Source organism: Roseomonas populi (assembly GCF_024594815.1).
Taxonomy (GTDB): domain Bacteria; phylum Pseudomonadota; class Alphaproteobacteria; order Acetobacterales; family Acetobacteraceae; genus Roseomonas; species Roseomonas populi.
The window spans coordinates 1-110,846 of sequence record NZ_JANJOU010000018.1 but is presented as its reverse complement, the minus strand read 5'-3'; the positions used below and the strand labels follow the sequence as shown (position 1 = coordinate 110,846).

Below are 110,846 nucleotides of genomic sequence, written 5' to 3'. Positions count from 1 at the left end.
CCACCCGCCTGTGCCAGGAACACGCGCCGGGTCGCGAGTGACGCGATCGCACGGAGCTGCATCGCGTAGCCGACGACCCCATTGGTCAGGCGAATGGCCTGGTGATCCCGCATCCAGGCCAGCACCGGCGCCATGGCCGTGAGAAGGCGCGCGGCGTGATCGCCGAACCATTCGCCACGGTAGGCCACCTGAATGCTTTCGGCTTGCTGCATCAGGAGATGCCGAATGGCGGTAGCGTCTCCATTCCTCAGAGGATCGGCTGGCTCAGGCTGGCCGGGCAAAAGGTGCATCGAGGCGGCTCCAGGTGCGACCCGATGACCTTGCCGGCATCCGGCGCGAACGGCCTCGGCTTCCTCCGCTGCTCCTGAAAAAACGCCCCCATCCCTCACCAAGGTACGCCGTATCTTGGGAGATGGTGCTACCGGGCTGCTACTCGTTCGGTGGGCGACGCGAGGCGTTGCAACCGCATGACGTGCTCTAGGACCTTCCGCAGGTAGCGCGTCTTGTAGGTTTCGGTGCGGGAGTGATAGCGACCGACCCCCTCCCAGAAGTCGCCCCCTGCACCGTCGATCTCCCGACGCAGGATCCACGCGCCCGCCTCGACATTGGCGCAGAAGTTGTTGAGCAATGCCTCTCGCGCCGCCGCGGGCGTGGTGTTCCAGCGGCGGGCAATGGTGGGCAAGTGAATCTGGTTGATCTGCATCGGGCCGATGTCCACCGTGTCGTTGGTGTTGGCGCTTACTCGCCCGATCGAGCCTCCCTCCACCGACAGCAGCACCGCGATGACCCCCGGTGGCACCCGGTGCAGCGCGGCCGCGGCCTGGATGCATGCCGTCACGGCCGACACCGTGCCGTCCGACACGGAGGCCCTGGCCGGCGCAGCGACCAGCGCTCCGGCGGCCAGAGCGGCCAGCAGCAGCGCTCTCATGGTGTCGGCCCCAATGTCCGACCGGGTGCTGTGTTGCTGGAGTTCGGGGCTCCGAACGGTCGAAGCTGATGCCACAGAGCATCGAAATCGTTGACCAGCAGCGCCTTTGCAGTGCCACTACGCCCGATCGCCTCCATCGCCGAAAGCATGACCACGGAGAAGGGCTCGCCCCGCATGGCCGTCACCCGGTAGCCCAGCAATGCTTCCGGGTCGCGCTCCTGCTCGATCCCGAGATGCCGTCCGGTCGCTGCACGCCACACCACGTTGGCCGCCGCCAGGAAGTTGGGCATCAGCCCCTCCGGCGCGGCCACCAGTGAAGCGGGCAGCCGGTGGTCGAGGCCGGTGGCCCCGTCGCGGAGCACGAGCGGGCGACCGTCGCGCTCCACCAGCCGCTGCAAGGTGCGGCCGACCGTCCCGAGGTCCAGGGGTGCGCTCATGCCAGCCTCCGGCGGTTCCAGGCGGGCACGGCGGGACGTAGCCGTCCAACCAGCCACCGGCGCACGACGCGGAACAGCGCTGGCATGGTCAGCCCGAAGAACGAGATCAGCCCGAAGAAAGCGGTGCCGAGCAGGGCGATATAGAGCGTCGTCCAGCTCCAGTAGACCACCAGGCACAGCACCGGCAGGCAGGCACGGGCATCGAGCATCAGGATGCGGACGGGCAGGGCGGTATTACGCCACATCAGCCGACCCTCCTCATCTCGGCCTCGGCGACCGCGGGGCTGATCCGGCCTTCCTCCAGCGCCTTGGCGATGGCGACCCGATAGGACTGGCCCTGCGCTTCCAGAGTGGTGCGGATGAGGTCAGGCCAGTCGCCGGGATTGGTCTGCATCAGCCGGCGCCGCAGCGGTGCATCGAACACCAGGAACTCGCGCAGCGCAGTGCGCTTGCCATCGGTGGAGAACACGAGGCGCTGGTTGATGATGAGCCGCAGCGACTGAGCAATCGAGGTGACGAGGTTGTCGCGCTCGTCGCCAGGGCACAGTGCCACCATGCGCTGAATGGTCAGCGCCAGGTCATCGGCGTGGATGGTGGTGGTCACCGTGGAACCGGCCATGGCGGCGTTGAGCGAGGCCGACATGGTGGCGCCATCGCGGCTCTCGCCCACGATGATGTCGGTAGCTTCCCGCCGCCAGCAGCCGCGGATAAAGGCCTCGAAGGTCGGCAGATCGCGCGGAATCTCGGTCTGCGCGATGGTGGAGGTCGGTCCCTTGAGCCGGTCAAGCAGGAACTCGATAGGCGCCGCGCCCTCGACGATGTTGTAGTGGCCGTCCGGGTCCATCAGCTTGGCGACTGTGAACCCGCCGATCAGCGTCGATTTGCCAGAGCCGGTCGAGCCGCTGACCACCACAAAGCCGCCGCGCGGCCGGTAGTTGGCGAGGATCTCCGGCTCCACCCGCTGCGCGTCCAAGCTGGGCGGCATGTCGGGGATGGGGCGCAGCACGAGATTGGCGCCGCTACGACGGCTGGTGTGGATCGGGGTAGCATTGACGCGAAAGCGCAGCCGCTCCGAGCGGGTGACGGCGATGGCGTAGGAGACGTCGAAGTCCGACCCGCCCTGCAGGCGCGCCGTGCCGTCGGCGCCGTACAGGTGGTTGGTGACGACCGACACCTCGGTCTCGGTCAGGACCATGCGAGTGGCCCTGTAGTTACGGCCATGGACCATGATCCACACCGGATCGCCGGTCTGGAAGGCGATGCGCGACGCACCCACCCGGTGGGCCCAGGTCAGCACAGAGTCCAGGCCGGGGGCGTGCTTGCGCGGGTCCTCGACCCAGCGCAGCCCCTCCTCCGGCCAACCGTCCTCAGGGCGAGGCCCCGGGGCCTCGATCTGTGAGATGGCATTCATCGGCATCCGGCTCCTGGCTGCCAGCGACGAGGGTTGCGTTGCAACCCCGGCTGGTCGGTGATCCTCACGGTGCGGTCGCCGATCGCCAGCCGCGAACGGCCGCCCTCGGCGTTGCTGGTCTCGAAGGCGATCCGCGGCTCTTCGACCAACCCGGCGCGAAGCAGCACCCGGAAACGCGCCATGCCGATCAGGTCGCGCTGCAGGCGGCCGAGATCGGACAGGAAGATGTTGACCGCCTGCTTCTCGCCCTGTGCCCAGCCCTCGGCCACCCACTTGTCCCAGTACTTCACCTCCTGGCGGGTGCGCGGCAGCGCCGCGTCGGCCGGGCGAGCCGGGGTGCCCCAGGAGCGCACGAGGTAGGAGCGCCAGTCCGGTGGGGCAGACGTCAGCTGCGCCTCGCGCGTGATCTCGAAGATGCACGAGGTTTCCCGGGCAACCTGCCCGTTCTCGCCCAGGGCGAAGGCCATCTGCGCTTCGGAGATGATGGGCGGGCGCATCATGGTCTGGCCGCCACCCACCGAAAGCACGAGAGGCCGGAAGTCGTAGGTGCTGGTGAGCTGGGCCTCATAGCGGCGGAGCATCTCGTTAATGGCGAAGGAGCGGCCTGCCAGCCCGCCCTGGGCGCCGTAGGCGGACGCCGCCTGGCGCAGCGTCTCGGCACGGCCGGTCTCGAGCCCGTCACCCACCTGATCGCCGGGGCGCGCGGCCTGCAATGCTTCCAGCGAGGGCGGCGCGTCACCCCCTTCCACCATCGGCAGGGTGCCGGCGCCGGTAATCGGCTGGTTCAGCTGATCGGCCAGGGTGCGTGAGGCAGCTTCGTACTGCGCCTGCCCCGGCATCGGCGGGCTGGCGAGGAAGCTGACGCTTCCTTCGGCGCGGGCGATCGGGGCGAAGGCCAGGGCAGCCAAGGCGGTCGCGGCCAGCAGAATGGAGCGGCGGCCCCTGCGACGCGGCTCAGACATGGTGCATCACCTGCACGGTGCGGCTGGCGGGATCAAGCTGCACGGTCGCGTAGGCGCCGGCCTGCTCGCCCAGGGCGGCGAAGGCATCGACCAGGGTGGTCGAGGGCAGGTTGACGGTCACGGGGACCGGCTGCGGCCGCTCCACCCCGGACACGACCACGGTGTAGCCGATGGTGCCGGCGAGCTTGCGCACCCCGTCCGCCAGGGGGCCGTTCCAGATGAAGGCGACGGGGCGGCGCAGCTCCTCGGGAACCACGGGGCCCTGCCCTGCCACCAGGGCCGAGCGGTTGAGCCCGCCCAGCTGCGCCATGTGCTGGTTCACCTGTTCCATCGACCGGCGTAGGGCGATCTCGGGATTGGGCATCCCGGTGGTGACGATCTCGGTCGTCGGGCCGCTGCCGGCACAGCCCGCCAGGGCCATGAGGCCCAGGAGTGCCGGCGCCAACCTCAGTCGTGTGCTTGCCATGGGGGTCTCCACCTCGTCGGGATGGAGACTGCGGGAATTCGGCGCGAACGGGCCGTCCCTATATTCATCATCGCACGAGAGGAGTTTGCGACCGTGAGCGACAACTACATGAAGGAGCAGGCCGAGGCCCTGACGCAGCACCTGCGGCTGACGGACAGTAAGTCGGGCTATGTCGAGGCCACGGCCGAGGGTTTCGTGGTTTACGTCCGCAAGAAGTGGCCGGGCAAGCAGCTGGCCGAGTGGGATGGTCTTCCGGTGGAGTGGCACGAGAACGTCGGGACCAACAAAGCGGCCAACCGCTGAAGCGGCGGCGGGGTGTGTTCAGCGTGAACACACTCTCCTCTCCTTCCGGCTGCCTTATTCCGCCGCGAGCAGGACCCGCGACGGGTCGTTATCCTGCACAAGATCGCGCAGCACGATGCCCAGCCCCTTGCCGTCAGTCAGCTCGGTCGCGAGCTCGTCCACCACGCCGGCTTCCGCCCGCATGTCCAGTTCGCCGCGCTTGAGACGCTCGTTCTTGCGCCGGTCGATTTCGCTTACCGCCGAGCCGCGGGGGAACACCCGGGCCAGCCGGCGCAGGGCTTCGGAGAAGCCGACCGCGGCGTAGAGGCGGTTACGCAGTGCCGTGTCGCCCGGCGTGGTGCTCAAGGCCCAAAGTTCCACCGGACCGAGGAAGTTCATCAGCATCTGCTCGTACTTGGCACCGGCGGCCTGCAGGACCGCCAGGAACGGTGCGCCCTTCGGTCCCGGACCGTTCAGGGCGTAGCGAACCACGTCGGCGCTGGCCGTGCTCAGGCCGAAGCGCTCGATCATCTGCTCGCGCTCCTTCTCGTCGCCCGAGGCGAGAATAAAGCGTCCCGTCGACTGGCTCACGATTTCATCGCCCATGTCGTTCAGGCGCTGCGACGCGAAGCCGAGCTGCAGGTTGTGCTTGCGTCCCTCGCGAACGTCGAGCGCCGCCTGGGCACGGACCTGCGGGCTACCTTTGGTCCGGTGCCACTCGTCGTAGTCGAGCCGCTTGACCGACTCCTGGATCTCACCGAACCGGGCGCGCTGGAAATCCCGCACCTTCTCCGGCACGTACTCCGCATAGTCTGGGTGCAGGGTGAAGTTCCGCGCCAGGATATGCCGGGCCAGCAGGTACATCATCTCGGTCTGCCGGTCGTTCACCGAAGAGCCGGTCGGCGCCACGGCGGCGAGGTCAAGCACGATGATCCGCGCTGGGCCGAAGTCCAACCTCGTCGGCGCATTGAGCGTCGGGAACTTCTTGATGACGTCGTAGATGTAGCGCTCGAACAGCCCGATCGCGTCCTCGCTGGTTTCCGCGATCCTCAGGTCGAGGAAGATGTCTCGCACCTGGTCGGTCCGCGCCGCCACCACGAGATCTTCCAGCGTCGGCACGGCGTGCCGCTGTGCCACCTCGGCCAGCCGCCATTCCTGCACCTCGATCAGCGCGTCCACCACGTCGCGCCACCAGGGTTCCGCATGCTCCAGCACAACCCGGTAGCGGGCCAGTGCCGCATCGACGGCGGGCTCCACACCGGCCCGGTAGGGCTTGGGCGAGCCACCCGGCACGTCCGTGCAGAGCCGGTAGGCCTCGTCGATGACGTAGCCGATCAGCTGGCTGAGCCCCTCGAAGGGTGTGGTCACGTCCGGGGGCATGGTGGCCAGGGACAGAAAGTTCTGGAGGAAGGCCTTCTCCATCGGCAGCGGGTACTGGCAGCCGACCTGCAGGTCGAAAATGTTGACCTCGTAGCCCGGCCGGAACTGCATGGTCACGAAGATGGCCTCGTGCTCCCGCTCCGGGCCGAGCGCTTCGCGCACTAGCCGCACGAACCCCTGGGCGGAGGGTCCAATATCCGCCTTGCCGATCAGCGGAAGCTTGGCGCCTCGGGACCCCAGCACCGCAGTGCTCAGGCACAGCCCGAGGTTGATGGTGTTGGCCAGCACCGACTTCCCGGAGCCTGGCGGGGCCACGAAGATGTCGCAAACCAGTGGGCGCTTGGAGCTGCCGGCGGGCTCATAGGGCCAGATGGCGCCATCTGGTCGTGTGAACAATACCGAGCCCTGCTCCCAGGGGGAGGCGCAGCGATTCCATGGCAGCATCGCGAAGGCATCGCCCAGGAGTGCGATGCCCGGAGTACCGGTCGAGGCGAGTGACAGCGTCGGAACGCTGCTCAGTGTTCCTTCCAGTGGGTCGCCCGCGATGCTGGTGGCCTTGCAGTTGCCCCAGCCCTCCAGCCGTTGCGTGAGGGTTGAAGCGCGCCGACGCAGCTTCTGGCTTTCTCCCGTCGGTGCCCAGGTGGCAAAGGATGCACGCAGCCTCACCCCGATGTGGCCATTGGTGTCGCGCTCCTGCCGCAAACCGTCGAAGGCGCGGCGAATGTCACCGTTGCCGGGGAACATCGACAGGAAGATCGCCGCGGTCTCCTTGACCTGCATCGCCGACCGACCGCCGCCCTCGATCACGATAGCCCCGCGCCAGGGGACACGATCTTGGCCAAGACGTGCCGAGAGCTCCACGAAAGGGCGCGGATCCTCCGGGCCCACTGCCATATCGACGTGAGCATAGTCGTTGTCGCCGATCCGTACCCGCTGCCCGCCCTGCGTTTCGGCGTCAGAGTGGAAGATCTGCTCGCGGATCGCCGGCCAGAGCATGCCGGGCGCTGCGTCGGGCTTTCGGCCTCCTTCCTCCGTGGCACGCGGCATCACCCGGTCGCCCATCAGCGTGGCTTTCCACTCTGAGCCCGAGGTTTCGCGGTACACCGTCTCACGCGTCAGCTTGAGGGCCTCGTGGGCATCGAGTTCACGCGTAGCGATATCGTTGCCGTTGAGTGCTCCGAGCACCCGCAGAACGAAGGCATCATGCCTGGCCGCCATGACGTCGGAACGCAGGTAGTAGCGCTGACTGCCGCCGGTGCGCGGACCGGCCTTGGCCAGGGCCGCCTGCTCCTCGCCCATCTGCTTACGCTCCTCCTTCGTCAGGACAGAGCGGCGGGTCCAAAGCACGTAGTAAGCCGCTTCCCAGCGCATCACCTTCGGCCAGAGCGCAGCGCGCTCGTTCAGCACGTCGGACACGTTGAGACCCAGCTCGCGAGCGATGGTGCGACACGAGTTGAGGTTGAGGCGGTCGATCTCCACCGCCGACTGGTCGGGGTCGGAAATGAACCAGCCGACGATGGCATGCCCCGGATCTTCCAGCGCACCCGACACATCCACCCGCTGGGCCAGCGCGATACGCTCGACGTCCTTGCGCGTGGCCATGCGCCGCATGCCCTCGATGCGTATGACACTGAGGTAGTCGGAATGCTTGGTGACCAGGGCGTTGCCGTGGGTGGTCTCGACATCGCAGAACGAGCCGAGCGGCTGCTTGAGGGTGAGGGACATACTCGCCAGGAGGCGGGAAATGGCGCCGATCATGCGGCTGTCCTCGATGGCTGTGAGGTGGAGACAGGTGCGGGCTTGGCCGCCGCATCGGGCCGCCCGGCCCAGGCGCGGAGCAGAGCGGGGTAGATATCCTTGCCATCAACCAGCATGCGGCCGGTCGGCAGCATGCGGATGCCCGACAACAGGTTGGACCGTCCACGGAAGGCCCGCGGTGTCAGTGCCAGCAGGGCGGCCCCGAGCACGTTCGGATCGTCGGTCAGCAGCCGCGATCGTGCCTGCCCTTCTCGCGCCCGTAGCGCCGACAGCGCGCGCCATGCCGCATCCACCACGCCGCTCGACTTGGGGGGAGGCTCATCGAGGGTGGGGTCAGCACCGGCATCGAGCAGGTCAAGCTGTGCGGTGCGGGCCAACATGAACAACGCCGCCTGGCTTATCTCCGGCAGCCACACCAGCATGACGGATCGCTGGCGGGCGGCGACGTCGGGGTGCTGGACGAGGTGGCAGAGCGTGCAAGCGGGGACCAGGTTGGCGGAGCGACCGTTGTTGTGGTCGCCGTCGAGATGGAACGCTTCCTGCCGACCCGCGGCGAAGGCGCCACAGAACCGGCAGGGGGCGTCGGCGACCTTGGCTGGCTCCTGCCACTCCGTGCCGGCCGGACCCAGGCCCCAGGCGGTGGGGTGGGCGGTCAGCGAGAGCGGCAGGAAGCGCACCGGGCTCAGTTCCCGAAGGTGACGGGGGCGTTGGTGCCGGTGACCGTCGCCGCGCCGCCCGAGGCGGTCTGCGCGGCCTTGCCGATCCAGACGCCGCCGGTCGCGAACAGGCCGCAGAGCACGATGCCGGCGAGGCCCATGGCGACCTTGCCGCCCTCGCGGTTCTGCGGCTGGCGGGACTGCCACAGCGCCCAGGCGCCGCCGATCAGGCAGAGCAGCGCGGCGAGGTACATGGCCATGGAACCGAGATTGCCGCCGGCAATGGTGGCCTCCTGGGCCATGTTGCCGACCTGACCGCCGATGCCGGAGGTGCTGGGGGTTCCCTGGGCGAAGGCCTCGCCGGAGGCGAGCAGGGCCGCGCCGGCGGCCAGCATGACGATGCCGGCCTTCAGCGACCGGCGGCGGGTGGTGACGATGACGGAGCTGATGGACTTCACGGGGATCGCTTTCCTGTTGTCGAGGAACCGTGTGGCGCCTCTGGAGGTAGGATCGGGAAAATCGGCGCGCACGGCGCCAGACTTTTTCAGGCGTTGGCGCGAAAAATCGCGGCCAGGAAACGTGACAGTGGCAGCACGTTGATGAGCGCGACCCCGAAAGCGAACTGCACGAAGCAGCTTCCCATGCTTCGCCGGCTGGCGCTGCGCATGACGCTCCACCATGCGAACACCGCCAGCAGCGCCATCATGGCGCCAAAGGCCTGGAAGAAGCCCTGGAACACCTGCACCACGTTGATGACGGTCTCGGCCGGCGTGCTGCCGAGCATTCCACCTGCCCCGGCTGCCGGCACGTAGCCGAAGGCGCTTCCAGTCCCGATCGTGACGGAGCCACCGCCCGAGTTGCTGGCGAGGGTCAGGATGCGCGGGAAGGCCGCGAAGACGCCGCTCAGCAGCAACGAGACGACAGGGATCCAGGGCTTGCCTCGGAATGGGCTGGCGGGCTGGGCCTGCTGCCAGAAGCCCCAGCCCGCGAACAGGAAGGTGCCGATCGCCATGAGGTAGGCAAGGGCCGGCACCAGGTAGGCGATCGCAACGCCGATGTCGGCTGCGAAGTTAACGAAGCCCTGCATTGCCGACGTCTCCTACTGGATGTTGCCGCGCTCGGCGCGGACTACCCAGCTGCTTCCCTGCTGAGCGATCGCAGTGATCTTGCCGTAGCCCGGTACGTCGTCGCCGACGGCCACCTGCAGCTGCGATCCGGTCTCGCCGGTGCGGTCCACCTCCGACAGCATCGCCAGACCGGGCGAGGCCGCCTGAACGCGGTAGCGTCGCCGCACACCATCGTTCGTGGCCGGTGCCGCCGATGCCGGCGCACGGACGGCGACGGGCGTAGCTGCCTGCGGCGCGGTTGCCTGCACTGGGGCAGGGGCCGGGGGGGCGGCAGCGCCCATGGCCGCGTTCATCGCGCCACGGGCTTCGGCCAGGCTCAGACGGCGGCCGAAGTCGGCGGTTGCTGCCTCGAGGCGTTCCTTGGTGGCGGCGAGGTCGGCCTGTAGCTGCCGGTCACGCTCCTCCCGGTTTCGCATGATGACCGCCATCTCCGTCACCAGCCCCAGCACCTCCACTTGCTGCTGTGTGGTCATGGGGGCCGGGCGCAGGTTGGCGGCGATTGCCACCGGATCCACAGGTGTCGCAGCCGGGGATGGCGGCGCCGGCACCGGCAGAACCACCAGGGGCACAGGAGCCACGGGAGCTACGGGAGCATGAGCGGCCGCAGCGACGGCCATCGGCGTCGGGGGAAGCGGAGCAACGGGCGCGGCTACTGGCGCAGCGGCGTCGGCCTGAGGCGGCGGAGGAGCGGTGTTCTGTGCGACGACCGGCAGTGCGGCCCGCGGTGTGATTGGGGCCGGTTGCGGAAGGCTTGCCTCCGGTACGGCCGGGTTCGGTGTCGCCGCCGACTGATCGGACGGAACCGTGGCCTCCCCCACCCGCCTTGCCAGGGGCGTCGAGGGCACCGGACGGCGCTCCGATGCAGGAGCAGCCTCGGGGCGGCTCGGGCTCGGAGTGCCCTGGCGCTGCTGATAGGCGAGGATCTCACCGAGCTGGGCTTCCGGTGTCGAGCGGGGCGGCGGCTCGCGGACCGGCGTCGGTACGGCCTCCGGTGTGGGCGCGGTTGCCAGCTGTGCGGCCGGCGCCACGAGGCCCCTCATGGCATCGGCTGCGTGGCGCACGGTGTTCTGCGCACCTTGGCGAGCCGTCGCGACAGCGCCCTGTACGCCGATCGGGAGGATCGTGTTGTAGGGAGAAACGAGGAAGACCCCGGCCGCAGCTAGGACGACAGCAGTGAGGGCTGCGCCGCCAAGCAGTGCGCCGCGACGGCTCTTGCGCGGGGGAGGGGTCTCGGGTTCCGGGAGCTCGGGAAGAGCATCGGCGGGGAGCTCCGTCTCCTCCCCCGGCAGAGCCACTTGGGGACGCCGCGACGACAGCGGCGGAACGATTGTGTTGTCGGGGACGTGGGTGTCCATGGTGCCCTACCTGTCAGAGGTGGACAGGATGGCGTGGCGCGGCGCGAACGGCGCCGCGCCTTTTCAGGCCCTAGTTCGGGACCGTAAGGTTCGACAGGAACATGACCCCAACGGGAGCGTTCGCGGCCAGATGGACCAGCGCCCCACGCGGTGCGGATTGCTCCAGGGCTCGCCCGACCTGCTGAGCCGCAGCCCCGGCACCGACCGCCAGCTGCTGCTCGGGGTTGAGTCGGGTGATGTAGGACTGACCGCCGAAGGGGCTGACCTGGCCGAAGGTATTGGAGGTGGTTGCCACCGCCTGTCCCAGTCCCGCCACGAAAGCCGCCGCGGCGGGTAGGAGGAAACGCTCACCCAGGCGCTGATCGACGCTCGATGCCACAGCAGTTTCCATGGTGTCAGGGGCGATCACGAGCCCCTCGGCCGGGATCTCCTGTCCCTGGAACTGCACGGAGTTGATGCGGACAACCAGGCGGCTGATCGTCCCTGGCTTGCTGAAAGTGCCGATCAGGCGGGCGCCGGCGATCGGTCCGGTGTCGGCCTGCAGCACGATAGGGCCGCCGCTCTCGCTATTCACCGCCAGAACGGTGTGCGCGTAGATGCCGCGTCCGGCCGGAACCAGCACGCGCCCCTGTGGAGCGGCGGTGGAACGCGACGGCAGGGGGGCAGTAGCCGCAGCCGGCGTAACCTCGCCAGAGGAGACCTGACGCGCCAGAGGCGGGGATCCGCCATTGCCGCGCCGTCCGTCCTCGCCCTCGGCGGCCGAGGCCGAACTCGGTGGGGCAAGGGTGACAGTGGTCCTTCCCGGTCGCCCCTGCCAGCTTCCCATCATCCGGCTGATCGCCTCCCGAAAGGCGGGATCGTCCACCGGCTGCTGCTGCGTCGTGGTCTGCGATACCGTGCGGACTGGGTTCTGCTGCGGAGCAGCCGCCACGGCCGGTTGGATCCGCGCCCGCGGGGCCGGCGTCTCAAACAGCACAGGTGGAGCGGCGGTCGTGGCACGGGCCTGCACTGCCTGCGCCGGTGGAGGGGCAGGCGGACCTGCGGCGACAGTGGCAGCGGGAGCCGGAGGCGGTAGCAGCGCCGCCACGTCGGTCACCCGCTGGCTGGCGTTGATGGGGGGCGTGTAGGATCGTCCCTGGGCCTGCGCCTGTTCGGCCTGGCGCTGGTTCTCGGCAACAGCAAGCCGCGTCTGGTAAGGTGTGGAGTTGGTTCCACCGGGCAGTGAGTTGACGCTGGCCTGCCGCGCAACGCGGCTTTCCGGCAGCGGATCGTCGCCTGCCAACGTGGCGGTGACGATAACGCCGACGACGACCAACCCGATCCCGCCAATCACCACGAAGCGCATCGGACCGGCAGAGCCGACCTTGTTGAATGGGCCGCGTAAGCCGCGGCGGATGGCAGTGCCGGACATCAGCGCTCCTCCCTCAGTTCGGCCGAAACCGTGCGATTGTTGACAGATAGAAGCACCACCGGCGTTGGCGGCAGCGCATAGACCGTGGTGCCGCCCTCGCCGTACTGGGAAGCATCCCAGGGCGGGGACATCAGCGTGTGCCGCGTGCGCAGGTAGATCTGGCTGCCCAGGCGCCATGCCCGCACGTCGTCAGGTGACACCCCGCTGACGGCGAGCGGCACCGCGTCCGCCGGGGCGATACCCGACAGCATGGCCGTCAGATACGGCGCCCCCGTCACCGGAGCGTTGGGCCGCGTGTCGATCTGAATGCGGGCGTTCGGCCCGCGGCTGGAAACGTGGATGCTGACGTCGGCATCGTAGCGGGTCTGGCCGGACACCATCAGGAAGGATACCGGCTTGGGCGCGCCCTGCAGGTTCACCAACAGGCCACCACGCGGACTGATCGACATCGGTGTGATCTGGATAGTGTTGGAGCCGCGCACCGGCACGCAGACGTGGAAGCCCGCGATATCCGCCGAGGGGCCACCAGGCCCGGCCGGGCCAGCATTGGGCGAGGTCGAGCATCCGCCCACGCCGGCACCGCCGCCGCCCGACACGTTGGCGTTGTTGGAGTTGGTGTCCCAGGCGATTGGCCAAGGCTGCCCAGTGGCGTCGAAGAAGCTCAGTGCCGTGGGGTAGCCGCGCACCGTCTGCACGATCGAGGTGGGCTGGCCGGGTTGGAAGGTGATGTTGACCGGCCGGCTCACCGGCGAGGCGATCAACGCTGTGCTCTCCTCCTGCGCGCGCTGTACCTCGCCGAAGCGACGCGCGAGCTCGCGGATCATGTCGGGGGTGAGGGGGATCGCGTCCTCCAGCATGCGCTGCCGCACCGCACCTCTATCAGCCGGTGCTACGGGCGAAGCGGACTGCTGAGGTGGGTTAGGCGCCTGCGCCAGCGCCGTGCCCGAAAGGCAAACTCCGCTGGCCAGGGCGAAAACGATCTGACGGGCTCTCATGGCGGGCGCTCCTGCGAGGTTCATCGGGCTGTCGCGACCAACTGTTCAACCACGAGCCCATCCGGACGATCCTCGTCATTGGTGCGAACGACGAGTGCGCTGATCATCAGGTTCGCCTGGCTCGTCTGCTGCGAATTCTCGCAGGTCTGAACGATGGGAAACTGGATCTCGTAAGCGAGGCGGCCGTCGATCATCTTGGGCTCCGTGATCGCCGCCGCGCGCTGGGTTTGTGCGAAGCATGTCAGGCGCGCGCGTTTCATGGCTTCGAAGTTGCCGGACGCGATGTAGCTGCGAGCGAAGGTGTTCCAACCATTTAGTGAGAACCGGCGCCCGGCTGCGTTCAGCTGCGTAGCGTAGTCATGGTAATTGACGTTGTAGGCCGCCAACACGGCACGAACCGTCCATTCGAGGAACTGGGTGTCGTCCAGTACGGGGCTTTCAAGTCCGCGAATGGGGCGAGGCGGGTTGCGCCCGTCCACAAGGAAGTATCGCGTCTCGTTCGGGCGTGTCTGAAGCCAGTAGGAGTGAGCCACCGATGCGGTGGTCACCAGTGACAGAGCGATGACCGCGCCGATGAGCCGATTGACGAGCTTGCCCTGGAAGTCGGGATCACTCAGCCGGCGGGTAACCGCTGCTCTCTCGTTCTGCATGAGGTGCCTCTCAATTCCGGCACCCATTTTCGTTGGCGGTGGCGCGAACGGCGCGGCATCGCTGTTGATTTTCTACGTGTTCAACGAAAACCGAGATCGCGCCTGACAGCGGTAAGGCTCATCGGTGCGAGGGCGCGCTTGTGCAGCTCGGCCGAAAGAGCATCGCTCCAACCAGTGGCAGCTTCTGGAACGTCTCCGTCCGGCTCCTGGTCGGAACACACGTCATCACCCGCCGGAGCGTCCAACGCTCCCCCGTCGTCACTCATATCCGATTCCGCCGTTTTGGGGTTGTGTGCCGCCGTGCGATCAGCCGCGTTCTGCGGCTCTAAAGGATCGCCCGGAAAGCCTCGTGGTATGCCTTCGAACGCTTGGCCACCTTGCTCGTCGTCTCGCCGAAGTGCGCGGACCAGAAGATCTGGTTCTTCAGAAAGCTGCACTGCCGCATCTTGTATCGAGACTTGCGGATGCGCTCCTGCCCGATTGCCGGATCGTAGAAGTCGACCAGCTCCTTACGATCGCGCGGCGGAACACCGAGCGCAGAAAGACGGGTGCATATCGCGCGTGGCGAGATGCCAAGGTCTCGTGCGATGGCCTTGTGGTGCTGACATGACCAGGCACGGTCCGAGATTTCTAGATCCAGCGCCGTGGTCCACCGGACCTCGTCGCGGTTGAGCTTGCGCTCGATCCGCAGGATCTCGCCACTGGCGCGCGTGATGACCTTGACCAGCGACTTGTCGACGGTATCGAACAGGTCGCGGCAGAGAGCTCCCAGAGCACCCCGAGCCCGCTGCAGCTGATCGAATGCTTCGGGCGTCGGCTGATGCAGGTCACGTCGCGAGCGACGCGGAAGGCCAAGTCGCCTTACCTGCCCATAGATACTGCTCAAGCTGCGTCCGAAGATCTTGGAGGCGCTCGACGCCTTCCAGTTGTCGAGCCAGCAGTCGATCAAACGACGAAAGTCGGAGACCGGCCACGCCTTGGCGTGCTTCATGCGCCGGAACGGTTCGTCGTGCGGGGTTGCCAGTCCCAGCTCCACAACTCGTCCCATGATGATTGCCGGTGCCGCTCCAAGGTAGGCGCTGATAGCCTGCAGCCCCAGCCCCTTGCCGATCATTCCCGCCAGTGCGCCATCGTACCGCCACGGCGTCTGCGAGATCGCTCCCCCCGCCAGGGGAGTGATTTGCGGAGCAGATACGGCAACAGGGGCATGGGTCAGGAACACTTAGGCTCTCCACCTTCCGTGAAGAATTCCTAACATCCCACAAGCATGTGATGCAACCAGTCTTATATGGTTAAAGCTAGGAAAAATGCGCTCTGGTAAGGTTCGAGAGCATGCGAACGGAAGCGGTCTGTAAGGATAAGAGCATTGAAGCCCGGCGCCCCCTATCCTTCCTGCTGGGGCAATGTGCGGAGGAAAACGGCGAGCTGGCTCAGGCGCATGGTCTCGCGTGACGACACCTCCAGCCGCTCCAGCACTTCATCAAGCGTCTGCGGAGCCGGTTTTTCTGCCTCGGTCACCTCGACCGGCACAGGCATGAGGTCTCTCACGCTGGTCCCGAGCCCTTTCGCGAGTTTGACCAGCGTCTTGAGCTGCAGGTTCTGGATACCCGCCTCTGTCTGGAACAGTGTGGCCTGGGGGATGTTCGCAGCTTCAGCTGCTTGCGCCTGTGTCAGCCTCTGACGAGTACGGATTTCCCTGACCCGCCGACCAACCTCGACAAGGAATGGGTCTTTCTGCCCGGCTTCCTGGACATCGCCTCTGGTCCTGCGTGTCATTGCCCAGTTCCCACCCAGCACCATCCGTCTCCCCTGGATCCAATCCCTTGGAGAACAAGAATCGAGGAAGTTGGCGCGCTCGGAAACGGTTGTTGGGGAATAAGTCGTTCGCGCCGATCCCTGGCACCCTCCATCGAGACAAGGAGTGTGCTATGACCCTGGTGACTACGCTGCTTCTCACGACACACTTGATGGCTCCCCAACCACTTCAAATCGACTTCCGGCTATCACCTGCCGGTGCCCCAGCAGGGCAAGCCTTGGTAACACGGCCCGCGTTCGTCGACCCTCTGGCCGGCATGGCAGAGAATCGAACCAATACAACCGCCTCGCCACGCCGAGCGAGTTCACCTAGCGTATCGTTCACGCCAGCGCGAGGCTTCGGAACGGACGTTCCGCTGTCGTTTGCGGCCCGTCAAATCGTTCCCGAAGGTTTGCGGGTACAATACGGCCCCGGATTTGAAACGGACGCACTGGTATCGTGGGTGGGCGGCAAGCCCTGGAACCGTGCTTTGCAGGAAGCAATCCGGCCCCTTGGGCTGCGGATGACACTGGCTGGAAGAACCGTAACCATCACGCGTTGAGGGCGCGCCGTTCGCGTCGACCATCGGCACCCTGTTCTTCCCACGAGAGGAAGGACCGGACGAATGCCCGACCTGGAGAGATCAAGCGTACTGGATTGGCTTCGTCAGACGGAGCCACGGATTGCAGCCCGGGTCGCCTCGCCCATTCGAAGCATCGAGGATGCCCAGGAGGTCCGGGCGTTGCTGATGGACCTAGGCTTGGCCCTGGACGCCGGTAGCCCCGACAGGGTCGGTCGTGGCCTCGCCAAGGACGACGCGCGCGTTGCTCGGGAAATCATAGCCCAGCTCGGTGTTGCACGCATGCTGCGCCTCCTCGAATGGATCGACGGTGCTACGGCTCCCGAGGCAGCGGCTATCCTCCGCACCGCCCTCCTGCAGGACGACACATCGGAGGCCGGTCGTGCCCTCCGCTCGACCCTCGATGTCCTGCATCGACAGGATCTCCTTGCCCGCATCTTCGCTCCCGATCGCCTGGAGGCCCTGATCGGGGCGAGCACCGAACCTGCGAAGGAGGCCGCATGATGCGGCGTTTTGCCCTTACCCTTGCGCTCGTGAGCATGCCGGTTCTGGCCTATGCCCAGACTACCGGCAGCGTTGGCTGCGCCGCCATCACCCAGGCCGCAGCCGATGGCATTTCAGCCCGCGTTCAAGCGGACGATGCCTCGATCCGGCCGCCCAACAGCGTGAAGAACCTGTCCTGTCTGGACGGCTTCTTTCGCGGCGTTGGGCTCAACGTCATTTCCAACCTGCTCGACCCGACGTCACTGCTTGACGCCGTGCAGGGGCAAATCTGCGCCGCGGCGAACCAGGCGTGGCAGTCGGCGCTGGGATCGGCGCAGTGCGGCCTCACAGTGTCAGGCTTCAATCTCGGCTTTGGTGGATTTGGTGGCGGAGTCATGTGCCCGCGCCTGAGCTTTGGCGGCGGTGGGCCGCCGATCGGCTCTGTTGGCACCGGCGCGAACACCACCGGCAGCCTCTACGTCAACGGATCTCCGCTAGCGCCAACCGGATACACCCTGCCCAGCGCGGGCCGCTAGAGCGAGGAAGGACACAGCTTATGCGCAATCGTCTTAAATCTTCGGTCGCCGTCATTGTTCTGGCAGGCGGGTTCCTTGTCACGGCACCCCGGCTGGCACATGCCGAGTGGCCGACCTTCGACGCCATCACGCACTTTCTGATCGAGCAGTCGCAGAAGGCGATGACGAGCGCTGTCGATAAAGTCTACGACAACGTCACCAATATCGGCACCCTGATCAGTGATCGCCTGACCGGTGTCGGCAACCAGCTTAACGACCGGCTTGGCGACGGCTTCACCCAGACCGCGAATTACCAGCGCGCACAGATCGGTGCCGTGCAGCAGATCGCGGACGCCTCCAACAGCGCCAATGCCCGCTTCTACCGGGATATGCGCAATTCCGAGATCCGTGACGAGCACACCGCGTCGCCACAAGCTTGCCTTGCCTTAGATAGCGGACAGTCCAGCGGGCAGTCACAGATCCAGGGCGGACGGATCGCTACTGCCATCGCCGATGTCATGGACGCCCGTGGCGAGGGCGGCCCGAACACGCCAGCTTGGTTCGGGCAGGCGCAATCCATGACCTCCTCCAACGCCCTCCACTTGTCGCGCTACTGCGACGCCGATGAAGCGGCAGCCGGGCTTTGCACAGCTTCCGCACGACCCAACGCTGACGTGCGTGCCATCAGTTTCGTGCGCGAGGTTTACCCCGACGGCGATGCGGTAAATGCAGCGAACGACTTCTCTACCAACGTCGTACAGCCTGTGGTGCCGGCTGCGTTGCGAGGGGATCACCTGACCTCTGTCGAGGGCCAGGATGCTTCCGCCCGGCGGCGGGCCTACGACGCCCGCATGTCCCTGTCCCGCTCGGTGTTCAGTCACCAGATCGCCCTGCAGGCGCCCACCGTCACGCTCAACGAGGCACAGCAGGCGCAGCTCCGGGCGCGGGGCGTCGAGCCGCCGGCCGCCGGTTCCTGGCTACAGGTTCTCGGTCTCGAGGTGGACCGGCGTTTCACCGATGTGGCTTGGGCGGCCTCGCTGCACAACATGACCCCAGCGGCAGTTAGCCGCGAGATCGCGCAGGAGCTGGCGCTTTCTAACTACCTCGCCCTCGCCAACCTGCGCCTGCAGATGCAGTCGGCCGCCGTGAGCGCCGCCAACCTTGCTGTCGACGTCGAGCGTGGCTTCACGGGCGTCGTGTCCATGCCTTCTCCCACCATCGCCGCCAACTGAAGGAGCCCGCGAATGTCGGCCACCATGATCGAGGCGCCTGCAGCGGTGCCTCCAGGCAAAGATCCCCTCCGTGAGCTGGTCGAACGTATGGACCAGATGCGGCTCACGATCGTTGGACACGATCCCAAGCTGAGCAGTCAGATCGAAGGGCTCGCGGCCGCCATGCGGAAGCCGGAACACGTCGACAGCGTCGAGTTCCGAACCCGCGTGGCTTACGTCTACCAGGACTTCAAAGGGCTCGCGGGACCTGCGGTGGGCTTTTCGGAGGGACTTCGCTCCGAGATGGAGCGTCTGGCAGCCACAGCACCTGGCCTTGGTAATCTCCGCATCCACGACATGCTCAAGGAGATCCCCAACCTCAACAATTCCAAGCTGACGGCCGATATCCGCAAGCTCGCTTTCGAAGTTGGGCGCGAGGGAGGCGACCAGAACCGGCCGGACGTTCTGGATCGTGTCGAGAGCCTCGAGAGCAGGCTCGCCCTTCTAGGGGCAGGACCCACCGCATCTCGCAATGTGTCAGCCGCTTCGCCATCGCGAGCGACGGACACGAGCCAGCCTCAAGCTGGGCAACCTCCAGTAGCTCCAGCCTCGAAGCCGGACGAGAAGGTACAAGCGTCGATGTCACCAGGGGAAGGGATCCGCCCTCCGCCTGGCTCCCCGGTAGCCCAAGCACCGGTTGCCGCGCCCCCTTCCGGCGGCGGGCCTCGTTCTCCCGACGGCCAGTCACACCCCTCCACCCAGCCGACCCAGGGAGTGGAAGCCGGCCAGGGGGGGCACGGTCCGAGCGTCCTTGGCCGTGTCGTCTTGGCTATGGCAGAACCGCGGGAGGAGAACCCTCCGCCATGGCGGCAGCCCGCAACCCCCATCGGCGACCGCATCAATCGGTTTGTGAGCAAGTTCAGCGACGAATCCGCCGTTGGGCTGGCTGAAGCGTCCGGGCAGAAAGCGGTGGAAGCCCTCCGTAGCTTTGCCCAGGGCGCCGGCGCCGGTGTTATGGCCCGCATCAACGAGGCGGCCCGCTCGGACCCGCAGGGAATGCAGGGTGTGCTGTCCGAGATGCGCGAGGGCGGACGCCACGCGGAGCTGCGGACCCAGTTCAACAACGCTCTCGTTCAGGATAAGGGGGTAGCCGCTTCCTACGACGCCGCAACCTCCGCAGTGAAGCAGTACGGCGCCGACCGGCAAGCCGCCGAAGCGGTGATGCTCAAGCGGCCGGACCCCAGTGTCCTCGCTGGGCGGTTTGAACGACTGGATGCCCAGATCGGGGAAGCGGCCGTCCAGGTGCCGGCGCGTCAGGAGGGCAAGAGCGTCATGGACGATCTTGGCCAGAAGGTAGCCGAACTGGTGAGGCGGGCGACCGAAGCAATCCGCTCTGCCCTTGAAGGAGGGCCTCGCGCTTCCGCGTCGGCATCGTCCAGCCCCTCTCCTGGACCGTAGGGCGCCGTTCGCGCCGCGCCAGCGCATCCTCGCGGGGAACCCCGCCCGCGAGGATGCGATGCGCCACAACCAACAGGTCCTCTTCTTGGGACTACTCCTGCCGGCCCTGCTCCTAGCAGGGCCGGTCCTGGCCCAGACGGGCGTTGACATGAGCTGGTCCGCCCTCGATCCGGGCGATGACTGGGCTGCTACGGTGGTCCGCTCGGTCTTCCCGGTTGGCGGCAGCACCGGCACCGTCAGCACCGGCAACGCCGCCACTGTGGTCGGCACCCTGGTCCGCTACCTGACCGGCTTTGTGTCCTCCATAGCCATGGTCTTCCTGATCTACTCGCTGCTGATGCAGATGTGGCGCGGGGCCGAGACCGGCCGGCTGCTCACCGACGGCATGAGCGGCATTTTCGCCCTGCGTCTTGGGGTCGCAGCCATCTTCATGTTCCCCCTCTCCTCCGGGTTCAGTGCAGGACAGGCAGCCGTGGTGCAGTTCTCCATGTGGGGGATCGGCATGGCCCGCACGGTCTATTCGAGCGCCGTGCAGGCGATCGGCGCCGACGCTCGGGTGATTGCCGATCCCATCATCCCGGGCACCCGGACCATTGTGGCGGGGCTGATCCGCAATGAGTTCTGCCGTGCCCTGGTGAACGCCGCCTCCAACAACCCGAACCTGGTCCCGGTGCCCGCCCCTGTTTCGGCCGCGACGGCCGGCGGCAACACCGTTCAGACCTGGAGCTACCGCCTATCCTCCGGCAACGAGGTCGGTGCTCCGGTGTGTGGTTCCGTCACCCTGCGTATCTCGGCCGGCAGCTACGGGACCATCGCCGGCGTCAGCATCGACATGGGTGCCAAGCAGCGCGAAATTCTGAACGCCGTCTTGGAGAACACCATCCGCCCGCAGGCCGTACTGGCCGCCCAGCAGCTCTACTCGAGTAGACACCTGAGTTCCATGGAGCCGCTCATGGGAGTGCTGGTGGCGGGCACCTCGGACTACACCACCCGCCTGACCAGCGCTGCCAGTCAGGCCATGAGCCAGCTGCGCGCCAAGATGGCCGATGCCCGCGGCAGCGGTGCCGATGCCGACGCCAGCCAGACCCGCCTTGCGGCGTTGGGCTGGAGTTCTGCCGGGGCCTACTACCTCGAGTTCAGCCGACTCAACGGCGCCACCCTGTCTTTGATGAGCGCTGTGCCGGTCCTGGGTAAGCCCTCCGGCCAGGGACTTGGCCGGTCACTCGGCAATGATCTGATCCCCTACATGCAGGCATCCGAGAGTTTTATGAACCGCATGTCGGCATACGTGGCCACCGTCGATCAGGTGAACACGCCGATCGGCGGTGCGGCTCTGTTCGCGGGCGCTTCGCCGGCTGAGGACGGCGCTGGGCTGATTGACCGGGTGTTTCGCTATATGAACCTCGGCGAAACCCTGCTCGGCCTCATCACCAACTACCTCGTGGCCCCAGGGGTCAGCGTCTGGACGGATCCGTTCGGCAGCCTGATGCAAGTCGGGCATGCCATGGTCACCGCCGGCCTCGGTGCCCTAGGTGCCGCCGGGGTAGCAGTCGCCGCTTCCGAGGCTACCACTACAGCCACCGGTGGGATTCCGATTGTTGGAGGAGCACTCGGCGCGACCACCGCCGGCATCGGCAAGGCGCTGGAGTTCTTCTCCCCGGCCATTTTCGCGCTTGCCAGCGGTCTCTTGGTTCCAGGGCTGACCATCGCCTACGTCCTGCCGATGATCCCCTTTCTGATCTGGCTGGCGGGGGTCGCGGGCTGGCTCATACTGGTATGCGAAGCCGTGATAGCCGTGCCGCTCTGGATGCTGGCGCACATGACCATGCGTGGGGAAGGGCTGCACGGGAAGGCTACGGAAGGCTACTCGCTCATCTTCAATGTGCTGTTTCGGCCGGTGCTGATGCTGCTCGGCCTATTCCTGGGGTACTTCATCTTCGCGAGCACGTCGTGGTTGCTGCGTCAGGGCTTCGGTGTGGCAGCCGGTTTCGTGCTGGGCAACGGGTGGGTTGTGACGAATGTCATCGGCGTGATCGTACTGATGTGCATCTTCGTCCTGTGCCACGTCGTGCTGGCCTTGATGTCGTTCCGGATGATCTCGCTCGTACCCCATCATGTCCCGCGCTTGATCGGCTTCCTGCCGGCTAACCGGGTCGACATGGACGGATTTAGCCGTGACGCCGCCCTGGTCGGGGCTGCTGGTGCTCTGAAGACGATACAAGGTGCCGCTCTTGCGACCGCTGATGGAGCAAAGAAGTCGCTTGGATCTCAGAGAGCCCTGGTTGATGGTAGAGGTTCTGGTTCCGCGGACGAGGCGGATGGGATGGACTCCACGATGAGGGCGGCCACAGATCATTCTGGGTCGTCCCGAGATGGGTGATATGGACGAAGATGAAGATGGCGGTCTGACATCCGGTATAAGCGGCGGCGCTGGTTACATTCTCGGTCGCATGGCGGCCGAGAGTGACCAGCGGATGGCTGACTTTACCCACCGTGTCTTCTCGCCAACGCCTCCCCGGCGGCGCCGCTATGATGCTGAAGAGGTTCACGAGGTTATCGACGGCTGGAAAGCCGCCGTTCGATCGCGCGATGCGACAATTGAGCAGCTCCGAACGAACAATGCCGCTTTGACTGCTGAGCGGGATCAGCTGCATATCCGCAACGCTCAAATGGAAAGCGAGGCGGACAGGATGCAGGCCGCCTACGCCGATCTGCAGAAGCGCGAAGAAGCCGCAAACAAGCATTGGGACGAGGCAGCCGAAGCCGGCCACAAGGATGACTTCGACCTTTTCCTGGCCCGGCAGGAGATCGCGCGACTGACGGTGCAAATCGAGCGGTTGACGCGAGGCGAGAACTAGCCGGACCGTTCGCGCCGACTGTCGGCATCATGGGGCATCAACCAGGATAGACCCATGCAACGCTTCTCAGGCCTTCTTATCCTCACTGCCCTGTCTCTCGGAGCTTGCAGCAGCGGGAACCTCCGCTCGGTCAGCAGCTACGGCGCACCGGCTGCGCCAACGGTCCAGCAGCCGAGCTACGACCCCTACGCCGCCGCGGGCTCTGCCAACGCTACCTGGGCACCCCCGGTCCTCAACCGCAACGGTAACATCGTGCGTCCCTACGATCCGGGCGTGATGTCCGGCCGACCGGACTACGAGCATGCGGCTTGGGCTACCGGGGCAGCGGGTGGGTCCGCCGCTGCCCCTCCGGGCACCTTCTAGCCCGCACTCGGCCAGAAGGGCTCGGTCGTGCGCAGGTATGTGCCGGCCGAGCCCAGGTTTCCTGTTCGCAGCTGCCAGTTCTGCCAGGCGCTGCGGAATGCCAGCACGAAGAAGGCCGCGCAGAAGGGCAGGAACTGCACCGCTGCCCATACTCGCTCCTGTGACCACGGCGTTCCCATGGCCTGCCAGGCCCAGAGACCTAGGAATACCCAGGCCGCCCCGAAGCAGCCCCAAGCCAACCGCGACGTCTGCTTCCGCCTCGTCGCACGCAGTTGCTGTAGCTCCTGCTCGGAGATCCCCATCGTGAAGGCCGTCGCTGCGACGTCCAGTCGGCCATCTTCATCAGCGATCGGCCCAGTACCCTCTGGCCTTGAACGCCGGAGCGCTGCCGCCAGCTCACCGATTAAGCGGGCACCTCCCCGGACCTCACGAGCCCCAATTGCTTCGCTTGTACGCCGGCGCACCCAGCGTAGCCCTGCCAGCACCCAGGAGAGGCGCTGCTGGCGCACCTGCACGGGCTTCTGCAGGCCTGGACCAAGGTTGATGGCCATCTTCAGCTTCCCTGTATCGAGGCAACGAGCGCGTCGATGTCGTTCGGCATGCCATCCGAGCGACCCTCACTCCCGTCTGCACGGCGCCAGAGCAACGTCGGCGTGCCGCGAAGGCGGATCGCCTGAGCCGCTTCCATGTTCGTGCGGAGACGAGGCGCGGCTTCCGCATCAGCTGCGCCTTGTAGGTTGCCGCGGCTCCAGGCAGCGACCATCTGGTCGGCCGGTTTGCTCAACATGGCCAAGCTGTCGGTGGTGCTGTGGCCCGCATTCTGATGGTCAAGAATAGCCACTGGGATCACGGAGAGACGGACCTTCCCACTGGCCACCAACGGCCACAGGCGCTGCATCGCCTGAACCGAGTAGCCGCACTGCGGGTCAGCAAACATCCACAGGTGTGGTGCTCCGGCGTTTCCTACGGTGCCGGCAGAGGCGCGGTCGGCGACAGCCAGTGCTCCCGGGGGCTGTGCCGGTACGGGGGCCGAAGCCGCCTGGGTATTCGGACGTGGTGGGGGCACCGCCCCTACTGGGGCCCTCCCGGTGGGAACATCCCCGATCGTGACGGTGGGAATGGCGCCTTCGACTGAGGAAACCTGCTCCCGTGTCAGGTTCTTGCCCGTCGCGTCCCACATGACGCCCGGGATCACCTGCTCACCGGTCGGCGTGGCGTAGAAAACCTGGAAGGCGTCACCGTTCCGCACCATGAGGCCTTGCAGGCCATGGCGTTCGCCCAGGTCGGTGATGCCACTTCCCGCGATAGCGCGAAGACGTGCGACCGACAGGTCGGCCGGGATGCCGGCGACCATGGCATCGCCCGAGGGAGCCACGCTCAGCAGCATGAACTCGCCGTTGGAGCGGGCTACGACGGTCCGGAGACCGTTCCGGACTCCGAGGTCCTCGATGGCTGCACCGGAGGCTGAAACATGCCGCAGAACAGGAACGCCGAGGCCGGGAGGCTCGGCTGGAGGGCCCGACGCGGAGGCTGCAGGAGGGACAGTGACGGAGGCTGAACCGGGAGCTGCAGGACCGGACACCGGCTGCGCCTGGACCCTCGCACCCGGAACCGGTGGCGGGAGTGCGATGTGGGGCGCCACCGGTTCGGAAGGCCTGCTCTCCATGGAGACCGGCAGCCCGCACAGCGGGGCCGCGATGGAAAGGACTGGGTAGGATGCGATACAAGTCGCGAGAAGAATTCGCTTCATCAGCCTCGTCCGGTTCATGACTGGACCGAGGCTGCTCCTGTTCGGCGCGAACGGCCTGCGCTTACGAGGGTAAGTTTCCGCCTTGTGCGATCACTACGTCGCAGAGCTGCCGGCAGAGCGGGAGCATGAAGCCGTAGCCTTCTGCGCCGACGCCGTTCTGCACCAGAAAGCTCACGACCCCTGCCAAGGCCACAACATCTGCCTTGGTACGTGCTTCGCCCTCTGCCAACAGGGTCATCTGCAAGCTCAGGTGCTTGCCGCTGTCGTAGAATCTCGTCGCGATATCCTCTGCCGCCACGGGGTCGGCATCGCCGGCCTCCTCCATGTGCGCCAACATTTCGGTCCGTCGACTTTCAAGCGCCTCGACCACAGTCGTGGCAAGTCTCTGCTCTTCTGGTTTCAGCCCCCCGGCTGCGGGCGATCGGATGCTGGTGATCGGATCGGCCTCGCCGTAGGTCGCCGGAACATCTTCGCTGAACGTGAGGATCAAACCGAGCAGGGCCTCACACGGTTCCTCCTTCGCTTGAACCAGAAGATGACTGAGCACCTGGGCCTTTTTCGAGAGCCCGATATAGCTGAAGCGGCTGATCATCCGCGTATCTTCGATCAACTCGGCATAGACCTGGCTGAGCGACGCCAGCTCCAATTCGATCTTGTCACAGGCCACCAGATCACCGCGTGCGTCCGCAGCTCCCCTACGACGAATGTCCGCGTGGTACTTGGCGTCCAGCATCATGACCTCAGACCATAAAAGCGAGAGGAGGCGGTCACCATCGCTGGCCAAGTCCTCCGTGACACTGCAGCCAGCAAGGCTCTTCACCTTGTGCCGGATCGCATCCAGGTAGGTGCCAGTGCGGTGTGTCATGACCCAATCCTCTCAGCCGAGAGTTGCTCTGGCCGGCTGCTGCACGACTTCTTGCTTCGGTAACGCCGCGGCTCGGGCACTCTGTAAAACGGACCCTGTTGGAGTGCCGACCGCCTCTTAGCCTCTATGCTGTTGCGTGAGCGGCTCGGTACCTGCCTCTTCACATCTCAGGCCCTACCACCGGCCGCGGTGCGGAATCTTTCAATTCTGCACGGAGGCCCGCTGATCCTTTGTACTCGAGATTGCAACACGGACAGAGGTGAGCTTTTTTCGCTTTTCGCACGGCTGATCCATGCTATCATCCCAACTACTCCGGGACCGCTCGATTTTCGGCGGCTGCCGACGGTGCGAATGAGTAGCGTACCCCGGAACCTATTAGCAACTGGGAGATCACCCCTAGAGGGATAATCGCATATCCTGAGCCCTAGTTAAGACTTTTCCGACGGCGTATCAATAATTAGATGCGATGCCAGCTGTCGCGCGAGCTGCCGTTTGAGTTGGGCAAAAAGCCTATCTGTTCCATGTACCCAGAGGGGTAAGCGCGATGGTTGAGGTTATACAAAATGCCGGTATCATCGTGGCTGCCTCCAAAGGCCTTTCAACTGAATCAACCGTAGTGTCTTGCCTCTCGCGCTTTGTAGAAGGCGGCCGTAATGCTCCATGTATGTTGCTTTTGTTCGCAGGAGGTCTTCATGACCCAGCGGTGATACTTGATGTGATTGCCGCCCGTTATCCAAATACACGCATCGTGGGCGCTTCAGCAGCCGGCATCATTGGACCAGAGGGGGCTGCCTACTCTGGGCTCGAAATTGGCATGGTTGCATTTATGCACGACGATCTCACCCCAAAGCTGTATTTTGCAAATACGCTCGCGCAGGGCGATTTAGAGGCCGGTCGTGAGTTGGGGCGTATGATCCACCAGGAGCATGCGCCCGAAGCCACCGTCTTGCTGCTCTACGATAGTGTCCTGTCGGTGGAACCCCGCCGGCTGCACGTCGCCGGGGCAGTTGTTCGAGGCCTTCAGGATGTGTTGGGGATCCACGCTCCGATCACCGGTGCTGGTGTTCTGACCGACCTCGCCATCACCGATGGTTGGATGGTGCTCGACGGGGCTGTGCGACGGCATGTCGCTGCCGCCCTGGTCTTCCCCCCCGAGGTGACCACAGAAGCCGTGGTGCTTCACGCCTGCCGTCCGATCAGCGCCTTCATGACCATCACCGGGATTGACGGTGCCGAGATCCTCACCCTGGACGGGCGACGGGCTCTGGACGTGATCGAGGAGCGTTTGGACATGCCTCTCATCAGCGAGGCCGGGCACCCAAGCCGCATCATGACCCTTGGCCTCAAGCTCGGTGAGCAATGGAATAGCGCTGGACCCGAAGATTACGTGAACAGGTTGATCCTCACGGCAAATCGTCAGACCGGTAGCATCACTCTCTTCGAGCCCGACTTCTTTGAAGGGGCACTCGTCCAACTGATGCAGAATGATCCTGAAATGATGCTGCAAACAGCACGCACTCAGGTTGCAACCGCAACGTCGTCGAGATCAGACGGGGCAACACCGTTCTTGCGGCTCTACATCGACTGCGCCGGGCGTGCGAGCATCATGAGCGGCTCGGAAGTAGAGGAGGCCGATGTCGTACGGGGAGCGCTCCAGGACGACGTACCATTCCTCGGCTTCTACTCCGGAGTAGAGATCGCCCCTATGCAAGGCTTCAGCCGACCACTCGATTGGACAGGCGTGCTTATGACGTTGCTGGTGCGCGCGCGATGAACACCTTCGTGTCCCGCCCGACCTTCGAGAAAGAGTTCAACTACTACCGCCGTCTTTGCAACGAGATGGGCAAGGACATCCAGCGCATCCAGGAGGATCGTGAGCGGTTGATGCGCGAGGTTCGTCGCTATCAGGTCCAGAGCAGGTTGGATCGTGATCTCGCCCACATCACCGGTTCGGTACAGGACATCGCGACGCTTGTGGCGCGGACCCTGGATGCCGTCGTAGAACACTCGCTCTGCAAGCGAGCTCTCATTCTCCGTGAAAGAGAGCCGGGATCAGCGCAGTTCGACGTGCTGGCAGCGGCGGGGTTTCGGGATCTTTCCCCCAAGATCATCACCCACATCGACAATCCTCCCGCCTTCGGACATTGCGCGGACGGGCATTGTTTTCCGTCCAATGCTTCGGCGTTGTTCAAAGCACTGAACAAGCTCGCCGGCCCCGGTGCGATGATCTGGAACTACGATCGTGAAACCGGGTTCGCCATCCTGATCACCGGGACCGTGGGCCCGATAGACATCATGTTCCAACAGCAAGGCGACGATCTGACGAGCATCGCTCTTCATCGCATCGTCGACGGTCTATGGCGTCTCCAGGCCCGGGAGGTTGGCGGCCACTTCGTCGAGCCCGTCGAACAAAAGGCGATCGAAGCCCCGCAGACCGCCAATCCAAACCTGGAACCGCTGAGCGTCGATACTGAGAGACCGACGATCAAGGAAATGGAGATCGTCGGTCAGATCGAACGTGGCGGGCATATCCGTGAAGTCGTCGTCTTGTCCCGCGACGAAAGTGAGTACGCCGTCTTCGTTCTTCCGAGTTGGGGAAGCGGTTTTCGGCAGGTGCGGACCTACCGAGGCCTCAGTGTGAAGGTGTACAAGGACTTTCGTCGTCTAGGATCGTACGTCCGCACAACGTGCCAGTACCGTGGGTGCATCATCGTGATGCCGGTAGAGGCTGCAAGGGCCGAGAAGCTCCGTGCGGCAGTCCCGGACACCTTCGGCGACGCGGAAGGTGATGCTACGGACAGCCCACCGAACATCATCCAGTGACACTACGGAGCATCCATGAAAAGCGTCGGCGCTATCTGCATGCGAACAGCGTGCATTCTTTCATTGTCCCTGTTCAGCGCCTGCCAGATGGCCAATCCGCAGGGCTCGCTCGCTCCCGGTGGCCCGGTTGCGCAGAACGCGGCCTCAGCACAGAGCATTCCTGCTTCTGCCGCCGTTCTGGTCCGCACGGTTGTCGACAGCTACACCTTTGCGGCGGATCGGCAGGGTATGGCCGGCGTGATCGCTGCGATCGACGAGTGCTACCGGGGGGCTGTGGCGCCCAACAAACGCCCCAGCGACGTTCGGACGTGCATGGTTTTCGACATGATGGCCTTCCGCATAGACCAGCAGGTCTCCGGCGGTGCTCCAGGCAACGATCGCCAGCTGCCGTATTTTCAGCGCGCCCAGGCCGCCCGGCGGTGGGAGCGGTATGCCCCCCTGGGGAACTTACGGCCTGGTGAAGAGGCCGCGAGCTTCATGATGAACGGTTCCGAAGTGGCGCTGATCGAACTCAACCGCCGTCGTGCTGCTCCGAGGGTATCCTGATGCGAACGCAGGGTTGGGCACTGCTGTTCGCTGCGATGGTTGCGGGGTTCGCGTCGGCTGCTTCGGCCCAGCAGGCGATCGGGAAGCCAGTGCCCGATGCGGTCAACGCACGCGGCCTGCGATGCTGGGGCATCAGGGACGGTGGAGCGGCTCAGACCTTCGTTTTTCAGGAACCTTCCACGTCGGCAGCCCGTATCGGGCGCGTCACATCCTGGGTCGCGGTGACAGGCTCTTCCCAGAATGGCTTTCTGCCGATCGAGACGCCGGCCGGACCTCGCGGCTGGGTCATGGAGGAACTTGTCGAACGGGACACCTGGGCAAACATGAAATGCGTTGCCCAGCGTCATCCCAATGGACGCATCTACTTCATCTACGGTGGCACACCGCCGGGTAGGTAGCTGGTGCGATCAAGAGGCGTCAGTCCGAGATGCGCTCGGCGTTTTGCTAGTGAATATCCGCGTCATCCGGCCTGCCCTGCTCAAGCGAGCGGAGGTGGTTCCGGAAAAACTCCTCGAAGGTCGTGTGCAGGAGCTCTGCTTTGTTGAGGTTCCCTGACTTCTGCCCATAAAACGTGGCGCGGCCCTGTTTCTGCGCCAGATCGTCATGGTACTCGACGGTGTGCTGCCAGACACGCCGAAGCGGCGCCATGATCTCCCGCATCTGGGCATCCAGTGCCGCGTCACGCGCATCCAGCTTCCGGAAGCCCTCGCAAGCCGTGAACAAGGCCGAGAGCCAGAGTGGCAGGAAGGTGTCGAGGCGGTTCAGGTGTGTTTCGCGCTCGTCGCCGAAAGACGACGCCGAGGCTCTGCGCGCCTCTTCCACCATCTCGTGCAAGCGACGCGCGGCAGCAAAGTAATTCCGATAGAGCGACAGGATCGGATCGTTGTCGGTAGCCGGATCCTCATCTGCTGTGCGCCTGCGCTGTCTAGCCACCTATCGCTCCCAAGGTTCCAATGGGTTAGCTTCTCCCTAGAACAACAGAGAGGTGCTATGCCAGCCTTCAAACAGATGGCGTCGGCCACCTTGCGGCTGACTGTAACGAGCGGCGTGCGCAGACGTCGCGCCGTAGCCGACAAGCTGCCGTCTTCCACCACCGCCAGTAGCACCGACGTTGTGCCGAACCGATCTGTGCAGCCCTCCCTTTTTTCAGGAGGAAACCTCCCACAAGGCAAGGGTACTATGGCCTAAATGGCCAACTCGCTGTTCTGGATGCGACCTCCGGCCAACCCGTCAAGTTACTGGAGACAGGTGCGGGCGCGCTCAGCGACACCTTCTCGCCCAATGGCGCGCTTCTCTATGTCGCCAACCGCGGGGCTAGCACGGTCAGCCTTGTGGATGCGCGCGCCTTGACGGTGCTGGCGAGCCTGCGGACCGGCACGCACCCGAACACAGTAGCAGTCGACCGGAGCACGGGCCTCGCCTACGTCAGCAACAAGGCCCGCTCAGCACTCCGCCCAGCGCCGGGCCAGCTCCGGTGGCCGAGGACCCGAACGGCAACACGGTGTGCCTAATCCGTATCTGAAGTCTCAGCCGTTCCGGCGGATGGCCGCCGGGACAGCCCGGCCATCATCGGATCTAGCGCCGGAAGGAACTGGTCGGCCAACGGTGGGACCGAGGGCGTCGATTATGCGGCACTCTGCCACCCTGCCGTGACGGCACTGTCCGATAAGGGAATCCAGTTCCCGGCGCAGCGCCTGGAGGTCGGCGATCTTCCGGTCCACCTCGTCCAGGTGCGTGCGGGCGATGACATCCACGGCGTCACAGGAACGCTCGCGGTCCTCGGCTAGGTCGAGGAGGGCGCGGATCTGCTCTAACGAGAAGCCGAGGTCCCGGGCGCGCCGGATGAAACTCAGGCGGCCGAGGTGCGGCTCCCCGTAGGTCCGGTAATTTCCTGCGCTGCGGGCGGGCGCCGGGAGCAGGCCAACCCGCTCGTACCAGCGGATGGTCTCCACCTTCGTGCCGGTCGCCTTCGCAAGTGCGCCGATATTCAACGGATTTTCCGAAGCCATTCCCTTGACCCTGTGGCGACTACAGGGTCCATATGGGGAGCCTTCCGTCTCCGCCAACCCGCGGGGGCATGCCTGGAACGGGAAGGCGAGCGATGACGAACGGCAGAATGACTACGCCCGGGATGCGGGTGGAATTGCGCTACCGGATCAAAGGCATGGATTGCTCCAGCTGCGCCCTGAAGATTGAGGACGCGATGGAGCGGCTCGGCGGCGCCGAGGACATCCAGGTCAACTACAAGACCGAAACCCTCGAGTTCCGCCTAGACGAGGCGACCACGCCGCGCTCGGCCGTCGAGGAGAAGATCCGCGGCCTGGGCTACGGCGTCGCGCCTCTGGCGTAATCAACAGGAACAGGGTGGCAGCCATGGCTGACGGCGGAACGGCTCAACTAGCTCCCGGATCCAGGGCGGCCCTGCGATACCACGTGGAGGGGATGGACTGCCCGTCCTGCGCCTCGAAGATCGAGACGGCCGTCGGTCGCTTCGGCGGGGCCGAGGACATCAGGGTCAACTACCACAGCCAGGTCCTGGCCTTTCGGTTGGACGAGGCAGCGACGCCGCGTTCGGCCGTCGAAGAGGGCATCCGCAAGCTCGGCTACGGCGTCGTCCCGGTCGAGGCGCCGCGGGTGGTCGCGGGCGAGCCTGGCGCGGTCGCCGCCGACGTGCCGCTCGTCCGTCCGCGCCAGCCCTGGTGGAAGGGGAAGAAGGCGCGGCTCGCCGCGGCGATCGGCGCCCTCATGGTGGCCGGGTTCGCCGTCTCGCTGGCCGCCCCGACCCTGGACCACTGGGTCTACCTGCCCGCCGCCCTGCTCGGCCTCGGCTATTTCGGTCGCAAGGCTATCGCCGCGGCGGGCGCCGGGTCGCCCTTCAGCATCGAGATGCTGATGTCGATCGCGACCGTCGGAGCCATCGCCATCGGCGCGACGTCCGAGGCAGCCGTAGTGGTATTCCTCTTCACCATTGGCGAGTTGCTCGAGAACGTCGCAGCCGGGCGCGCCCGCGCGGGCATTGAGGCGCTCGGCGCCCTGGTGCCGAGGACCGCACTGCGCATCGAGGACGGAACGGCACGGGAGGTGCCCGCTGCCAGCCTCAAGGTCGGCGACCTCGTCCTAATCCGCCCGGGGGACCGCGTCTCGGCCGACGGCGAGGTGGCCGAGGGCGAATCCGAGGTGGACGAGAGCCCGGTGACCGGCGAGTCCGTCCCTGTCCCCAAGGCCGAGGGCGCCCCCGTCTTCGCGGGCAGCATCAACGCCTCGGGCGCGCTCCAGGTCCGGGTGACGAAGCCCGCATCGGACAACACCATCGCCCGCATCATCCGCCTGGTAGAGGAGGCGCAGGACGCCAAGGCGCCGACCGCCCGCTTCATCGAGCGGTTCTCGGCCATCTACACGCCCATTGCGGTGGCCGTGGCGGCCCTGGTCGCCGTCGCTCCGCCACTTGTCGGCGGCGCGGATTGGGACACCTGGATCTACCGCGGCCTGGCACTGCTGCTGGTCGCCTGCCCCTGTGCTCTCGTCCTGTCGACGCCGGCGGCCATCGCCTCCGGACTCGCAGTCGGCACCCGGCGGGGCCTGCTGGTGAAGGGGGGCGGCGCCCTTGAAACCATCGGCCGGATCCGCACCGTCGCCTTCGATAAGACCGGCACCCTGACCGAAGGGCGCCCGCGCGTGACCGACCTCCTCGCCCTCTCCGGCACGGAGCGCACCATGCTCGGCCTCGCCGCCGCGGTGGAGAACGGCTCCAGCCATCCGCTCGGCCGCGCCATTCTGGAGCGGGCGGACGCCGATGGTATCCCGCTGCGCCCGGCCAAGGATGCGCGGGCCATCCCGGGCAAGGCGGTCGAGGCGGTCGTGACCGGTAAGCGCGTGGCCGTCGGCTCGCCCTCCCACGCCGCCAAGCAGACGCCACTCGAGGCCGAGGCGGCGCGGGTGGTCTCGGAGTGGGAGAACCAGGGAAAGACCGTGGTCGTCGTCTCGGTGGAGGGCGCCCACACAGGCCTGATTGCCGTGCGTGACCAGCCGCGGGCTGACGCCGTCGCGGGCATCCGGGCGCTCGACGCGCTCGGTGTCGAGTCCGTCATGCTGACCGGCGACAACGTGCGCACCGGGCAGGCCATCGCCGGGACGCTCGGCATCAAGGTACAGGCGGGCCTGCTGCCCGAAGACAAGCTGCGGGAAATCGGCGCCCTTAAGGAGAAGGCACCCGTGGCCATGGTCGGCGACGGGATCAACGATGCCCCCGCGCTCGCGGCCGCCTCGGTCGGCATCGCCATGGGCGGCGGGACTGACGTGGCCTTGGAGACCGCCGACGCCGCGCTACTGAACAGCCGCGTCGTGGACGTGGCTGCCCTAATCGGGCTGTCGCGCGCGACACTGGCCAACATTCACCAGAACGTCGCGATCGCCCTCGGCCTGAAGGCAGTCTTCCTGGTGACGACGGTGGTCGGCGTCACCGGCCTCTGGCCCGCCGTGCTGGCCGACACCGGCGCCACGGTGCTGGTGACCCTCAACGCCCTGCGCCTGCTCGGGTACCGCTTCAAGGGCGTGGCGCATGGCTGAGGGCCTGCCCAGGACGCGGCTGGCCTGGACCTGGGCCGCGGCGACGGCTGCCCTGGCCTTCGCGCTGGACCAGGCGACGAAGTGGTGGGTGCTGACCCATCTCATGGATCCACACCGCGTCATCCCTATCACCCCGTTCTTCAACCTGGTGCTGGGATGGAATCGGGGAGTCAGCTTCGGCCTGCTGTCGGCGGATCACCCCGCGACGCCTTGGCTCCTGTCCTCCCTCGCGCTCGCCGTCATCGCGGGCCTTGTCGTCTGGACGACGCGCGACCGGCGCCCCGGGATGGCGGCTTCGGTCGGCTTCATCGTCGGTGGCGCCTTGGGCAATGTCGTCGACCGGCTGCGTCACGGCGCCGTGACGGACTTCCTGGACTTCCACGTGGCTGGCTACCACTGGCCAGCCTTCAACCTCGCCGACACCACGATCTTCGTGGGCGCCGCGCTCCTGATGCTCGTCGGTGGGCGACGCGGCGCGACCCTGAGGGCGGGAACGCCGTGAACTCGTTGCTCCAGATGTCTGGACTCCTGACGGCTTTCCTGGCGGGGATGGTCTCGTTTCTCTCGCCCTGCGTGCTGCCGCTGGTGCCCGGCTACGTCTCCTACGTCGCCGGGCGCTCGGTCGCCGCCGAGCGCGTGGCGCCTGGTCGCCTCGCCACGGTCGGCCTCGGCCTCTGCTTCGTCCTGGGCTTCGCGACCGTCTTCGTGGCGATGGGCGCGGGCGCCTCGGCGCTGAGCCAAGCCCTGCTGCGCTACCGCTACGAGGCCGGGATCGCGGGCGGGGTGGTGGTCATCCTGTTCGGCCTGATGACCGCAGGCGTCCTGCAGCTGATGCCGTTGCAGCGCGACCTCCGCTTCATGCCGACCCTCAGCGGCGGTACGCCACTCTCCGCTTACGTGCTCGGGCTGGCCTTCGCCTTCGGCTGGACACCCTGCATCGGGCCGGTACTCGGCGCCATCCTGGCGCTGACCGCCACCAGCGAGATCAGCCACCTCGGCATCGTGCTCCTGGCTGCCTATGCAGCCGGGCTGGGCGTGCCCTTCCTGCTGGTGGCCGCCTTCGCGGACGCTTTCCTGCGCGGCCCGTTCCGCAGCCTGCGGCGCCTCGGCCGCGTCCTTCAGATCGTGGCGGGCGGCGTCATGGTGGCGATGGGAGTGGCCATGATCACGGGCCACCTGACCGACTTCGCCATCCTGATGCTCCAACTCTTCCCCTGGCTCGGGAGCATCGGCTGAGCAGCGCAGCGAATGCCAAGAAGCGCGGCCAATGCGCCGTCAGACACAGCGCGAAGCATGCAACTCCGCCCGGCTCGGTTCAGCGCTCCTCGGTCCTTGTCAGGTGCGCCCTTGCCGAAAGACATCGTGCTCGGTGTCCCAAGGTTGGCCACCATCGCCGCTTCCGGGACAGCGCGCAAAACACGGAGAACAGAATGCTGTGTCAGCCGATCGTACAGGGCTTTTACGACGATTAGACCGGAAGCGTCTCCTACGTCGTGGCGGATCCGCAAACAAAGAAATGCGCGGTTATCGACCCCTTGTTGAGCTTCGACCGCAATTCATGCAGCCTTGCGACCCATCTAGCCGACGAGATTGCCACCCATATCCGGGAGCGCGGACTAATCCCCGAATGGGTGCTCGTCACCCACCCACATGCTGACCACCTTTCTGCCGTCGCATACCTGGGCGAGCGCCTTGGCGTGCCAACAGGCATTGGCGAACAGACCCTCGCAGTTCAGGAGATCTGGTCGGACATCTATAACATCCCCGATCTCAAAGCCGGTGGCCGCGACTATTGGGACCAAATGTTTGTAGATGGTCACTGCTTCAATCTTGGCGCCTTGGAAGTGAGGGTGATTTTCTCCCCAGGCCACACCGCGGCCTCGGTCACCTACGTCATCGGCGACGCCGCCTTCGTGCATGACACCCTCTTCATGCCGGATGCGGGAACGGCACGAGCCGACTTCCCTGGCGGTGACGCGCGGGCCTTATACCGCAGCATCCAGAGCATCCTCGCGTTGCCAGCGATGACACGCCTCTTCACCGGCCACGATTACCGTCCAGGCGGGCGCGAACCGCGTTGGGAGTCCACTGTAGCAGCGGAGCAGCGGGCAACCAACATTCACCTACAGGATAGCGGGGGAGAGGACGGGTTCGTTCGGCTGCGGGACGAGCGTGATCGAACGCTTCCCCTGCCAGCGATGATGCTCTTTGCATTACAAGTGAACCTCCGTGGCGGACGTCTGCCGAAGCCGGAAACGAATAGCACCTCATACCTAAAGCTGCCGATTGACCGCTTTCGAACGAGCGCTGCCAGGGCGATGGACGCAGAATGATCGGGAGGACTTCGACGGCAACTCGGAAGTGGCCAGCGATCTCGGTATTGAGATCACGGTCATCTTGGGCCGCGCATCTCGGTGGCGGTGCTAAGGTCCTCCAATGTACGAAACGCGCCTGCCACCTCATAGCAAGCGACATCTTGATAGTCGTGGGCGTCGGGAAGGTCCGCTATTGCAGGCTCAGCACCCTTTAACCGCATCGGTACGTTCTTGGCTCGGGAGCATCGAATGAGCGACGACGATGACGACCTGCCCAAGGACCTCGCCCACATCACGCCCGCTTACCGCCGGGCGCTCTGGATCGTGGTCGGCCTAAACGTCGGCTACGGGCTGGTGGAGATGGTCGGCGGCTTCGTCTCCGGCAGCCAGGCCCTCAAGGCGGATGCCCTCGACTTCCTCGGAGATGGCCTAATCAGCTTCCTCGGCCTGCTGGCCATTGGCTGGAGCCTCGCCTGGCGGGCCCGCTCCGCCCTCATCCAGGGCCTGTTCCTTGCCGTGCTCGGCGTGGGCGTGCTCGCAACCACCGGCTATCGGGTGCTGGTGCTGAACCAGCCCGAGGCCGGGCTGATGGGCCTCTTCGCCGTCGTCGCACTGGCGGTCAACGTGGCCTCCGCCGCGGTGCTCATCCCGCACCGGGAGGGTGACGCCAACGTCCGGGCCGTCTGGCTGTTCAGCCGCAACGACGCCATCGGCAACCTGGCCGTGGTGGTCGCGGCGGGCCTCGTCTGGTGGACCGGGACCGCATGGCCGGACCTCGCCGTGGCGGTCGTGATCGCCGGGCTGTTCCTGCAGTCGGCCCGGTCGATCATCCGCGACGCTCGGGCGGACCTCAAAGCGTCGCATGACTGAAGGCGTTCCCGACAGCCCTGTCGAGGTCCAAGCACTCGGATCGAGCAGTCCCGGCGCCACGGTGCGGGTCGCCGCCTGCACTACCCCGGTCCGCCTCGCGGACCCCGCCGCGAACGCCGAGACCATCCTTGAGGTCGCGCACGCCTGCGCCGAGCGATCGGTGTCGCTGGTCGCCTTCCCCGAACTGGCGCTGACCGGGTACTCCATCGACGACCTGTTCCTCCAGGACGTCGTCCTGGACGCTGCAAAGGCCGCCCTGGAGCGGATCGTGGAGGCGTCCGCCCACTTGCCCTCCGCCATGGTTCTGGGTGTCCCCCAGCGCCATGCGGGCCGCCTCTACAACACGGCCGCCATCGTCCACCGCGGGAGGCTGCTGGGCGTGGTGCCCAAGGTCCACCTGCCGAACTACCGAGAGTTCTACGAGCGTCGCTACTTCGCATCCGGGAACGGGACAGACGGAAGCGTCATCCGCGTGGGGCGGCACTCCGCCCCGTTCGGACCCGATCTTCTGTTCGTGGCCGCGGACCGCCCAGGGTTCGTCGTTCATGTCGAGATCTGCGAGGACATGTGGGTGCCCAAGCAGCCGAGTGCCCTGGGTGCATTGGCCGGAGCCAACGTCCTGGTGAACCTTTCGGCCAGCAACATCACCGTGGGAAAAGCCGACACCCGGCGGATGCTGTGCCAAGCCCAGTCGGCTCGGTGCACGGCAGCTTACCTCTACACGGCGTCAGGCGAGGGTGAATCGACGACCGACCTCGCGTGGGACGGCCAGACCTTGATCTACGAGGACGGGGTGCTTCTCGCGGAGACCTCCCGCTTCGAGCCCGGAGCCCGGCTTGCTGTCGCGGATGTCGATGTGGATCGCCTGAACGACGCACGGGCCCGCTCGGACGTCTTCGCGCAGTGCCGGGCGAGCCATGAGACCCAAGTGGCCCGCTTCCGCCGTGTTTCCTTCCAAGAGGGGGCCGGGGTGGGATCCTGATTCGCACGTCAGTTTAGTCTGGTCATCTGGCAGGCGTGCGGGCCTGCCCGGTGACCGACATGGGTGCGAAGCTGCCGGCCTTTTGCCCGGCGATTAGATGACCGCTTCTAGTTCCACATGCGACCTTGTGTAGATAAGCACCAATGTCCTGGAAGGATCGAACGCAGAAGTACACTGTCCCACACGCTTGGCACTTAAACCGATGGGATCTCTATAGGTAGCTTGTTGGTGATTGCCGTGTAGAGATCTACCTCTGCCCCTGGAGCCCGTACTGATACCGTTAATGCATAGTGTGCAGGCCGATCCCATCGCTGCAGGCCGGGCTTCTCCTTCCACCAGCCGCTGATAGGGAAAACGCCGATGGCATCGCGCTCGGCCAGGGCAGCGGCGCTACCACGCCAAATATCAGAGTGTATCGACCCTCGGTCTCTGATGGCCCCAAGTACCCAATGGTCACCCCCCGCCGCTCCTCCGCCTTCGCCTGCCTCCTCCGCCTCTGCCGCCTTGTTAATCCGCTGCCGAAACTGCGGAAGCGTTTCCAGAGATCGCTTCACAGCAAAGCGCAACGCGTGCGAGGCGTATCGGTGCCGCCGGGTCCAACCACGCTCACCGGGATTAGGCTCGATAAAGTACGACAGGGTGATCCTGAGTTCCACGTCATGGTCACCCAGAGCGAGTAGCTCATCACGCGGCCAGGGGAGGCGATGGACGTGCATGTCACGCGTCTGGATGCCATTCTTCCCTTTACGAAACGGCAGCAACACGTCTTCGACCATCAGTGTCGCGTCGTTCGAGGCACTTACTAGGGCGCGGCTAAGATCTGGCACCCCCCAACCGTACCGCCGAAGCATCGCCATCTTCTGCGCCTGACCAGCGGCAGCGTCGAAGCGCGCACGCATAGCCGGCGTCCATTCTGCCGAGTGAACGACAAGTCCGCGCACAGTCTCTGGCCAGAGTTCGGGGCGGGCAGCGACGATGCCGGCCGACAAGTTGGCAGCCAGTGCTGCGGCTGCACTGGTGTCGCCGAAAGAATCGAAGAGGCGGGTGGTCGGACGGAAGTGTGTGGTTAGGAGTTGAAGGTCGTCGATCGCCGAAGCCGGATTGGTTCCGTCGTGTGCGAGATTGCCACCCTCGAAAACCACGTCGGGTCGGATCGGCCATTGCCGGTCCCATGTGCCCGACGTGCGGCTCGAAGGCGAAAGATCACCGGCCGGAGCAAGAGCCTGCCAGTGAGCATAGTCCGGGTGGGAGATGTTGATCTTGTCGGTGTATGCACCCGCGACCAGTGCATTCCAGGCCTGAGCCGGGCTTTCTGCTTCGGCCAAATCGTTGGCATCAAGGTATTCTTCTGCCCGGATGTCGCCTCGCATGTTCCCAGATGCCAGGACTAGGAGGCGACGGCGTTCTCCCCCGCCGTAGCAGAGCTGGTCAATGGCGGCAGACCAGGATGAAGGTCTTCCGCGACCCAGGCCGACGTCACTGGTCACGGCCATGCAGAACACGCGCTGTCTGCGCGGGGCTTGGGCTTCGGCCTTGCTTATCGCAGTCGCTGTCAATGCGCCGTACAGGGTAGGGTCATTCTGGCTGTTGGAGGGCAGGATCTTGACCGTCTCCAGGCGATGCCCAAGGCTAACAGGGCCACCACTACCAAGCGCGGCCTCAAGGTCGCCGTAGAGAGCTACACCCGCCATGGCGGTGCCGTGGCCGTTCCAGAAGGCACTGTCGTCTACACCCCAGGCGACATCGCAGGTGTGCTGATCCGACGCTTCGAGGGCGGGTTCGATCAAGGGGTGTGTGCGGTTGGCTCCACTATCGAGGAGACACACAGCGGGAGCGAGGGGCGAGATGGGGGCAAGGCGACCGGTAAGGTCAGATGCCCATTCAACCTGCTCTACCGGGCGCATCTCCAAGAACAGGGCCGGCGTGTCTTTGGCGATCCTGAGTTCGGCAACGGCGTCGGTGTTCGCCAGAAGGCGGGCCATCGCCGCCTCGTTTGCCGAAGCGAGCACAACGTCACGTTCCGGGAAGCTGAGCAGGTGTTCCTTGACGGCAACATTGAAGCGCTTGGCGACAGTCTGGAACGTGTCGATCCGGCCATCGCGGATCCAGACCTCCCACCAGACTTGCTGTCCGCCTTGCGGGTAGAATCGTGCTTCGTCGGTGAACAAAGAGCGCACCGCACCAAGCCGGACCTCCTCGATCCTGGCAATCAGTGCCTCGTGTTTTGGCTTGCCTTTGTCTGTCTCTTCGTCCCGGTATGCCTCGACTTTCTTCGTGAAGAAATCGGCTGCCTTCTCCGGCACAAACACCGTCGCGGTAATCAGCTCTTCACCCTGCAGCGGGGGGCGCACTGCCACAAGCTCGATGGCCTTCGGCTTGTTCTCAAGGCCCTCGACCGCGTCGCGATCAGCAATGGGAATGCTGAACTCGAGGTAAAATCCAGGTTCACCTAAAGCGTTCGCTTGGTCGCGTCCTGCCATGGCCGCGCGGGCCTGTGACACCGCCTCGCCCAATGCGAATTCTAGCTTGCGCGCGTGTGCAGCCCGCATCCTTGCCGGGGGCATGCCTTTGATAACCAGCTTCGGCGATGTGTAGGGCTCGCTCTGGCCGCCACCCTCTAAGTGGATATGCGGACGCGCTCGTGACGGATCAGACATGGGCTACCGGATTAAACAACTGCCTCTTTGCGCTCCGACAGCGCCGTCAGTAGCCCATGTGTCCCGACTTCCTCAGTGCCACTGAGGATCGCAGCTTTGGCAGCTTCGTCGGCAGCACGGGCGACTTCGGCTTGGCTCAGCCCAACAGCAGCTTCCAGAACTGGCTTCCAGTCAGTGACGCTCAGGCGGAACGTTGCCAGACGTGCCTGGAGTATTGCGCGGGCTATTTCCGGATCCGGTGGACCGTAGGTGATCACGTCGTCGAAGCGGCGGAACAACGCCTTGTCGAGGAGCTCGGGATGGTTGGTGGCGGCGACAATGAGGCCGGGTCCGTTGTCGTTCTCGATGAACTGCAAGAAGGAGTTCAGAACACGGCGGATCTCACCCACGTCGTTCGGCCCTGCTCGCTGGGCTCCGATCGCATCGAACTCGTCGAAGAAGTAGACTCCCCGCTGAACTGCGATGGCATCGAACACCAGCCTCATGCGAGACGCGGTTTCCCCCATCAGCTTGCCGATCATCCCGTCGTAGAGGACCGTGAACAGCGGCAGCTTCAGCTCGCCCGCAAGGGCAGCGGCGGTCATGGTCTTTCCTGAGCCAGGTGGGCCAACCAGGAGTAACTTCCGACGCGGGCTCAGGCCATGAGCCCGTATCCGTTCCTGCTGGCGTTGCTCGGTCAGAACCCGGCGGAGGCGCTCATCGAGTTCCGGCGACAGCACCATGTCATTCAGCCGGACGTCAGAATACCGCGCCGCCAGAAGGCCGGTCAGCTCACCCTTCGGTTGAGCGATGGGGACAGGACCAGCGCCACGTCGGGCAACCGATGCACCCTTGCCACGGGCTGCGTCGATCAGCTCGCGCAGTTCTTGAGCGAGCTTGCCATGCCCCTGTCGCGCTTCATGGGCCGCCAGCTGCGTCGCCACCGAAAGGAAGCGATCCTCATCGCCGGCAATATGGCTTTGCAGCAGGGCGACGACGTGACGCGCGGCGGTCATGGGGTCCTTCTACGGCTTACGCCTTGAATCTGTGTGACGACCATTCTGACGCCATACCTCCGGAATGTATCCGACAATCCCTCCGCCGACGATCCCTGAGTTCCCATACCCTTCAAAAGCCTACGTCAGCTGGGTCATCAGTTGATTGGTTCAGCCCGCGATGAGGCGGTGCCGGGCCTCGTAACCCTTCTCGGTCAGACGCCACTGCCTACGATCGGCTACCCACATTGCCAGTCCGGCCCTGCTGCACTGGGCTACCAGCCAGTCTGGGGCGTCCTCGGTTTCCAACGCCAGCGTGTCGGGATGGGCGGTCAGAATCCACAACCTCTGAGGAAGGGTCATCTCCTGCATCGGGTTCATCAGCGCCTCCTGTCGGGACGATCGTCAGAATGATGGGCCCAAATGCCTCCGCTTGGTCCACACTCAAAACGCCCTGCCGGGTGAGCTCGAGTGAGGCGAGGAAGGTGCCGGCTGTCCCGGAGCGGCGGCGCAGGGCCGATCCCGCATGGCCCCAGCTATCCCGCACAAAAATGTCGAGCTCGCCCCCTTCGCGGCGCTCCTGTAGTCGCGCCCGCAGCCGCTCAATGGCCTCTGTGAGGGCATAAACGTCGGGGGTTGGTGGGACATAGCGCTGGGGACCTTCCTTTGAGGGTGTCGGCACATCCAGCAGGTCAAAGCACGCCAAGAACAGGTCCAGCAGGTCGCCAACCTGACCCGTCACGGCGTCCGCCGTGTTCTCAGGGGCACCACGAGCAAAGATCTCTCGCCCAAGCTGCGGCCGCCGCTCCAGCCATCCCGCCAGGGCCCGTGCCTGTCGGTGCTGCTCGGCGCGGTGGAGGCTCTCCCGCAGACGCTCGGCTTCCGGGACAGGCTCCTCGTCCTCGGTGTGGACGAGGAGCTTCGATTTCAGCAGCACCAGCCAACTGGCGGCGATCAACCATTCGCCGCGCTCTGCTAGGGTGGCTTTAGCGCCTGGTGCTCCCACCGCCGCGACGTACTGGTCCACCAGGGCGACAATCGACAGCCGGGCGAGGTCCACCTTCTGGGCCCGGGCCAGTTCCAGCAGGAAGTCAATCGGCCCCTCGTAGCCGTCCAGATAAACGACCGGGGCGGCGGCGGGGCCGCCCCGCCCGGCCTGCGTCATCCGGCGCCGCCGGTGGCAAGCTGCAGGTCCAGCTGCAGGTCGGGCCAAGTTCTGGCCAGCCGTCGCACCGCCGCGGCCGGGCCGGTGTCGGCCGCGAAGAAGCCGAAGCGCAGCTCCGCCTGACCTTTCGCCCGGCGAGCCGTCGGGGCGGAGAACCTTTCCACCCGGCGCAACTCCTCGGTGCCCCAGTGGGTGCGGAGCCAGCGCCGGGCATCAGGGTGGTCGGGACCGAGCGTCAGGATCGCCGCCGGCACGGGCAGCAGGGCGTGCAGGTCGAGCGGCCGGGCACGGCTCGCCTCCGCCGCGGCCAGAACCCGCCGGTGCCGCTCCTCGCTGCGTTCGCGCAGCTGCGCCGCGAAGACCCGGCAGCCGTCCAGCGACAGCCGCCCGGTGCGGGGATAGCGGGAGGCCAGGCGGTGGAACACGTCCTCCTCCATGGCGGCGAAGTCGATCTGCCAGGGCGTGACACCCGGCCCCTCCGCCGCGGCGGCGAAGGCCGCCACGGTCTCGGCCGGCCCGCCGACGGTCAGCCGGAATGGCCGCCACTCCGTGTGTTCGACCGCTCCCTCGCCGCCCAGACGCTCAGCGGTAGGCAGTTCCGCCAGGCTAGGGGTGGCCGCCGAGCCGACGGTGTCCCGATCGACGGAACGAACCTCCTTCGGGCGCCCACGCGGGCGCTTCGGCGCATCCGGCTTCGCCCTTGAGCGCGGCGGTCGGACTGCTGCCTCGTCCCAGGGAAAACGGACCTCCGTCACAGGCCAACCTTGCCGGCGGGGCTCTCCGACAGCAGCTTGGCCCGCCTGACGTAGCCCCGCATCGTCTTGTGGTCGCGGTGACGCGTGTGATCCATGATGTCCTGGTCGCGCACCCCCTTGTCGTAGGCCTCGGTGATGAAGCCGGCGCGCAACCCGTGCGCGGTCAGGCGGTCGCCGCCCGGCACGGTGATGCCGGCCAAGTGGGCGCGGCCGAGCAGCAGGAAGCGCACGGAGTCCGGCACCAGCGCATCGCGACCGATGGTTCCGGCCTTGCTGATGCGCCGGAACAGCGGCCCGGCACGGTGCTTCAGCGTCGCGCGCCAGGCCTCCACGGCCCGCACCGGGCAGGTCGCCGGGATCTTGCCGCGCGGGATGCCGATCTCGGCGCCCTGCCGCTCCTGATCGGTCTTGGAGCGCCGGATCCGCACGCGCAGGCCGAACGGGGTAGGTATGACGTCGGTTACTTCGAGGGCGACGAGTTCGGAGCGACGGAAGGCGCCGGCGAAGCCCAGCAGCAGCAGGGCGCGGTCGCGCCGGCCCACAGGGGTGTCGTCGCAGGTATCGACCAGCTTGCGCAGATCGGTGAGGCGGATGGCGGCGGCTTGGCGCACGGGCTCGCCATGCTCGGCGAGCACGCCCTTGAGGGTGGCGCGAATCTCGAGGCCGCCGGTCTCCCAGGAAAAGCCGTTGTAGCGGTGCATCTGGCCGATGGCGGCGAGGCGGCGGCGGATCGTGGTCGGCGCATGGGTGGGGCCGAGGCTGGCGAGGTAGGCACCGACCGTGGAGGGCTCGGCCGGGATCGGCTCGAGGCCTGCCTCCGTGCACCAAGCGGTGAAGTGCTGCCAGTCCGAGCGATAGGCCCTCAGCGTGGCGGGTGACATCGAGCGGCGGGCGTACTCGCGAGCCTTGGCCTGCGCCGCGAGGCCCTTGGCGGTGGGCTCAAGTCGCTGTTCCGGCAGGCTTTCCGCCTCGTCGCGTGGCACGACCTCGCTGCCCATACCGCCCCGACCTCCTGCTTCCGGAAGCCCGAATCTGCCCCAGGAGCCGGCTGAACGCCACCCGCAAATGCATTACTCGTGATAAGTGGGATTATCGTAAGTGACAAGCTAGCCTGGGGCAGTCACATTGGGTTCGAATATGGGATGTGACGTTGCTAAACACTTGTTCTCCCTACGAATGCCAATCCATCACAGGTCCATTTGGAATCGCGACAAAGGGGCCTGAGAGGGTATTCTGAGGGTCCCGATGGCCCCTCCTGCCCCCTCCCCCGTCCGCTTCATCGCCTACTACCGGATCAGCACCGAGCGGCAGGGCTGGTCGGGTCCGGGGCTCGACGCCCAGCGAGCAGCCGTTGCGCGTCACGCGGCGGGCACCGGGGGAGTCGTGTGCGCAACGTTCGAGGAGGTGGAAAGCGGCAAGCGCGGCGACCGGCCGCAGCTCGCGGCGGCGATGGCCGAGAGTCGGGCGCGCCGTGCCGTGCTGCTGATCGCCAAGCTCGACCGTCTGGCGCGCGACGCGCACTTCCTGCTCGGGCTCGAGAAGGCCGGCGTGGAGTTCGTAGCCGTAGACATGCCGCACGCCAACCGGCTCACCATCGGCATCATGGCGCTGGTGGCCGAGGAGGAAACCCGCGCCATCAGCGCCCGCACGCGCGCAGCCCTGGCCGCGGCGAAGACGCGCGGTGTGAAGTTAGGAAACCCACGGCTGCGGGCCGGCGACGGCGAGGTGGCCGCCATAGCGTCCGCAGCTTGGAAGCGCGATGCGGCTATGCCGTCTCCCTCGCCTCTTGGGCGCGGAAGGGACGTTTGAAAGAAGCCTGTCCTGCGCCGGACCATCGGGAGCCGAGCGTCCCCCTGCCGCGCAATCACGAGGTAGGAGGCGTCAGCTCCCTCAAGCACTTCTGGAGAACTCCATTCCCATCCATGCGGAGCCAGGTTGCCGATGGGGCGACAACAAGCCGAACACGGATCACGGGAAGGCAAGCCGGCTGGGTTTGTCACCGCTTCTTTGCCCTGTCCGCCGTTACTGCGGTGCCAGGAGTTCACCAGGGTTCGCGACGGCCTCCTCTTGTAGGCGGACCGCACCTCCGGCCCCCCCACTGACGTGCCAATGCTCGAGGTGCTTGTAGACGATCACCTTATTCTCGAGCATGGCACCATGGTCGCGGCAAAATCGCTCCAAGGTGTCGCGCGGGCCAATCATCTCGACGCACATGGTGAGTTCTGGGTTGCTGATCTCGGCCATAGGTTCCTGCACTGCGCCGTGATTGCTGAAGCCAAAGTGGGTGTGATGCGCCGTGGCGTTCACCAGCCCCGCCTGCTTCGCCCGCAGCACCAGTTCCCGGAACAGCGGCCTGGACGATAGCGCTCCCCTGATCCCGGCGTGCCGCCGGTACTTCTCGCGGGGTTTCATGTAGATCCGGATCATCCCGATCTCCTTGGAGGTCAGGTCGTGCGCTGTGTGCATAGGGGTGTCGTCCTGGGCTGTTCTGGAGATGGCAGGCGTAAGTTTCGTACCGTCGGCCGCGGCACCCGCGGACGGACTCCGCCACTTCCAGAGCACGGGGTGGAGATCACGGGCGTGCCGGAGGGAGGCATCCGGCGGCAGGCGCGGGATGCGTGTCTTCGGCACGCCGATCCGCTGCGACAGGTAGATGCCGGAATGGCCGGAGCAGAGGTAGGCAACGAAGCAGGCGGTCGCGATGTAGGCGGTGTTGGCGGCGCCAAAGAGCTCGATCCCCATCAGGGTGCAGGCCAGCGGCGTGTTGGCCGCGCCCGCGAACAGCGCGACGAAGCCGAGCGCCGCCATCAGGTCCACCGGCGCGTTAAGCGGGGCCGACAAGGCATTGCCCAGCGCCGCTCCGATGAAGAAGAGCGGCGTCACCTCGCCACCCTTGAACCCTGTCGCCAGCGCCAGGACGGTGAAGGCGATCTTCCACGCCCAGGCCCAGCCGTAATGCGCGGGACCGAAGAAGTTCACGATCGAGGCCCCGCCCGGCTCGGGCGAGATGACGCCAAGGCCGAGGTAGTCGCGGCTACCGGTCGCGTAGACGAGCGCGATGATCAGCACGCCGCCGATGGCGGGCCGTAGCCAGGCGACCGGGCACAGCCGCTTTGCCAAGCCGCCAACCCGATGCGCCAGTTCGGAGAAGAGCAGGCTGCACAGGCCGAAGGCGACGCCCGCGACGGCCACCTTAGCCAGCAGGACGGGATCGATGTGGAAGGCCGTGACGCCCGCCTCCGCGTACCCGGCAAAGCCGAGGTGATACGCGATATGTGTCACGCCCCAGGCATGGCAGGTGTAGTCGGCCACGATAGCCGCCAGAACTGCCGGGACGAGCGCGGTGTATTCGACCCGCCCGACGGTCAGCACCTCGAGGGCGAAGACCGCGCCCGCGATGGGCGTGCCGAAGACGGCGCCGAAGCCCGCGGCGATGCCCACCATCAGTAGAATGCGGACCTCGTCGGGCTTCAGGAAGAGCGCTTTGGCAACACCGCCCGCGATGCTACCGCCCACCTGCACGGCCGTACCCTCACGGCCGACGGAGGCGCCGAAGAGGTGACTGACGATCGTGGAGACCAGGATCAGCGGTGCCATGCGCAGTGGCACACCGCCGCCGGGCTGGTGGATCTGCTCGACGATCAGGTTGTTGCCGCCTTCCGCGGGCCGTCCGACCCAGTGGTAGACGAGGCCGACGGCGACCCCGGCTAGCGGCAGCGCAAAGAGGAGGGCCGGGTTATCGAAGCGGATTTCTGTGACCCGGTCCAGGGACCAAAGGAAGGCGGCACAGAGCGTCCCTACGGTGGCGGCTACCGGCAGGATGATGGCGAGCCATTTCGCGGCCAAGCCAGAATGGCGCAGCCGTTCGCCCAGGAAGGCGCTGGGTGTCATGCAAGGAATCCGGAAATGAGGCCGCGCGGACGAGACGCCACGACGGCAGCAGAGTTGGATGGAGCTTGGGACAGCAACTGGACGGATTCCCCCTCACAAGTGGTGTGAAGTAGGAATCATCAGCCGTCGCATAAGGCGGGGCGGTTCGACCGGAGTGGTCAGGCAGAGTCCATTGCCTTAGGGTTCAGAGTTAAGGGGCTACTCCCCCGAGGTCAAGAACATCTAGGCGGTATGAAAGATGGGGCTCCGGAGCGGAGCAGGTGAGCCGGGTCCTTCGTTGTATGTCCGCTTCTCGGCGTCGTGCCAGGTAAGCGGACTTGCCGCTATCGCCCATTCGTCCTGCCAAGGCGCCCTTCCTCGTGAGCCGCATTCCCGCGGCTCACGAGATGTGCTGTGCAACATGACCGCGCGGGCGTTCCGCTCCCGCCCCCTGGCCAGCCAGAAGGCCGGCTGGTGGGATCCTCACGAGCCCCGAGAGCCCTACCCGCCCGCTCCCATGGCCCTGGCCTGCGCGGAGACACAGCAGGCCGAGCAGGCGCGCGCGGCCTTGATGGCAGCTGAAAATGCCCGCCTGTCGGCCGTGCAGACCTCGGCCGAAACCGAGGACGCGCTCCCGCCCGGTCACGGGCGCGAGGACACCTTAGCGTGCTGCACCGCCCGCCACTCCACCGCGACCATCCGCCGTTCCGGCCTGTCGCGGGAGCGTTGGGACACGCTGATGGGCTGGACGGTGGAGAAGCAGAACCGCCGCTGGAGCCGGACCTGTGGGTGGTGATCGTGGACTACCTAGCCGCGGCCTTTCCCGCCCGGCGCAGCAATCCCCGCGCGCGCAACCCCTTCCTGATCGAATGATGCATCCCCCAAGGAAAGCGGTCCCGTGACCCCCGAACAGTTGCGCGTCTTCGTCGCGGTCGCTGAGCGTCAGCACGTGACGCGCGCGGCGGAGGCGCTGCACTTGGCACAATCGGCCGCCAGCGCTGCGATCGCCGCCCTGGAACAGCGCCACGGCGTACCGCTGTTCCACCGGGTCGGGCGGGGGATCGAGCTGACAGAAGAGGGGCACGCCTTCCTGCCGGAGGCGCGTGCCGTGCTGGCCCGTATCGAGGCGGCGGAGCTCGCCCTGGCCGAACTGGGTGGCTTAGTACGCGGCACCCTGCCGGTCATGGCGAGCCAGACTGTTTCCGGCTACTGGCTGCCACGCCGCCTCGTCGGCTTCCGGCGGGTCTATCCCGGCGTCACCGTACGCCTGTCGATCGGCAACACGGCCCAGGTAGCGGCCGCCGTGCGCGGCGGCACGGCCGAGATCGGCTTCGTGGAGGGCGCGCTCGACGACCCCGAACTGGAAGGCCTCACGGTCGCCACCGACCAGCTCTTGCTGGTGGTCGGCCCGGATCACCCCTGGGTGGAGGCACCGCCCGATACGGTGACGGCCCTGGCTGAGGCCGGGGCCGGAGATTGGGTGCTGCGCGAACTGGGTTCCGGCACCCGTTCCGCCTTCGAGGCGTCGCTGCGCGAGGCGGGGCTGGACCCGGCGGCGCTGGACGTCGCCCTGGAACTACCATCGAACGAGGCAGTGCGGGCAGCGGTGGAGGCGGGCATGGGCGCCACGGTGATCTCCGCCTCCGTCGCGGCCCCCTCGATCGAGGCCGGGCTGCTGCACCACGTGACGCTGCCGATGCCGCAGCGGGCGTTCCGCGCCGTGTGGCACCGGGAGCGGCGCCGCAGCCGAGCCGCTGGGGCGCTGCTCGACCTGATCCATGCCCCGAACCCGCGCTGAGGCACCGGGTCGCCCCGTCACGCCACGCCGAGCAGGCGGATCAGGCCGAGGCTGATCGCCCCGAGCACGACCAGCGACAGCACCACCGCGGCCGTCACCGGCCCGCCGGCGCGTGCCACCACCCGCACGTCCACGCCCAGACCGAGGGCGGCCATCGAGACCACCGTCAGCGCGGTGGCAGCGGTCGCCAGCGGCGGCAGCAGCGCGTCCGGGATGGCACCGAGCGAGCGCAGCGCGATCATCGCGAGGAAACCGAGGATGAACCAGGGCAGCAGCCGATGTAGCGGCAGGCGGCCGGCTTTGGGGCGATCGCCCGCCGTGACGTGCGGGGCGGGCTCGTCCGTCTCCTCCCGCAACCGGGGCGCCAGCAGCGACAGGGTGAGCACCACCGGCCCGAGCATCAGCACGCGCACCAGCTTGACCAGGGTGCCGACCTGTACGGCAATTGCTGCGATCGGCGCGGTGGCGGCCAACACCTGCGGCACGGCGTAGACGGTCAGCCCCGCGAGCACGCCGTACTGATGGCCCGTCAGTCCCAGCAGCGGCGCGAGCAGCGGCAGCCCGAGCACGGCCATCACGCCGAGCACGGCGGTGAAGGCAATGGAGGCCGCCACGTCGTCGCCGTCTGCCCCGATCACGGGCGCCACGGCCGCGATCGCCGAGTTGCCGCAGATGGAGTTGCCGCAGGCCACCAGCAGCGCCATACGCACGGGCAGGCCGAGCAGGCGCCCGATGCCGTAGCTGGCGAGGATGGCGACGGCGACGACGCCGGCGATGCCGAGCAGCATCCACGGTCCGATCGCGAGCACGGTGGCAGCGCTGACGCTGGCGCCGAGCAGGACCACGGCCACCTCGAGCAGGGTCTTGGCCGAGAACTCGATGCCCGGCCTCCAACGCGCCCCGGGTGGCCAAGCGGTGCGAACAGCGGTGCCGATCAGGATCGCCAGCACCAGCGCCTCCAGCCAGGCACGGCCGAAGAGGGCGGCCTCGGCGTGCTCCAGGGCCAGGGCGGCGAGGGTGACCGCGACGCAGAGTGCCACGCCCGGCAAAACCCGTATTGGAAAAGGAGAGTTGGCCGCAGGGACGATAGCCGCCCGGGGCTGTGGTATCGGCGTGATCTTCACGGACATGATCCTTGTGTTGCCCGGAAGATGGCGGAATGGATCGATCGGCTCCAACGCAGCATCGCGTTCAAACCGATCGCTCCCGCGGATGGATGGGCGCGTCACCAACAGATCCAGCGCCTCCGGCGGGCCCGTCAGTGCCCGAGCGCTTCCGCCATCCGGAGATGTTCCCGCAGCACCGGCAACAGGTTCCGTGCCCAGGCCCTGAGCTGCGGGTTGTCGCCGCTCTCGGCATAGCGTTGGAACAGCGAGATCGCATCTCTGTGGGCGGTTAGCTGATCCTCCCGGTACTGCCGGTTGAACTCGTCGCCCATAAGGCCGCGCAACCGCGCCAGCATCGCCTGCCGGCTGCCATCCATCGTTGGTGGGATCGTCGTTCCGCCCGCGTGCCGCCGCACCAGCAGCGTGAGTTCCGCCGACGACTTCTGGTGCGCCTCGTTCATGCGGGCGGCGAAGGCGCGGATCGGCACGTCGCCGCGGATGGCGGCGAGCTCGCTCGATACCGTCTCAAACATGTCGCCGATCGCGGCCTCGCGTACGAAGTCGTCGGTGGACGAGCTTACTCCGACCAGCGCATTCAGGCCGGTCCGTTCCCCGACGGACTGGGCCGATACGGGGGGCGCCATCCCCATCGCCAAGGCGATGGCGGCGATCAGCAGCTTGTTCATGGAGCCTCCGGACCTCGTTGGCATCGGCATCACCGACCTCAGCCCACGGTCACGGAAATGCGGTGCCATGCGGTGCAAAGGTAGCCCGGGAAGTTCCAGATCTCCTCGGCCGTGGCGGGCTGGACCCGGCCGGCACCGTCCACCGCCCGCACGACCAGCTCGTGCTCCCCCCGCGGCAGGTTCAGGGCCGCGTTCCAGAAGGTCCAGCTCCAGGGCGCGTCCGCGTGCTGCTCGACGGTGGCCTGCATCCACTGCCGCCCGCCATCGGCGGAAACCTCGACCCTGGCGATCGGCTGCCCGGTCGCGATGGCGTAGCCCCGGACCCGTGCGTCGCCGGCCGGCAGGCGCGCACCGGCCGAGGGCTCCAGGATAGCGGAGGTGAGCGGCATGTCGTTGATAACCACGCCCCTGCTCAGATCCTCGGTCAGCTTGGTCATATCCGGCGGGAGCATCATGTAGAGCTTGGCCTGGATGTGGTTGTCGGACGGCCTGTCCTGCACGGTGATTGCGGCCAGCCACTTCGGGCTGCGCACACCCGCGTAGCCCGGCGTCACCACCCGCAGGGGGAACCCGTGCCGCGCCGTCAGCGGCTCGCCGTTCATGGTGAAGGCGAGCAGGGTTTCCGGCGACATCGCTTTGGCCAGGGGAATGGACGCCCCGTAGCGGAAGCGCTCGCCCTCCTCCTCGATCTCGTCATGGGAGTCGAACGCGACGTGCAGGTCGGCCCTCTCCCGGGCGCCGGCCGCGCGCAGCACGTCGCCCAGGCTCACCCCACCCCACTCGGCGTTGCTGATCGCCCCGGCCTGCCAGGCGTCGCCGGAGACGTGCTTGACCAAGCCCATGTCGGCGCGCCGGTTTCCGGCGCACTGCAGCACCGCCGTGACGCGCCGCTGCGGAAAGCGGGAGCGCAGGTCGTTCAGGGACAGTTCCTGGGTCGGCAGGCCCTGGCCACCGAGGCGAAGCCTGTAGTCCTCCGCCCGCAGCTCGGGGATCGTGCCGTGGGAGCGGATGTAGAAGTCCCGCTCCGGCGTGATGAAGGCGGCCCGCAGCGCGCTCCCTCGCGGCTCCGCGTTGAGCGGGTAGCCGCGATGCACGATCATGTCGGGGGTGGCTCGCGCGTATTGCGCTCGCGCGGGCGGGATGCCCGCCGCGGCGGCCATCAGGGCGGTACCCGTGCCGCGGACCAGCGCACGTCGGTTCATCATGGACTTGGCTCCCTTGGTGGCGGCCGGTTCGGCTCTGCCTCGGATTGAAAGGTCTGGGTCTCGCCCGCCCGATCGGCCACGGCGTTCGCGGCCCGCAAGCTAGGCCTCACCGCGTGGCATAGCGCGCCACCGATCCCAGCGCCGAGGAACACCGCCAGATACCCCAGCATCGCTGACAGCGCCCCTTGCCAGGCGCCAGGCCAGCTGACCCGTTCTATCGCGCTTTCCTTCATCGATGCAGGAAAACCGGCAGGGTCGCGTGGCGCAGCACATCCCGCGTCGCGCCGCCGAACAGCCATTCCAATACAGCGGGACGGTCGTAGCTGCCCATCACCAGCGCGTCGGCCCCGATGCGGCCGCAGGCGCCGAGCAGCGCAGCGCCGACCGGCCCGCCGCCCTCCAAGGGCAGGACGTTTGCCCCGACGCCGGCCTCACCGAGCCGCTCCGCCGCCTCCGACGCATCCGGCCGGTCGCCCTCCTCGCCGGCGACCAGCACTGTCACCTCGGTCGCGCGCCGCAGCCAGGGCAGGGCGGCGGCGAGGGCGCGCCTCGCCGCGTCCTCCGGCTCCCACGCCAGGGCAAGGTGCGCCAGGGCGGCCGGAGGAGGAGCGTCGGGCACCAGCAGCAGCGGCGGGCCGGCGTGGAAAACGGCCTCGTGCAGGGCATCCTGACCGTCGAGGTTGCGCGGGCGCGCCAGTACGACCAGCGCCGCCCCAGCCGCCGCCGCAGCAACGACCTCCCCAATGGCGCCCGGTCGCTCGCGCCACTCCGCCTCCCCGCCCCCGGGCGATGCGGCGACCCATTCGTCAAAAACGGTGCGCACGGCCGCCGCGCGCGACACGGCCGAACCCTCCCGTGCCTCACGCAGCTCCTGGATGGCCACTTCCTCGGCCGCCGCGATGAGCCGCTCAGGGTCCGCGTTGGGGTGCAGCACGACGAGGCGCGCATCGTCGACCGCAGCCCGGGCGAGTGCGGCGTGCTCAAGACAGGCGCGCGCCGTGCCGGGCTCCGGAACGACGGCCAGGATCAACATGGGCACCGCGACGCCTCCATCCCCCTCGTGCCCCGCCGTTCAGGGTCGCGGCAGCGACGCGAGGTACTTGGCGATCGGTTCCACGTCGGCCTCCGCGACGGGAGCATGGTAGGCGGTGCGCATCTTGCGGACCTCCTCCTCCCACACGGCCCGGCTGAGGGGGGGCTGGTTCAGCACCATCCCGGCGGAGTGGCAGGATAGGCAGTTGGCGTTCGCCACCTCCGCTCCCGGCCCCTGGAATTGTCGATCCCCCGCCGGCAGCTCGATGCTGGCGTTGTGGAAGGGATAGGCCGCCTCGGCCGCGGCGAAGCGCAGGGCTTCGGGCGTGGGCGGGTAGGGAGCGGGCGGCGCCGGCGGTGACTTGCCGAAGAGAGCGAGGGAAATCCCCGCGACCGCCACTATGCCGTAGCAGAAGTTCTGGAAGGACATGCCCCTGCTCCTCAGCCGATCCGAACCGAGGTGGTCTCGATGCCGTTGCGCATGTAGCCACCGCCGTTCCAGTTGGGCTCGGCCGGCTGGGCCAAACCGTCGTTGTTCGTGCAGCGCACCATGATCCGCGCCTCGCCACGTGCTGTGGGCGTGAAGCCCGCCTCCCAGCGGCGAAAGCCGTACTTGCCCTCGTCCGGGCCGAGGGTTGCGGGCTGCCAGGAGGCACCGCCGTCGGTGGACACGTCCACCGCTCGCACGCCGGTCGAGCCGCCGAAGGCGATGCCGCGCAGCGGCGCGGGCGCCCCCATCGGAAGGCCCGCCCCGTCCCGGAGGTTGGTGACGAAGGAGCGCGGTACCATGTGGTTGATCGGCACCGTCCCGAAGCCGGTTTGGCCCGGGCGCACGTTGGCCCCGGGGGTGTCGGGGATGCGGTAGGCGGTCTTCATCCAGTAGTTCTCGTCGGGTCCGTCGAGCACCTCGATGCTGTTGAGCGCCTTGACCCAGTAGGTCGAGAACCAGCCGGGCACGATGAGGCGGATCGGGAAGCCGTGGTTGAGCGTCATCGGCTCGCCGTTCATGAGGTAGGCGATCATCACCTCGCCGTCGCGGGCGTGGTCCAGGGCGAGGGACTTCATGAAGTCCGGACCCTCCTGTACCACCGGCTGGTCGAGCGCCCCAAAGCGCACGACCGTGGCGCCCGCCCGGACGCCGGCACGGTCCAGAACGTCGCGCAGGCGCACACCCACCCACTTGGCGTTGCCCATGGCGCCATTGCCCCACTGGGCGCCGGGCACGCGCGGCTGGAACAGGCCGCGGGAATTGCCCGAGCACTGGTTGACCGCCGCCAGTTCCACCCGCGGCAGGTTGTACAGCTCCCGTAGCGTCAGGGAGAGCGGCGCGTTGACGTGGCCCTTCACCTCCAGGCGGAAGGCGTTCACGTCCACCTCGGTCGGGATCACCGCCCAGTGCCAGCGCACGTAGAAGCGGTTGTTCGGGGTGAAGGTGCCCTCGTCGAACACTTCGAAGGGCGTTTCCAGCAGCGGCGGGCGGGTGCGCTGCAGGATCATCGCGCCCTTCTGCGGGTAGTCCGTGATCAGGGGCCGTACCCCTCCGCCGCCGGGCAGGTTCAGATCCACCTCGGCCGCTCGGGCACCGCTGACCCATGCCGCGGCAAGGGCGGCCGCGCCACCGAGCAGGTGCCTTCTGCTGCTTGTCATCCTTACTTCTCCCCTGCCCTTCGCATCGAGAACCCGGTGACCAAGGTGCGTATTCCTGGATCGACGGTCCAAGTCATGATGGCGATCGGAGTGATCGCTTTGGCTGAACAACGCTCCACCCGTGGGATCATCACGCATCGCGATGGAACTGATCGGGGCACGGTGTTGGTCACGGCGGCACCCGACCCCGAGCTTAGGCAGGCCGAGGAACGGAGGATTCCATGACTATCGAAGCGCCTGCTGAGCCCCGCACGATCCGCGAGGTGGTCGGTCTGTTCGACACCTACCCCGCGCTGGAGCGGGCTGTTGACGAACTGTTGACCTCGGGCTTCGCGCGATGCGAGCTGAGCCTGCTGGCCGAGGCTGGAGCCGCCTCGGGCAAGACGTCCGTCGAGCTGGCGGACGATCCCGCGGCGCCGCGCACGGACCATTTCTGCACCGAGGCGCTGGGCAACGCGGAGGGATCGCTGATCGGCGGCTTCGCGATCATCCCGGCGATGAGCGGGGGTGGGGTTGCGGCGGCAGCGGGCGCCACCACCCTGGCGGCCGCCGGTGTCGCCGCCGCCACGGGCGGGGTCGGCGCGGTGCTGGGCACCCTGTTGGCCGTGATGCTGGCCCGCCGCCGCGCGACGGACCAGGCGCAGCAGACAGTCGAGGGCGGGCAGCTGCTCTGGGTCCGTACCCGATCGCCGGAACTGGAGCGGCGTGCCCTCGACATTCTGGAGCGGAACGCCGCCCACCACGTCCACGCGCACGACCTGCCGGTCTAACGTGGAGGCGGCCCAGGCGGCCAGTTGGCCACCGGGCCGCCCGCAGTGCGTCCGCATCAGCCGCCCGGCGACAGGGTGCGCGCCATCCGATTGCCAGCGCGGTCCACCACGGCGATGCCGAGGTCACGGTTCAGCACGTAGGCGCGCGCCCCATCGCGCGAGAAGACAATCGCTTGGCGCGGCTCCTGCAGCCCTGTCACCGTTGCCACCACCGCCCGGGTGCCGGTATCGATGACGGAGAGCGAGTTGTCCTGGAGGTTGCCCGAGTAGACGTAGCGCCCGTCCGGCGTCAGGGCGGCGCCGTAAGGGTCGCGGCCCACCGGCACCTCCGCGGCGATCCGCCGGGCGGCCACATCCACCACGGACACGGTGTTCCGCCCGCTGTTGGCAGCGTAGATCGTGCCGCCGTCGGCGGTGACGGAGATGGCGCGCAGCTTGTCGAAGCCGGTGATCTCGCCTGTGATCCGGTTCGTCGCGGTGTCGATCAGGGTAATCTTGTCGCCGAGAAAGTTGGTGACGAAGAGCGTCCCGCCGTCCGGCGAAAGGCGCACGCCTTGGCGCGGCTGGGCGAGACCGGTCACCACCGCCTCCGCCCGCCCGCTGCGCGTATCGAAGACGGAGACGGTGCTGGCAGCCTGATTGTTGACGTAGAGGCGCGCGCCGTCACGCGAGAGGGTCGTGCCGAAGGCGCCGGCACCGGCCGCAAGGGTGTCGACCTGCCGCAGCGTGGCGGTTTCGAAGACGCTTACGCGCCCGGTTCCGCTGTCCGACACGTAGAAACGGGCGCCGTCGGGCGAGAAGACGATGTTGCGCGGCGTGGTAAAGCCCTCTAGCCGCTGCCGCACCCGCCCTGCGGCCATGTCGTAGACGATCACCACCGGGTCGTCGCTGTAGGAGACGACGGCCGTTCCCTCGTCGGGGCTGAGGGCGAGGGAGTTATTTTTGATACCTCCGTCGAAGCCGGCGGCGAGGGCCGGCAGCGCCGCGGCAAGCAGGAAGCCGGCGGCAAGCAGCAGGGCGCGTGGACGCGCGAGGCGAGTGGTCATGGCGGGGTTCCCGTTCGTATCAGAGGCTCGGTGCCGGACGCCCGTTCGGGGCAGCCGGGGTGGTCAGGACCTGGCGGTGGACGGCCTCGGCCAATCCCAGCAGCGCCGGGCGGTCGATCCCCTGGGCGAGCACGGCGTAACCGAAGCCGCGATCCACCCACCAGAAGCCGGAAACGCCGCCGGCGGCGTCGTCGGTGAAGCGGAAGGCGGTCTCGCCCTCCTCAGCGCGGTCAGCGCGCAGGTAGAGGGTCAGCCTCGCCCCGGCGGCGTCCTCGTACATGAGCTGGGCGGCAGGGTCGCCGCCAGCACCGGGCAGCAGTCGGCCGCCCATCAGGCGGTAGCCTTGGGCTGCCAGGTTGGGCGCGGAGACGGGACGCGACAGGCGGTTGGAAAGCCAGCGCAGCAGCAGATCCTCCTGCTGCGCCGCCACCTCCACCGGACGCCGCGCGTCGGCCACGAAAACCAGGTGGGCAGCGATTGCCTCGGCCACCATGGGTCGAGGCCCGGCTTGGGCCACCACCGGGCGCGGCGCACCGGCGGGGACGAGGCCGTGCCCGGCCCAGCCCAGCCCCGCGCCGAGCACTACCCAGGCAAGGACGGCGGCGGTTCGGCGCCAGCCCTGGGCCCGCGCGTGGTCCTGCTGGGCCTGAATATGCGCCACCCGCAGTCGGGCCGGGATCGGCGCGTCGTGGGAAGGCCGGAGCGCCGCGCGCAGGGCCTCGCGCTCGGCTGCCATGGCACGGCAGCGCGCCGCCGCCTCGGGGTTGGCTTCTAGCCAAGCCTCGATGTCGCGCTGCCGCCCGGAGGGCAGCCGCCCGTCGATCCAGGCCTGCAGGTCGTCCTCGGTGACCGGGAAAGACCCAATCGGGGTCGGATCATGCGTCACTTCACCCTCCGCAGGGCCGGACGCGCGGGCGCGTCCTCGCCCTCGATCAGCCGATGCAGCCGCGCCCGTCCCCGGCTCAGCCGCGACATCACCGTGCCCAGCGGCACGCCGAGCAGCCGGGCCGTCTCCTCGTAGGAGAAGTCTTCGACGCCTACGAGGAGCAGCACAACGCGCTGTTCCTCCGGCAGGGCGGCCAGCCCGGCCAGGGCATCGCGCCAGACGAGCAGGCTCTCCGCTGCGGTTCCGGCGGCCTCGTCGGCGAACGCCTCCCCGGTATCCCCCTCCACGGGCACGACCTCGCCGCGGCGTCCTGCGCCGCGACGGCCATTGAGGAACAGGTTGTGCAGGATGGTGAAGAGCCAGGCCCGCAACTCGCCTTCTGCCCGGCGCAGGTGCCAACGGGATAGGGCTCGCTCCAGGCAGTCCTGCACGAGGTCGTCGGCCGCCGTGCCGTCCCGCAGCAGGGCCCAGGCGAAGCGTCGCAGCGCCGGGATGTGGCGCTCGATCGCGTCGGCCGTATCGGCCGCCCTGCCTCGCCCGAACATGGCCCGGATCAGCCCGGCAGGTTCGGATCGACCTGCCAAGTCTCGCTCACCAGCCGGCCCTCGCGGTAGGTCATGACGTAACGTACCTTGACGGTCATGCGGCCAGCGAAAGCCACGTCGGCGACCACCGTCTGCCCGCGCGGGTTGGCACTCTCGAGCACCTGACCGACCCGGGTCTGCATGGGCCCCTGCGCCGCGATGAACTTGCCCCAGACTCCGCCGATGGCGGCCTGGCCGGCATAGCGACCATCGAGCGGGCCACCGACCCACTCCAGCACGGCGTTGTCGGCGTAGCTGCCCATCACGGCCGCGGTGTCACCCGCCGCGATAGCCGCGATGCGGCGCTGGGCCATGTCCGCGGCAGGGCCGGCCTGGGCGGGACTGGGCAGGGTGGCGCAGCCCGTTCCCAGGACGAGGGCACCCATGGCCAGAAGACCAAGGGAGCGGCGGCGGGGATAGAGCATCGGCAGGGTGCCTCGCATCGGAGTTGATGCCGGTAAGACACCGCTCGCGGCCGCTTATTCCCGTGGGTTCCAGAAAATCTCACCGACCTTCAAGGGCCTCGACAGGCGTGTTCATGACGAAAGCGCAGGGGGTTGGTCGAAGCTTGGTTGTTGACGCAGATGCAGGAGAACCACATAGTATAAACGTTTCTACATTCGCGCGGGGTTTGCTATGGTCATCACGACCCTCACCAGTCGGGAGTTCAACCAGGACACCGGGCGGGCCAAGAAAGCTGCGGGTCACGGACCTGTCGTCATCACCGACCGAGGTCGACCGGCGCATGTTCTGCTGAGCTTCGAGGATTACCAGCGCCTCCGCGGAACCCCTGCTGGGATCGCCGACCTGCTGGCGATGCCCGGCGGCGAGGACATCGATTTCGACCCCGCGCTGGTCCGCATCGGCTTGCAGCCTGCCGATCTGGCTTGATGTTCCTCCTCGACACCAATGTCGTCTCGGAACTGCGCAAGGTCCGGTCGGGAAAGGCCCATCCTGCCGTATCGCGTTGGGCCGACGGCGTGGAGGCCGCGAGCCTGTTCCTCTCGGCCATTACGTTGCTTGAGCTTGAACTCGGCGTTCTGCAGGTTGAGCATCGCGATCCCGACCAGGGAGCAATGCTGCGGCGCTGGCTGGACGAGCAGGTCCTGCCAGCGTTCCAGCCACGGATCCTGCCGATCGACGACCGCGTGGCGCGACGGTGCGCGCGGCTACATGTGCCGGATCCCAAAGCCGAACGCGATGCGTTGATCGCGGCAACCGGTCTGGTGCACGGCTTTACGATCGTCACCCGGAACACGCGGGATTTTCTGGCGACCGGTGTCACTCTCCTGAACCCATGGATGAGCGAGGAAGCCGGTTAGCCCCTACCTCGACCGTTGGCTCGTCTGACCGTTACCTACCCCCCGGGGCGTTATCGCTGGTAACGGGTCGCGTGCGTGCTGTTGGTTGTTGCTCGGCCGAGATCGCGATAGTCCCTGATTGCCATCTTGGATGCCGGGCCGATCATCCGTGATTCTGGGGCGGGTCCGGTCGGCCGAGGCGAACCTGAAGCGGACCGGAGCCGAGATCAACCTGGTGGACACGGTCAACGCTGCCTGACGGCGAGGCTCAGATGGGCAGCTCGGCCTGGGGACTGCCGGCCCGGACGTATCGGTATCTGTATGTCTTCGCCCGGCCGGACCCTACGACCTCCTCCACCCACGACGTCAGCCCGCCTGCCTGCTGCATGTCGGCAAGCGCCTGCCGGACCTCCTCTCGCAACTTGACCCGTTTCTTTGTCTCCTCGGCGCGGTAGTCACGCCCGGCCAGCGAGGCCAGCAGTTCCACGTTGATCCAGCTATGGGCCGGCTGGCTGTCAATGTAGGGCCACCAGCATCGCGCGTAATCGGACTTTAGTTTGAAGTAAACGTCAGCATCTACTGCGACGAGATGCCGTTCCTCAAGTGTCCGACGGACCCATTCTCCATACGACACCGTCAACTTGCTATCGAGCTGGGCACCATCCCACTCGATTCGACCTATTAGGGCATCCGACCAACCGGCTCCGGCGAGCATTCCCCGGGCCTCGGCACGCAGATATTCTTCATGCGATCCACGGAAGATCCTGATCGTTACGCGCTGTAGCTCCTGGAGCACGCGAAGGGCGGTCAGGAGGTTCGTCACGTGGATGGTCAGGCCACTGGCAGCCAGCAGCTCCCGCCACGTCGTCTCGGTCTGGCAGACGACGATCTTCTGCCCAGTCTCGGTGCGGGCCTCGACGCGTTTCGCGCGCAGCCGGAAAAGCGCCACGAGCGCATCCCGATGCCGAGTACCCAACTCGCGCCCGGCCACTTCGACAACGCTGTGCGGGGGGACGATGTAGGTCCGACGGAAGTTGCTGTCGGTGTCCAAACCATGGACACGGGCGGCGAATGCACTCGTCCGAGCCAGCCGGGAGGGCATCACGGCGGGGGCACGACGCCCCCTGGCGTTCTGCTTCGTCCGCTCAAGCCGGGCAAGGCGCTTTCGCTCCACCTCGGACAGGAATTTCGGCCCGCTCTCGCTCATTGCCCCAAAATGCCCCTGCGATTCCGCTCGCCGCTGGAATGCTCCCGCGATTCCCGTGGAAGAGGAGCATAGACACGAAGAATGGGCCTGAGAGCCCAAAAAATGCTCCCGTGATTCCCTTCACCCAGAGAAGTTATCCCCAGCTCTGGGGACAACAGGGGGCCCTAAGTGAATCGCAGGGGCACTTTCCGTAGAGGCAGGGGCATTACGCGTAAAAGCGGGAGCAGAACCCCCACCTAGGCCACTGAATCGAAACGCGGAATTTCCCTTTAGACTCATATTATTAGACGAATCTTAGACCTTCCGCTGGGGACAACCCTAACGCGGGCTGGTTCCCCGTGCTGGTCCTGGAACGAACGTCCAGCTCATGAGGCAGGAACGGCATCGGGAGAAAGGGCTGCTGAAAGGACGGTCCTGGCACCGACTCGGACCAATCAAGGGTGCAGGGAAGAAGCAGAGCAGGGGATCGGGCTCTAAAATGCCCCCGCAATTACGACTACCTCGCCCCTTCCAGGGCGGCCGCTTTGGCCGCCATCGCGATGTTCCGAGCCTTACGTCCGCGCACAGTGCCATGACATTGGTCCGCCGGTCCTGACCGTCTTGAGAGAACGCCAGAATGTGGTGGGCCCCGAGGTAGCGTCCTGGCCTCGGTGACGAACCCCTTGCCGCCGTAGCGTTCGCAGAACCCTCTGGCGCGCAGCAGGACCTCCGCCCACACGCGGGGGTCGTGTCGGACACGGCATCGATTTCGTTGAGACTGTCGCCTGTAGCTAGCAGGTCGTGGGCCGTGAGCCGCTCAATCAGGTCCGCATTGGGCACCTCGACCTTCATGCGCTACCAAGCCCGCTGAGTGTCCAGGGCGACTCGCATAGGCCAATTGCCGCAGGGAAGCTCCGACCAGCGCTGGGCTGATTTCTTCTCTGCCACGCAGGATTCACCCGGCCGTGCAAAGCCTTGTGGGCAGAGCATTCCGCGAGTCACGGCGCCTCCCCCCACAGGTTCGCGGTCGCGTGAGCTGGGAATCAGTTCTTGTTTTGTTCGCGATTCGCCCGATAGGCTGGCGGCATGGCCGACCATTTCCCGAACGAAACCAACGAGAACTCACTTAGCCCCGCCCGACCGGAGGAGGTGGCCGACGCGCTGTCCTACGCGCTGCGCTACGACGAGCGCGGGCGGCCACGGCCGCACGGTGGGGAGATGGTCGCGGGCCTTGCAGCGCAGCACCTGACTCAGCATCTCGAGCGGGCCGGCTTCGTGTTGATGCGCAAGCGTCCGGGGCGTCCACACAATGCGGGGTGACTCGGGCAACGCCCGGCGCTTCGTTTCCGTGCATCTTCCGTGGCTGGCGGTGGACGCACTCCGACGGCGCGAACCCGACCTCGCAGGCGAGGCCGTGGCGACGTGGCAGATTGTAGGTAACCGCCGCGCACTGGTTTGCGTCGACGCCCCGCATCTGCACGCAGGACAGGCCATGGCCGACGCTCAGGCCATGCTGCCGAATCTCGTGTTGCGGCCCGCCGACCCAGGCAGCGAGGCTGAGCTGCTGCAGCGGCTCGGGCACTGGGCCCTGCGTTTCACGCCGCTTGTGGCCCTAGATGCCCCAGATGGGCTGGTCCTCGACGTGTCCGGCTGCACCAACCTGTTCGGCGGTGAGATGGCCATGCTCGCGGAGGTGGAGCGCTGTTTCCGCCGGGCCGGCTATCGGGCGCGAGTCGGGATGGCCGGCAGCGCCGATGCCGCAGCAGCCATGGTCCGGAGCGGGCACAACGGCGTTGTTGTTCCCGTCGGCGGCGACCTAGAGGCAATCGGCGCACTGCCGCTTGCTTCGCTGCGGCTTCCTGGCGAGATCGCAACCGGTCTCGCCCGGCTCGGCCTGCTAACGCTGGGCGATGTGCTGCGCCAGCCTCGGGCGCCCCTGGCACGCCGCTTCGGTCGGCCACTACTCGATGCGCTGGATTTCGCCTCAGGCGCGAGGGCGCGGCCACTGAAGCTGGTCCAGCCGCCCCATGCCCTGCTGGCGATCCGCTCTTTCCTTGAGCCGATCGTGACGCGCCCAGCCATCGACCGTGCCGTGGACGCCCTGCTGGAGGAGCTGTGCGCTACGCTCGGTGAGTCGGGCAGCGGCGCCCGACGCCTCAGCCTGCTCGCCTTCCGCGTGGACGGCGACGTGCAGGAGGTGGTCATCGGTGTCGGCAGTCCCTCGCGTGACGCCGCTCACCTGCGCCGGCTCTTCGCCGAGCGGCTTGGCACCTTGGAGCCCGACCTCGGCTTCGAGCGCATGATCCTGCGCGCGACCGAGACCAACGCACTTCAGGCCCGCCAACTGAGCGGCCTGGGCGGGGACGCCCTTGCCGGCGAGCAAGAGCGGATGCTGTCGAAGCTGATCGACCGTCTCGGCCAGCACGCCGTGATGTGGCGTGTGGCGCCGACCGGAAGTCATTGGCCCGAGGATAGCGTGGCCATGGTCGATCCCTACACAGATCCCGAGGTGCCGGACGCCTGGGAGGAGCGGCGGCGGCCGGTGCGCCTCCTGCGTCAACCGAAGGAACTCGGCGTGGTGGCCGAGGTGCCGGAGGGCCCCCCTGCCCGGCTGCGTCTGGACGGCCGCGTGCTGCGAGTGTTGCACGCCGCCGGCCCCGAGCGGCTGGAACCGGAATGGTGGGGCGACAAGCACGACCGTCCGCGCCGGGATTACTTTCGGGTGCAGACCGAGGAGGGCGGCCGGCTGTGGGTGTGCCGACTCGGGCTCGACCGTCCCAACGCCCCGGCACGCTGGTTCCTGCACGGCGTCATGGGCTGATCGCCCTGTGTCCCTTGCCTACGCAGAACTCGGCTGCCGCTCGAACTTCACCCTGCTGGACGGCGCTTCGCATCCCGGCGAGCTGGTGGTGGCCGCTGCGGCGCTCGGCCATGCCGGGGTGGGCATCTGCGATACCAACAGCCTTGCCGGTGCTGTGCGCGGCCACGTTGCTGCCAAGGAGGCCGGCATCCCCTACGTTGTGGGCTGCCGCCTGCAGCTGCAGGACGGTGCCGAGTACCTGGTGTGGCCGACCGACCGGGCGTCCTTCGGCCGCCTGACCCGACTACTTTCGCTGGGCCGCATGCGCTCGCCCAAGGGCGAGTGCAGCCTCACTCATGACGAGATGATCGGACATGCGGAGGGCTGGTGCATGGCGGCCGTATCCCCCGTGCGCCCGGACGCCGCCTTTGGCGATCGCCTACGGGCTGACGCCACGGCGCTGCGCTCTCGGCTGGCGCTGCCGCTGCTCTGCACGGCGACGATCCGTTTCGACGACATCGACGAGGAACGGCTGGAAGCCCTGGCCGAGATGACCGCCCTCGCCCGTGTTGATCTGCTGGCGACCAATGACGTGCGCTACCACGTCGCCTCCCGTCGTCGCCTGGCTGACGTGCTAACGGCGATCCGCCTCGGCCGGCCGGTGGACCGGCTGGGCCGCGATGCCGAGCCCAATGCCGAGCGGCACCTCAAAGACCCAGCCGAGATGGCCCGGCTGTTCCGCCGCGCCCCGGCCGCCCTGCTCAACACCCTCCGCGTCCTCGAGGCCTGTAGGGGCTTCTCGCTGTCCCAGCTGCGCCACGAGTACCCGGACGAGATCATGGAGCCCGGCCGCACGCCGCAACAGACGCTGGAGGGCCGCGTCGCCGAAGCATGCGCCCGCCGTTTCCCGCGCGGCGTGCCCGACGACATCCAGGGCCGCATCGAGCACGAACTGCGGCTAATCGAGCGGCTGGACTACGCGCCCTACTTCCTGACGGTGGACGAGGTCGTGCGCTTTGCCCGAGACCAGGACATCCTCTGTCAGGGACGCGGCTCCGCCGCTAACTCCTCCGTCTGCTACGTGCTCGGCATCACCGCGGTGGATCCCTCCAAGCACGACCTCCTGTTTGAACGCTTCCTTTCGGTGGAGCGGGCTGAGCCGCCCGACATCGACGTCGACTTCGAGCACGAGCGCCGCGAGGAGGTGATCCAGTTCATCTACCGCCGCTACGGCCGCGACCGCGCCGCCATCGTCGGCACGGTGATCCGCTTTCGCGGCCGATCGGCGGTGCGCGAGGTCGGCAAGGCGCTCGGGTTGTCGGAGGACGTCACCGGGCGGCTGGCCAAGGCCAGCTGGGGCCCAGGGAGGGACGACAGCCTGGCCGAAATCGCCGCGGCCGAGGGCCTCGACCTGTCCGACCGCCGCCTCGGCCTTGCGCTGGAGCTGGCCGAGGAGATCCAGGACTTCCCCCGCCACCTCGCCACCCATGTCGGCGGCTTTGTCATGTCGCGCGGGCCTCTGATCGAGATGGCGGTGGTCGGCAACGCCGCCATGGACGGGCGCACGGTGCTGGAGTGGGACAAGAATGACGTCGAGGCGCTCGGCTTGCTGAAGGTGGATATCCTGGCGCTGGGGATGCTGAGCTGCCTGCGGCGCGGCTTCGACCTCCTGCGCCGGCACCGCATTGCCGACCTCGATCTCGCCGACGTGCCCCGCGACTGCACCGAGACCTACGCCATGCTGCGCCGGGCCGACTCTCTGGGCGTGTTCCAAGTCGAAAGCCGCGCGCAGATGAACATGCTGCCGCGTCTGCGGCCATCGAAGTTCTACGACCTGGTGGTGCAGGTGGCCCTCGTCCGGCCCGGGCCGATTCAGGGCGACATGGTACATCCCTACCTGCGCCGGCGCTGGGGCGACGAGGCGCCGGTCTACCCCTCCCCCAGCAAGGAACACGGTCCGGAGGACGAGCTGAAGCAGGTGCTCGGCCGCACCCTGGGCGTGCCACTCTTTCAGGAGCAGGCCATGCGGGTGGCCATCGTCGCCGCCGGCTTCTCCCCCGGCGAAGCCGACCAACTGCGCCGCGCCATGGCCACCTTCAAATATACGCAGGGAGTGGCGGTGTACCGAGACAAGCTGGTCGGCGGCATGGTCCGCCGCGGCTACGACCCCGACCTCGCCGAGCGCGTGTTCAAGCAAATCGAGGGCTTCGGCTCTTACGGCTTTCCGGAGAGCCATGCCGCCAGCTTCGCGCACCTGGCCTACGCCTCGGCCTGGGTGAAGTGCCACCATCCCGCGGTATTCGCGGCCGCGCTGCTGAACAGCCAGCCGATGGGCTTCTACGCCCCCGCGCAGATCGTGCGCGACGCCCAGCAGCACCGGGTGGTGGTGCGTCGGCTGGACGTGAACGAGAGCCGTTGGGACTGCACCCTGGAGCCGGAGGCGCGCAGCGCCGAGGGCCTCGCCCTACGCCTAGGGCTGCGCATGGCCGCTGGCCTGTCGGCCGAGGACGGGAAGCGGGTGGCCGAGGCCCGGCAGATGGGCAACGGCTCGCCTTATGCCTCGGTGGACGAGGTGGTGCGCCGGGCCGGGGTAGGCCGTAAGGCTATTGAGGCTTTGGCCGAGGCGGACGGCTTTGCTGGCATGGGTTTCGATCGCCGGGCGGCGATGTGGGACGCCAAGGGAGTCGAAGGCGACACCCCTCCCCTACTGCGGCTGGCCGCCAAGGCCGCAGCGGCCGGTGAGCCGCCTCTCCTTGTTGAGCCCTCCCCTGCCCTGCCGGCCGAGGCAGATGGGCAGTCGGTGGTGCTGGACTACACTGCAACTGGGCTAACCCTACGTCAGCACCCGCTGGCGCTACTGCGGTCGCAACTGCGCGCACTCGGTTGCAGCGATACCCGCGACTTGGAGGGTATGCGCGCCGGGCAGCGGATCAGGCTGGCTGGCATGGTGCTGATGCGGCAGCGGCCGGGCACGGCCAAGGGCATCGTCTTCATCACGGTCGAGGACGAGCACGGGACAGCGAACCTCGTCGTGTACACCGATGTCGGTACGCGCGACCGGGCCGCGCTCATCGGGGCCCGGCTTATGGTGGTCGAGGCTCGGGTAGAGCGTGAGACCGAACGGGCCGAGGTGCCGATTACCCACTTGATCTGCCGCAAGCTGGAGGATCGCTCCGATCTACTTCGTAGCCTGATGCAAGGCTCACTGCATGAAGGATGGACTGAGCGCGCGATTGGACGCGCCGACGAGGTCAGGCGCCCGGATCCAGGGTCAGTGCGAACCAACCCCCACATGCCCCAAAGCAGAGATTTCCGTTAATCCTGATTTCCCGAAACGCCGAAGTCCCGAAAGCAGGAAATCGGGCTAGGCTGGGAACCTGGAGGCGTTCAGTCACCAGATTGGGGCGGCACCTCCTCTCCTGAAATGAAGAGTGTTGGCACACCTGGGGGGTGTGGTCCTCTAGCAATTTGTGTGGGAAATTAGGCTGAAAGAGCACTCTATTAGCCCCGTAGTCACCCACCTTCGCCCGTTTTCGGGGTTTCCCGAAACGACGAAATCCCCGTTTAGAGCTTTCGAGCTAGCCCGAAACCAACTGACGCTTGGCGACGCCGCAAGGTCAGGGCAGCGCGGCCGTTGCTGGGAAGTGTGGTTTCGGGAAATCGGTGTTTCGGGAGGGGGGCATGACGGCCATTGTCACGTTCGCTTAGGTCGAGGGTGGTTCAGCAAAAGACTACCGCTGCAATGTGCACAGTTGCCGAACTCGTTGCCCGAGGCGCGACAGCCCCGTATTCACCCACCTTCGCCCGATTTCGGGGTTTCCCGAAACAACGAAATCGGCGTTCAGGGCTTTCGTGCTAGCCCGAAACTAAGTAAGGCTTGGTGATGCCGCAAGGTCAGGGCAGCGCGGCCGTTGCTGGAAAGCGTGGTTTCGGGAAATCGGTGTTTCGGGGGGGGGCACGATGGCCATTGTCACGTTCGCTTAGGTCGAGGGTGGTTCAGCAAAAGACTACCGCTGCAATGTGCACAGCTGCCGAACTCGTTGCCCGAGGCGCGACAGCCCCGTATTCACCCACCTTCGCCCGATTTCGGGGTTTCCCGAAACAACGAAATCGGCGTTCAGGGCTTTCGTGCTAGCCCGAAACCAAGTAAAGCTTGATGATGCCGCAAGGCCAGGGCAGCGCGGCCGTTGCCGGAAAGCGTGGTTTCGGGAAATCGGTGTTTCGGGGGGTCATGATGGCCATTGTCACGTTCGCTCAGGTCAAGGGTGGTTCAGGAAAGACTACCGCTGCGATGTGCACAGTTGCCGAACTCGTTGCCCGAGGCGCGACAGTTGCTGCCCTCGACCTCGACCCCAATCGTCCTCTGAACGCCTTCTTCGGGAAGGTGCCGGAACTGCAGCACGTAGGCGTGGCTGTTCCGGACGGCGAGCGTCGGGTCAGTGCTCTGGTGAGGGATCTAGCGTCGAAGCATGATCACGTCGTGATCGACCTTATGGGGGCTGCCACGAACGACACGCAGGTAGCAATGGCGCTGGCAGATTTGGTGATTGTCCCATCTCAGATGAGCGAGACTGACCTGCGATGCGGGGTCGAGACGTGGCGGCAAGCTGAGGAGGCCCAGGACATTAGCGGTCGCCGAATTGCCCGCGGCGTCCTTCTGACACGCACGGCTGCCGGCGCAGCCCGACCGAGGGTCGAAGCTTTTCTTAGAGAACAGTACCAACGGATAGGCGCGCATGTTCTCAGGGCCGCCTTCGGCGACCGGGCTGCGTGGAAGGAGATGACCTACACCGCTCACATCCCTCATCTTCATGACAGGAATAGTAATGCTGCAGCCAACTTCGTCGCCGTTTTCGACGAGATGATGGCCTTGATATCGGAGGACGCTTCTCCCTTGGCCAGTGCAGCCTGAGGAATCGAGCAATGTCCGCAAAGCCTCAGCGCCCGGTACTTCAAGCGCCTGATTTTGGACCGCGGCCGGCGCCCTTACCAACCTCGGCTAATGACCCACGCTTCAGTGCAGCGGAGGCTTTGGAGACCACAGAGGCTCTTGAGCGTGGCTTGAGGAGCGGTAACGTGCGCGTGGTTAATCCGGAAACCGCGCCTCCCCAATCACGAACTGAGCCCGGTGCTCCACCCTCTCGCCGCTCCCCGGAAATCTCACTCTCTACCAAGGCACCCGAGTACGTTCTGCAGCAGCTTCGGCGACGTTACGCCGAGACTGGCGTGACTATTCGCAATCAGCTTCTGCTCGCGTTGCGAAAGGATGGGATTGAAATCAGAGAGGATGATCTGCAGGACGAACGTAAACGTCCGCGGACCAGATAGTCTTCCCGCGTTGTAGGAAATCGGGAGTTCCGGCTTTCCCGAAAGACCGAAATCCCTAAGAAGGCTCCACGGACTAGCTGGTTTCGGGGTTGCAGGCCGGGCATTAGGGACCTGGCTACGCTCACAAACTGGTGCGTGAGATGGTCGGGCTGCAGCTAACGACGCGGCTTGCGAGATTCCTCCTCGTCTACCCGCGATCAACATACAGGTGTCCTCGCGTTCCTTTCGGCCGTTCCGAGAATGACCGCGGGCGGCGCGAACGGCGTGTTCGCCACGATTGAACTCCGCTTTTCCTGTTCGCACCGCTGATCGCGATCCTATGGGCCGAACCGGTTCAGGGAGCCACGATGCATGGAAGACGGGAGGGGAGGGGAGAGGCCGCTACCGCTAGCGGCGGACCCGCGACAAGGGTGCGTCGCTGCGCTCCCGCGCCGGGGCGGGGCCCCGGCAGCGCCCTTGTCCCGCGCCCGCCTCGCGGTCGGCGGGTGGAATCCAGGAGAAGGATTCCGAGGGATGATTGGTAAGGATGAGGAGCTGCAGCGGCTTCGGGAAAGCGTGAACTGCGCCGCCTTGCTGGAGCGCATGCCACCGCCGTGGAGGCTGGACAAGGCCGAGAGCACCCGGGACTGCCTGAAGTACCGGCGCGGCCAGGGCGAGATCATAATCGTCAACCATGGCGGCCATGGCTGGTGGGACGCCAGCAGCACCGCCAAGGGCGACGTGTTTGGGCTGGTGCAGCACCTGCGCCCGGACCTGAACTTCGGGCACGCTCGCAAGCTCCTGCGTGAGATGGTCGGGCTGCAGCCCAGCTTCCCCGAGTACGAGCGGGTGCGCTCGCGCGGAGAGGGAGTCACCCCAGCCGCCGAGCGCTGGTCGGCGGCGAAGCCACTGCGGCCGGGCTCGCGGGCCTGGCGCTACCTCGCCGAGGTCCGCCGGTTGCCCAGCCCGGTGCTGCGCGCTGCCGTAGCGGTCGACGCTATCCGGGAGGGTGCCTACGGCACAGCCTGGTTTGCTCACCGCGACGAGACAGACGCGCTGACCGGCTTCGACATGCGGGGGCCGGAGTTCCGTGGCTTCGCCAAGGGCGGGGACAAGACCCTGTTCCGGCTGCCCGGCTGGATCACCTCGCGTGAGGTACGGCCACGCCGGATGGCCGTGACCGAGGCGCCGATCGACGCCCTCAGCCTTGCGGCCGTCGGGCGGCTGCAGGGCGACACCCTGTACGTCGCCACTTCCGGCGGCATGGGGCCGGGGTCGGTGCAAGCATTGGATTTGCTGCTCGCCGGGATGGCCGCCCTGCCGGACGCCCTTCTGGCCACCGCGACCGACAACGACCCGCCGGGGGAGCGCTACGCCGCCTTCCTGGCCGAGCGCGCCGCCGCGGCGGGCGTGCGCTGCGAGCGCCTGCTGCCACCGCGCGGGCTGAACGACTGGAACGACGTCCTGACACGGGGGAGGGGGGCATGAGCCTCATCACGGAAAGCACTGCCACGGCCCTCAGTCCGGAGGCGGACGATCTGGTGCGCGCGCTGCACGCCGCCTTCTTCCGGCTGCCCCCGAAGCTGCAGGCCCGCTGCAAGGTGCCGCCAACCGGCGATGCCGCGATCGACCGCCCGGTGCTGGTCGCAGCCGACAACGGCTCCGACCACTACCGCGGCGTGGTGGTCGCGGGCGAGCGCGACCAGGACGGCCACTGGCTGCTGGACGACGCCTTCACTCTGCTCAGCCTCGACCACGACGAGGGCCCCGACGCCGCTCTGGTGATCTGCCACGGATGGAACTGCCATGCCGACCGCATCTGAAGCCATCTCCTCCGACCGTGCCCGGCTGGTAGCTGGGCTGACCCGCCCCCAGGGCGAAGCCGCCGGGATGCACGGGCCGGTGCTGGTGCTGGCAGGAGCCGGAACCGGCAAGACCAAGACCCTGACCGCCGGCGTCGCCCTGCGCATCGCCGAGCGCGGCATACCGGCCCAGCGCATCCTGGCCGTGACCTTCACCAACAAGGCGGCGGGCGAGATGCGCGAGCGCATCGTCGCCCTGCTCGGCGGGCAGGCAGCGCCGTCCTGGATCGGCACCTTTCACGGCCTCGGAGCCCGCCAGTTGCGACAGGAGCCGGAGATGGCGGGGCTGCGCGAGAACTTCGACGTGCTCGATGCCGACGATGCCAAGCGCCTGCTCAAGCGCACCATGAAAGCCATGGGCGCCGAAGCCGGCGATGACGAGGGCATGGGCAAGGACCCGGTGAAGGCCGTGGCCGGCCACATTGGCCGCTTCAAGGACAACCTCATTACCCCGAGCGAGGCGGCCATTCGGGCTGAGGCGATGATTGCCTCGAGTCCAATGGCCGACGCCTCCGGTCTGCGCGCCGCGGCACGCATCTACCCGGAATATCAGCGCCGACTGGTGGAGGCCAACGCCGCCGACTTCGGCGACCTGCTGCTCTGGCCGACCGTGGCCATGGGACGCGACGAGGAGCGCCGACTGCGTTTCGCCGGCCGCTTCTCCTGCTTGCTGGCCGACGAGTACCAGGACGTGAACTCCGTCCAGTAATAAGTTACGTGGAATGCAAGAGTGGGCGGGGCTTAAATCGTTACGGAAGAACCTCGACTTCCAATGCCGACTACAGGGAGTGCAACATGCCCACGCCCATCTGGTCGCACTACCCACTGGTCGCAGCCGAGCCACAAGGCAGGTCCTGGCTGACGCTGCTCGACAACCTGGGACGATCGCCGGCGACCGTCGAGGCTTACGGCCGTGGCCTTGACCAGTTCCTTCGCTACTGTCGGGCCCACGGCATAGATGCCCCGGCCGCGACGCTCGAGCATGTCTCGCTGTTCGTCCGCTATCTTCGTGGGGAGACCGACGCCACACCCACCACATCGCCGGTTAGCAACGCAACTTTGCAGCAGCGACTCACGGCTGTTCGTCTCTGGTACGATCACCTGCTGTACCAGGGCTTGCGGGAAAGGAACCCGGTGCCACGGGGGCGGTACAGTCCTTCGGATCGACACCAGGCCGACCATGGCGCTTCACAGCGTGGTCTTGTGCGCCGCTTGGTCCGCCTGCCCTACGTTCCTTCTGAGGCGGATTGGACGCGGCTCGTTGCTGAGGCAGCGCGGGAAGGACTGCGCAACCGGCTCATGTTTGCGCTGGCCTACTACGGGGCGCTACGCCGTGAGGAGCTGGTTGGCTTGCAGGTCACCGATCTTGACGTTGCTCATCGTCTTGTCAGGATCCGACCCGAGACTAGCAAGGGCAGCCGGGCGAGGGTGGTCTGCTACGCTGCCCCGGCAACACCAGCGCTGGCCGCGTACCTTAGTCGCCGCCGAGTACTCGACCCGCGCCCCGGGCCGATGTTCCTCTCCGAGTCGGACCGAAACCGGCGGCAGCCCGTTAGCAAGTGGACCTGGAGCAAGGTAGTCGAGCGCCTAGCACGGCAAGCCGGCGTCGAAGGCTTCAGCACGCATACGCTGCGTCACCTCCGGCTCACGCACCTCGCCCGTGCTGGCTGGCGCCTGCACGAGATTGCAACCTATGCTGGACATCGCAACGTCCAGACCACGGTGCAGTACATCCACCTGTCCGGTACCGACATGCTGGCCAGGATGGCGGCAACTGTAGGGCATCTCGATCGCAAGCTCGACAGCCTTCTGTTCGAGGGGCCCTGACTGGCATGTCGACATCCGCTTTCACACCGCGCAACCGGCAATTCGACCCCGGTCAGTATGATCGCAGCCCTGAGCTATCTGATGACGAGAACCGTACCTTCGAGACTTGGGCAGCCAATCCGCTGTTCAAGCTTGGAGAGTACCGCTTGCCTCGTCTTTTCCGGCCGATTGCCGACGTGCTGTCCTCGGAAGACTTCGAGCCCCAGGGTCGTCTGCGCACCATCAGGTTCGTCCTGGATGAGGTGGGCCGTCGGCGCAAGGCGTATTGGGGATGGGGGGATGAGGATTGGCTCGAACTCCTGCACAGTCCGGCCGCAACGTCCAACAAGGTTACCAAGCCGTACCTGTTGGCGGTCGCCTACACGCTTGGCGGCTTCCGTCGCATGTACGACCTGCGCTTCTGCTTCAGCCTTCCCCTGACGGCACGGGCGGTGTTCGGCACGTCGCTATTCGATCACGAATGTCAGCGCCTGCTGAAGGTGCTGCGTGGCGTCGGCTACGGCGAGGCGTGCATGCCCTCTTTCATGCCCACCACTTTCGCCGCGGTGGCGCTCGAGAATGGCAGCCCGTTGCTCGAAACCCTCAATGAAGCGGCTCTGGAGCGTGTGGCAGATCGCTATCGTGCCACGATCCGGACGCGGGTCACCAGGGTGTCGCACGGTCTGACCTTGCTAGGCATTATGGCGAAGCCGCTGAACCGACGTCCTCCAGCGTCGTGGCGGGAGAGGAGCACCGAAGGCATCCACCCGGAATGGGTTCACTGGTGTCAGAGGTGGCGTGATACTTCGACATTCCGGCCGCACGCCCGGGGAACGCACTACAGCTATATGTTGCGGACTGGGTTATGGCTTGCCAAGGTACATCCCGAGATCACCAGCCCGGCGCACTGGAGTGTCGAGATCTGCGCTGACTTCCTCGCGGCAGTAGACCGCCTCAAGGTCGGCGAATGGTCGCTGGCGTCCGTCAAGCAACAGAACTTTCCGAACCGCGGCAAGCCGCTGGACGCAGACACGAAGAGCGGCATGTTCCAAGCCGTACGACGCTTGCTGACCGACTGCCAGCTTTGGGAGTGGACGACGCTGCGGTGTAATCCGCGTTATCACTTGGCGACTCCCAACTCCATTAAGCGACACTTGGGCGTCAACCCTCGCACGATCGACGATGCCGTCTGGCTCAAGCTCGTCTGGGCTAGCCTGAACCTCAAACCTTCCGATCTGCCACGGGCCCGATTTCGCTACCCGTTCGAGGCGATGCAAGCGGTTGCCGTGATCTGGACCCACGCAGGCCTGCGTGGCAACGAGATCCTGCGACTTCGGTTAGGTTGTGCCCGCGCCCAGGATGATACCATCGTGGACGACGCCGGCGTCAGCGTAGCGCCCGGAACCCTGTGCTACCTCGACGTCCCTGCTGGCAAGACCTTCACTGCCTTCAGCAAACCGGTGGCCGCTGCCGTCAAGCTGTACATCGATACGTGGACAGCAGTACGGCCTGAACAGACCGCCGTTGTCGATGAGTTCACCGGTGAGAAGGCCAAGCTGCTGTTCCAGTACCGCGGCACGCCTATGAGCAACGATATGCTGAACCGGACGGTCATCTCCATACTCTGCGACAAGGCAGGCGTACCCCGGCACGATACCCGCGGTCGGATTACCAGCGAGATTGTGTGAAAACGCCATAGTTGCCGGCTAGTGGTACACTCCACGGAGGCGGAGCCGAGGAGTGGGCCATGATCTCGACGCGCCTCCTGACGAGGGACGAGTTCCTGGCGTGCTTTGCTGATCCCATGCGGGACGTGACGGCGACGACTGAGGCCGCTGTGGATATCTGGCCCTACGTGGAGGCAATCGACCTGCCCCTGGGCTCGGTAGGGGAGGTTCGGGATGTCGCGCACGTTTATCGTGACGCCAGCGGCCGGTTCGAGCAGGTGCTGATCGACACTGATGGAGCTAGCCTTTTCCTCGTCATTGTCGTGGATCTCGCGGTGTGCAGCGTGCACGGTCATTATCTGCTTGATCTGGCGGCCAACTACGCCGGTTCCTGACCTCGGCCGCTTGCTGCCTGCGGGGACCTCACGGGGGAACAGCAGCCAAGTCCTACTTCCACGGGGAGAGTGATGGTGCGACGCATCGAGGGGCATGATCGGCGACAGAGTTTTCTGCTCCCCGAGTGCGTCGATGACTACGTCGACGAGAATAACCCGGTACGGGCGATCGAGGCGTTCGTGGACGAGCTCGACCTCGCCGAATTGGGCTTCGTTCGTGCGGTGCCGGCCGAGACCGGCCGCCCCGGCTACCATCCGGCGACGCTGCTCAAGCTTTATCTGTACGGCTACCTGAATCGGGTGCCGTCCAGCCGGCGGCTGGAGCGTGAGGCGGGGCGCAACCTCGAGGTGCTGTGGCTCACCGGCCGGCTGGCGCCCGACTTGAAGACCATCGCCGACTTCCGCCGCGACAACGGCCCCGCCATCCAGGCCACCTGCCGGAGGTTCGTGATGCTGTGCCGCGAGTTGCGCCTGTTCACCGAGAGCCTGGTGGCGATCGACGGCAGCAAGTTCCGGGCGGTGAACACGCGCGACAAGAACTACACGCCCAGCGCCATCCAGCGGCGGATCGAGCAGGTGGAGGCCTCCATTGCCCGCTACCTGGCCCTCCTCGACACCGCCGACCGGCAGGAGCCGGACGTGCCGTCCGCCAAGGTCGAGCGCCTGCGGGAGCGGCTGGCCGGGCTGCGGGAGAGGATGCGCCACCTGCGCGAGATGGAGGTGGCCGTGGCGGCGGCGCCGGATCAGCAGATCTCGCTGACCGACCCGGATGCGCGGGCCATGGCCACCAACGGCAAGGGCACCGGCTTGGTCGGCTACAACGTCCAGGCCGCGGTCGACACCGAGCACCACCTGATCGTGGCGCACGAGGTGACCAACCTCGGTCACGACCGCACCCAGTTGGCGCCGATGACGGTCCTGGCCCAGGCGGCGACGGGGCGCACGTGGTTGAGCGTGCTGGCCGACCGCGGCTACTACTCGGGGCGGCAGGTGCTGGCCTGCGAGGAGGCGGGTGCGACCGCCTACGTGCCCAAGCCGCTGACCTCGGGCGCCAAGGCCGAGAGCCGGTTCGGCAAGCAGGACTTCGTGTATCTGCCCCGTCAGGACGCCTACCGGTGTCCCGCCGGCGAGCGACTGACGTGGCGGTTCGACCATGTCGAGGATAGCATGACCCTGCGGAACTACTGGACCGACGCTTGTTCCAGTTGCCCGATCAAGCCGCAGTGCACGACCGGCAAGCAGCGGCGCATCAAACGCTGGGAGCACGAGGGCGTGCTGGACGCCATGCAGAAGCGGCTCGACCAAGTGCCGCAGGCCATGATCCTACGGCGGCAAACAGTTGAGCACCCGTTCGGGACCATCAAGGCCTGGATGGGTGCCACCCACTTCCTCACCCGCACGCTGAAGCGGGTCAGCACCGAGATGAGCCTGCATGTTCTAGCCTACAACATGAAGCGGGTGATCGCGATCCTGGGTGTCGGACCGATGATCAGGGCCATCCAGGCCTGACGGCACACCTCAACTCACCCATTCCGCCGCAGCCCGGCCGCGAAGCACGGTCTGTCAGTCGCACACACTACGTTCTCACACGGCCTCCACCCATCGCGGACGCGCTTCGGCGGTCACGGCTTTGGCTAACGCGCCACAAGGCATGACCTTGTTGGATTTGATGGCTTGGTGCGGACACCGCAACCCGCAGTCGACGATGTACTATGTTCGCGTCAAGCCAACCCGTTTGGCCGGCGCTTTCGCAAAAGCTGATCGCATGGCGCACATGATTGAGGTGGTGGTCGATCAAGAGGCGATTGCGAGCGGCTCTGCAAGGCCCGATGCCGCGCCCTGGAAGTACTACGACCTGGGTGACTCCTACTGCAGCAACGCATTCTGGAGCACCTGCCCGCACCGCATGGCGTGCGCTGGGTGCTTCTTCAACGTTCCAAAAGCATCGGCGAAAGGGCAGGCGCTCGAAGCGCAGCGGTCCGCAGCGCGCCTGCTTGAGGAGGTGTGGCTCAGCCCGGACGAACGGGCGGCCGTGGAGGGCGATGTCACGGCGTTGAACGGCATGCTTGCCAAGCTGCAGGAGGTTCCTGCGTTGGATGGGCGAACTCCCGGACAGATCATATCCGGTACTGACCCTGAAAAGCTGCCATGACCGGCCACTCGTACCGACTCAGCACTCGGCCAGATCGCTTGACAATGCATTCCACATAAACCGCTGGCTCCGGCTGATGGCCAAGGACCACGGCGAGATCTTCGCCGTGGGGGACGATGACCAGGCGGTGTTCGGCTGGCGCGGCGCCGATATCGAGTACATCCGCCGCTTCACGCGCGACTTCCGCGGCGCCGCCGTGGTCAAGCTGGAGGAGAACTTCCGCTCCACCGGCCACATCCTGGCCGCGGCCAACGCGGTGATCGCCCGCGACGAAACGCGGCTGGGCAAGACGCTCCGCCCGACCCGAGAGCAGGGCCAGCCGATCGAGGTGGTCAGGTTCCGCAACGACGAGGCCGAGGCCATCGGCATCGCCGCCGAGATCCGCAAGCGCGGTGCCGAGGGCGTGCGCTGGCAGGACATCGCCATCCTGTACCGCGCCAACCACCTGTCGCGCGGCATCGAGGAGGAACTGCTGCGGGCCAAGGTGCCCTACGTGCTCGTGGGTGATGTCGGCTTCTACCAGCGCGCCGAGGTCAAGGATGCCCTGGCGCTGCTGCGCCTCGCCACCTGCCCGGACGACTGCCAGTCCGACGAGGCCTTCCGCCGCGCCTGCAACAGCCCGCCGCGCGGCATCGGTCCGAAGGCGCTCGACCTGCTGGAGCGCGACGCGGAGTGGCGGGGCTCCTCGCTGCTGGCCGCCTGCCACACCGCCGAGCTGCCGCCCAAGGTGCGGGGGGCGGCCGGGGCCTTCGCCGATGCCGTCCGCGCAGTCGCCGCCGACACCGGGGCCACGGTCGCCGATCGGCTGTCCATGCTGCTCGACCGCACCGGCTACCGGCAATGGCTGCGCGACAGCCGGGCCGAGACCGTGGAGGGCAAGCTGGAGAACCTGGCGGAGCTGGTGCTGCTGGCCGGCGGCTTCCACTCGGCGGCCGAACTGCTGGAGCATGCCGCCCTGGCCAGCGCCGCGCCGGGCGAGAACACCGAGGGGCGGGTACAGCTACTCACTCTGCACCGGGCCAAGGGGCTGGAATTTGCCCACGTCTTCCTGCCGGCGTGGAACACCACGGCGTTCCCGAGCCAGTACGGCGAAGCGTCCGAGGAGCGGCGTCTCGCCTACGTGGCACTCACCCGAGGCAAGGAGCGGGTGTCCGTCACCTACGCCGAGTTTCGGCGCGGCTACGTCGATCCCTCGCCCTTCCTCGACGACATCCCGGCGGACAACCGCCACGAGGGCTGGCTGCGCCCGGAGCTGCGACGACCGACGCGAATATCACCCCGGCAGGCCGGCATGGACGCCCTCAACGAGATGCTCGCGGGATTGAGGGGACGGCAGGCGGGGTAAGGAGAGAAGGAAAGTTTAGGAAAGGGAAGGAGGCGAGAAGCCCTGCCACCCTCTCCCGGAGCGCGGCAAGGGTTCGTCGCTGCGCTCCCGCCGCTGCGCGGCGCCCTGGCCTCGCTCCGGTCGGGGTGGCCGGCGGGCTGGGTCTTCGAGAAGAAGATTCAGCAGAAGGAATGGGATCCATGGATCTCGCGAAGCGCATCGCCAAGCGCCAGGGCCGCAGGGAAGACCTCGGCGCCGTTGTCGGTCTGATTTTCATCGTGGCCATCCTGCTCGGCGGCGCCGTGCTGCCGGGCTTCCTGACGCAGCACGCCTCCACCGTGCGCGTGCCGGCCCATCAGGAGGCCCGCCGGTGAGCCCCGTCATCCTGCCCGAGATCGAGGGCCATCTCGCCGTCCGGGTGCTGGAGGACGTGATGGCGGACGGCTACGGCCTGGTCCGCACCGACTGCAGCCCGGCCGTCGAGATCGCCATCGTCCACGACGGCTCCGACCGTGGCATCGGCGAGACCGAGGCCTACGTCGCACTGCTCGCCCGCTCGCCCGGCATGAAGCGCCTGCTGGACGAGGCCGTGGCCTTCGAGGCCGAGGCTTTTGACGAGGACGAGCCGGTGTCGGGCGCCGACCTCGTGGACTGGTTCGCGAGCTGGCGGGTGGCGGTTCGTACCCTGCTGAAGCAACCGCTGCCGCCCGCCGCTCCGGTGCCCAGCCCGAAGGCCTGACGGGCGCCCCGCAGCCTCCCGACTGCCCTTTTCCCCTCGACCCAAAGGAACTGAGCCATGCCCACTCCGGCACAGCTGCCGCACTTCCTAGTGCTGCGGCCCACCCTCGGTCACGCCTCGCGCGACGGCGCCTACGCGCACGTCGAGGCCCTGGTCATGTACACGCGGAGCGAGGCAGCGCCCGCACGGTACGGCGACCTCCACCCGCTGGTGCGCTGGGACGACACGCCCCGCCCGATCCTGCACGAGGGCCTGCGCTGGACGTGCCAGATCGACGACCGCAGCGTTGACGCCTACGGCGTCCACTACGGCTACACCCCCGAGCACACCGACGTCTTCACAGCAGCGGATCTCGGCCGCTACGGCAAGTCAATTCCCGCCCTACGGCGGGCAATGGACCGCCTGCAGGATCAGGAGGGCCGCACCGAGGACGTCGCCCTGCTGCTGACGCGGCTCGCCCGCGTCCTGAAGGTGCGCGGCGTGGTGCTGTTGGAGCCGCGCACTGGCGAAAGCTACTTCGGCGAGCACCACCGCATTCGCTACTCCGCCGAGGCGCCGAACTACGGCCCCATGGTCGCAGGCATTGGCGAGGTGGTCGCCGAGCTTCACCGCCGCTGCGCCGCGCGCTGCGGTCGTGTGGCGGCCTGAGCCGTGGCACGGCACGCTCCCACCATCTGCTGCCACTGCGGCGAGCCGGCGGTGCTGGAACTGGCGGAGGCATGGTCCGACCACGCCTTCCAGCTGGAAACCTGCTGCCTCACTGCCTACGAGGAGGTCTGCGCCGGCATGGCCGAGGACCCGGCCTGGGCGCGCGACCTGCTGCGCCATCTCGGTGCCGAGGTCCTGCTCGGCCACGGCCTGCGCCGCGTGGCCGATACCGGCTGCGGCCAGCTACTGCTGGACTGGAACCCGGAGATCCGGCCGGTGAGCTTCGCCTGCGCGGCAGACTTCGTGCGACGCCACCACGCCCATAACGCCGCCCCGACCGCCTGGCGCTATGGGGCCGCCATCGCCAACGGGTCCACGCTGCTGGGCGTGGTGATGGTCGGCAACCCGGTCGCCCGCGGCCTCATGGGGCGGGGCATGGTCGAGGTGAACCGTCTCTGCATCCGCCGCGACATCCCGCGCGCCCTGGCCTGGAACGCCTGCTCGCAGCTGTACGGCTGGGCCGCCAGAGAGGCCGAGGCGCGCGGCTTCGAACGCATCGTCACCTATACCCGTGCCGATGAGGAGGGCGGCAGCCTCCGTGCCGTGGGATGGATCAGAGAGGCCCAGGTTCGCGGCCGGTCGTGGAACAGCCCGACGCGCGCGCGCACCGACCGTGCCCCGCTGATCGACAAGCACCGCTGGAGCCGGGCGTTGAAGCCTCGCCACCCGGTTTCCCTGCCGCCGGTGCTGCCGGCGATCATGCCCCTGACCCTAGATGCCGCCTCGTGAATCGGCCGCCGATCCCGTGGCGCCCGGCTGACCTTCTGGACGTCGCCCGTGCCGTGGAGGCCCTGAGCACCTCGAGCTTCCAGATGGCCGAGCGCTTCGGCCCCGACGATGGGCTGGAGCTGTCTTGCCGTGCCACAGCCGCGCTGCTCGACCGTGTGCTGCGCGACGAGGCCAACGCCACCCTGCGCCACACGATCATGCGCCGGCTGGAGGCAGAGGCCGACGTCGCGCGCGACATGCAGGAGAGAAGCCCGATCGGCGAGCGCGAGGAAAGCGGTGAGGAAGCCGTGCCGCACGGCGGCCCGACGCCGCAAGGGGAGGCCTGACGGCCCGCGGCTGCGCCGCGCCCTTGCCCCGCCGTTCCGCGTCCGGCCGCGGCGGAGGGGTCGAGGCGGAAGGAACCGGCCTCGGCGAACCAACCCACCCAGAAAGGAACCACCCAGTGGCCACCACCAGTATCATCCTCTTCGCCTACCCCGGCCGCCGCGTGCGCGAGCACGGCTGCACCTCGACACAGCTCGGCCTCTGCATCGGCGGCGGTGCGCCGCAACGGCGTCTCGCCGTCGAGGGCCTGGGTGGGATCACCAGCGCCGTGTCCGAGTTCGGCCGCCACGTGCTGGCCGCTAACCCGGGCGCCAGCTTCGACATCTCGGTTTCCATGGCCAAGGGCCAGCGCAAGCCGCGCGGCTTCGACGACGCCGAGAAGGCAGGAACCTTCGCCCACCACGCTTTCCTGCGGGAGGACGTCGGCGAGGACGCCACTTCCCGCAAGCTGGTCAACCCGTCGACTTCGGGTGCCGCCACGCCTGCGGCACTCGCGGCCTGAGAAGGGAAAGCAGGGAGGGAGACGGGAGGGGGAGGGGTGCCGCACCCCGTCCCCCGCCGCAAGGGCGAGGGCCTGACGGCCCGCCGCTGCGCGGCGCCCTTGCCCCAGCGGCGCGGGGCGACGGCTGCCGGGGAGGTGTTCGGAAAGGAACACAGCCATGGAAATCCGTCGCCTCACTGCCCGTCCAGGTCCAGACCTGTTCACCCGCATCCCGCCCGCCGACGCGGGAAAGCCGATCGCCTGCACCCGGTGCAATGCGACCTTCGACACCGATCCGACGATCGCGGTCGGCTGCCCCACCTGCGGCGCCCCGGAGGGGGAGCGCTGCCGGCTGCTGGCGCAGGGCGGCTTCCATCGTTCGCACTACACCCGCGCACACATCGCGCTGCGCACCGGTCGCATGAGCGCCTGCGAGGCGCTGACCTGGGACAAGCTGCACGCGCTGCCTGTGCGGATCCCTACGGCATCCCACCCCGCCGTCATCCCCGTCCACGCGAGCCGGTGAGGAATCAGCCGATGAGCGTCGTCCGCAGCTTCCTCGACTTGTCCAATGCCCACCTCTCGAACGAGGACCGGGTGCTCCTCGATGCCTGCGCCGGCCACGACACCGGCGAGCTGCTCTGCGCCAGCACGCCCTATGGCTGGTTCGTCTTCGCCTGCGAGGAGCGGCCGCAGGTTTCCGACACGCTGTGGACACTGTTCCAGCAGGCTCGTCAGTGCGGCCGCGACTACCTTCTGTTCGACCGTGACGCCGCTGAGATCGACGGCTTTCCGGTGTTCGGCTGGGAAGCCGTCGAGGCCACGACCGAGAGGGCAAAGGAGAAAGAGGAACTGACGGAAGCAGGATGAGGGGAGGGAGGAGAAGCCGTCCCGCACCGGGGATGGCCGCCGCAAGGGTTCGTCGCTGCGCTCCCGCGCTCCGCGCGCCCTTGCCCCGGCCACCCCGGACGCGGGGGCGGAGAGGTGTTCCGAGAACATGAAAGGGAACACCGATGGCCCAGTCCCGTCGCCAGTGGTCCGAGCGCCCGGCTCCCCGCGACCACTACGCCGAGATCACCGACCAGGTGGTCGCAGCACTCGAGGCCGGAACGGTGCCGTGGCGCCGCCCCTGGGACCAGGACAAGGCCGGTGCCGGGCCGCTGTCGCCGCGCAACGCCGTCACCGGCCGGCGCTACCACGGGATCAATGTGCTGCTGCTCGGCATGACCGGGATGGGCTTCTCCGGCACCGATCCCCGCTGGCTCACCTACAAGCAGGCTGAGAGCAAGGGCTGGCAGGTCCGCCGCGGCGAGCGCGGCTCGCGCGTGTTCTTCTTCCGCAAGCTGACCCTGCGCGACGGCGACGCCGCGCCCGACGCTGGTGGGGAAGGGGAGGGCGGCACCCGCACCGTGCCGGTGCTGCGCGCCTACACGGTGTTCCACGCCAGCCAGGTGGACGGCATCCCCGCCTTCGATGCGCCCAGCGTCGAGGAAGCGCCCTGGCGCACGCCGGAAGCGGCCGAGATCATCATGCGCAACAGCGGCGTGGTGTTCCGCGAGGGCGGCGACCGCGCCTACTACTGCCCGTCCACCGACCACATCCAGATGCCGCCGCGCGCTGCCTTCGCCACGCCGGAGGGATATTGCGCCACCGGCTTGCATGAGCTGGCGCACGCCTCGGGCGCAAAGCACCGTCTCGACCGTGACTTGACCGGCCGCTTTGGCAGCCATGCTTACGCCCAGGAGGAGCTCCGGGCCGAGCTAAGTTCTTGTTATGTTGGGTTTGAACTGGGCTTGCCCTGCGATATTCCGAACCACGCCAGTTACGTGGCATCGTGGCTCAGAACACTGAAGCAGGACAAGCGCGAGATCTTCCGCGCCGCGGCCGAGGCGCAGCGCATGGCCGACTACCTGCTCGGCTTCCACCCCGAGCACGCACGCGTCGCGGCCGAGGAGGCGCGGCGCGACGAAACCGCTGAGGAGGCGTGAGCACCGCCGTGCTGACGCATAGGGTCGGAGACGCCCCCGACCTGCGCTCCTACGACCACGTCGTGCTGTTCACCTCCGGCGGCAAGGACGCCACGGCATGCCTGCTCGACCTGCTGGAGCGCGGCGTAGATCCCTCGCGCATCGAATTGCACCACCATGAGGTGGACGGTCGCGGACCGGCTTTCATGGACTGGCCGGTGACGGGCGCCTACGTCGCCGCCCAGGCGGCGGCCTTCGGCCTGCCGCTGTTCCGCTCGTGGCGCGAGGGCGGCTTCGAGCGCGAGATGCTGCGTCAGGATGCACCGACGGCGCCCATCCTGTTCGAAACACCTCATGCCCTCATGAGGTCAGGAGGTAATGGCCCGCGTAACACCCGGATGCTGTTCCCGCAGACCTCGGCCGACCTCTCCGTCCGCTGGTGCTCGGCGGCGCTCAAGATCGGTGTCGGCGCGGCCTCCATCGCCGGACAGGACCGTTTCCTCGGCCGCCGCACCCTGGTGGTGACCGGTGAGCGAGCGCAGGAAAGCGCGGCGCGGGCGCGCTACGCCACCTTCGAGCCGCACCGCACCGACACGCGCGGCGGCTCGCGCCGGCCGCGCCACGTCGATCACTGGCGTCCGGTCCACGGCTGGGACGAGGGCCGGGTGTGGGATGCGCTGCAGCGCCACGGCGTGCGGCCGCACCCGGCCTACGAGCTCGGCTGGTCACGCCTGTCCTGCATGGCCTGCATCTTCGGCTCGGCCGCGCAGTGGGCCACCATCCGCCTGATCGCCCCGGCGCTGTTCGAGCGCATCGCGGCCTACGAGGAGAGGTTCGGCCGCACCATCCAGCGCGCCCGCTCGATCCGTGCCCTGGCCGACCTCGGCCGACCTTACCCGGTCGCCCTGGCCCGCCCCGACCTCGTGGCGCTCGCCCTCGGCGAGACCTGGGACCTGCCGATCCTCGGCCTGCCATCGGCGTGGACTCTACCGTCGGGCGCCTTCGGCGAAGCCGCCGGTCCTACCTGACCGCCTTCCTCTCCGACAGACGCCGGAGCTGCGCATACCCCACTCTTGGAAATCAGCCATGCCCCGCAAACGGCCGTCCACCGCCGAGGATCACCGTCGCGCGCTGCGCCGCCAAGCCGCAGCCGTCGCCTCCGAACTGGCGCAGAAGCTTCCTGCGATGACCGGCGGGCCCGATGCCGTCGGGCCCCTGGTGATCGAGATCTTCAGGAAGCGGCAGCACTTCCTGCACCGCACTGGCCCCGGCCTGCCGCTGGTCGGCGAGGTGGAGGGACCGCTCCTGGCCGCCGACGTCCTCGCCGTCGAGGTGGTGATGACCCGTGCCGAGATCCGCGAGCACGCCCGCGAGGTGCTGCACGGCCCCCGCGGGCCCGGCCGGGAGCCGGTCACGCGCGACGACTTCGAGCACCGCCTGCAGACCCTCGCCCGCTTCGTGCTGATCGGGGAGACCAATGAGGGCGTCACCGGCTGGCGCGCGGTCTGGGACGGCAACGACAGCAAGGCCGGGCTCAGGCGGCGACGGCAGTCCGAGGCAACGGACGCCTACCGGCTAATGCTCGCGGCGATGCACGAGGGACGCCGAAACGTCCAATCGGACCTGTTCACCTAAGATGTAGGTTCATGACCTCATGAGGCGATGAGGAGCGGACCAGGAGAGGGAAAGAAGGAGAGGAGAAGAACCGCTGCCACCGCGGCCCGGTGCGCGGCAAGGGTAAAGTCGCTCCGCTCCCGCCGCTGCGCGTCGCCCTTGCCCCGCCCCGAACCGGGCGGCCGGCGTGGAGGGGTCACGAGGAAGAAGATGGATCGGGACAGGGGATGACCCCCGACTCGGCCTGAGCCTCGACCGGCGCCCCCCGAGGGCGTCGCCCCCACCAGAGTCCCCACTCACCACCAGCATCGCGTCACGCGCACCCGGCCGCCCCCATGGGCCGCCGGGCGCTCGCGCGTGCGCGCACGGGAACCCCGCGCCATGGCCAAGACCGCCCCCGCCTCCGCCCAGCTGAGCCTGTTCGATAGCACCGCGCTGACCTCGCCCTTCGGGCTGTTCGGGGGTGGTAACGGCGGACTGCTGCCTACCCTGGGCGGGGACGACGACGAGGACGACGCGCCCGAGGCGCCGATCGCTCCGGCAATCCCGCGCGTGGTGGCCCGCGACTTCCGGCTCGCGGGCGACCGCGGCCTCGCCGCCGGCTGGAAGGCCCGCGCGGCCGACAACCTGGCGGCCATCCGCCTGCTGCAGCGGATCGAGGGCGAGACTCGGCCGGCCACCGCCGAGGAGCAGGCGGTGCTGGCCCGCTTCGTCGGCTACGGTGCCGGCGATCTCGCCAACACCCTGTTCCGCCGCCCCGGCGAGGCGTGGCGCGAGGGCTGGGCCGAGCAGGGCGACGGGCTGGAGCAGGCCGTGTCGGCCGCCGAGTTGGCGTCGCTGTCGCGCTGCACGCAGTACGCCCACTTCACGCCGGAGTACGTGGTGCGCGCCGTGTGGGCCGGACTGACCCGCATGGGCTTCCAGCGCGGCTCGATCCTGGAGCCGGGCTGCGGCACCGGCCAGTTCCTCGCCCTGCGCCCCGAGGCGATCGAGGACTGCTCCGCCGTCACCGGCATCGAGATGGACCCGATCACCGCCCGCATCGCGGCGCTGCTGTATCCTAAGGCCTGGATCCGCAACGAGGACTTCACCCGCGCCAAGCTGGGCGAGAGCTTCGACCTCGCGGTCGGCAACCCGCCCTTCTCCGACCGCACGGTGCGGGCCGAGGACGCGGCCGGCAAGCTCGGCCTCAAGCTGCACGACTACTTCATCGCCCGCGCCGTGGAGCGCCTCCGGCCCGGCGGTCTGGCCGCCTTCGTCACCTCGCACGGCACCATGGACAAGGTGGACCCGAAGGCGCGTGAGCACATCGCGGCCACGGCCGACCTGGTGGGCGCCATCCGCCTGCCGGCCGGCGCCTTCGCCGCCGCCGCCGGCACCGACGTGGTGGTGGACGTGCTGTTCCTGCAGCGCCGCGAGCGCGGCGCCGCCGCCAACGGGGTGGAGTGGGCCCACCTGGAGGAAGTGGTCGCGGCCGAGGACGGCGAGGCGGCGATCCACGTCAACGCCTACTTCGCGGCGCACCCGGAGATGGTGCTCGGGCGGCACGGCTGGACCAGCAGCCAGTTCGGGCTGACCTACGACTGTGCCCGCGACGGCCGCGACCTGGCCGCCGCCCTGGCCGAGGTTGTCTCCCGGCTGCCCGAAGGCATCCACCAGCCCCCGCACGCCGCCACGGCGCCGGTGCGGGTGGCCAGACCCACCCTGCAGGTCGGCACCGCCGCCGAGGGCGCCACGGTCAAAGAGGGCAGCTACCTGCTGGGCGACAACGGCACCCTGCTGCAGGTGGTGGACGGCCGCGCCGAGGAGGTAGCGGTGAAGTCGGGCAAGGGCACGGTCGGCCTGTTCGCCAAGCACGCACGTATCATCCGCGGCCTGATCCCGGTCCGCGACGCCGTGCGCGAGGTGATCCGCGCTCAGGAGCGCGACGAGCCCTTCGGCGCCGCCCAGGTCCGGCTGCGCGCCGCCTACGGCGCCTTCGTGCGCAGCTTTGGCCCGATCAATCTCACCAACGTCTCGACCAGCACGGACGAGGCCACGGGGGAGGTGCGGGAGAGCGTGCGCCGCCCGAACCTGCAGCCCTTCCTGGACGATCCCGATAGCTGGCTGGTGTCGTCGATCGAGGAGTACGACCTCGAGACCGGCGAGGCGACCAAGGGCCCGATCTTCACCGACCGGGTGATCCACGCCCCTGCCGAGCCGGTGATCGTCTCGGCCGCCGACGCCCTGGCGTTGACGCTAGCCGAGCTGGCCGTGGTGGACGTCGACCGCATCGGCGAACTGATCGGCCGCGACCGCGCCACGGTGCTGGCCGAACTCGGCGACACCGTGTTCCTCGACCCCGGCCTGACCACGGCGGGCTTCGAGGCTTGGCAGACCGCCGACGAGTACCTGTCCGGCCACGTCCGCCGCAAGCTGGCCGCCGCCCGCGCCGCCTCGGCGCTGGACGAGCGCTACGCCCGCAACGTGGCCGCCCTGGAGCGGGTGCAGCCGGAGGACCTGCGGCCCTCCGACATCACCGCCCGCCTCGGCGCGCCGTGGCTGCCGGCCACCGACATCGCCGACTTCATCCGCGAGGTGATGGGGGTGACGACGACCGTGCGGCACACCGTGGAGGTGGCGCACTGGAGCATCGAGATCGGCCGCTTCGCGGGCGAGGCCTCGGCCACCTCGGAGTGGGGCACGCACCGCCGCCACGCCGGCGAGTTGCTGGACGACGCCCTGAATGCTTCCATCCCGCAGATCTGGGATGTGTGGCGCGACGCCGACGGCGAGCACCGCCAGCTCAACGCTCAGGAGACCGAGGCGGCCAAGGACAAGCTGGCCAAGATCAAGGGTGCCTTCGAGCGCTGGGTGTGGACCGACAGCGACCGCGCCGAGCGGCTGGTCCGCCTATACAACGACGCTTTCAACAGCCTGGTGCCGCGGCACTTCTCCGGCGAGCACCTGCAGCTGCCCGGCGCCTCCTCGGTGATCGGGCTGCGCCCGCACCAGAAGCGGGTGATCTGGCGCATCGTCGCCTCCGGCCAGACCTACATCGCCCACGCCGTCGGGGCGGGGAAGACTTTCACCATCGCCGCGGCGATCATGGAGCAGAAGCGCCTCGGCCTGATCGGCAAGGCCATGCTGACCGTGCCGGGCCACTGCCTGGCCCAGGCCTCGCGCGAGTTCCTGCAGCTCTATCCGGGCGCCCGCATCCTGGTGGCCGACGAGACCAACTTCACCAAGGACAAGCGCGGCCGCTTCCTGGCCCGGGCGGCGACGGCCAACTGGGACTGCATCATCATCACCCACTCGGCCTTCAAGTTCATCGCCACTCCGGCCGAGTTCGAGCGCGGCCTCGTGCAGCAGCAGCTCGATGCCTACTCCGCCTTGCTGGAGCGGCTCGACGGTGACGACCGCATCGCCCGCAAGCGCATCGAGCGCATGAAGGAGGGGATGCAGGAGAAGCTGGACGGCCTCTCGACGACGAAGGACGACATGCTGACCATCGCCGAGATCGGTGTGGATCAGGTGATCGCCGACGAGGCGCAGGAGTTCCGCAAGCTGTCCTTCGCCACCAACATGGGCGGCCTGAAAGGCATCGCCCCGGACGGCTCGCAGCGGGCGTGGGACCTGTTCGTGAAGTCGCGCTTCATCGGTACGATCAACCCGAGCCGGGCGTTGATCCTGGCTTCCGGCACGCCGATCACCAACACCTTGGGCGAGATGTTCACGCTGCAGCGCTTCATACAGCCCGAGATGCTGGAGGAGCGCGGCATCCAGGAGTTCGACGCCTGGGCCTCCAACTTCGGCGACACGCGCACCGAGTTGGAACTGCAGCCCTCCGGTAACTACAAGCCGGTGACGCGCTTCTCGGAGTTCGTCAACGTCGCCGACCTGATCGCCATGTTCCGCACCGTCGCGGACGTGGTGTCGAAGGACGACCTGCGGCAGTACCTGAAGCTGCCGTCGATCACCGGCGGCAAGCGCCAGATCATCACCGCCCCCGCCAGCCCGGCCTTCAAGGCCTACCAGCGCACCCTGGCGGCGCGGATCAAGGCCATCGAGGAGCGCAAGGGCAAGCCCGAGAAGGGGCAGGACATCCTGCTGTCCGTCATCACCGACGGCCGGCACGCCGCCATCGACCTGCGTTTCGTGGTGCCCGAGCAGGACAACGAGCCCGAGAACAAGCTTAACTTGCTCATCGACAACGCCTTCCGCATCTGGTCGGAGACCCGCGACCGGCGCTTCCGCAAGCCGGACGGCTCGCCGCACCCGGTGCCCGGCGCCACGCAGATGATCTTCTCGGACCTCGGAACCGAGGGAGCACTGGCGACGCGCGGCTTCTCGGCCTACCGCTGGATCCGCGAGGGGCTGATCGCCCGCGGTGTGCCGGCCGAGCGCATCGCCTTCATGCAGGACACCAAGAAGTCCGAGGCCAAGCAGTCGCTGTTCAACGCCATGAACAACGGCCAGATGGACTTCCTGCTGGGATCGTCGGCCACTATGGGCACCGGCGTGAACGCCCAGCGCCGCCTGGCCGCCCTGCATCACCTCGACGTGCCCTGGCTGCCGTCCGAGATCGAGCAGCGCGAGGGGCGCATCGAGCGCCAGGGCAACCAGAACGAGGAGATCGGCCTCTACGCCTACGCCACGCTGGGCTCGATGGACGCCCAGATGTGGCAGAACAACGAGCGCAAGGCCCGCTTCATCGCCGCGGCGCTCGGCGGGGACCGCTCGATCCGCCGGCTGGAGGACGTGGGCAGCCAGGCGAACCAGTTCGCCATGGCCAAGGCCATCGCCTCCGGCGACCCCCGCCTGATGCAGAAGGCCGGGCTGGAAGCCGAGTTGGCCCGCCTCGACCGCCTGCGCGCGGCGCACTTCGACGACCAGCACGCCGTGCGGCGGCGGGTGGCCGAGGCGCGCTCGACCATCGGGCGGGCCACCCAGGCCATCGCCGACGCCGAGGTGGATCTGGCGCAGCGCGTCTCCACCCGGGGCGACGACTTCCGCATGGAGGTGGAGGGCCGTGACTTCCCGGAGCGCAAGGTGGCCGGCGCTGCCCTGCTGAAGTTCATCCGCACCGTGCAGTTCGAGGGCCGCAAGGGCGACTGGGATCTCGGGCAGATCGGCGGCTTCCCGCTGAAGCTGGAAGCCCGCCGCTACCGCCAGGGCGCGGACCTGGAGATCCACCTGCTGCTCACCCGCGCCGGCGGCGAGCACGAGGTGCGGGTCGAGGACGACCTCACCGCCCTGGGGCTGGTATCGCGGCTGGAATACGATCTCGGGCGCTTCGAGGCGGAACTGGCCGAGCACCGCCGCAAGCTGACGGAGGCCGAGCGGCAGTTGCCGGCCTACGAGGCGCGGCTCGGCGAGGGCTTCGAGTTCCAGCCCGACCTTGATGCCAAGCGCGCCGAGATGGCCGAGCTGGAGGCTTCCCTGGCCCTGACCGGGAAGGAGGAGACACTCTCCGCCGCGGCCTGACATCAAGCCAAAAAGAAGGGCGGCGCCCAAAGGTGCCGCCCGAGTTTAGGGAGGAAACGTCCAAGAATGCAGCATCGGCCAAGCCGGTTGCTGCGCTGCACAAAACAGGCTGGTGCGTCCGAGGAGCAAGTTAATTTGTGCAACGCAGCATGAAGGTTTGAGGAGGTATGGAGAGGAGGGGGGGAGAAGCGGTCGCACCCGGACGGGCCCCGGCACCGCTTCGCTCCACGGCCGCCTGCGCAGCCCGGCCCCGCTAGGCCGCACCCCGCTATGCGGGCCGCGTCCCGCGCCGGGGCAGGGCCGCTCGCCCGCCGTGGTGCCGGAGCCCGTCCGATCGCTGCCGGGGAGGGGTCAACCCAGGAATGGGGAGACAGGAACCTCTGCGGAGCGGGAACCCCGACCATGAAGCTCATCGAGATCGACCCGAAGAAACTGCGCGACAACCCCGAGAACCCCCGCCGCACCACGGCCGGGCCGGAGGCGGACGCGATCCTGCTGGCCAACGTGCAGGCCGTCGGCATCCTGCAGCCGCCCACCGCGCGCGAGCGCGACGGCGAGGTGGTGCTGATCGCCGGCCACCGTCGTCGCGACGTGGCCATCAAGGCCAAGCTGGGGAGCATCCACGTCCTGATCCGCGAGGACGGCGACGACGCCGTGGCCGGGGCCGACGGCGTGCGCGCCTTCGCCGAGAACATGGTTCGCGCCGGCATGAATCCGGTCGATCAGTGGCGCGCGGTCGAGGCCCTGGTCAGCGAGGACTGGACCCCGGAGGCCATCGCCACCGCGATGAATATGTCGGTGCGCCGTGTGAACGTGCTGCGACACATGACGCATATCCTGCCGGCCATGCTGACGCAGATGGCGCGCGGCGACATGCCCACCGAGCAGCAGCTCCGCACCATCGGCCTCGCCTCGGCCGAGGAGCAGGCCTCGGTGTGGAAGTCGCAGAAGCCGAAGCGGAACGAGCACGCCAACTGGCACATGATCTCGCACGGGCTGGACAAGCGACGCATCTTCTACACCGCGGCCAAGTTCGGCGAGGCCGAGCGCGAAGCATTCAACGTCGTCTGGCTCGACGACCTGTTCGCCCCCGGCGGCACCGAGAGCCGCTTCACCACCGATGTCGAGGCCTTTGCGCAGGCGCAGATGTCGTGGCTGGAGAACAACTTGCCCGCCAAGGGGGTACTGCTGGCCGTCGATCAGTGGGGCTCGCCCACGCTACCCCCACGGGCCCAGCGCAGCTACCGAGACAAGGCCGGCAAGGACGACACCATCGGCTGCTACATCGACCCGCGCAGCTTCGAGGTGAAGCAGATCATCTTCCAGGTGCCCGAGCCGGCATCGCGCCGCACGTCGTCCGGCACCGGGACGGGTGAGGACTACGTGGCACCTAAGGCCGTGCGGCCCGACCTCACCCAGAAGGGCGAGGCCATGGTCGGCGACCTCCGCACCGAGGCCCTGCACACCGCTTTCGCCGAAGCCGAAATCGGCGACGACGCCTTGATCGGCCTGCTGGTGCTGGCCTTTGCCGGGAAGAACGTCAGCGTCCGCTCCGGGGCCCATGGCAATGACGTCGGCAGCGGCGAGCGCGGCTCGCTGGCCGCCTCGATCACCGAGGGCGGCGTGCTGACCACCGACCCGGCCACGCTGCGCACCGCCGCGCGCGGTATGCTGCGCCAAGCGTTGTCCTGCCGGGTCGGCTTCTCTTCCTCCGGCACGGTCGCGCGCGTCGCCGGCATTGCCGTGGACGCCGATGCCTACTTGCCGACCACGGCCACCGAGGAGTTCCTCGGCAACCTCAGCAAGGCGGCGATCGAGCGCACCGCCACCGCCACCAGCGTGCTGCCACGTCCCACCGGCAAGGCCACCCGCGCGGCCATCGTCGAGCAGCTGAAGGGTCGGACCTTCCTGCACCCGCTGGTGCGGTTCGATTTCACCGACGAGGAGCGGCGTCAGGCGGAGGCCGACCGCGCCCGGGAGGCCGAGATGGCCACCCTGCGGCGAGGTGGCCACGCCGCTGACGACGGTGCCGAGGACGAGGAGGGGATCGAGAACCCCGAGCATCTGCTCGACGGCAACGAGGAGGAAGGCCCCGATGCCGGCGTCATGCCGCCGCCCGGCGAGGCCGGGGTGCCCGCGGCGCACACCGCCTAACCGACGCGGCCCGGCCAGGAGGCCGGGCTCCCTCTCTCCAGATCACCCGACCCGAGGAAGCCCCATGGCCTTCACTGCCGTCGCCGCGCGCGGCTCGGCCGCCGAGCCGTTTCAACTCGCCGGCAAGGAACCGATCCACCACACACCGGGTGCCCGGGACACCCACGACAGCCTGTTCGAGTACGCCGGGGGGCATCTCGGCTTCTACGGCTTCCTGCGCGTGGTCAACGCCCGCATCTCGGGCCGCGTCATGGTCGGCCTGATGGACCTGCCCGATCACCTCTGGCGGGACGCCTACGACGACGGAGCCCATCCCGGTGACGCCGCGAACGAGGCCATCACCGAGGTTGCCTAGGAGATGGGGGTCGCCGAGCCATGAGGGGGCGACCGGCGAAGCGGTTCCGCCCGCATCCGTCTTAACTGGTCTACCGCTGCACAGGGTGGATTGCGGAAGTTCGACTGCCCTACATTGAGGCCCTGAAATCATCTAAAAGCGGACATAGAGGCCATCTAATATGGTACAGTTGGCCGAGAGCAGACAGCCTGCTATGGGGGGGCGAAAATTGACCGAAACGACTCCCGAATTTCGACCTCTTAGCATTGCTGATTACGCTGCTCAGGCCAGCCTATCTGACCAACATAGCGATGGCGGTTCGCTTGCGTTTCCGCTGCTCGGCCTCTTTGGCGAAACCGGTAGCCTGCTCAGCGAGGTCAAGAAGAAACAGCGCGACCGCATCTCCTATCGTGGCTACGCCAGCGCTGTGGTCGAGGAACTCGGCGACGTACTCTGGTATCTTGCTGCGGTCGCTTCGCGGACGGGCGCGCCACTATCGGACGTATTTGCAGCAGCTGCGCCCGAGCGCGTGCATCAAGTCAATGGCGAACTGACACTCGCCGCCCTCCAGCCTCCGATCATGCCGCGGGCTGGTGAACCTACGGCAGCATTTGAACGCACTTTGCTGAAATTGGCAGGCCAGGTTGGCTTGCTCGTCAGCGAGAACGGCGGCCGGAGCGCAATTACGGTCAGCCGCCTCGCAGGTGTAGCGAGAGCCCTCATACAAGCCGCTGACGAAGCCGGTGTGACGTTGGAGGCTGCAGCCATCAAGAATCTAGCCAAGATTGATGACCGCTGGCCGCGCGAACGCCACTTTCCCGAGCCTCTCGATGCGACCGCTGAACCGGAAGAACGGCTGCCGCGTAGACTCGCCGTAGAGATATTTGAGCGGCAGGTTCGCGGCCGCACTTACGTCTTCCAGCGCTGCAACGGCATCAACATCGGCGATCGACTGACCGATAATGCTATGACAGCCGACGATTACCGCTTCCACGACGTGTTCCATTACGCGTACGTTGCGGTGCTGAGCTGGTCACCCGTCATCCGTGCGCTCCTCCGCTTAAAACGAAAATCCGCTCCTAAGGTCGATGAAGCGCAAGATGGTGCGCGCGCGACACTAATCGAAGAAGGCATCACCACCTGGATTTTTGGGCAGGCGCTGGAGCTCGACCTGTTCGCCGGCATGAAGCCAGGCGACCTCCCATTCGACCTTCTAAAACACGTCCGCCAGTTCGCCGCAGGCTATGAAGCGGAGCGTTGCCCGCTGTGGCTCTGGGAGGATGCCATCCTTCAGGGCTACGCAGCATTCCGCTTCCTGCGCGAACATCGTCGCGGGCGCCTTCTCCTCGACATGGATAGCCATCAAATGATGATCGAGCCTCTCTCGTGAAAACTCCGCGCACGTTCGCTAACGCGCTCGCCAGCACCTCGCTGAAGGCCGTATTCAACCCCTATAGTGACCACTGCGCCCTTTATGACCGCATCGATGCTGCTCATGTACGCAAGCGCAATCTCATTCATTGTCTCGAAGCCGCGATCGAGGCGCGCGTCGACACCATCTGGATCGCTCGCGATCTCGGCTACCGCGGAGGCAGGCGAACCGGAGTTCCGCTGACCGACGAAATCCATCTGACTTCAGCCAGCACGCTGATGGGCGGAGTTGCACTCGACCGAGCAACCCACGGGCCTGCGGTCGCCGAACGAACGGCAGCCGTGGTCTGGCGGGTGCTCACACGGGTCGGCGCCCCCGTCGTGCTATGGAACATCTTCCCGCTGCATCCGCATGAGGACAACAATCCACTCACCAATCGTTGCCACAGCCGGGCCGAACGCGATGCCACTTGGCCGTTCCTGACTGCCTTAATCTCGATGGTCGCGCCACGGCGCATTATTGCGATCGGTCGTGATGCCAGTTTGGCACTCGCCGGGATCAACACCCCGGTGATGACCGTCCGGCATCCGAGTTATGGCGGGCAAACCGAGTTCATCGCCGGCGTCCATGCCATCTATGGCCTAGTTAACGACGATGTCGCACCTGAGCTGCCGCTTGCGTCTCACACTGCCAGCGGGACCATCATCTGATCAAATTGTTCCAAGAGCTTCTTGAGTTCGGTGCGGCTCGCGCCGCCTGGTTGGTCAATCGTGGCATGAGTCGAGACGACGGTCAGCGGCCCCACCGCTAGCCCTGCCTCACGCGCAACAAAGCTCATCAGGCGACCCAGTCCGATCAAATTGCCAAGCAGCTTCTCGACATAATAGTGGTTCCGGTATTGGGCAGTCAGGATCAGCTTGCGCGGAGTGCCAGGTACGACCTTGAAGCTCAAGAAGCTGAGGCACTGACCGCCATAAGGAGAGTTATCAACATCCCGGACAGGATCGAATAGCGACAGCTCAAACTTGTTCAGCGCCTTCACGCTGTCGTTCCTCATGCGTGTGACGATTTCCCAAAGCTGGTTTGGAGGATCTCCCGCCAGAACAGGAAAATTTGTCATGCGCTCAAAATAGTAGCCAGACCAGCGCTCGCCCCGCCGTACCTTCGGCAGCACGCGCTCCGCGAAGACATCGAAGAATGCCGGAGCGCCGTGCCGCATGTAGAGGGAGGCCGGGAAAATGGTGTTTGCGACCGTGTCAACCGGTTTTGCGCGAGGCGTCAGAAAGGCGTCAACTGCGGCGATGCCAGGATGCGCGACGGTAGCATTCGCCAAGGGATCGGAGACGTCGATGATGACGTTGTAAGCTTGGTGGCCGGGTGCGGCATCGACGGCGCGCACCGCGTTCCGCCATGCCGCGGCGCAGTCAAGCTGCGGCGGAACGGGCAGATACATCGATATTCTCCGTCAGTAGCGCCGCCCCGAACAGGCGCGGCGCGATGAAGGTCTCGGTCAGCCAAGCATGCCCCACCGCGCCCCAACCCAGACCCCAACTGTTGCGAACGAGGATCGCGCGCTCTCCATCGACGCTCCCGTGCGCGACAGCGAGAACTGCATGCCGTCGTGCGGGCTCCGGTATTTCGCCGGGTGCAGGACGAACCACCGCGTCGGCGGTTGGCGCGTAGAACGAGCGCGATAGCATCAGCAACAAGATCACTGGAGAATCACGATCAAGCTTGCCAATAAGCCCATCAATCACGCATGGGTAGGCAGTGCCGGCGCGGCCGAACAACGGACCAGTCAAGGCAGGTGGCTGCCAAACCGTCACGTCCGTCGGCGTCGTGGGCAGATACGGCCAGCCGCTCTCCTCAGGTTGCCCCTCCTGACGGAGCACCGCAAGCATGTCGGGGACCGTCGCGCCACTGTCGGGTGAGCGCCCGCCAAGGCGTTGAGCGTGATAGAAGGCGAACTCGCACGATAGCGGTGACCATCCAGGCCGCAAGGCGGCGTGGGCGTCGCTGGCCGCAAAAGCGAGGCACGTCGGTCGTGATCCCTGGTTGCGAGCTTCGCCGAGCTCAGCCCGGAGATCTTTCTGAACCGTAATCAGAGTCATGCGGCTTCAAGCAGCCTCCGCCGTTCGGCCCGAGACAAGCCTTCCTCTTCTGGGCCCGTCAGGTCGAAGTCGAGCTGCAAGCGGGAAAGCGGCGGCTCAGGCTCCCACGGTCGCCGCTCATCAAGCTGCAGCATGCCGCGCCCGACTTCCTCAGGAGCGGCGGTCACGCGGCGGATGACCGGGCCACCGATACCGTCGCCATCAATCGCCTCAAGCGCGTCGCGAACAATCGCGAACCCGCTCGCGGCAAGCTGATCAATGTTCCAGAGATAGCCGCCGCCGCTATGCTCCTTCAGTCGGAGCACAAAGAGGTCATTGCGACTGCCGTCGATGCGCGTCCCCGCATCACGCTCGGTCAGCAGCCAGACATCGCCGCGATAGTCCTGCGGCCGGTAACCTTCGAGCAGGGCGACCTTCAGCTCACGTGGCTGCGTCTGCTGTAGCTCGCGGGCGAGCGCCGCCGTGACTAGGCGATGACGAACTAGCGTCCAGCAGGTCGCTTCGTAGCTGGCGCCGAGCCTCAGCGCGAGCTGATAGACCCGGTTCGGCCGGTGGAAGTCTGCCACCGTCCAGCCCTGCCGGGCGGCATGCCACTGGATCAGCCATCGCGGCATCATGAAGTTAACGGCAAAGGCGTCCGCCTCAACCTCCTGGAAGTCCTCCTTGGGCGCCCCAGCCATGGGCATCCGCCGCAGAATACTGTCGTCGTCGAGACTCGGCTCGTGCCGCATGGTAAAATGGCCGAGCTCGTGGGCGGCGGTGAACCGCTGGATCGCCATTGGCCGCTGTGTGGTGACCAACACTCCCGGTGCGGGATCGCTCAGGTAGGCGCCGAGCAGGCTGTTCAATGGCCGCAGTAGCAGCGGCAGGTCGAGCGCCTGGATTGCGCTGAACACATCGATATTGCCGCCTCGTGCCTCGACAGCCGTGCGCAGGTCGATCCGCTGGTGAAGGCGCGCCGCAGCCTGCGTCCCGGCGCGCACCGCTCCCGCATAATCGACCGCCGCCATGCGCGTCAGCCCTGTTCGACGCGCGAGCGCGACCGGAGATAGTCGGCGAAGCGGCCTAGCTCGTCGCGATCCTCGTGCGAGAGTGCGGCCGCCCGACGCGCCAAGTGCGCCACGTCGACTGGCAGGCTCGCAGCCACCTCGTCCTCACCGGTGAAGAACGCCGCCGGCTGACGGTAGAGCTTGGCGAGTCGGGTCAGCTCAAGCGCTTCCACGCGCCGTTGCCCGCTCTCAATGTCGGTAAGTGCCGTCCGAGGGATCTTGAGGTACGTCGCGACCTCCTCCTGCTTTAGCCCAAGATACTTGCGGGCCTCGCGGAGACGATCACCCAACTGACGCCGCTCGTCCTCGTCGCTGTCCTGCTTCAATGCGGCCTGCGTCATGGCTTCAATCCCTGGCATTTCTTCCACTGAGCTTCGATCTGCGGCAGCAGCTGGCCGACCGCCTGCTCGACCGAGGCATAGCCGCCGGTTCGCACGACGCTCTCTGGCAGTTCGAACCCGACAAGCGGCTCGACCACATGGAGGATCGAAACCACGATCAGAGAGTCCACCTGAAAGGGGGTCTGCGCGATGGCGTTGGCTGCCACTGGCAGTGTTACGCCCTTGATCATGGCTTCGGCCTTGATCGCCTCGATCAGCTCAGAGCGCAGGTCCGCTTCGATGGCGGCGGCCTGGAAGACGGGAATCGCAACCACATTAGGAGGTGGCACCAGCGTACCGACCGACATGGTGTGTCCTTCTGAGACCCAGGCCGTCTTGTAATGTCGGATTTGCCGACATGCAAGCTATTTCGCTTACGGGACTTACATGGGGCTGCCCTCTTCAGATGATGTTCCGGTCCGCAAGGGCCCGCTAGATAGGGGTATGGCTGACCGGGCAACCTTCCTTCACATCACCGATCCTCATGTGTCCGCCGCTGGCGAGACGTTTAGGCGGGACGATCGTAAAGTCGACATTCCTGATATCCCGACCGGCACGCGGGAAGATGTGCTTCGCCTTCTCTTCCAGCGTCTGGCCGAGCGACTGACAGCTGAAGAGCGCCTTCTCGACGGCGTGCTTTTCTCTGGCGACGCGCAAAGTCGAGGCGCAGCCGGTGGGCATGAACTGGTTTACCAACTCGTGACAGACCACCTCGGCGTAGCGGCGGAGAAAATTGTCGCTGTGCCAGGCAACCATGACGTGCCGCAGGACGCCGCGCCAGGTTCGCCGCTGCGATACGAGAGCTTCTCTCGCGTTTGGCGCGGCCACAGCTGCGTGGTGCCATGGCTCGACGGCATTGATACCTCGCCGGCATCCGCGCTTGATCGTCACCGATTGGTCGCTGCCGACCGAAGTTGGGCAGTCTACCCGGTCAACACCAGCAACTGGTCGCACGTCACGTCGAACCTACCGGAGCCTCTGCGGAGTTTTTGGGACGGGATACCCGATACGATTGCAGCCGACGACACAGCCGTCGCGGCAAAGCTGAGGTCGCAGCTTCAGGCCTTGGCTCGCTACGACATGGCCCGCGTTTCCGACCAGCAATTGGAAGCACTGCGCATGATTGTCGCGTCCACACCGCAACCGGACCGCGGCCGTCAGCTCAAGATTGCGGTGATGCACCATCATCTCCGCTCACCCAGCCTGCGCGAGGAACTCAAACCCTTCGCCGACATATCCAACCTCGAGCAGGTACGCGCTTGGCTGAGTGGGAGCGGCGTCGGTGTCGTCGTTCATGGTCACAAACACGAACCCGCGACCTACTTCGACCACATTTACACCAACGATGCCGACGACATGCACCGCGTCCTTGTCATATCGGGTGCAACCTTCGGGGTCGGACAGGAGACCGATGCGGTGCGACTGATCTCGCTCGACGGGTTGCCCCACACGCCCGAAGTGAAAATTGAGCCGATACCGCTTCCAAGATCGGGGACAGAGGATCTTCGACCGAGCCCAATCCTGCGCCGCCTCTGGACAACCGGCGTTCGTCCGGCGGAAACCGTTGTCGTGTCTCCCGACGCGCCTGTGACCGTCGAGGGTTCCAACCTTGACGAGGTCTACGCGCGCGCTCTCGCCGTTGCTCGAACAGACGCGAGACGCGGTATACTCATTGTGCATTTGGACTTGCCTGACGATGACGGCAGAACTCTCCCGCTGCCAACCGCATACGCCGTTCCCGACAATCTGCAAGGCGATGAGCGCCAGACTTGGCTACGCGAGTTGGTCGAATGGTGGCAGCTCGATCGATCGCAGCTAGAACCGCGCATCCCATACTTGCACGGAGCGCGCCTACGCCGCTACGGGGGCAAGATCGATCAGATCGCGCGTATAATCGCGCTTCTGCGGGTCAAGCCGAGCACGCGCGCCGTAGCAGTACTCGTCGATCCGTTCCGAGACTTCGCCCCAGACGGCGCCGGAGAGGAGTTCGCTTCCTTCTGCCTGGTGGAGTTTCGCCGAAGGGATGCCGACGCCAGCCGGATAGTTGTTGATGCGATCGCCTTCTATCGCGCACAGGAGTTCGAACGCTGGTGGCCGATCAACATCGCCGAACTGCGATTCCTGCAAAGGGAGATTTGCGAGGAGCTCGGCTATCGTCCCGGCCGGATTACGACGATTGCCGCCGATGCCCGCACGATCTCTCGGTCTCCGACGCAGGTTGCCATGCCGATCATCGACCGCTGGCTTGACCAAGCGCCGGAACGGCTCCACCTCCTTGCCGACGCAGTTGTCCATCGACGCATCAAGGGCGAGGCTCAAGCTAGCGCCATTCGCGAATGGCGGCGTTCTCTGACCGAATTGCGCACCGCCACTCAAGGATTCAATGCTGACGGCATTCCCGTCGCAATCGAAGGCCTCCTCACGCTCGCCGCCTACATTGAAGCTACCTCCACCAGTGAGGATGACGAGCTGTTAACCTTTGCTAGAAATTTGAGCGATCTGGCCAGAGTGAACGAGACGTTTGAACAGACGACGCTGTCGCGCGCCTCGTTCAGCCGCTGGTCACCCATGGCCCAAAGCCTTGTGGGGACGCTGGAGCGGTTGACAGATGGCCGGCTAGCCGCGCCAACGACGAGCGGTGTGCCGGACGAGAAGCAATCAAGCGGGTAACGCTGATACGCGATGCCACACCTCGCGGCCTGTCAGCCGCAAGCACATCGGTCGCCCTCCAGTGATGGCCATCGGGTCGGGTGACGAATCGAAGCAGCCGCTTGTATCTGCGATGACGCAATGTCTGCTTCTCCTTCCACGTCCGACTTTGCGTCGGCGAGCGCCAAGGTCGTGGAAGGGTCGGGTGCAGAGATAGCTACCCCCTCCCAGCGGCGGCCTGAGCTTAGCTGTCTACAATACGTCAGATAGGCAGCGCCGAAGCTGGGATTGTTCTCAGTCCCGTCCCACACGGCTTCTGCTCGGCCGAATAGTCCCACCATGATATGTGAGCGGAGCCTGCGGACCATCGCGGGCCGCTTCAACCTAACGGTCCTCCACGTTGTTTCGCCCCCTTCGGGGTGACGCGCCCCGCGATGGTCCGCCTGTCGTCTCCGCCGATCACGGCAGAACCATACGACGGAGCGACACCATGAAGACCGCGACCTATCTCAAGACCCTGACCCGCAGCGCCGGGCGCACCATCCGCCGCCTGCTGCGGCACCTCACCGGCAAGACCACCATCAGCGCCAGTCTCACCCTCTCCATTCCGGGCTTCGTGAAGCTGGAACTCGGCTGGAAGCGCGAGAGCGAGCGCGCCGACGATCGCAAACCCGCCTGACGGCGGGCGCCGCCGGCTTCGGCCGGCGGCAAACCGCGCAATGGATGCGCGATCAGTCGCCCTTGGCGGCCTTCGTCGCCTTGCGCTTGGCCTTCTTGGCCCCGGCGAAGGCCGCCAGCTTGAGCGAGGGCGAGGCTTTGAACTTCACCGTCGCCCCGGCCTTCACCGCCACCTTCTCGCCGGTGCGCGGGTTCAGCGCCGAGCGCTTCGGCGTTTCGCGCACCGTGAAGGAGCCGAAGTCGGGCAGCGAGAAGCGGCCGTTCTCGATGATCTCGGTCTTGATCGCGGCGATGATGTCGGCCGCCAGGCGGCCGGACGTCACGCCGTTCAGGTCACTGGATTGCTGGATGACGTCGGTGAGGAAGCGCTTTGACATTGCTGGATTCTAGCGTGCGGCGTGCTCGCGCGAAACCTCAGTCATCGAACACCTCGCACACATGAAGCCGCCAGCCCTGGGCCGGCGCTCCGGTGCGCTCCGAGCGCAGCAGAGTGAGCGCCGGCATCACCCCGCACTCCGGGCAGGCGTACTCGAAGGCGAAATCGGACAGCAGGTCGCGTGGCCGTTTCGCAGCGTGGAACCACATCGGCGACCGATGTCGGCCGCAGCAGCGCGCCTCCAGCCAGAAGGACCGGAGATCGACGATCGGGGTGGCAAGGGCTTCGGAAAGGGTCACGGCATCGAAGGCTGATGGAGAGGGCAGCATAGCCCAGGAAGGAGGGGAGAGGGGAGGATAGGATGGGCCTGCCGCGCCACCCCGGCCGCCGCAAGGGCAGGGGCTGACGCCCGCGCGAGCGCGCCCTTGCCCCGCCCGGGTCAGCGCGGCCCTCGGCTGAGGTCTCGGAGAAGCGAGACACAGCAGAAGGATCACCGCCGTGAACACCGTCCTCGCTTTCCCGAATGCCCGCCTTGCCCCGGTGGCCGCAACCACCGCCCCGGTCATGATCGGCATCGGCACGCGCGTTTCGACCAGGCTCTACGACCGCGGCGAAGGCTTCGTGTTCGCGGTCCACGACGATCCCCGGCCTGCTCCGCTGCGCCCGGTGCTGGGCGGCCTCGCCCAGACCGGCGGGCGGCAGACCTACGACATCGTCTTCCTGTCCGGCTCCTTCACCCTCCGGTTGCCCGAGGCCATCCTACGTGGCTCGGGCTGGCGCCTGCTCGGCGGTTGCGGCAACGCCGCCGAGATTGCTGCGGCGATCGTCCACGCCGAAGCCGAGGACGCCCGCCGGGCGGCCGAGAAGGCGGCCGCCGACGAGGCGCACGCCGCCGAGCTGCACCGGTTGCGCCATGCACCCGAGCATGCCCGCCTGCGACAGGGTGACGACCGGCACAGCGGCAAGCTGGCGGCTGCCAACATCCGCGTCCAGCTACGGCAGTCTTTCCCGGGTGTGCGCTTCTCCGTACGCAACACCGACCACGGCTCGATCTACGTCCGCTGGCCCGGCGGGCCGGAGCAGAAGGCCATCGAGACCGTGGCCATGCCGTTCCAGGGCGGCCATTTCGACGGCATGGACGACAGCTACAAGACCGCGCGCTCGGCCTGGTGCGAGGCGTTCGGGGGTGCCCAGTACGTCGTCTGCCGACGCGAACCCTGACGGAACGGCCCTCCGGTTTTCCGTTCGCGCCGATCTTCCCGATCGAGAGCGGTACAAGCCCATCAAGGAATCTTCCTCATGCGCGTCTGCCGCCACATGCTTCCGGTCCTCGCCGCTCTTTGCCTCCCCTCGGTCTCGCAGGCTCAGCCTGTGCTGGAGACCACCTCGGCAGCGGCCGCGCAGGTTCGTGCGAGCGCGTCCCTGCTTCGGGAAGCCTGCGCCAACCTGCCTCGGCAGGGCCTGCCCGCCGCCGGTGCGGCTGCCAGTCCGTGGCGCTCGGAAGAGGAGATCTGCGACCACCTGGCCGACCCGGGCGCCCTGATGACAACCACGGCGTGGTTCTTCGGGATCTTCGGCGCGGTGCTGATGGCCGTGGGGATGCTCGCCTTCGCCTATCTCGGCGGGACCATGCGCCGCCTTTGGCGGGCCACGTAAGGATCCACGGAGAGGGGCTGGAGCAGGAGAAACGGGGAGGAGAAAAGGACCCGGAAGCGCCTGCCGCGCCCGCCCCCCGGCCGCAAGGGTGCGTCGCTGCGCTCCCTCGCTCCGCTCGCCCTTGCCCCCGTGTGCCGGGCACGCCCGCGGGGGAGGGGTCGAGGACGAGAAGACCGGAACAGACGGTTCGTCCCCGGCGCACCGCATCCCCTACGGGAGTTGACCCCCATGAGCACCCTGGTTGAGCGCGCCCTGCGCTCGGCGGCCGAGGACCTCGGCCTGTCCACCGACGGCTGGAGCCCGATCCAGGGCTTCCCCGGCACTGGCCATGCCTTCCGCCATGCCGAACGCCCGGCCCTGGTGGTCGAGGTCAGCGCCAACGACCACGGCTGGGGCTGGTCGGTCGGCCAGTCCGAGAGCGGCCCGCGCCGTCAGGCGAACCCGGGCGTCGTTCAGCGCTGGGCCTGCGTCCACAAGTTGATCGTGCGGGAAAGCCCGAACAGCCGTGCCGCGCTGCTCGACGCATTGGCCATCGCCGGCGATGACCTCGCCGAGGCGCGCGCGTGCTCGACCGAGATGCTGCACACCCGGCTCGACGTGCTGGTCTGCCGCAAGGGACTGGATCTCTTCGTCGGCCCGGTGCAGCGCCTCGACGCCGCGCCGGCCGAGCCGGTTGAGCCGCTCCGACTGGAGTGGAGTTACCGGGGCGCGACGCCGGCCGGTGATGCCGTCACCGGCACCGTGCAGGCCAGCAACGAGGTCGAGGCTGTCGAGGCGTTCGAGCGGCTGCACCCCGGCGCGGATCTCGCCGAGCTGACGCCCCGGATGGCCGGGCTCGCGCCGGTGTTGCCGATCGCACGACAGCTGGCTGAGGAGGGGATGCGCCGCGCGGCTGCGCTCCCGCGGGCGCCGGTTCTGCCCACGCTGCACTGAACCCGGCGCGCCGCGGCGCCTCACCCCACACCCCCAGTCCATCACCGACGTCGCGTGCGGCAGGGCCCAGGCCCTGCCGTTCGCGTTTCTGGAGCCTCGCGCCATGATCTCCGAGCACGGCCACGCCACCATCCTGCACGCCCACCTGTTCGCCGGCCTCGGCGGGGGAGCCCGCGGCTTCAATCGCGCCACCTCGCGGGTGGGCAACCTGTCCGCCAGCTTTCGCTGCCTCGGCGGCACCGACGTCGACGCCGCGGCGATCCGCGACTTCGGCCGCCTGGCCGGGGTGCCCGGCACCTGCATGGACCTGTTCGACCGCGAGCAGTACCGCGACTTCCACGGCAAGGAGCCGCCGATCGGTTGGCGCGAGGCCACCGTGGACGACGTGCGCGCGGCCTTCGGCCACGAGCGCCCGAACGTCCTGTTCACCAGCCCGCCCTGCAAAGGCTTTTCCGGCTTGCTCTCGGAGACCAAGAGCAAGACCAGGAAGTATCAGGCGCTGAACCGCCTGACGCTGCGCGGCATCTGGCTGGCGCTTGAGGCTTATCGGGACGATCCGGTAGAGCTGATCCTGCTGGAGAACGTGCCACGCATCGCTTCGCGCGGGCGGCACCTGCTGGACCAGATCTCCGGCCTGCTGCGCGCCTACGGCTACGCCGTGGCCGAGACCACGCACGATTGCGGAGAGTTGGGCGGGTTGGCGCAGTCGCGCCGTAGATTCCTACTCGTCGCCCGGCACGCCGCCAAGGTGAAGCCGTTCCTGTACGAGCCGCCGAAGCGCTCGCTGCACGGGGTGGGAGACGTGCTGTCGCGTATGCCCCTGCCGGGGGACCCAGTCGCGGGGCCGATGCACCGGGTGCCGATGCTGCACTGGGCGACCTGGGTGCGCCTCGCCTTCGTCGAGGCCGGGAGCGACTGGCGCTCGCTGGGCAAGCTGGCCGTCGAGGACGGGCTGCTGCGCGACTACGCCCTCGCCCCCTGTGGCGAGTGGCGCGGCGGCGTGCTGGGCGTGAACCGCTGGGAGGAGCCGGCCGGCACCGTGGCGGGCCGTTCCGGCCCGTCCAATGGCGCCTACAGCGTCGCCGACCCCCGCCGCGCCGACGGCGTGGCCGCTTTCGGCCAGTACGGCGTGAAGCGCTTCGACCAGCCCTCGCAGGTGGTGATCGGCAAGGCCGCGGTCGGGGCCGGCGGCTTCGCCGTGGCTGACCCGCGCCACACCGGCCCGGCCAAGCACTCCAACGAGTTCCGCATCGTCCCCTGGGACGGGGCCGGGCGGGCCGTGACCGGTGCCCACGGCACCGGGCAGTGCGTGGCCGACCCGCGCGGCGAGGTCCGCCGCTCGGGGGCGCTGGGCGTGGTGCCCTGGGACGCCACCTCCGGCACTGTAGCCGGCGAGAGCCTGCCCTCCAACGGCACCTTCGCCGTGGCCGACCCCCGGCCTCGCATGGAGCGCGAGAAGGGTGACGACTACTACGGCGCCGGGCACTACGGCGTGGTGCCGTGGCAGCAGTCCACGGGCGCGGTCAGCGCGGCGGCCGGCTACGACAACGGCCGCTGGAGCGTCGCCGACCCCCGCCCGACGCTGCCGGGGGCGTCGGACCGGGTGGTGGCCCGCATCCGGGCCCTGGACGGGACGTGGCACCGCCCCTTCACCACGGCCGAGCTGTGCGCCCTGCAGTCGCTGATCGACCCCGAGGAGCAGGCCGAGCTGGATGGGCTGAGCGACGCCGACTGGCGCGAGCGCATCGGCAACGCCGTGCCGCCCGACGCCGCCCAGGCCATCGCCGAGACCATGGGCCGGACGCTGCTGCTGGCCTGGTCGGGGGAGGGCTTCATGCTCTCGACCCTGCCGATCTGGGTGCGGCCGGTGGCCGTGGCGCTGTCCGTGCGCCAGCCGCAGGACGCCGCGTGATGCGGCCGCACCCCGCCCTGGCGGCCCGCACCCGCCGTTTCTGGCAGACCATCCTGCACCGCTTCGCGGGCAGGACCGCGCCGAGGATGCGCTTTCGGCAGCCAGTCCGCCGCGTCCGTGCGACAGTCCGGACCAGGCGATGGAGAAGGAAACGGGCATGGCAGGCTGGCAGATCAGCGTCACGACGCAGACGCCGGAGGAGTGGAACCGCAACCTCGACCGGGACACCATCCTGGCGACCTGGACCACCGGCGCCATGGGGATCGACCCATTCGAGGAGCTACTGAAAACCGGCGACGCGGTGCTGCTCCGGTCCGACGGCTATCCCAGGATCTACAGCGCCGACGCCCGCCATATTCTTCCCGCAGTGCGAGCGGTTCCAGACCTGGCCGCCGCCGCGATCGTGAAGGCCTGGTACGTCACCATGCGTCCCTCGGTGATCGACGCCTGTTCGCCGGACCAGCGACTGACCATCGTCGCCTGGGATCAGAGCTAGGCGCCGCGCACAGGTGGCTGATTAGCCACCGGCTGAGCGGATCTTGCCGAGGTCGAGCACGCCCTTGGCGCCCCAGCCCTTGGCGCCGGCCGGCACCTCCGGCCGGAAGTGCTCGTACAGCCGGAAGCCGATCCGGTTCAGTTCCTCCGGCTCCATCGAGCCCGCCAGGGCTTCCATCGCCTGCCTGACGGCAGCGAGATCCTTGCCGAGAGCCCGCTCGACGTAGCCGGCCGCTGCCTTCGGCGATGCCGCCTTGTCGTGGTCCAGCGCGCGTAGCGCACCCTTCTCCTCGACCACCGGCACGTCGCGGCCGAGCAGATGCACGGCCTTGGGCCGCTGCTTGCTCTGACCCTGCTTGCGCGCCTCGTCGCGGAGATCACCGGCCTCGTGCGCGTCCTCGGCGATGCCGATGGCCTTGGCCTTCACGCGGGCACTCGACCCGGCGACGGCCCGGCCCAGCGTGATCGCGGCGTCCCGGTCGTGCCCGAGCCGCTCGGCCACCACCGCGGCCCAGAGCGTCAACACCGGCGCCCGGTTCACCTTGATCGCCTTTCCATCCTTCGCCTCGGTCATCGGTTCCCATCCCATCCGTGCTGCCCCTGCAACGGGCCACGGACCGGCCGGGATGCGCGGTGTCGGGCGATGCCACCTCGGCCGACAGCCGAGCCGGCGCCTCGCGGCCTCTGGGGCAGAGAAGCCACCATGAAGATCGAACTTCGCAAGGTCAGCTACAGCGCCCAGCTGAGCGAGGAAACCAGCAACTTCCACGCCGACGTCTGGATCGACGGCAGGAAGGAGGGCTACGCCCAGAACCACGGGACTGGCGGTCCTACCAACGTGCTGCCGAACACCCTGCGGGTACGCCTGGACGACTACGGCAAGACCCTCCCGCAGGTGGACATCGGTACGTCCACGGGCGGCGAGCCGCACATGATCGTGCAGGACGCAGAGTGGATCGTGGACGATTTGCTTTCGGATTGGATCGCACGGCGTGATCTGAAGCGCTCGTTGAAGAACCGCGCGCTCTACACCCTGACCGATGGCCCCGGCATCATGCAGACCAAGCCACTGACGGCCGATCGGCTGGCGCAGCTCCTGGCCTCGGAGGAGATCAAAGTGAAGTGGAAGGTGAAGGCATGGTTGAACGCCATGCCGGAGGAGGAAGCCCTCAAGGTGTTCCGCAGCGGAGCCACCTGACACGGCCCAGCGCGCGTATCGGTGCGGAGAAGAACAGCAGGAGAGTGCTGCCGCGCCGCGTCGTCCGCCGCAAGGGAAGGTGGCTGGCGCCACCCGCGCGAAGCCGCGCGCCCTTGCCCCGGCCACCGACGCCGCGCCCGCCGTGAGGGGTTCAGAGAAACCCCCACGGAGGCCCGAACGCCATGGCCGTCGCCAGCTTTCAGAACCCGCTGCTGCGAGCGGAGGACTTCACCATCACCAAGTTCGATGACGGCGCGGCCAAGGCCGCTTTCGGCAATCAGCTGCTTGCCTTCATCGCCGAGGACTTCCCGCGCAAGCGCTTCACCCTGAAGTTCTACCGCGTGCTGTGCCAGCACTTCGGCCTGATCGCGCACTACGACGTGCACGGGTTCTGGGCGGAGTATTTCACCTCCACCGCCGACAAGCTGCGCTTTCTCGAGGAGCTGACCGCCCACCCGTGCTGGGGCAGCCCGGCCTTCACCTTCTCCGACCTGGAACGCGCGGTGATCGCGCGGCTCCGCTCGGCCGGGCTGGTCGCCCGCCTCCGCTCCACCCTCGCGCGCGAGACCGAGGCCGGCGAGCGGGCCCTGCTGAACCGCCTACAGGCCCGCTACCAGCCCGAGAAGGCGCCGGTCGCCGAGCTGTCCCGCCCGCGTGCCGCGGATTGGGCCTCCGATCAGCCGTCGCTGTTCTGACGGTGCCGGAGTTCCTGCTCGGCCTGCCGCACCTCGCGGACGGGCCTCTCCTCGCTGCTGCCCGGCGCCTACGGACGCCGGTGCTGCTCAGCGCCAATGCCTTCTCGATCTGGCGCCCGGATCGTATCGGCGTCCGCGACTGGGTGGGCTTCGACCACCGGTCGCTACGGCGTCTCGCCGGGCTCGACGCCACCCTGGACTCTGCCGGCTTCGTGGCGATGGCCCGCTACGGCTTCTATCCCTGGACCGTCACCGCCTACATGGACCTCGCTGCCGCAGCCCCCTGGCGCTGGTTCTCCGCCATGGATCTCTGTGTCGAGCCGGAGATCGCCCGCGACGACGCCGAGATCCTCGACCGCATCGCCTGCACGGTGCGGCTCTACATCCGCTGCCTCCGCGAGGCGGAGGAGCGCGGCATCGCCGACCGCCTCGCCCCCGTGGTGCAGGGCTGGCACCCCGACCACTACCTGCACTGCCTCGACCGCCTACCGGGCGTCGAGCACGCCCCGGTGCTCGGTGTCGGCAGCGTCTGCCGTCGCCAGGTCGGCGGCACGGACGGGGTGCTGCGCGTAGTGGAGACGCTGGATCGGGCGCTCGGGGACGCCCCGGCGAGGCTGCATCTCTACGGGGTCAAATCCGAGGCCATGCACGCCCTGCGCGACCACCCGCGCGTGGCCTCCGTCGACAGTCAGGCCTACGGGCAGACCGCGCGGCGGGCCGCTTTCGCCGCCGGGCAGAGCAAGACCGACGCCTTCCTCGCCCGGCACATGGTGGCCTTCCAGCGCCGTCAGGTGGCCCTGCTGGCGGAGCCGGGGCAGGGGGCTCGCTCCCCCTTCTTCCCGGTCGCCCTGCCAGAGTCCCCAGTGGATCCGATCGAGGCCCGGGTCGCCGCGGCAGCCGACGAGCTACGGGCCCTGCACGAGACGGGCGAGGTGGAGTGGGGCGATCTCGGTCCGCTGAGCGCCTACCACTGGGCCTTCCTGGACGACCTGCCTGACCCGGAGGCGGCGGCCGAAGCCGCCTGAGCGAGGGAGGGAGGGAGGAGGAGAGAGGAGAAGGGGGGGGGGAGAAGAGATAGCCCGAAAGGAGCGGGGGAGATGTCCGAAGGACGAGAGTGGGGAGAGATGTGTCGGTTGCCTGCCCGTGCCGGCCGCATCTCCTCGTGTTGCTGCGGTCTGAGCCACGGTGTCGGCCGCTCCTACCCCCGCTTTCCCCGAAGCCGGGCAAAGCGCCTGCGGTTCGGCATTCTCGGTCAGGGGCCGGGGCCGCGCCGTGCACGGGGCGATGCCCCGCTGCGTCGCAACCCCAACCCCCTCCCTCACATGCCTCAGGGGTAGGACCGCCCGCCACCGCGTCTCTGGTCGACCGCACCCGAGGAGACGCGACCGGCACGGGCCGGAAGCCTCTTCGAGGAGAGAGAATGAAGAGGATAAGACGATGGCCGGTTCGATGAACAAGGTTCTGCTGATTGGTCGCCTGGGCACGGACCCGGAGGCCCGCACCTTCCAGAACGGCGGCGGGGCGGTGAGCTTCACCCTCGCCACCAGCGAGCGCTGGAAGGACGGCAACGGGGAGCGCAAGGAGCGCACCGAGTGGCACCGGGTGTCGATCTTCACCGAGGGCCTGCGCGACGTGGCCGAGCGCTACCTGCACAAGGGCGACCTGGTGAGCATCGAGGGCAAGCTCGAGACCCGTAAGTGGACCGACGCCCAGGGCACCGACCACTACTCCACCGAGGTGGTTCTGCGGCCCTTCCGCGGCGAGCTCATCATGCTCGGCAGTCCGAACCAGTCGGGCGACCGGGAGGCGCGCGGCGAGGCCGGCGCCTCGGCCGGGGGCGGCGAGCGCACCGCGCAGGGCAGCACCCGCGCCCGTGGCCGCCAGCGCGCCCGGGCGGGCGCGGAAGCGGGTGCTGCCGGCAGCTCCGGCTGGGACGCGCCGAAGGCCGACCTGGACGACGACGTGCCCTTCTGACGCCCGCGCCCCGGCGCCCTTCGGGGCGCCGGTCGCTCCCCGCTTCTGCCCTTTTCACCTCACCGGGTGGCCTGACGGCCTGCCCGGCGCGCGAGGATTCCAGCGATGTCCACCAGCCTGCTCGCCTCCGTAGCCCTGCCGCGCCCGCCGGCGCTGACCACCATCCTCTTCGAGGACGTCCACGAGGAGGGCTTCGAGGGCTTCTACGGTCGCTGCCACGTCAAGACGTCCCGCCACCCCTACCACTTCGCCTCGCGCACCGCCGCCGGTCGCTTCGCCAACGTCATGTGCGACCGCTACGGCTACGACGGCTACCGGCTGAGCACACCCGGCTTCGTGCCCCCGTCGCAGCCCGTCTTCGACGACTGCGAAATCCCGTTCTGAGCCGGCTGACATGAGCCGCCACGACATCCCCGCGCGTCGGTCACGGACCGAAGTTTCCGTTGGCTGGGACGCCCCCATGCAAACCTTCTTCGCCCAGGTCGAAGACCTGGACGCTCCCGACAATGCCGATCCTCTCCTGCTCTGGATTGGTTCCGAGCCTCGCGAGATCGCCGAGCCGGAAGCCATGATCGTGCCTCTCGCGCCCTACGCCGAACTCACCATCGAGCATCTGATTGAGCTTCGCCGTGACCGCGACGACAGCAATCCTTGGGAGGTGTGACGATGCTACGCCAGTACCATGCGCAGCGCCGGCAGGGCGGCGACAACCCGCTCGGCGTCGGCACCATCGCCCTCGGCTCGATCTTCTACCTTCAGGACGACGGCTACTGGCGCGCTCGCTTCGGCCGCGCCGCCGTTTGCCGCACGCCCTGGATCGTGGAGAGCTTCCTCAACGGCCAGTACCACGCCGCCCGGCGCGATCCCGCCACCGGGCACTGGCTCAGCGTCTATGCCGCCAACCGCACCGACCTGGCCATGCTGCGCTCTCTGCGGGACGGCCGCCGCCAGAGCGTCACGGTCCGCCTCCTGCAGCTGCACGAGGACGAGGGCTTCGGGCTGCCGGACAACCGCTATCCGACCCTGCCCACCTTCTCGCGGTCGGGGCAGCGGCGCGTCGCCTGACAGCGCCG

General features: G+C 67.3%; 115 protein-coding genes, 2 pseudogenes and 1 riboswitch (1 of these 118 running past the window's edge). Of the genes and pseudogenes, 69 read left to right on the top strand and 48 right to left on the bottom strand.

Features of this window, described 5'->3' with window-relative positions; translation table 11 throughout:
- The 7 genes from NRP21_RS18915 to NRP21_RS18885 form a co-directional block, all read right to left on the bottom strand.
- Window positions 1-212, bottom strand: partial view of a hypothetical protein gene (locus NRP21_RS18915; protein WP_257717787.1) — the 5' portion only. 202 nt of this gene lie to the left of the window's left edge; only the first 212 of its 414 coding nucleotides appear in the window; the start codon lies at window positions 210-212; its stop codon lies off the left edge, out of view.
- Window positions 213-418: 206 nt separating this feature from the next.
- The gene (locus NRP21_RS18910; protein ID WP_257717786.1) at window positions 419-928 is read right to left on the bottom strand and encodes a lytic transglycosylase domain-containing protein; all 510 of its coding nucleotides are present in this window, start codon (window positions 926-928) and stop codon (window positions 419-421) included.
- Window positions 925-1,365 carry a hypothetical protein gene (locus NRP21_RS18905; protein WP_257717785.1) on the bottom strand — a complete coding sequence of 147 codons (441 nt, stop codon included), beginning with the start codon at window positions 1,363-1,365 and terminating at the stop codon, window positions 925-927. Before NRP21_RS18905 ends, NRP21_RS18910 begins: the two co-directional genes overlap by 4 nt.
- Window positions 1,362-1,610 carry an IcmT/TraK family protein gene (gene icmT / locus NRP21_RS18900; RefSeq protein ID WP_257717784.1) on the bottom strand — a complete coding sequence of 83 codons (249 nt, stop codon included), beginning with the start codon at window positions 1,608-1,610 and terminating at the stop codon, window positions 1,362-1,364. The genes NRP21_RS18905 and icmT overlap by 4 nt, the downstream gene beginning before the upstream one ends.
- Entirely contained in the window at window positions 1,610-2,776 is a 1,167-nt protein-coding gene (locus NRP21_RS18895; RefSeq protein ID WP_257717783.1) for a type IV pilus twitching motility protein PilT, read from the bottom strand. The genes icmT and NRP21_RS18895 overlap by 1 nt, the downstream gene beginning before the upstream one ends.
- On the bottom strand, window positions 2,773-3,738 hold the full coding sequence (locus NRP21_RS18890; protein ID WP_257717782.1) for a type IV secretion system DotC family protein: 966 nt from the start codon (window positions 3,736-3,738) through the stop codon (window positions 2,773-2,775). Before NRP21_RS18890 ends, NRP21_RS18895 begins: the two co-directional genes overlap by 4 nt.
- Window positions 3,731-4,204, bottom strand: a complete 474-nt coding sequence (locus NRP21_RS18885) for a DotD/TraH family lipoprotein (protein ID WP_257717781.1) — start codon at window positions 4,202-4,204, stop codon at window positions 3,731-3,733. The genes NRP21_RS18890 and NRP21_RS18885 overlap by 8 nt, the downstream gene beginning before the upstream one ends.
- Before the next feature lie 93 nt (window positions 4,205-4,297).
- Between NRP21_RS18885 and NRP21_RS18880 the strand changes: the two genes are divergently transcribed.
- Window positions 4,298-4,507 (top strand): hypothetical protein, encoded by a 210-nt coding sequence (locus NRP21_RS18880; RefSeq protein ID WP_257717780.1) that lies wholly within the window; start codon window positions 4,298-4,300, stop codon window positions 4,505-4,507.
- Window positions 4,508-4,561: 54 nt separating this feature from the next.
- On the opposite strand, the gene NRP21_RS18875 is transcribed toward NRP21_RS18880, so the two are convergent.
- From NRP21_RS18875 to NRP21_RS18830, 10 genes are all read right to left on the bottom strand, one after another.
- A complete protein-coding gene (locus NRP21_RS18875; RefSeq protein ID WP_257717779.1) occupies window positions 4,562-7,624 on the bottom strand; it encodes an ATP-binding protein in 3,063 nt (1,020 codons plus the stop codon).
- The gene (locus NRP21_RS18870) at window positions 7,621-8,301 is read right to left on the bottom strand and encodes an HNH endonuclease signature motif containing protein (RefSeq protein ID WP_257717778.1); all 681 of its coding nucleotides are present in this window, start codon (window positions 8,299-8,301) and stop codon (window positions 7,621-7,623) included. The genes NRP21_RS18875 and NRP21_RS18870 overlap by 4 nt, the downstream gene beginning before the upstream one ends.
- A gap of 5 nt (window positions 8,302-8,306) precedes the next feature.
- Window positions 8,307-8,738, bottom strand: a complete 432-nt coding sequence (locus NRP21_RS18865; protein ID WP_257717777.1) for a hypothetical protein — start codon at window positions 8,736-8,738, stop codon at window positions 8,307-8,309.
- A gap of 86 nt (window positions 8,739-8,824) precedes the next feature.
- Entirely contained in the window at window positions 8,825-9,367 is a 543-nt protein-coding gene (locus NRP21_RS18860; RefSeq protein ID WP_257717776.1) for a hypothetical protein, read from the bottom strand.
- A gap of 12 nt (window positions 9,368-9,379) precedes the next feature.
- Window positions 9,380-9,913 (bottom strand): hypothetical protein, encoded by a 534-nt coding sequence (locus NRP21_RS18855; protein WP_257717775.1) that lies wholly within the window; start codon window positions 9,911-9,913, stop codon window positions 9,380-9,382.
- A 919-nt stretch (window positions 9,914-10,832) separates the two neighbouring features.
- Window positions 10,833-12,173, bottom strand: a complete 1,341-nt coding sequence (locus NRP21_RS18850; RefSeq protein WP_257717774.1) for a DotG/IcmE/VirB10 family protein — start codon at window positions 12,171-12,173, stop codon at window positions 10,833-10,835.
- Window positions 12,173-13,030, bottom strand: a complete 858-nt coding sequence (locus NRP21_RS18845) for a DotH/IcmK family type IV secretion protein (RefSeq protein WP_257717773.1) — start codon at window positions 13,028-13,030, stop codon at window positions 12,173-12,175. The genes NRP21_RS18850 and NRP21_RS18845 overlap by 1 nt, the downstream gene beginning before the upstream one ends.
- A 158-nt stretch (window positions 13,031-13,188) precedes the next feature.
- Window positions 13,189-13,818, bottom strand: coding sequence for a DotI/IcmL family type IV secretion protein (locus NRP21_RS18840; RefSeq protein ID WP_257717772.1), 630 nt, complete (start codon window positions 13,816-13,818; stop codon window positions 13,189-13,191).
- A 325-nt stretch (window positions 13,819-14,143) separates the two neighbouring features.
- Entirely contained in the window at window positions 14,144-15,040 is an 897-nt protein-coding gene (locus NRP21_RS18835; protein WP_257717771.1) for a hypothetical protein, read from the bottom strand.
- A gap of 161 nt (window positions 15,041-15,201) precedes the next feature.
- Window positions 15,202-15,594: a helix-turn-helix domain-containing protein gene (locus NRP21_RS18830; RefSeq protein ID WP_257717770.1), complete on the bottom strand. Its 393-nt coding sequence runs from the start codon at window positions 15,592-15,594 to the stop codon at window positions 15,202-15,204.
- 644 nt (window positions 15,595-16,238) lie between these two features.
- Here NRP21_RS18830 and NRP21_RS18825 point away from each other — a divergent pair.
- The 7 genes from NRP21_RS18825 (at window position 16,239) to NRP21_RS18795 (ending at window position 23,081) form a co-directional block, all read left to right on the top strand.
- The gene (locus NRP21_RS18825) at window positions 16,239-16,697 is read left to right on the top strand and encodes a type IVB secretion system protein IcmW (protein WP_257717769.1); all 459 of its coding nucleotides are present in this window, start codon (window positions 16,239-16,241) and stop codon (window positions 16,695-16,697) included.
- A complete protein-coding gene (locus tag NRP21_RS18820; RefSeq protein ID WP_257717768.1) occupies window positions 16,694-17,212 on the top strand; it encodes a hypothetical protein in 519 nt (172 codons plus the stop codon). Before NRP21_RS18825 ends, NRP21_RS18820 begins: the two co-directional genes overlap by 4 nt.
- Before the next feature lie 20 nt (window positions 17,213-17,232).
- Window positions 17,233-18,423 (top strand): hypothetical protein, encoded by a 1,191-nt coding sequence (locus tag NRP21_RS18815; protein WP_257717767.1) that lies wholly within the window; start codon window positions 17,233-17,235, stop codon window positions 18,421-18,423.
- 12 nt (window positions 18,424-18,435) lie between these two features.
- Complete coding sequence (locus NRP21_RS18810; protein ID WP_257717766.1) at window positions 18,436-19,860, top strand: hypothetical protein; 1,425 nt, start codon at window positions 18,436-18,438, stop codon at window positions 19,858-19,860.
- A gap of 148 nt (window positions 19,861-20,008) precedes the next feature.
- Entirely contained in the window at window positions 20,009-22,240 is a 2,232-nt protein-coding gene (locus tag NRP21_RS18805; RefSeq protein ID WP_257717765.1) for a DotA/TraY family protein, read from the top strand.
- Window position 22,241: 1 nt separating this feature from the next.
- On the top strand, window positions 22,242-22,718 hold the full coding sequence (locus tag NRP21_RS18800; protein WP_257717764.1) for a hypothetical protein: 477 nt from the start codon (window positions 22,242-22,244) through the stop codon (window positions 22,716-22,718).
- Window positions 22,719-22,772: 54 nt separating this feature from the next.
- Entirely contained in the window at window positions 22,773-23,081 is a 309-nt protein-coding gene (locus NRP21_RS18795) for a hypothetical protein (protein ID WP_257717763.1), read from the top strand.
- On the opposite strand, the gene NRP21_RS18790 is transcribed toward NRP21_RS18795, so the two are convergent.
- The 3 genes from NRP21_RS18790 to NRP21_RS18780 form a co-directional block, all read right to left on the bottom strand.
- Window positions 23,078-23,632 (bottom strand): hypothetical protein, encoded by a 555-nt coding sequence (locus NRP21_RS18790; protein ID WP_257717762.1) that lies wholly within the window; start codon window positions 23,630-23,632, stop codon window positions 23,078-23,080. The genes NRP21_RS18795 and NRP21_RS18790 overlap by 4 nt on opposite strands.
- A gap of 2 nt (window positions 23,633-23,634) precedes the next feature.
- Window positions 23,635-24,468 (bottom strand): hypothetical protein, encoded by an 834-nt coding sequence (locus NRP21_RS18785; protein ID WP_257717761.1) that lies wholly within the window; start codon window positions 24,466-24,468, stop codon window positions 23,635-23,637.
- A 424-nt stretch (window positions 24,469-24,892) separates the two neighbouring features.
- Window positions 24,893-25,696, bottom strand: a complete 804-nt coding sequence (locus NRP21_RS18780; protein ID WP_257717760.1) for a hypothetical protein — start codon at window positions 25,694-25,696, stop codon at window positions 24,893-24,895.
- Between the two features lie 544 nt (window positions 25,697-26,240).
- On the opposite strand from NRP21_RS18780, the gene NRP21_RS18775 reads away from it, so the two are divergent.
- The 4 genes from NRP21_RS18775 to NRP21_RS18760 are packed head-to-tail and all read left to right on the top strand — an operon-like array spanning window position 26,241 to window position 29,463.
- Complete coding sequence (locus NRP21_RS18775) at window positions 26,241-27,470, top strand: FIST signal transduction protein (RefSeq protein WP_257717759.1); 1,230 nt, start codon at window positions 26,241-26,243, stop codon at window positions 27,468-27,470.
- Window positions 27,467-28,519 (top strand): hypothetical protein, encoded by a 1,053-nt coding sequence (locus NRP21_RS18770; protein WP_257717758.1) that lies wholly within the window; start codon window positions 27,467-27,469, stop codon window positions 28,517-28,519. Before NRP21_RS18775 ends, NRP21_RS18770 begins: the two co-directional genes overlap by 4 nt.
- Before the next feature lie 15 nt (window positions 28,520-28,534).
- A complete protein-coding gene (locus NRP21_RS18765) occupies window positions 28,535-29,065 on the top strand; it encodes a hypothetical protein (protein WP_257717757.1) in 531 nt (176 codons plus the stop codon).
- On the top strand, window positions 29,065-29,463 hold the full coding sequence (locus NRP21_RS18760; protein WP_257717756.1) for an SH3 domain-containing protein: 399 nt from the start codon (window positions 29,065-29,067) through the stop codon (window positions 29,461-29,463). Before NRP21_RS18765 ends, NRP21_RS18760 begins: the two co-directional genes overlap by 1 nt.
- Window positions 29,464-29,509: 46 nt before the next feature.
- Here NRP21_RS18760 and NRP21_RS18755 read toward each other — a convergent pair whose 3' ends face one another.
- Entirely contained in the window at window positions 29,510-29,998 is a 489-nt protein-coding gene (locus NRP21_RS18755; RefSeq protein WP_257717755.1) for a hypothetical protein, read from the bottom strand.
- Window positions 29,999-30,396: 398 nt separating this feature from the next.
- Between NRP21_RS18755 and NRP21_RS18750 the strand changes: the two genes are divergently transcribed.
- Window positions 30,397-30,576, top strand: coding sequence for a hypothetical protein (locus tag NRP21_RS18750; RefSeq protein WP_257717754.1), 180 nt, complete (start codon window positions 30,397-30,399; stop codon window positions 30,574-30,576).
- A 15-nt stretch (window positions 30,577-30,591) separates the two neighbouring features.
- On the opposite strand, the gene NRP21_RS18745 is transcribed toward NRP21_RS18750, so the two are convergent.
- Window positions 30,592-31,074, bottom strand: a complete 483-nt coding sequence (locus NRP21_RS18745; protein WP_257717753.1) for a MerR family transcriptional regulator — start codon at window positions 31,072-31,074, stop codon at window positions 30,592-30,594.
- A gap of 107 nt (window positions 31,075-31,181) precedes the next feature.
- Here NRP21_RS18745 and NRP21_RS18740 point away from each other — a divergent pair, with 107 nt between their 5' ends.
- The 7 genes and pseudogenes from NRP21_RS18740 to NRP21_RS18710 all read left to right on the top strand — a co-directional run bounded on the left by NRP21_RS18740 (window position 31,182) and on the right by NRP21_RS18710 (window position 37,798).
- Window positions 31,182-31,415: a heavy-metal-associated domain-containing protein gene (locus NRP21_RS18740; protein WP_257717752.1), complete on the top strand. Its 234-nt coding sequence runs from the start codon at window positions 31,182-31,184 to the stop codon at window positions 31,413-31,415.
- A 23-nt stretch (window positions 31,416-31,438) separates the two neighbouring features.
- Entirely contained in the window at window positions 31,439-33,631 is a 2,193-nt protein-coding gene (locus NRP21_RS18735; protein WP_257717751.1) for a heavy metal translocating P-type ATPase, read from the top strand.
- A complete protein-coding gene (gene lspA, locus NRP21_RS18730; protein ID WP_257717750.1) occupies window positions 33,624-34,133 on the top strand; it encodes a signal peptidase II in 510 nt (169 codons plus the stop codon). Before NRP21_RS18735 ends, lspA begins: the two co-directional genes overlap by 8 nt.
- A gap of 14 nt (window positions 34,134-34,147) precedes the next feature.
- Window positions 34,148-34,867 (top strand): cytochrome c biogenesis CcdA family protein, encoded by a 720-nt coding sequence (locus NRP21_RS18725; protein ID WP_257717749.1) that lies wholly within the window; start codon window positions 34,148-34,150, stop codon window positions 34,865-34,867.
- A 254-nt stretch (window positions 34,868-35,121) separates the two neighbouring features.
- A pseudogene (locus NRP21_RS18720) lies at window positions 35,122-35,964 on the top strand (MBL fold metallo-hydrolase); the annotation flags it as partial.
- Between the two features lie 231 nt (window positions 35,965-36,195).
- On the top strand, window positions 36,196-36,816 hold the full coding sequence (locus NRP21_RS18715) for a cation diffusion facilitator family transporter (protein ID WP_257717748.1): 621 nt from the start codon (window positions 36,196-36,198) through the stop codon (window positions 36,814-36,816).
- The gene (locus tag NRP21_RS18710; protein WP_257717747.1) at window positions 36,809-37,798 is read left to right on the top strand and encodes a nitrilase-related carbon-nitrogen hydrolase; all 990 of its coding nucleotides are present in this window, start codon (window positions 36,809-36,811) and stop codon (window positions 37,796-37,798) included. The genes NRP21_RS18715 and NRP21_RS18710 overlap by 8 nt, the downstream gene beginning before the upstream one ends.
- 194 nt (window positions 37,799-37,992) lie before the next feature.
- On the opposite strand, the gene NRP21_RS18705 is transcribed toward NRP21_RS18710, so the two are convergent.
- The 5 genes from NRP21_RS18705 to NRP21_RS18685 form a co-directional block, all read right to left on the bottom strand.
- Window positions 37,993-40,278 carry a S8 family peptidase gene (locus NRP21_RS18705; protein WP_257717746.1) on the bottom strand — a complete coding sequence of 762 codons (2,286 nt, stop codon included), beginning with the start codon at window positions 40,276-40,278 and terminating at the stop codon, window positions 37,993-37,995.
- Between the two features lie 188 nt (window positions 40,279-40,466).
- Window positions 40,467-41,450, bottom strand: coding sequence for an AAA family ATPase (locus NRP21_RS18700; RefSeq protein ID WP_257717745.1), 984 nt, complete (start codon window positions 41,448-41,450; stop codon window positions 40,467-40,469).
- A 208-nt stretch (window positions 41,451-41,658) separates the two neighbouring features.
- On the bottom strand, window positions 41,659-42,594 hold the full coding sequence (locus NRP21_RS18695; RefSeq protein WP_257717744.1) for a segregation and condensation protein A: 936 nt from the start codon (window positions 42,592-42,594) through the stop codon (window positions 41,659-41,661).
- A complete protein-coding gene (locus NRP21_RS18690) occupies window positions 42,591-43,349 on the bottom strand; it encodes a hypothetical protein (protein ID WP_257717743.1) in 759 nt (252 codons plus the stop codon). The genes NRP21_RS18695 and NRP21_RS18690 overlap by 4 nt, the downstream gene beginning before the upstream one ends.
- Window positions 43,346-44,347: a tyrosine-type recombinase/integrase gene (locus NRP21_RS18685; RefSeq protein WP_257717742.1), complete on the bottom strand. Its 1,002-nt coding sequence runs from the start codon at window positions 44,345-44,347 to the stop codon at window positions 43,346-43,348. Before NRP21_RS18685 ends, NRP21_RS18690 begins: the two co-directional genes overlap by 4 nt.
- A 247-nt stretch (window positions 44,348-44,594) precedes the next feature.
- Here NRP21_RS18685 and NRP21_RS18680 point away from each other — a divergent pair, with 247 nt between their 5' ends.
- Complete coding sequence (locus NRP21_RS18680) at window positions 44,595-45,158, top strand: recombinase family protein (protein ID WP_257717741.1); 564 nt, start codon at window positions 44,595-44,597, stop codon at window positions 45,156-45,158.
- A 213-nt stretch (window positions 45,159-45,371) separates the two neighbouring features.
- Here the strand turns inward: NRP21_RS18680 and NRP21_RS18675 are convergent, their stop codons facing one another.
- Window positions 45,372-45,761 carry a DUF190 domain-containing protein gene (locus NRP21_RS18675; protein WP_257717827.1) on the bottom strand — a complete coding sequence of 130 codons (390 nt, stop codon included), beginning with the start codon at window positions 45,759-45,761 and terminating at the stop codon, window positions 45,372-45,374.
- Between the two features lie 162 nt (window positions 45,762-45,923).
- Window positions 45,924-47,240 (bottom strand): annotated as a pseudogene (locus NRP21_RS18670) (voltage-gated chloride channel family protein); the annotation flags it as partial.
- 103 nt (window positions 47,241-47,343) lie between these two features.
- Window positions 47,344-47,426, bottom strand: a riboswitch (Fluoride riboswitch).
- Between the two features lie 214 nt (window positions 47,427-47,640).
- Here NRP21_RS18670 and NRP21_RS18665 point away from each other — a divergent pair.
- Window positions 47,641-48,015: a hypothetical protein gene (locus NRP21_RS18665; protein WP_257717740.1), complete on the top strand. Its 375-nt coding sequence runs from the start codon at window positions 47,641-47,643 to the stop codon at window positions 48,013-48,015.
- Between the two features lie 102 nt (window positions 48,016-48,117).
- Complete coding sequence (locus tag NRP21_RS18660) at window positions 48,118-49,017, top strand: LysR substrate-binding domain-containing protein (RefSeq protein WP_257717739.1); 900 nt, start codon at window positions 48,118-48,120, stop codon at window positions 49,015-49,017.
- A gap of 17 nt (window positions 49,018-49,034) precedes the next feature.
- Here NRP21_RS18660 and NRP21_RS18655 read toward each other — a convergent pair whose 3' ends face one another.
- The 6 genes from NRP21_RS18655 to NRP21_RS18630 all read right to left on the bottom strand — a co-directional run bounded on the left by NRP21_RS18655 (window position 49,035) and on the right by NRP21_RS18630 (window position 54,693).
- Entirely contained in the window at window positions 49,035-50,057 is a 1,023-nt protein-coding gene (locus tag NRP21_RS18655; protein ID WP_308219911.1) for a YeiH family protein, read from the bottom strand.
- 218 nt (window positions 50,058-50,275) lie between these two features.
- The gene (locus tag NRP21_RS18650) at window positions 50,276-50,809 is read right to left on the bottom strand and encodes a DUF4142 domain-containing protein (protein WP_257717738.1); all 534 of its coding nucleotides are present in this window, start codon (window positions 50,807-50,809) and stop codon (window positions 50,276-50,278) included.
- Window positions 50,810-50,847: 38 nt separating this feature from the next.
- Window positions 50,848-52,014, bottom strand: a complete 1,167-nt coding sequence (locus NRP21_RS18645; protein WP_237181081.1) for a molybdopterin-dependent oxidoreductase — start codon at window positions 52,012-52,014, stop codon at window positions 50,848-50,850.
- A gap of 229 nt (window positions 52,015-52,243) precedes the next feature.
- A complete protein-coding gene (locus NRP21_RS18640) occupies window positions 52,244-53,047 on the bottom strand; it encodes a universal stress protein (RefSeq protein WP_257717825.1) in 804 nt (267 codons plus the stop codon).
- A gap of 39 nt (window positions 53,048-53,086) precedes the next feature.
- A complete protein-coding gene (locus NRP21_RS18635; protein WP_257717737.1) occupies window positions 53,087-53,476 on the bottom strand; it encodes a c-type cytochrome in 390 nt (129 codons plus the stop codon).
- A gap of 11 nt (window positions 53,477-53,487) precedes the next feature.
- Window positions 53,488-54,693, bottom strand: coding sequence for a molybdopterin-dependent oxidoreductase (locus NRP21_RS18630; protein ID WP_257717736.1), 1,206 nt, complete (start codon window positions 54,691-54,693; stop codon window positions 53,488-53,490).
- A 221-nt stretch (window positions 54,694-54,914) separates the two neighbouring features.
- Here NRP21_RS18630 and NRP21_RS18625 point away from each other — a divergent pair, with 221 nt between their 5' ends.
- Window positions 54,915-55,463, top strand: a complete 549-nt coding sequence (locus NRP21_RS18625) for a hypothetical protein (RefSeq protein ID WP_140883763.1) — start codon at window positions 54,915-54,917, stop codon at window positions 55,461-55,463.
- Between the two features lie 56 nt (window positions 55,464-55,519).
- On the opposite strand, the gene NRP21_RS18620 is transcribed toward NRP21_RS18625, so the two are convergent.
- Genes NRP21_RS18620 through NRP21_RS18605 form a run of 4 tightly spaced genes read right to left on the bottom strand, consistent with a single transcriptional unit; the run spans window position 55,520 to window position 58,404 of the window.
- Window positions 55,520-56,509 carry a YncE family protein gene (locus NRP21_RS18620; protein WP_257717735.1) on the bottom strand — a complete coding sequence of 330 codons (990 nt, stop codon included), beginning with the start codon at window positions 56,507-56,509 and terminating at the stop codon, window positions 55,520-55,522.
- A 19-nt stretch (window positions 56,510-56,528) separates the two neighbouring features.
- Entirely contained in the window at window positions 56,529-57,395 is an 867-nt protein-coding gene (locus NRP21_RS18615; protein WP_206667547.1) for an anti-sigma factor family protein, read from the bottom strand.
- Window positions 57,392-57,940, bottom strand: a complete 549-nt coding sequence (locus tag NRP21_RS18610; protein WP_257717734.1) for a sigma-70 family RNA polymerase sigma factor — start codon at window positions 57,938-57,940, stop codon at window positions 57,392-57,394. The genes NRP21_RS18615 and NRP21_RS18610 overlap by 4 nt, the downstream gene beginning before the upstream one ends.
- A gap of 8 nt (window positions 57,941-57,948) precedes the next feature.
- Complete coding sequence (locus NRP21_RS18605; RefSeq protein ID WP_241667007.1) at window positions 57,949-58,404, bottom strand: nuclear transport factor 2 family protein; 456 nt, start codon at window positions 58,402-58,404, stop codon at window positions 57,949-57,951.
- 211 nt (window positions 58,405-58,615) lie between these two features.
- On the opposite strand from NRP21_RS18605, the gene NRP21_RS18600 reads away from it, so the two are divergent.
- Window positions 58,616-58,870, top strand: coding sequence for a type II toxin-antitoxin system Phd/YefM family antitoxin (locus NRP21_RS18600; protein ID WP_140883770.1), 255 nt, complete (start codon window positions 58,616-58,618; stop codon window positions 58,868-58,870).
- The gene (locus NRP21_RS18595; protein ID WP_257717733.1) at window positions 58,870-59,301 is read left to right on the top strand and encodes a type II toxin-antitoxin system VapC family toxin; all 432 of its coding nucleotides are present in this window, start codon (window positions 58,870-58,872) and stop codon (window positions 59,299-59,301) included. Before NRP21_RS18600 ends, NRP21_RS18595 begins: the two co-directional genes overlap by 1 nt.
- A 247-nt stretch (window positions 59,302-59,548) precedes the next feature.
- On the opposite strand, the gene NRP21_RS18590 is transcribed toward NRP21_RS18595, so the two are convergent.
- Window positions 59,549-60,487, bottom strand: coding sequence for a hypothetical protein (locus tag NRP21_RS18590; protein ID WP_257717732.1), 939 nt, complete (start codon window positions 60,485-60,487; stop codon window positions 59,549-59,551).
- A gap of 1,065 nt (window positions 60,488-61,552) precedes the next feature.
- Here NRP21_RS18590 and NRP21_RS18585 point away from each other — a divergent pair.
- From NRP21_RS18585 to NRP21_RS18445, 29 genes are all read left to right on the top strand, one after another.
- Entirely contained in the window at window positions 61,553-61,786 is a 234-nt protein-coding gene (locus tag NRP21_RS18585) for a hypothetical protein (RefSeq protein ID WP_257717731.1), read from the top strand.
- Window positions 61,776-63,287 (top strand): Y-family DNA polymerase, encoded by a 1,512-nt coding sequence (locus NRP21_RS18580; RefSeq protein ID WP_257717730.1) that lies wholly within the window; start codon window positions 61,776-61,778, stop codon window positions 63,285-63,287. Before NRP21_RS18585 ends, NRP21_RS18580 begins: the two co-directional genes overlap by 11 nt.
- Window positions 63,288-63,294: 7 nt before the next feature.
- Window positions 63,295-66,585 carry an error-prone DNA polymerase gene (locus tag NRP21_RS18575; protein ID WP_257717729.1) on the top strand — a complete coding sequence of 1,097 codons (3,291 nt, stop codon included), beginning with the start codon at window positions 63,295-63,297 and terminating at the stop codon, window positions 66,583-66,585.
- A gap of 837 nt (window positions 66,586-67,422) precedes the next feature.
- Window positions 67,423-68,178 (top strand): ParA family protein, encoded by a 756-nt coding sequence (locus tag NRP21_RS18570; protein ID WP_257717728.1) that lies wholly within the window; start codon window positions 67,423-67,425, stop codon window positions 68,176-68,178.
- Window positions 68,179-69,107: 929 nt separating this feature from the next.
- The gene (locus NRP21_RS18565) at window positions 69,108-70,061 is read left to right on the top strand and encodes a DUF3991 and toprim domain-containing protein (RefSeq protein WP_257717727.1); all 954 of its coding nucleotides are present in this window, start codon (window positions 69,108-69,110) and stop codon (window positions 70,059-70,061) included.
- Window positions 70,058-70,396, top strand: coding sequence for a hypothetical protein (locus NRP21_RS18560; protein WP_257717726.1), 339 nt, complete (start codon window positions 70,058-70,060; stop codon window positions 70,394-70,396). The genes NRP21_RS18565 and NRP21_RS18560 overlap by 4 nt, the downstream gene beginning before the upstream one ends.
- A 67-nt stretch (window positions 70,397-70,463) precedes the next feature.
- On the top strand, window positions 70,464-71,144 hold the full coding sequence (locus NRP21_RS18555) for a UvrD-helicase domain-containing protein (protein ID WP_257717725.1): 681 nt from the start codon (window positions 70,464-70,466) through the stop codon (window positions 71,142-71,144).
- Between the two features lie 86 nt (window positions 71,145-71,230).
- Entirely contained in the window at window positions 71,231-72,262 is a 1,032-nt protein-coding gene (locus NRP21_RS18550; RefSeq protein ID WP_257717724.1) for a tyrosine-type recombinase/integrase, read from the top strand.
- Window positions 72,263-72,267: 5 nt separating this feature from the next.
- A complete protein-coding gene (locus NRP21_RS18545; protein WP_257717723.1) occupies window positions 72,268-73,929 on the top strand; it encodes a site-specific integrase in 1,662 nt (553 codons plus the stop codon).
- 59 nt (window positions 73,930-73,988) lie between these two features.
- The gene (locus NRP21_RS18540; protein ID WP_257717722.1) at window positions 73,989-74,303 is read left to right on the top strand and encodes a hypothetical protein; all 315 of its coding nucleotides are present in this window, start codon (window positions 73,989-73,991) and stop codon (window positions 74,301-74,303) included.
- 72 nt (window positions 74,304-74,375) lie between these two features.
- Window positions 74,376-75,812, top strand: a complete 1,437-nt coding sequence (locus NRP21_RS18535) for an IS1182 family transposase (RefSeq protein WP_257717721.1) — start codon at window positions 74,376-74,378, stop codon at window positions 75,810-75,812.
- A gap of 142 nt (window positions 75,813-75,954) precedes the next feature.
- Complete coding sequence (locus NRP21_RS18530) at window positions 75,955-76,455, top strand: hypothetical protein (protein WP_257717720.1); 501 nt, start codon at window positions 75,955-75,957, stop codon at window positions 76,453-76,455.
- Window positions 76,400-77,800: an ATP-dependent helicase gene (locus tag NRP21_RS18525; protein WP_257717719.1), complete on the top strand. Its 1,401-nt coding sequence runs from the start codon at window positions 76,400-76,402 to the stop codon at window positions 77,798-77,800. The genes NRP21_RS18530 and NRP21_RS18525 overlap by 56 nt, the downstream gene beginning before the upstream one ends.
- 179 nt (window positions 77,801-77,979) lie before the next feature.
- A complete protein-coding gene (locus tag NRP21_RS18520) occupies window positions 77,980-78,153 on the top strand; it encodes a hypothetical protein (protein ID WP_257717718.1) in 174 nt (57 codons plus the stop codon).
- Window positions 78,150-78,518, top strand: a complete 369-nt coding sequence (locus NRP21_RS18515; RefSeq protein WP_257717717.1) for a hypothetical protein — start codon at window positions 78,150-78,152, stop codon at window positions 78,516-78,518. The genes NRP21_RS18520 and NRP21_RS18515 overlap by 4 nt, the downstream gene beginning before the upstream one ends.
- A 57-nt stretch (window positions 78,519-78,575) precedes the next feature.
- On the top strand, window positions 78,576-79,166 hold the full coding sequence (locus NRP21_RS18510; RefSeq protein WP_257717716.1) for a hypothetical protein: 591 nt from the start codon (window positions 78,576-78,578) through the stop codon (window positions 79,164-79,166).
- 3 nt (window positions 79,167-79,169) lie between these two features.
- Complete coding sequence (locus NRP21_RS18505) at window positions 79,170-79,955, top strand: XF1762 family protein (protein WP_257717715.1); 786 nt, start codon at window positions 79,170-79,172, stop codon at window positions 79,953-79,955.
- On the top strand, window positions 79,952-80,281 hold the full coding sequence (locus NRP21_RS18500) for a hypothetical protein (RefSeq protein WP_257717714.1): 330 nt from the start codon (window positions 79,952-79,954) through the stop codon (window positions 80,279-80,281). The genes NRP21_RS18505 and NRP21_RS18500 overlap by 4 nt, the downstream gene beginning before the upstream one ends.
- 116 nt (window positions 80,282-80,397) lie before the next feature.
- The gene (locus NRP21_RS18495) at window positions 80,398-80,781 is read left to right on the top strand and encodes a hypothetical protein (RefSeq protein WP_257717713.1); all 384 of its coding nucleotides are present in this window, start codon (window positions 80,398-80,400) and stop codon (window positions 80,779-80,781) included.
- Window positions 80,782-80,938: 157 nt separating this feature from the next.
- Window positions 80,939-81,286, top strand: a complete 348-nt coding sequence (locus NRP21_RS18490; RefSeq protein ID WP_257717712.1) for a hypothetical protein — start codon at window positions 80,939-80,941, stop codon at window positions 81,284-81,286.
- An 11-nt stretch (window positions 81,287-81,297) separates the two neighbouring features.
- Window positions 81,298-81,630 (top strand): DUF5983 family protein, encoded by a 333-nt coding sequence (locus tag NRP21_RS18485; RefSeq protein ID WP_257717711.1) that lies wholly within the window; start codon window positions 81,298-81,300, stop codon window positions 81,628-81,630.
- A gap of 143 nt (window positions 81,631-81,773) precedes the next feature.
- Window positions 81,774-82,748 (top strand): ArdC family protein, encoded by a 975-nt coding sequence (locus tag NRP21_RS18480; RefSeq protein WP_257717710.1) that lies wholly within the window; start codon window positions 81,774-81,776, stop codon window positions 82,746-82,748.
- Window positions 82,749-82,756: 8 nt separating this feature from the next.
- Window positions 82,757-83,755, top strand: coding sequence for a phosphoadenosine phosphosulfate reductase domain-containing protein (locus NRP21_RS18475; protein WP_257717709.1), 999 nt, complete (start codon window positions 82,757-82,759; stop codon window positions 83,753-83,755).
- A gap of 58 nt (window positions 83,756-83,813) precedes the next feature.
- Window positions 83,814-84,362 (top strand): hypothetical protein, encoded by a 549-nt coding sequence (locus tag NRP21_RS18470; protein ID WP_257717708.1) that lies wholly within the window; start codon window positions 83,814-83,816, stop codon window positions 84,360-84,362.
- Between the two features lie 360 nt (window positions 84,363-84,722).
- The gene (locus NRP21_RS18465) at window positions 84,723-89,807 is read left to right on the top strand and encodes an N-6 DNA methylase (RefSeq protein ID WP_257717707.1); all 5,085 of its coding nucleotides are present in this window, start codon (window positions 84,723-84,725) and stop codon (window positions 89,805-89,807) included.
- Between the two features lie 402 nt (window positions 89,808-90,209).
- Entirely contained in the window at window positions 90,210-91,961 is a 1,752-nt protein-coding gene (locus tag NRP21_RS18460) for a ParB N-terminal domain-containing protein (RefSeq protein ID WP_257717706.1), read from the top strand.
- A 64-nt stretch (window positions 91,962-92,025) separates the two neighbouring features.
- On the top strand, window positions 92,026-92,316 hold the full coding sequence (locus NRP21_RS18455) for a hypothetical protein (protein WP_257717705.1): 291 nt from the start codon (window positions 92,026-92,028) through the stop codon (window positions 92,314-92,316).
- Window positions 92,317-92,524: 208 nt separating this feature from the next.
- Entirely contained in the window at window positions 92,525-93,685 is a 1,161-nt protein-coding gene (locus NRP21_RS18450) for a nucleoside triphosphate pyrophosphohydrolase family protein (protein WP_257717704.1), read from the top strand.
- Window positions 93,682-94,377, top strand: coding sequence for a uracil-DNA glycosylase (locus NRP21_RS18445; RefSeq protein WP_257717703.1), 696 nt, complete (start codon window positions 93,682-93,684; stop codon window positions 94,375-94,377). Before NRP21_RS18450 ends, NRP21_RS18445 begins: the two co-directional genes overlap by 4 nt.
- Here the strand turns inward: NRP21_RS18445 and NRP21_RS18440 are convergent.
- Genes NRP21_RS18440 through NRP21_RS18420 form a run of 5 tightly spaced genes read right to left on the bottom strand, consistent with a single transcriptional unit; the run spans window position 94,350 to window position 97,515 of the window.
- Window positions 94,350-95,120 carry a thymidylate synthase family protein gene (locus NRP21_RS18440; protein WP_257717702.1) on the bottom strand — a complete coding sequence of 257 codons (771 nt, stop codon included), beginning with the start codon at window positions 95,118-95,120 and terminating at the stop codon, window positions 94,350-94,352. The two genes, NRP21_RS18445 and NRP21_RS18440, sit on opposite strands and share 28 nt — an antisense overlap.
- On the bottom strand, window positions 95,092-95,778 hold the full coding sequence (locus tag NRP21_RS18435; protein WP_257717701.1) for a C1 family peptidase: 687 nt from the start codon (window positions 95,776-95,778) through the stop codon (window positions 95,092-95,094). Before NRP21_RS18435 ends, NRP21_RS18440 begins: the two co-directional genes overlap by 29 nt.
- Complete coding sequence (locus NRP21_RS18430) at window positions 95,775-96,788, bottom strand: ImmA/IrrE family metallo-endopeptidase (RefSeq protein ID WP_257717700.1); 1,014 nt, start codon at window positions 96,786-96,788, stop codon at window positions 95,775-95,777. Before NRP21_RS18430 ends, NRP21_RS18435 begins: the two co-directional genes overlap by 4 nt.
- 5 nt (window positions 96,789-96,793) lie before the next feature.
- Window positions 96,794-97,168: a helix-turn-helix domain-containing protein gene (locus tag NRP21_RS18425; RefSeq protein WP_257717699.1), complete on the bottom strand. Its 375-nt coding sequence runs from the start codon at window positions 97,166-97,168 to the stop codon at window positions 96,794-96,796.
- The gene (locus NRP21_RS18420) at window positions 97,165-97,515 is read right to left on the bottom strand and encodes a hypothetical protein (RefSeq protein ID WP_257717698.1); all 351 of its coding nucleotides are present in this window, start codon (window positions 97,513-97,515) and stop codon (window positions 97,165-97,167) included. The genes NRP21_RS18425 and NRP21_RS18420 overlap by 4 nt, the downstream gene beginning before the upstream one ends.
- A gap of 136 nt (window positions 97,516-97,651) precedes the next feature.
- On the opposite strand from NRP21_RS18420, the gene NRP21_RS18415 reads away from it, so the two are divergent.
- Window positions 97,652-99,877: a metallophosphoesterase gene (locus NRP21_RS18415; RefSeq protein ID WP_257717697.1), complete on the top strand. Its 2,226-nt coding sequence runs from the start codon at window positions 97,652-97,654 to the stop codon at window positions 99,875-99,877.
- 469 nt (window positions 99,878-100,346) lie between these two features.
- The gene (locus tag NRP21_RS18410) at window positions 100,347-100,535 is read left to right on the top strand and encodes a hypothetical protein (RefSeq protein WP_257717696.1); all 189 of its coding nucleotides are present in this window, start codon (window positions 100,347-100,349) and stop codon (window positions 100,533-100,535) included.
- A 52-nt stretch (window positions 100,536-100,587) separates the two neighbouring features.
- Here NRP21_RS18410 and NRP21_RS18405 read toward each other — a convergent pair whose 3' ends face one another.
- Both NRP21_RS18405 and NRP21_RS18400 read right to left on the bottom strand, forming a co-directional pair.
- A complete protein-coding gene (locus NRP21_RS18405; RefSeq protein WP_257717695.1) occupies window positions 100,588-100,911 on the bottom strand; it encodes an HU family DNA-binding protein in 324 nt (107 codons plus the stop codon).
- A gap of 37 nt (window positions 100,912-100,948) precedes the next feature.
- The gene (locus NRP21_RS18400; RefSeq protein ID WP_257717694.1) at window positions 100,949-101,209 is read right to left on the bottom strand and encodes a hypothetical protein; all 261 of its coding nucleotides are present in this window, start codon (window positions 101,207-101,209) and stop codon (window positions 100,949-100,951) included.
- 199 nt (window positions 101,210-101,408) lie between these two features.
- Between NRP21_RS18400 and NRP21_RS18395 the strand changes: the two genes are divergently transcribed.
- The 5 genes from NRP21_RS18395 to NRP21_RS18375 all read left to right on the top strand — a co-directional run bounded on the left by NRP21_RS18395 (window position 101,409) and on the right by NRP21_RS18375 (window position 105,907).
- Window positions 101,409-102,131 (top strand): LPD29 domain-containing protein, encoded by a 723-nt coding sequence (locus NRP21_RS18395; protein WP_257717693.1) that lies wholly within the window; start codon window positions 101,409-101,411, stop codon window positions 102,129-102,131.
- 78 nt (window positions 102,132-102,209) lie between these two features.
- Window positions 102,210-102,566 carry a hypothetical protein gene (locus NRP21_RS18390; RefSeq protein ID WP_257717692.1) on the top strand — a complete coding sequence of 119 codons (357 nt, stop codon included), beginning with the start codon at window positions 102,210-102,212 and terminating at the stop codon, window positions 102,564-102,566.
- 228 nt (window positions 102,567-102,794) lie between these two features.
- Window positions 102,795-103,499, top strand: coding sequence for a hypothetical protein (locus NRP21_RS18385; protein WP_257717691.1), 705 nt, complete (start codon window positions 102,795-102,797; stop codon window positions 103,497-103,499).
- Between the two features lie 103 nt (window positions 103,500-103,602).
- A complete protein-coding gene (locus NRP21_RS18380; protein ID WP_257717690.1) occupies window positions 103,603-105,411 on the top strand; it encodes a DNA cytosine methyltransferase in 1,809 nt (602 codons plus the stop codon).
- Window positions 105,412-105,550: 139 nt separating this feature from the next.
- Window positions 105,551-105,907 carry a hypothetical protein gene (locus NRP21_RS18375; protein ID WP_257717689.1) on the top strand — a complete coding sequence of 119 codons (357 nt, stop codon included), beginning with the start codon at window positions 105,551-105,553 and terminating at the stop codon, window positions 105,905-105,907.
- Between the two features lie 21 nt (window positions 105,908-105,928).
- Here NRP21_RS18375 and NRP21_RS18370 read toward each other — a convergent pair whose 3' ends face one another.
- Window positions 105,929-106,480, bottom strand: coding sequence for a hypothetical protein (locus NRP21_RS18370; protein WP_257717688.1), 552 nt, complete (start codon window positions 106,478-106,480; stop codon window positions 105,929-105,931).
- A 129-nt stretch (window positions 106,481-106,609) separates the two neighbouring features.
- Here NRP21_RS18370 and NRP21_RS18365 point away from each other — a divergent pair, with 129 nt between their 5' ends.
- From NRP21_RS18365 to NRP21_RS18335, 7 genes are all read left to right on the top strand, one after another.
- On the top strand, window positions 106,610-107,104 hold the full coding sequence (locus tag NRP21_RS18365) for a hypothetical protein (RefSeq protein ID WP_140883847.1): 495 nt from the start codon (window positions 106,610-106,612) through the stop codon (window positions 107,102-107,104).
- Window positions 107,105-107,286: 182 nt separating this feature from the next.
- On the top strand, window positions 107,287-107,799 hold the full coding sequence (locus NRP21_RS18360; RefSeq protein ID WP_257717687.1) for a hypothetical protein: 513 nt from the start codon (window positions 107,287-107,289) through the stop codon (window positions 107,797-107,799).
- Between the two features lie 2 nt (window positions 107,800-107,801).
- Window positions 107,802-108,824: a deazapurine DNA modification protein DpdA family protein gene (locus NRP21_RS18355; RefSeq protein WP_257717686.1), complete on the top strand. Its 1,023-nt coding sequence runs from the start codon at window positions 107,802-107,804 to the stop codon at window positions 108,822-108,824.
- A 412-nt stretch (window positions 108,825-109,236) separates the two neighbouring features.
- Window positions 109,237-109,773 (top strand): single-stranded DNA-binding protein, encoded by a 537-nt coding sequence (ssb, locus tag NRP21_RS18350; RefSeq protein WP_257717685.1) that lies wholly within the window; start codon window positions 109,237-109,239, stop codon window positions 109,771-109,773.
- A 105-nt stretch (window positions 109,774-109,878) separates the two neighbouring features.
- Window positions 109,879-110,157 carry a hypothetical protein gene (locus tag NRP21_RS18345; RefSeq protein ID WP_257717684.1) on the top strand — a complete coding sequence of 93 codons (279 nt, stop codon included), beginning with the start codon at window positions 109,879-109,881 and terminating at the stop codon, window positions 110,155-110,157.
- 10 nt (window positions 110,158-110,167) lie between these two features.
- Window positions 110,168-110,437: a hypothetical protein gene (locus NRP21_RS18340; protein ID WP_257717683.1), complete on the top strand. Its 270-nt coding sequence runs from the start codon at window positions 110,168-110,170 to the stop codon at window positions 110,435-110,437.
- Window positions 110,438-110,439: 2 nt separating this feature from the next.
- A complete protein-coding gene (locus NRP21_RS18335; RefSeq protein ID WP_257717682.1) occupies window positions 110,440-110,838 on the top strand; it encodes a hypothetical protein in 399 nt (132 codons plus the stop codon).
- Window positions 110,839-110,846: the final 8 nt, after the last annotated feature.

Bases quoted from the DNA above. Each gene is read 5' to 3' on its own strand.
- NRP21_RS18910 (WP_257717786.1), bottom strand. From the start codon at position 928: ATGAGAGCGCTGCTGCTGGCCGCTCTGGCCGCCGGAGCGCTGGTCGCT.
- NRP21_RS18905 (WP_257717785.1), bottom strand. From the start codon at position 1,365: ATGAGCGCACCCCTGGACCTCGGGACGGTCGGCCGCACCTTGCAGCGG.
- icmT (WP_257717784.1), bottom strand. From the start codon at position 1,610: ATGTGGCGTAATACCGCCCTGCCCGTCCGCATCCTGATGCTCGATGCC.
- NRP21_RS18895 (WP_257717783.1), bottom strand. From the start codon at position 2,776: ATGAATGCCATCTCACAGATCGAGGCCCCGGGGCCTCGCCCTGAGGAC.
- NRP21_RS18890 (WP_257717782.1), bottom strand. From the start codon at position 3,738: ATGTCTGAGCCGCGTCGCAGGGGCCGCCGCTCCATTCTGCTGGCCGCG.
- NRP21_RS18885 (WP_257717781.1), bottom strand. From the start codon at position 4,204: ATGGCAAGCACACGACTGAGGTTGGCGCCGGCACTCCTGGGCCTCATG.
- NRP21_RS18875 (WP_257717779.1), bottom strand. From the start codon at position 7,624: ATGATCGGCGCCATTTCCCGCCTCCTGGCGAGTATGTCCCTCACCCTC.
- NRP21_RS18860 (WP_257717776.1), bottom strand. From the start codon at position 9,367: ATGCAGGGCTTCGTTAACTTCGCAGCCGACATCGGCGTTGCGATCGCC.
- NRP21_RS18850 (WP_257717774.1), bottom strand. From the start codon at position 12,173: ATGTCCGGCACTGCCATCCGCCGCGGCTTACGCGGCCCATTCAACAAG.
- NRP21_RS18845 (WP_257717773.1), bottom strand. From the start codon at position 13,030: ATGCTGGAGGACGCGATCCCCCTCACCCCCGACATGATCCGCGAGCTC.
- NRP21_RS18840 (WP_257717772.1), bottom strand. From the start codon at position 13,818: ATGCAGAACGAGAGAGCAGCGGTTACCCGCCGGCTGAGTGATCCCGAC.
- NRP21_RS18830 (WP_257717770.1), bottom strand. From the start codon at position 15,594: ATGACACGCAGGACCAGAGGCGATGTCCAGGAAGCCGGGCAGAAAGAC.
- NRP21_RS18825 (WP_257717769.1), top strand. From the start codon at position 16,239: ATGCCCGACCTGGAGAGATCAAGCGTACTGGATTGGCTTCGTCAGACG.
- NRP21_RS18820 (WP_257717768.1), top strand. From the start codon at position 16,694: ATGATGCGGCGTTTTGCCCTTACCCTTGCGCTCGTGAGCATGCCGGTT.
- NRP21_RS18815 (WP_257717767.1), top strand. From the start codon at position 17,233: ATGCGCAATCGTCTTAAATCTTCGGTCGCCGTCATTGTTCTGGCAGGC.
- NRP21_RS18810 (WP_257717766.1), top strand. From the start codon at position 18,436: ATGTCGGCCACCATGATCGAGGCGCCTGCAGCGGTGCCTCCAGGCAAA.
- NRP21_RS18805 (WP_257717765.1), top strand. From the start codon at position 20,009: ATGAGCTGGTCCGCCCTCGATCCGGGCGATGACTGGGCTGCTACGGTG.
- NRP21_RS18800 (WP_257717764.1), top strand. From the start codon at position 22,242: ATGGACGAAGATGAAGATGGCGGTCTGACATCCGGTATAAGCGGCGGC.
- NRP21_RS18795 (WP_257717763.1), top strand. From the start codon at position 22,773: ATGCAACGCTTCTCAGGCCTTCTTATCCTCACTGCCCTGTCTCTCGGA.
- NRP21_RS18790 (WP_257717762.1), bottom strand. From the start codon at position 23,632: ATGGCCATCAACCTTGGTCCAGGCCTGCAGAAGCCCGTGCAGGTGCGC.
- NRP21_RS18785 (WP_257717761.1), bottom strand. From the start codon at position 24,468: ATGCTGCTGAGCGTGGCTCCCTCGGGCGATGCCATGGTCGCCGGCATC.
- NRP21_RS18780 (WP_257717760.1), bottom strand. From the start codon at position 25,696: ATGACACACCGCACTGGCACCTACCTGGATGCGATCCGGCACAAGGTG.
- NRP21_RS18775 (WP_257717759.1), top strand. From the start codon at position 26,241: ATGGTTGAGGTTATACAAAATGCCGGTATCATCGTGGCTGCCTCCAAA.
- NRP21_RS18770 (WP_257717758.1), top strand. From the start codon at position 27,467: ATGAACACCTTCGTGTCCCGCCCGACCTTCGAGAAAGAGTTCAACTAC.
- NRP21_RS18765 (WP_257717757.1), top strand. From the start codon at position 28,535: ATGAAAAGCGTCGGCGCTATCTGCATGCGAACAGCGTGCATTCTTTCA.
- NRP21_RS18760 (WP_257717756.1), top strand. From the start codon at position 29,065: ATGCGAACGCAGGGTTGGGCACTGCTGTTCGCTGCGATGGTTGCGGGG.
- NRP21_RS18745 (WP_257717753.1), bottom strand. From the start codon at position 31,074: ATGGCTTCGGAAAATCCGTTGAATATCGGCGCACTTGCGAAGGCGACC.
- NRP21_RS18740 (WP_257717752.1), top strand. From the start codon at position 31,182: ATGACTACGCCCGGGATGCGGGTGGAATTGCGCTACCGGATCAAAGGC.
- NRP21_RS18735 (WP_257717751.1), top strand. From the start codon at position 31,439: ATGGCTGACGGCGGAACGGCTCAACTAGCTCCCGGATCCAGGGCGGCC.
- lspA (WP_257717750.1), top strand. From the start codon at position 33,624: ATGGCTGAGGGCCTGCCCAGGACGCGGCTGGCCTGGACCTGGGCCGCG.
- NRP21_RS18725 (WP_257717749.1), top strand. From the start codon at position 34,148: ATGTCTGGACTCCTGACGGCTTTCCTGGCGGGGATGGTCTCGTTTCTC.
- NRP21_RS18715 (WP_257717748.1), top strand. From the start codon at position 36,196: ATGAGCGACGACGATGACGACCTGCCCAAGGACCTCGCCCACATCACG.
- NRP21_RS18710 (WP_257717747.1), top strand. From the start codon at position 36,809: ATGACTGAAGGCGTTCCCGACAGCCCTGTCGAGGTCCAAGCACTCGGA.
- NRP21_RS18705 (WP_257717746.1), bottom strand. From the start codon at position 40,278: ATGGCAGGACGCGACCAAGCGAACGCTTTAGGTGAACCTGGATTTTAC.
- NRP21_RS18700 (WP_257717745.1), bottom strand. From the start codon at position 41,450: ATGACCGCCGCGCGTCACGTCGTCGCCCTGCTGCAAAGCCATATTGCC.
- NRP21_RS18695 (WP_257717744.1), bottom strand. From the start codon at position 42,594: ATGACGCAGGCCGGGCGGGGCGGCCCCGCCGCCGCCCCGGTCGTTTAT.
- NRP21_RS18685 (WP_257717742.1), bottom strand. From the start codon at position 44,347: ATGGGCAGCGAGGTCGTGCCACGCGACGAGGCGGAAAGCCTGCCGGAA.
- NRP21_RS18680 (WP_257717741.1), top strand. From the start codon at position 44,595: ATGGCCCCTCCTGCCCCCTCCCCCGTCCGCTTCATCGCCTACTACCGG.
- NRP21_RS18675 (WP_257717827.1), bottom strand. From the start codon at position 45,761: ATGAAACCCCGCGAGAAGTACCGGCGGCACGCCGGGATCAGGGGAGCG.
- NRP21_RS18665 (WP_257717740.1), top strand. From the start codon at position 47,641: ATGACCGCGCGGGCGTTCCGCTCCCGCCCCCTGGCCAGCCAGAAGGCC.
- NRP21_RS18650 (WP_257717738.1), bottom strand. From the start codon at position 50,809: ATGAACAAGCTGCTGATCGCCGCCATCGCCTTGGCGATGGGGATGGCG.
- NRP21_RS18645 (WP_237181081.1), bottom strand. From the start codon at position 52,014: ATGATGAACCGACGTGCGCTGGTCCGCGGCACGGGTACCGCCCTGATG.
- NRP21_RS18640 (WP_257717825.1), bottom strand. From the start codon at position 53,047: ATGTTGATCCTGGCCGTCGTTCCGGAGCCCGGCACGGCGCGCGCCTGT.
- NRP21_RS18635 (WP_257717737.1), bottom strand. From the start codon at position 53,476: ATGTCCTTCCAGAACTTCTGCTACGGCATAGTGGCGGTCGCGGGGATT.
- NRP21_RS18630 (WP_257717736.1), bottom strand. From the start codon at position 54,693: ATGACAAGCAGCAGAAGGCACCTGCTCGGTGGCGCGGCCGCCCTTGCC.
- NRP21_RS18625 (WP_140883763.1), top strand. From the start codon at position 54,915: ATGACTATCGAAGCGCCTGCTGAGCCCCGCACGATCCGCGAGGTGGTC.
- NRP21_RS18620 (WP_257717735.1), bottom strand. From the start codon at position 56,509: ATGACCACTCGCCTCGCGCGTCCACGCGCCCTGCTGCTTGCCGCCGGC.
- NRP21_RS18610 (WP_257717734.1), bottom strand. From the start codon at position 57,940: ATGTTCGGGCGAGGCAGGGCGGCCGATACGGCCGACGCGATCGAGCGC.
- NRP21_RS18605 (WP_241667007.1), bottom strand. From the start codon at position 58,404: ATGCTCTATCCCCGCCGCCGCTCCCTTGGTCTTCTGGCCATGGGTGCC.
- NRP21_RS18600 (WP_140883770.1), top strand. From the start codon at position 58,616: ATGGTCATCACGACCCTCACCAGTCGGGAGTTCAACCAGGACACCGGG.
- NRP21_RS18595 (WP_257717733.1), top strand. From the start codon at position 58,870: ATGTTCCTCCTCGACACCAATGTCGTCTCGGAACTGCGCAAGGTCCGG.
- NRP21_RS18590 (WP_257717732.1), bottom strand. From the start codon at position 60,487: ATGAGCGAGAGCGGGCCGAAATTCCTGTCCGAGGTGGAGCGAAAGCGC.
- NRP21_RS18585 (WP_257717731.1), top strand. From the start codon at position 61,553: ATGGCCGACCATTTCCCGAACGAAACCAACGAGAACTCACTTAGCCCC.
- NRP21_RS18580 (WP_257717730.1), top strand. From the start codon at position 61,776: ATGCGGGGTGACTCGGGCAACGCCCGGCGCTTCGTTTCCGTGCATCTT.
- NRP21_RS18570 (WP_257717728.1), top strand. From the start codon at position 67,423: ATGATGCCGCAAGGCCAGGGCAGCGCGGCCGTTGCCGGAAAGCGTGGT.
- NRP21_RS18565 (WP_257717727.1), top strand. From the start codon at position 69,108: ATGATTGGTAAGGATGAGGAGCTGCAGCGGCTTCGGGAAAGCGTGAAC.
- NRP21_RS18560 (WP_257717726.1), top strand. From the start codon at position 70,058: ATGAGCCTCATCACGGAAAGCACTGCCACGGCCCTCAGTCCGGAGGCG.
- NRP21_RS18555 (WP_257717725.1), top strand. From the start codon at position 70,464: ATGCACGGGCCGGTGCTGGTGCTGGCAGGAGCCGGAACCGGCAAGACC.
- NRP21_RS18550 (WP_257717724.1), top strand. From the start codon at position 71,231: ATGCCCACGCCCATCTGGTCGCACTACCCACTGGTCGCAGCCGAGCCA.
- NRP21_RS18545 (WP_257717723.1), top strand. From the start codon at position 72,268: ATGTCGACATCCGCTTTCACACCGCGCAACCGGCAATTCGACCCCGGT.
- NRP21_RS18540 (WP_257717722.1), top strand. From the start codon at position 73,989: ATGATCTCGACGCGCCTCCTGACGAGGGACGAGTTCCTGGCGTGCTTT.
- NRP21_RS18535 (WP_257717721.1), top strand. From the start codon at position 74,376: ATGGTGCGACGCATCGAGGGGCATGATCGGCGACAGAGTTTTCTGCTC.
- NRP21_RS18530 (WP_257717720.1), top strand. From the start codon at position 75,955: ATGACCTTGTTGGATTTGATGGCTTGGTGCGGACACCGCAACCCGCAG.
- NRP21_RS18525 (WP_257717719.1), top strand. From the start codon at position 76,400: ATGGGCGAACTCCCGGACAGATCATATCCGGTACTGACCCTGAAAAGC.
- NRP21_RS18520 (WP_257717718.1), top strand. From the start codon at position 77,980: ATGGATCTCGCGAAGCGCATCGCCAAGCGCCAGGGCCGCAGGGAAGAC.
- NRP21_RS18510 (WP_257717716.1), top strand. From the start codon at position 78,576: ATGCCCACTCCGGCACAGCTGCCGCACTTCCTAGTGCTGCGGCCCACC.
- NRP21_RS18490 (WP_257717712.1), top strand. From the start codon at position 80,939: ATGGAAATCCGTCGCCTCACTGCCCGTCCAGGTCCAGACCTGTTCACC.
- NRP21_RS18485 (WP_257717711.1), top strand. From the start codon at position 81,298: ATGAGCGTCGTCCGCAGCTTCCTCGACTTGTCCAATGCCCACCTCTCG.
- NRP21_RS18480 (WP_257717710.1), top strand. From the start codon at position 81,774: ATGGCCCAGTCCCGTCGCCAGTGGTCCGAGCGCCCGGCTCCCCGCGAC.
- NRP21_RS18470 (WP_257717708.1), top strand. From the start codon at position 83,814: ATGCCCCGCAAACGGCCGTCCACCGCCGAGGATCACCGTCGCGCGCTG.
- NRP21_RS18465 (WP_257717707.1), top strand. From the start codon at position 84,723: ATGGCCAAGACCGCCCCCGCCTCCGCCCAGCTGAGCCTGTTCGATAGC.
- NRP21_RS18460 (WP_257717706.1), top strand. From the start codon at position 90,210: ATGAAGCTCATCGAGATCGACCCGAAGAAACTGCGCGACAACCCCGAG.
- NRP21_RS18455 (WP_257717705.1), top strand. From the start codon at position 92,026: ATGGCCTTCACTGCCGTCGCCGCGCGCGGCTCGGCCGCCGAGCCGTTT.
- NRP21_RS18440 (WP_257717702.1), bottom strand. From the start codon at position 95,120: ATGTATCTGCCCGTTCCGCCGCAGCTTGACTGCGCCGCGGCATGGCGG.
- NRP21_RS18435 (WP_257717701.1), bottom strand. From the start codon at position 95,778: ATGACTCTGATTACGGTTCAGAAAGATCTCCGGGCTGAGCTCGGCGAA.
- NRP21_RS18430 (WP_257717700.1), bottom strand. From the start codon at position 96,788: ATGGCGGCGGTCGATTATGCGGGAGCGGTGCGCGCCGGGACGCAGGCT.
- NRP21_RS18425 (WP_257717699.1), bottom strand. From the start codon at position 97,168: ATGACGCAGGCCGCATTGAAGCAGGACAGCGACGAGGACGAGCGGCGT.
- NRP21_RS18420 (WP_257717698.1), bottom strand. From the start codon at position 97,515: ATGTCGGTCGGTACGCTGGTGCCACCTCCTAATGTGGTTGCGATTCCC.
- NRP21_RS18415 (WP_257717697.1), top strand. From the start codon at position 97,652: ATGGCTGACCGGGCAACCTTCCTTCACATCACCGATCCTCATGTGTCC.
- NRP21_RS18410 (WP_257717696.1), top strand. From the start codon at position 100,347: ATGAAGACCGCGACCTATCTCAAGACCCTGACCCGCAGCGCCGGGCGC.
- NRP21_RS18405 (WP_257717695.1), bottom strand. From the start codon at position 100,911: ATGTCAAAGCGCTTCCTCACCGACGTCATCCAGCAATCCAGTGACCTG.
- NRP21_RS18390 (WP_257717692.1), top strand. From the start codon at position 102,210: ATGCGCGTCTGCCGCCACATGCTTCCGGTCCTCGCCGCTCTTTGCCTC.
- NRP21_RS18385 (WP_257717691.1), top strand. From the start codon at position 102,795: ATGAGCACCCTGGTTGAGCGCGCCCTGCGCTCGGCGGCCGAGGACCTC.
- NRP21_RS18380 (WP_257717690.1), top strand. From the start codon at position 103,603: ATGATCTCCGAGCACGGCCACGCCACCATCCTGCACGCCCACCTGTTC.
- NRP21_RS18375 (WP_257717689.1), top strand. From the start codon at position 105,551: ATGGAGAAGGAAACGGGCATGGCAGGCTGGCAGATCAGCGTCACGACG.
- NRP21_RS18370 (WP_257717688.1), bottom strand. From the start codon at position 106,480: ATGACCGAGGCGAAGGATGGAAAGGCGATCAAGGTGAACCGGGCGCCG.
- NRP21_RS18365 (WP_140883847.1), top strand. From the start codon at position 106,610: ATGAAGATCGAACTTCGCAAGGTCAGCTACAGCGCCCAGCTGAGCGAG.
- NRP21_RS18360 (WP_257717687.1), top strand. From the start codon at position 107,287: ATGGCCGTCGCCAGCTTTCAGAACCCGCTGCTGCGAGCGGAGGACTTC.
- ssb (WP_257717685.1), top strand. From the start codon at position 109,237: ATGGCCGGTTCGATGAACAAGGTTCTGCTGATTGGTCGCCTGGGCACG.
- NRP21_RS18345 (WP_257717684.1), top strand. From the start codon at position 109,879: ATGTCCACCAGCCTGCTCGCCTCCGTAGCCCTGCCGCGCCCGCCGGCG.
- NRP21_RS18340 (WP_257717683.1), top strand. From the start codon at position 110,168: ATGAGCCGCCACGACATCCCCGCGCGTCGGTCACGGACCGAAGTTTCC.
- NRP21_RS18335 (WP_257717682.1), top strand. From the start codon at position 110,440: ATGCTACGCCAGTACCATGCGCAGCGCCGGCAGGGCGGCGACAACCCG.